Genomic DNA, 115343 nt, shown 5'->3' with positions numbered 1-115343 from the left:
TCTGGTTGAGCTAACCAAGTTTTCATCATCTCCATGAAATCATACCAATAAGTTTTAAGACTCGGCACATCATAGAGTTCTTTATGTCCGTCAACAGCGAGATACAATCGTTCGATACCATCAACAAACTTATTGGTAATCGCTGTATCAAAGTCTTCAATTGGGCCAGCGGATATGGTTGTTTTTGTTAACTTACACCCTTCGAAATGTTCAGGTAAAGGATAAGGAATCCAATTCACAATAGGTCCAAATAAGATATTTTCATAGGGATCAAAATCTTCTAATACAAATCGCATTTGCTCAAAATAGCTTTGCTGATGCGGTCGAATTTCGGCAAACCTTTTCGTTAATAATAAAATGATTTCTTTTAAGTTTTCCTGTCCCATAATGCCCAACCTTAATGGCAGGATATTCATGACTAAGCACGGTATACGCATAGATGAAGTACCCAACCGAGACATAAAAGGTACCCCAAAGCATTGTTGAGGATCTTTAGACTGTTTTATTAAATAACTCATCATCACTGCCATGACGATAAGAGCACTGGGCAATTTTAATTCAGTTGCTAATGCATTTAATTGTAGCTGTGTAGGCCAATCAATTACCTCTTCATAACGTGGCCCTTGTGAAAATGGTTCTTTTAATTTTCGTTTAAGTCGTTTCTTAGGAGCTTTCTCATACGAAAAATTAGCCTTCCAAAAGTCTAAATCTTTTTCAGCTTTTTCAGAGTGAAGGTAGCGCTGTTCTTCTGCAATAAACTTTTCATAATGATCGAACCCTTTAATTTTTAATTCAGTACCATTTTTGAGAGATTGATAATAATCAATAAATCGGCTAATCATCAGTCCGTAAGCGTAGCCATCTAATGCAACGTGATGCGCTTTAAAAAATAATCCATACTTTTGCTCACCTAAGTGTGCAAACACATAGTCATATAAATGACCCGATTCTAAATTAAATGCTGGTTCTACTTCTTTTTCAGCCCACGCTAAAATTTCCTCCTCATCAAGCTGAGATAAATCAACGAAGCTAGGTTTCCGTATCGTCACATCATCTACTCGATAGACGTGTTCGCCCTGAACTAAAGCTCGCCAATGAAGCGATTTAGCTTCCTTTAATGTGAGATAAACTGCTTTTTGAAAAAGCTCTCGATCTAATGGTCCCTCAATAACCAACCACTCCGCCGTATGAAAAGGATAACTGCCATGATAATGATGGCCTTTCCACATACTGTGTTGTGCACGAGTTAATAGATCATGGGATTCATTGATTTGCATAAGACAACCGCATATATTTAATTTTCATTATAAAATCAAAGCTTTACAAAATATTTTAACCTACATATTTTGTGATTACACTTTGGCACAAAAAGATTATTAAATATAATGATTATCATTTGCAAATTTAATTTGTTTGATTTAGATTAATAACCATTCAAATCTGTCGACTGACGCACGTATTACTGTATCGACGATCTTCACTCCATTGATAAGTACAGAAGATTAAATAATGACGACACAATCTCCTCCTCTAGCTCGACATATTTCTGTCCATTCAACAGAACAAATTTCCACTCATTTACAGCGTATTAAGTTTAAAAGTGAAGATTTCACAGGTTATGCAAAATGTGATAGTGGTGCGCACATCAAATTGTTTTTTCCGAACCCTGATCAACAAGCCCCTGACCTCCCGTTTCGAAATTCTTTAGGCAAAATTACGTGGCCAAATGGAAAGAAACCAATTACACGGACATATACTGTTCGAGATTTCGATGAAGAACAGCAACTTTTAGTCATCGATTTTGTAAGACATGAAGATTTTGGTATAGCGGCTGATTGGGCAAAGCATGCGAGTCCAGGTGATCTGTTAGGTCTAGCCGGTCCAGGAGGACCAGCACGTTTTAAAATCGATGCAGAATATTGGATTTTTGTTGGAGATCTTTCAGCAATTCCGATGATCGCTGCCTCTCTTGAACAATTACCAAAAGACGCTCATGGTGAAGTTTGGATCGAGATCGAAGATGATTCAGACCAAATACATCTGAATAAGCCTGAACACATTAAGGTTCATTGGTGCAAAGGCCCTCATGAATTGAATAATAACATCCGTGATTCTTTGCAAAACTTAGACTGGAAAAATAAAGATATTTCAGTATCACTGGCGGGTGAAAATTCAACGGTGGTTGAACTTCGTAAAATACTAAGACAAAACTTCCAGCTACCCAAAAGTAATTTATATGCTGTGCCTTATTGGAAGCAAGGTCACAACGAAGAGGCTTATCATGAGGAACGCCATCAAGTAATGGATGCCATTGAATAAGTGAATAGAATTATTTTAATGAAATATGTAGAAAGATATGAAATATAAAATTGCAATTATGTTGAGTGCTATCACTCTCTTTACAGCATGCTCTCAGTCGAATGAACCTTCTTCACGAGACAGTAAAGCAACGGCTGAATCTCAAATAAATACGACACGACAAATTGAAGATGCTTTAGGTCGTCAAGTTACGATTCCTGTTCAGCCACAACGTGTTGTGGTTTTAAGTGAACTTGATTTGGATAGTGCTATTGCGCTTGGAATAAAACCTATAGGCAGTAGTTATGTTCGAGGTCAAAGTAATTTTCCAGATTACCTCAAAAATGAAACACAACAGATCGCCTCCGTCGGTAACTTTGGACAACCGAGCATGGAACAAATTCTTACGTTACAACCTGACTTAATTATTGCTGGAAGCATGATTGATACACAAATGATTAATCAATTGCAGCAAATTGCACCCACTGCAGTCAGTTTTGCACGCGGCGAGCCATGGAAAGACAGTTTCAAAAAGGTAGCTCATTTATTAAATAAAGAACAACAAGCCCAAAAAGCTCTAGAAGCGTACGATCAATATGCGCAAGAAGCTCAACAGAAATTACATGCTCAACAAGGTCAATCAGTCAGTGTCATTCGTTGGACAGCCAATGGACCTGTGTATATGTTAAATGATTCATTTGCGAGCCAAGTTTTAAAAGATATTGGCTTAACACGACCTCAACATCAGCAACAACCAGGTGCAAGCCATACCCCTCCAATCAGTCGAGAACGTTTTGATCAAATTGATGCAGACTGGCTCATCATTGGCAGTCATCTAAACGCGGAAAAGCAACTGGCAGAACTAGAAAAATTACCAGAATTCCAACGTCTTAATGCTGCAAAAAACAAGCATTATTTCGTGGTTGATGCATCTATGTGGACTGGCATAGGTGGACCACATGCTGCTCGACATGCCATTGATGATGTATTGAAGCATCTCCATAATTAACATGCTGACGAATGCTACAACTGTACTTGACCGATTCCCGCTGATGGGAATCGTGCTTAGCTTGATTATTTTATGTTGCACTGTTTTATCGATCGCTTACGGCGCTGGTCAGCCCTACTTTACAGACAGTTTGCAACTTATTCTTCAGGCACTCAGTCAATGGTCCTTAGAACCAATTACTCCCCTATTGGAAATTAGAATACCACGCACTATTGCGGCGGTGAGTGTCGGATTAGCTTTAGCGATCTCAGGCGTCATCCTTCAGAACTTGCTTAAAAACCCTTTGGCTGATAGTGGATTAATCGGAATTAATAGTGGTGCATCTCTTGCCATTGTTTTGGCCATTGTTCTTCAAATGGATACCTTCGGACTATTTTTTTGGGCGGTGATTGGGGCTTTAGTGAGTGCATTATTGGTCTTTGCCATCAGCCCTCGTCAAATGACAGATCAAAGCTCACTTACACGTTTAGTCTTAGCTGGACTGGCAATCACCAGTACATTCCAAGGTTTTATGGCTGCCATTCTTCTGAGTTTCCAAAATGGCTTAGACGACTATCGTTTTTGGGTTTTAGGTTCGCTCAATCGCGTTGATATTCAATATCTCAGTCTTGCACTGATTTTAATGGCGATCGGACTCATCATCGCTATATTGGTGATACGCCCTCTAGGTCTTAGCTTAGTTGGTGATCAACTGGCGAATAGCTTAGGCTTAAATACGAAACTACTTGATGCATTCTGCATTTTAGCTGTGGTTTTATTAACTGGAAGTGCCGTTGCATTAACAGGACCAATTGCCTTTTTAGGCTTGATTGCACCTTACTTTGCACGAGCTATTGGTGCTCAGAGTATTCAGAAACAGCTCATCTATAGTGGACTATTTGGCATGTTGTTGTTGCTGATGGCGGATATCATTGCACGTGCAGTCGTGCAACCTTTCGAAGCCCCTGTCAGTATTCTTTTAGCCTTATTAGGTGCACCTATTTTGATATGGATGGTGCGTCAAAATAACTTACAAAATATCATTCAGGCGGAGAAATAATATGTCTTCTCTGTTGAGTCGTTTAAAACAAAAATCAATGATAAAGGCTTGGATAATCATTGCGATTCTACTGATATCACTTAGTTTATTTAGCCTGATGTACGGTGAAATCACATTAAATTTGAATACGCTATGGAATGTATTTACAGGCAATGCGTCAGCTGCACATCAACTTCTCGTTGAAAAGATTAGATTACCACGACTTTTGGCAGCCTTATTGATTGGCGCTGCACTCGCCTTATCTGGTCTCATTCTTCAAATTATCACCAAAAATCCTCTTGCGAGCCCAGATGTTTTTGGTATCAGTGACAGTGCAGTGCTTGCTTTGGCATTCACCATTCTCCTCTCAAGTTCTAGTATGTTAGGTCAATGGTGGCAAGCATTAATGGGTGCGATCTTCTGTGTTTTTTTTATTTTAATTGCTTCAGGCGGCGTAGGAACACAGGGGTATCGTATTTTGGTCATCGGGGTCGGAATTGCAACACTCATGAAAGCCAGTTTTGACCTTATCCTTGCGACACTGCCAGTAATGCACACCAGTAATATTTTAATTTTTAGTAGTGGTAGTTTGATTGGTCGAAGCTACAGCATCTTGCTACCAACTTCGATTTTTATCATGCTGCTTGTCAGTATTATTGTGCTGTGGCGGCGACTATTTAGTGCAATGGTTCTCCCTGATTCTGTCATTGATAGTCTAGGAGAACCCTTATCTAAAATTAGACTGATGCTCATTATTATTGCTGCGTTTCTCGCTGGGACCGCTGTCAGTATTGCGGGCCCCATTGGATTCGTGGCTATTGCTGCACCAATCATCGCATTTAAATCATTTCCTCATCATTTATTTCCGATTTTCCCAACCATGTGTATTGGTGCATTAATGGTTTTATGTGCCGATTTACTTGGAAAAAATTTGCTTGCCCCTGTCGAAATTCCCGCAGGCATTATTAGCGGCATGGTTGGTGGTCCACTGTTGTTGTGGTTGTTATATCGTCATTCTAGAAGTATGAGTCGTACATGAGTTTAATCATCAATCAATTAAGTGCTGGATATAATCATCATCAAGTTTTGAAGGGTATCAATGCTGAATTTCAGCAGGGTCAAGTCATCGTCCTCATTGGTCCAAATGGCTGTGGAAAATCGACCTTGTTAAAATGTATTGCTCAAATTCATCCATATGATCAAGGCCAAGTCATTTGGGAAAAAAATCAACTGAATTTACTCAGTAAAAAGTTGCTCGCTAAGCAACTTGCATTACTTCCACAGCATGTAACTGCACCCAACGGCATGACAGTTGAGCAGTTAGTACGCTTCGGTCGTTTTCCACATCAAGGTTGGTTTAAACGACTGAACATCGAAGACCAAAAAGCGATTGATGATGCCTTGTCTGCGACCCATTTAAGCGAATTAAAAAATCAAAATTTAAGCAATCTATCAGGAGGTCAACGTCAACGTGCATGGATCGCAATGGTCCTCGCACAACAGACCCCTTTAATTCTTTTAGATGAACCAATTAGTATGCTCGATATCGGTCATCAAGCCGATATTTTAAATTTAGTCCGCTCTCTAGCTTCACAAGGTAAAACCATAGTGATGGTTCTACATGAATTAGCCACTGCTGCACGCTGTGCCGATTTTCTAGTTGCCATGAAAGATGGTCAAATCATTGCACAAGGTAAATCAGAAGATGTTTTAACAAAGCAATTAGTTCATCAACTTTATAACTTAGATGCCGAAGTCAGAATAGTTGAAGATGATCAATCCAAGAAAAGGTTACTGGTCATCCCAAATAAGTTTGGTGATTAATCCTCAATACCAACTTAATCCATCTTCATTGATGACAACGTAGATTTCTTATGGAAGAGCATTATTCCATTGCAAGCTTTTGAGTTTAATTAGTGGTAATAAACTGAAATCATTTTCTTATCTTGCCCATTTACATTGCTTACTTGAACCACATAATGATCTAAACTTAAACGATCCTCTTGAGTCACTTGATGATCTTTTAACTGCTGAGTGATTTCATGTAATTCAATACAATATTTTTCTAAAGAACTTTCAGAACAGCTATAGTTTTCAATGACTGAACCTTGAAATTCAATATTTTGAGCATGCACGACATGCACCGAAATGACCATATTTAGAATAAGTATAAATAATGATCGCATTGCCTTTCCCCAATAAAGCATACGATCTTTAAATTTACATAAAAATATAGTTAAAACAATATTATAAATTAAATATTTTTTATTAATGTGAACTACATATCATTATTGGTATTGGATTGTGACCGTTGCCTGACCTCTCACACGACCAGGTTCTACTTGGTTTTCAACTTGGATATAGCGTGCTTTCAATGGCAAGTTATATTGAACCGTTTGATTCGAGCTCACGGTGCCAAGTTGTATTTGCTCACCTTGAGTAATAACTTTATTTTGATTTTGATAATTGGAAATTAATTGTGTATTTACACCTTTGGCTCTGACATTTGACGCTGCATCATTTACGATTGAATTATTTCCATTTGAAGTGTAATCAAAGCTTAGGCTAATTCGGTTTGTTTCTGTCACACTCGTCGGATTATCTCCACCATTACATAATATATTCATATCAAATGCCTGCTCACCCGCTGTAGATCCTATACCTTTAAAATCGGATTTATTTACTGTAGGTAAATTCACCGTTTTATTGATATTTCCTTGGATCTCACATGAACTTGAAGCAATCGTAATCGCATTACCATATACTGTGCTGGTTAAAAAAGCTTGCTGAGGATAGCCCTCTACATAATAAGTACTATAACGTCCCGGTGCTATTACACCTGAACCCGAATTTACTGCAGTTTTGATAATTTCGACAACAAAAAAACCATTATCTAAGTTATAAGTTGTATTAGCCGTTAACCTACGAGAGTATGGATAATAACCTGAAAAATTTTGATTATTTGCGGCTTCACGATAAAGCCTAATCCCAATACCTGGAATATTGGTTTCATAAACTGAATCCCCAGCGGGACTCAACTGACCATTTTGAATCAGTCTTGCATTAATATTTACAGGATTTCGATCACACCGAATACTTGAACCATTCGGTGAAATTGGAAACGTTTTTTTGGTTAAAACTCGGCCTACTGGATCAGATGGTCTGACTACGACTCTGCCAACAGCCATGCTAATATCAACTGTTCTAAAGTTAGCTTGAGGTGTACAAGCTGCTTGAACAGAAGTTATGGCAAAACCTGAGAGTACAACAGCACCTATTAAAATCTTAGTTTTCATTGACATAGTGCCTCTGTCGTAATCATATTTTCAGACTGATGCGCAGTGACATCATATTGGATTTGGCAACGATCATCTGGCTCATCACCCCAAACGATGTTTAAAGTATCTTTGAGTGCTGCGGTTCTGACATAAACCAAACCACCTTGAGCAACTAAACCAATGCTTTCTTGATTAGAATTGAATACTTCTGCTGCAAATGGTAAAGATTGTCCATCTTTTAGCGCACTTTTGATATAAATTGCCTTCCCTGATTTAGTCGCAAAATTCACTTTCGTTATCGCGCCTGAATAAGGTGCAATTCTTTGACTTGTTTCCATTAATTCTACATCTGTCGACATCTCTTCAGGGTTCAAGCTAATGTCATTCAGACGATATGGTGTGACATAAGGAATAATCGCATAACCAGATTTATTAATTTCTAAACCTGTCGAATTATTTACTTTTGCACCTGAGGCTTCAGGGGCATAGACTAAGACCATCGTTTGCCCCTGATCTGGTCCAAAATGTACGCCATCACGGTGTACAACCACATTGCCTCGGGCTGTGACTAACATTTGTTGATATTGATCCGCCAAACTATAAGACGCACCAAGAGTTGAATAATTTGTTCGATATTGTACGTTAGTGTTAAAACTTGGATTATTGCCATAATCCGCGGAAGTCGAAAATCCGTAATTGAATTTTTCGCCCACTGTACCACTCGCACCTACATTAATACGATCTTGCGTGGTAATTGAACTTAGATTTAAAGCACTCTTTTTAAATGTGAGCGGCAAAGAAAGCGTCAGCATATACTCCGTATCGCTGCTACGCATATTCGTATTATTATTTTCTAATTCTCGTTTAATGGCAGATAAACCATACGTCAGCAAATTATAAGTATTACTGTAGCCAACTTGATATTGTTTAGACTTTTGGTTGGTGTTCCAATAATCACTCCAAGAACCTGTAGCATAGAAATTGCCTAGATTATTTGGTAATCCTTGGTTTAACGTGATGGTAAACTCACTTCTCTGCTTACCAACATGACCTGAGCTTACCCCCTTTTCATCCAGATCTTGGATTAAAAAGGCATCTCGTAGTTTCAAAAAGTTTTCAGTTGAATAACGATAAGCAGCCAAAGTTAAATTCGTATTCGTCGGGCTAATTAACTTGCTGTAACTCAAACGATAACTTTGTCCAGTTTGATCTTTTCTTCGATCAAACTTAGCTTCAGATTGCGTGATATCAATTGCAATCGCACCAATTGGTGTCGCAAAAGCTGTACCGACTAAATATGCCTGATAATTTTCAGAAAATTGTAGCCCTGTATAGGCTGTAATATAGTTATTGATCCCATGTTGATATTTTGCCTGACCAACCCATGGATCTAAATCAATATCCTTATCTCTAAACTCACCTATCGTAAATGAATAACGATTCATACCAGGTCTTAGCATTTGTACAACTGATGCATAAGGTACAGAAAAGCGCTGAATTTGACCGTCAGATTCAATGACTGAAACTTCTAATTCACCACCAAAGCCAGTGGGATAAAGATCTTTAATTTCAAAACTACCCGGTGCAACTGTAGTTTGATAAATAATTTGACCTTGTTGTTTAATTTCGATTTTAGCATTCGTACGAGCATTACCACGAATTCGGGGCGCATAACCCGTCATGCTATTGGGTAACATCCGTTCATCACTTGTGAAATCTAGACCGCGATAACCTACAGAATCTAATAATTCACCATTGGTAAAATAATCACCGAGTGTCAACATACCTCGATATTGGGGAAATGCACGTTGTACATAAGTCGTGACTGCATCGTAACTACTTTTATTACGCCCCTGATCTTCGTGATCAGACCATTTCCATTGACCATTATGACGGAGTTGCCACCCACCTAAATTTGCACCAGTTGCCAAAGACATGAAGGCATTGTTAATTTCAGGATTGGTTTCAGAGTAATTTTTTGTTTTATAACCTGAGGCACTGTATGAAATAAATCCAGCATTAATCCCTCGATCCCAAGCACTTGGGTCGATGTAGCCCTGAGCATTTTGTTGCATCGCAATTTGAGGGATAGAAATATCTAGTCTTAAACGAGCAGAATCAAACTCATAAAATGCATTTTCCACCCAATTTTCAATACGCTGACAAGATGTCGAAGTAGAATTAGATGGCTCAAATTTTAAAATCTCTTTTTTGACACCAAACTGCATTAATGTTTTTGCATCAAAACACGTATAAGCATTTGCTGATTTATTATTTAATTCATTCTTGAATACAACTCGATGCTTACGATACCAGTTACCATTTACGTAAACATCAACATTATATTCACCTGGCAAAATAGGATTTCCAAATTTAAACCTATCTGTATTAATTGATTGTGCGTTTTCACCAATCAAAAAAGATGAGTCAAATTCCACACCATCCGCTGATGATTCGTTTGAAATCTCTTCACCATGTGCTGGCGTTAAATAAGTAAATCCGAACGTAATAGCCCCCAAAACAATCATAATTGTAGGAAGTTTTTTTTCATCATCTTGTTTTTGGTTACGGATCAGCATATTTTTGCCTACCTATTAATATTTAATAGGAATATTGATTCATTAATTTAGGGATTTAATTTCAAATCTGTCTGAATACGCCCACCAAAATCATTAATCGTTGTAAAACTCAACTTACTATGAGTGATAGCTGACTTTAGATTTATATTTTCACTTGATTTGGGGCTCACCATGATCCCTTCTTTCATCAAATCCACCAATTTCCCATTAGTTTGTTGACTTAATATCGATGTGATTGTGACGTGATAAGCCGTTGGATTAATCACTTGGAGTTGATTACCTACTTGCTTCCATTGTAATTTTGCTGGAGCTTCTGCAACCTTATCTTTCAAATTTGTTGGTCGATAAAATAATTTAATTCTTGAGCGTATTGCCAGTTGTAAAAAGTTATCTGGTTCCGTGCTTTGAGCATTGGCTTTAGGTTTAGGCGGAATATCTAAAACATTCAACCAAAACACAGTTTCTTGTTCACCACTTAATGATTTTGCATTTGGCAAAGCCGTGATTCGAAGCGATTGACTCTTGGTGGGATCAACACGCGAGATTGGCGGTGTAATAATGAATGGAGCTTTAGATTGTTCAGGCTTACTCTTTGGATCACCCTCATCAATCCATGCTTGTACCAATGATGGTTTATCACCATTGTTACTGACCTGTAGTGTGATTTCTCTTGCATCTGCTGGGTATATTGCTCTTGTTCCATGAATAATGATTTCAGCATGAGCAAAACTTGTCGAAGCCAATAGTCCCAACATCATTGTTATATTTTTAAATGAACCTAGCATGCAATTGATCTCTACTTAATACATTTGATTAGAGCCAAGTTAATCAATAACTTAACTCTATTTTCAAAACAAATTATTGATAAATAATCGTGTATTGAACTGAAGTAGTTACAGGACCTGCTGTAGAAGCACCAGTCGCATAGTATTCTGCATAGTAGTCAAGTGCAGCAGTTCCACCATCGACAACATCAACCCACTGAGAGTTAGTTTGCGCACCATTCGCACCAGCCTGCTGAACTAAAATAGGTTGGTTGTTGCTTCCTAACAATTGAACTTGTACGTTTTTAGCACCATTAGCATCTTGGTTATTTAAACGACCAGTGTTGAAATCGACCGTTGCACCAGGTTCGAAATAAGTTGCGACTTTACCTTCTGAACAATCACTTAGATTGATCGTGAACGGTGTACGACCAGCGACTTCACCAGCTGTAGCGAGCGTTTGTTTTGAAACTGTAGGTAGAGTCACAGTAAAGTTTTTGCCTTGTGGCGTTACAATGTCACAAGTCTTATCTGTAACTAAACCGTTGATTGTAATTGTTCCATCAGCTGCATTTGCTTGTGCAATCGTAGCTAATAAAACTGCTGAAAATAATGCGATTTTTTTCATTAGTCTTACTCTAATTCGGGGAATGGTGGGATGTTTAAAAAATGTCGATTGATATGCAAAAAATTGCAAAAGCATGGTATTACATTACAAAATAAGTGTAAATAAAGTCACATTTTGCCATTTTCATTAAAACCATTTCACATTTGTAAATTTATCTTTAACTCTTTATTTATTATTAATTAATTATTCATGTATTTTTTTGTAACTATGAATTTTGAAAAATTTAGCTAAATTACTCTATAAAATTAATAATTTTTAAAATATTTATATATATTAAAGCGATATTATGAAATTTTTGATTTAGACAAATTCTGTCATGATCCCGTCATAATTCTAAATATTCAATATGAGGCAATGAGGCAATATTATTTCGCTCATAAAAAAAGCCCTGACATCTGTCAGGGCTTTTGAATTTGGCGGAAGCGGTGAGATTCGAACTCACGGAGGACTCACACCCTCGTCGGTTTTCAAGACCGGTGCATTAAACCGCTCTGCCACGCTTCCATGTGCGCCATAATACGAAGCTTTTCATATCATGACAAGTAAAAATTACAATCAAACCATTCAAGTGAATATAGTTTCACCAAATGATTCAAATTTATTAAATTTTGGCTGCAATTTCAGCACCTTCACGAATCGCACGCTTAGCGTCAAGCTCAGCAGCAAGCTTTGCACCACCAATAATGTGATATTTCGCTAAAGTTGTTTCAGTCTCTGATGGCATAATCTCTTTAACAGATTCCTGCCCTGCACAAACAACGATAGTATCGACTCGTAATAATTGATCATGCCCACCAACTTCGATCCACAGACCTTCATCACTCACTGATTTATATTGAACGCCACGCAACATTTTCACATGATGTTTTTTTAATTGGGCGCGATGAACCCAACCAGAGGTTTTACCTAATCCTATACCCAAAGGCGTTGTCTTACGTTGCAATAAATATATTTCGCGAACTGGATGATCCACTTCAGCAGGTTGTAAACCACCTTCAGAAACATACTGAACATCAGGATCAACTCCCCACTCACGTTTCCATTCTGCCAAAGGTTGTGGCTGTGGCTGATGTTCAGGTTTTAATAAAAACTCTGACACATCAAATCCAATACCACCAGCACCAATTACTGCTACCTTTTGACCCACAGGCGCACCTCTTAATACTTCTGCATAAGATAAAACTTGTGGTGCATCACTTCCTTCGATCTTCAATGCACGTGGTACAACGCCTGTCGCAACAATCACCTCATCAAAGCCTTCACGCTCAAGCTGTTCACGATTAACTTTAGTATTTAAACGAAGTTCAACCCCAGTGCGCTCAATTTGGACTTTAAAATAGCGAATGGTTTCATGAAACTCTTCTTTCCCAGGAACAACTTTCGCTAAGTTGAATTGTCCCCCTACATCATTAGTGGCTTCAAATAAAGTAACCTGATGACCACGACTGGCAGCAACGGTCGCTGCCGACATTCCAGCTACACCACCACCCACAACAGCTACTTTTTTTGGCTTCTTGGTTTTTAAATAAACCAGTTCAGTTTCATAGGCTGCACGTGGATTCACTAAACATGTTGCACGTTTATTTTTGAAAGTATGATCCAAACAAGCCTGATTACACGCAATACACGTATTGATTTCATCAACACGATTAGTCGCAGTTTTATTCACCCAGAAAGCATCTGCCAATAATGGTCGAGCCATTTGAATCATGTCGGCTTTACCTTCAGCCAAAATAACTTCGGCAGTTTCAGGCATATTGATTCGGTTGGATGCAATCACAGGCACAGACACATGTTTTTTCACCTCTGCGGTATAATCTACAAATGCCGCACGAGGAACAGAGGTTACAATTGTTGGCACACGAGCTTCATGCCAACCAATACCTGTATTCAATAATGTGATACCTGCTTCTTCTAGCGCTTTAGCCACCGTGATCACTTCATTCATTGTATTACCGTCATGAACTAAATCAAGCATAGATAAACGGAAACAAATGATAAATTTTTCGCCAACTTTCGCGCGAATTGCCTTAACAATTTCAACTGCAAAGCGCATACGGTTTTCTATTTCCCCGCCCCATTGGTCTGTACGCTGATTGACATGACGACTCATAAATTGGTTCAGCAAATAGCCTTCTGATCCCATGATTTCAACACCATCATAGCCAGCTTTTTTCGCGATACTTGCTGTAGCCGCATAATCTTGAATCGTATCCAAAATTTGTTTTTCTGACATTTGGCGTGGTTTGAATGGTGAGATCGGCGATTTTATTGGGCTTGCAGAAACCACAAAAGGTTGATAACCATAACGCCCTGAATGCAAAATTTGCATTAAAATTTTTGCACCATGTTTATGAACTGCATGTGTCACTAATCGGTGTGGGGCAACATCACCTAAGGTATTCATTGTGCCACCAGCTGGAAGCAGCCAGCCCTGACGGTTAGGGGAAATACCACCTGTAATGATGAGACCTACGCCCCCTTTAGCACGCTCACCAAAATATGCTGCTAATTTAGGATAGTTATAAAAACGATCTTCTAGACCGGTATGCATCGATCCCATCACGACACGATTTTTGAGGGTAGTGAAACCAAGATCAAGAGGTTTTAATATATTTGCATAGCGAGTTGTCATGGCAATTCCTTATTTTATGGGCTTTGCAACTTGTTGCATAAAACTATACTTCTTTTTTCATAACTGTTTATGGCAATTTTTTGTCTTTTTCTATAATAAATTACCAACCATGAAATTAGATATTAATATTCAATCACTTATAAAAAATATTTTTCACTAAGTTCTCTTTGAAAAATTGCAATAAAATAAATTGATGCATAAAAATCTTCATAAATGCACTGTATTATTTTCAAGAAGAAATCATGAATTAGATTAAGCACTACCTATTACTTCTGAGTTTCGACGAAATATTGCTACTTATTCTAATATTTTTGCACCACGTATCTTTTTTTAAAAAAAATTACCAATGAAAAGTGCTACAATTGAAGAAATATATTTTTCAGGTTACCAATTTTCTAGGTGCCTATATTCTATCGTTAGGATGAACAATGTCTGATAATGCAACTATCTTACAGAATGTACCTGTAGGCAAAAAAGTTGGTATTGCCTTCTCTGGTGGTCTTGATACTTCTGCAGCTCTATTGTGGATGAAACAAAAAGGTGCTGAACCTTATGCGTATACAGCAAACTTAGGTCAGCCAGATGAAGATGATTACGATGCTATTCCAAAGAAAGCTGAAGCTTATGGCGCTGTTAAAGCACGCTTAGTGGATTGCCGTTTACAACTTGCATTAGAAGGTATTGCAGCAATTCAATGTGGCGCATTCCATATCTCTACAGGTGGTGTACCTTACTTCAATACAACACCACTTGGTCGTGCAGTCACAGGTACAATGCTTGTTACCGCGATGAAAGAAGATGACGTCAACATTTGGGGTGACGGATCTACTTATAAAGGTAACGACATTGAGCGTTTCTACCGTTATGGTCTATTAACGAACCCAGCACTTAAAATTTACAAACCTTGGTTAGACCAAACATTTATCGATGAACTTGGTGGCCGTGCAGAAATGTCACAGTTCCTCATCGATAACGGTTTTGACTATAAAATGTCAAAAGAAAAAGCATACTCAACAGACTCAAACATGCTTGGTGCAACTCACGAAGCGAAAGATCTTGAGTATCTTGATGCTGGTATCAAAATCGTTGAACCAATTATGGGTGTTGCTTTCTGGAAAGAAGACGTTGAAATCGCACCTGAAGAAGTTTCAATCACATTTGAAGAAGGCTTCCCTGTTGCACTTAACGGTCAACGTATTGAAGATCCAGTTGAGTTAATTCTTGAAGCGAACCGTATCGGTGGTCGTCATGGTCTAGGTATGTCTGACCAAATCGAAAACCGTATCATCGAAGCGAAATCTCGTGGTATTTATGAAGCTCCAGGTATGGCACTTCTACACATTGCTTACGAACGTCTTGTAACTGGTATTCATAACGAAGATACCATTGAACAGTACCGCATCAACGGTTTACGTTTAGGTCGTTTACTTTACCAAGGTCGTTGGTTCGACTCTCAAGCGCTTATGCTTCGTGAAACTGCTCAACGTTGGGTTGCTAAAGCAATCACAGGTACTGTGACTTTAGAACTTCGTCGTGGTAACGATTACACTATTATGAACACTGAATCTGAGAACCTTACATACGAAGCTGAACGCTTAACCATGGAAAAAGGTGATTCTGTATTCACTCCAATGGATCGTATTGGTCAATTAACCATGCGTAACCTAGACATTACAGATACTCGCGCTAAGTTAGGAATCTATACTGGTGCAGGTTTACTTGCTGTCGGTACAGGTTCTGCTGTTCCACAACTTAAAGACAAAAACTAAGATTTAGTTTAGTCCTAAAAAAAACCGCGCTTTGAGCGCGGTTTTTTATTTGGTCGTTAAAATCTATCATTGTTCCCTAGATGGATAATGACTCATTCATCTAACGTATGCCTCATTTCCATATTAATCAGCACAAATAGATGTAAAACCCCTTTTTTCGGCTTTTGTCGTTATCAATTTCAAGCAATATCGATTATCATCTATGTTATTTTTTCAGTAAGACTTGCCTTGAATACGATCACTTTAATCCAGCCAGATGATTGGCACGCTCATTTAAGAGATGGTTTAGCACTTCAACGTACTGTTCCTGATTTGGCGAAGCAATTTCATCGCGCAATCTGTATGCCGAATACAGTTCCACCTGTAAAAACTGTGGAAGAAGCACATGCTTATCGTGAAAGAATCATGGCGCATGTTCCTGAAAATGTAAAATTCGATCCTCGTATGGTGCTCTACTTTACGGATCATACTTCTCCTGAAGAAGTACAAAAAATTAAAAACTCTCCATATGTAAATGCAATTAAGCTTTACCCTGCTGGAGCAACCACAAATTCTGATAATGGCGTTAGTGATATACGTAAAGTGTATAGCGTCATTGAACAACTTGAAGAACATCAGGTTCCTCTCTTACTCCACGGCGAAGTAACACATCATCATGTTGATATTTTCGATCGTGAAAAACGTTTCTTAGATGAAGTTTTAGCACCGCTGCTTAAACAATTTCCAAAATTGAAATTAGTTTTAGAACATATCACCACAAGCGAAGCTGCACATTTTGTACTTGAGCAAGATCGCAATGTGGCAGCGACGATTACACCACAACATTTGTTATTCAATCGCAATGACATGTTGGTTGGTGGTGTTAAACCGCATTTCTATTGTTTGCCAATTTTAAAACGCCAGACACATCAGCAAACTTTGTTAGAAGTCGCAACAAGTGGCAACCCTAAATTTTTCTTAGGTACTGACAGCGCTCCGCATTCTAAAAATGCGAAAGAAAATGCCTGTGGATGTGCGGGATGCTATAGCGCTCCAACTGCAATTGAATTGTATGCTCAAGCATTCGATCAGGTCGGTAAAATTGAACGTCTTGAAGGTTTCGCTTCATTCTTTGGTGCGGATTTCTATGGTTTACCTCGTAATACTGAAACCATTACATTGATCAAAGAAGATCAAGTGATTCCTGAAAGCCTTGAATATTTAGATGGCGAACAGATCATTCCTCTTTATGCAGGTAAAACAATTCAATGGAGAAAAGTGTGACCACTGAAACATTACCTGTCATCGGTCAACGCTTCCGCGGGTTCCTACCCGTGGTTGTTGACGTGGAAACAGCTGGTTTTAATGCGGATACCGATGCATTGCTTGAAATAGCATGTATTCCAATCATTTACGACGAATCTGGAAAGTTTGTACCTGGTCAAGCGCATCATGCACACATCAATCCATTTGAAGGTGCAAATTTAGATCGTCGCTCACTCGACTTCATTGGCATTGATCCTTTTAATCCAATGCGTGTAGCGATGGCAGAAGATGAAAAGTCTGCACTTAAACGTATGTTCAAAGCAATTAATGAGGTACGCAAACAACAACAATGCACACATGCTGTGCTAGTTGGACACAATGCTCATTTTGATCTTGGTTTTTTAAAAGCGGCAATTGCACGTACTGGAACTAAGAATCAAAATCCATTTCATAGTTTCTCGGTTTTTGATACGGTGACTTTGAGTGCTGTGATGTTCGGACAAACTGTTTTGGCTAAATCATGTATTCAAGCTGGCATCGAGTTTGATGGTAAAGAAGCCCACTCTGCTTTGTATGACACACAGAAAACAGCTGAATTATTCTGCTATATTTTAAATAAATTAGCGCCCCATTTACTTGAAACACTCGTTTCAGAGTAAAAATCTTTAAATACCCCAATATTTTAGAAATCTTGATCATCCTGTGGATTGATCTTAATTGAAAAGTATTGGGGCTTTTTGTTCCAATTTTTAACTATCGCTTTTTTATATTATGTTAATCGGAATATAGTATTGATAATTATTCTCATTAATATTGTGAAATAAGTATTATTAAATGATAATCGCTATCGTTTTTATTCTCTCAATGTTAAATCATGTCATTTGTACGCTCAAAATTAAATTTAGCCATTCTTACGATTCTCTCAACTACAGTTTGTGCAAATGAAACAGAAATAAATTCAACAGCTAATGATGATTCAATCAAACTCAATACAATTGTAACGAATGCAACTGAGCAACAAGAAGTTGGGAAAACCCTTTATACGAAGGATGACTTAGACAAGACACCCAATAGTTCTAAGAACATTACTGATTTTTTAAGAGTAAATCCTAATGTGCAATTTAGTAATGACTATCGTGCTGCAGGATCACAAGCTGAATTAAAACCATCCGAAATCTCTATCAATGGCGCACAAACTTACCGTAATAAATTTATGATTAATGGTGTAAATTCTACAAATAACGTTGATCCAATGGGAAGTGGGGACTCGTATGATGGAAAACTATCAGACAGTTCTCAAGGCATTGCAATTAATACGGATTTAATCTGTAGTCTTGAGGTATTAGATAGCAATATTTCTGCAGAATATGGTGAATTTACAGGGGGAGTTATTCGTGCCGAAACCTGTGCCCCTAATACAGAGATTGGTAAAATTCATGGTTCTTTAACATATGATTATACTAGCAGTAATTGGACGAAATATCATTATGCGAATGAAGAAGAACAAGATGAGTTCCAAGAACCAACCTTAACCAATCAAAAAGACTTCAATAAACAAGGTATCAGCGCAAATATTTACAGTAAACTATCGGAAAATTTGGGGGTCAATCTATATGGTTCTACGCGTCATTCATTAATACCAGTATTGAGCGGCCTAGCAATTGATACAAAACAGGAAAATAAAAGACATAACATTAACACTGGTGCAACCGTGTTCTATACACCTTCGCCTCAAAATAAATTTAAGTTTGGCTTTGATTATGGCAATTTAGACAGTACGAACTATGTTGCAAAGCGCTTAGATTCAGGCAGTGTTACCCATACTGAAACGGTTACCCTATTTGGTGAACTCACCTCTAAATTTGATAATTCGTCACTGACTCAAAATCTAAGCTACCAAACCATGAGCAATGCTCGCAAAAATGACAGTAATTTAGGTATTATTTGGAAAGAAACACCGACCAAAAACTGGAGTAACAATCCCGGACAAGGTGCAACCAGCAGTGATATTGAACTATCACAAAATGTGTTTTCATATAGCGCTAAAAATGTCTTTGACCCTAAAAATTGGGCAAAAGCCATACATAATATTAGTTTTGGCTTAGGTTACTCACATACAAGCGCAGCCTGGGAACGTCTTAATGACTCTTACATGTACAATCAACCAAAAGTTTTTTCTAAATCAGCTCAATACACTTGTTTAGCTGAAGATATTCTATGCGACTTACCATCTGCCGAAAATAATGATCAAGGTCAGTTCTTAAGTAATGGTAAATATTATAAAAAAGGGTCAACTCATATTGATCAAAATAGTGTGTATTTATTTGCTGAAAATCAAATGTTATGGGATAAATTTTCTGCTCGTTTAGGTTTACGTGCTGACTATGAAACCCTATCAAAAAATTTCAATCTCGCTCCTCGTACTTCATTCAAATACAGCCCATTCCAATCAGAACTATTGAGCTTCACAACTGGTTGGAATCGCTACTATTCGAACTATACATTGAATACTGAATTGCGAGATGAGGTTGCACACCTCGAATACAATTTAAAACGTACAAATAGCCCACAAGAAGATTGGGTTCAAATTGGGTTATCAGATATTCTAATTTCGAATCTCAACATTCGTCGCTCTGAACTCGACACACCATATAGTGACGAAATTGTTTTTGGTATGAATGGTCAAATAAAAAACTGGAATATTGGACTCAAGTGGATCAATCGCGATACTAAAGATGAAATTACCAAAAGCCGTTACGTCGTTGAAGGAACTAAAAACACGATTGATTATTTTAGCTATAGTAATATAGGGAAGTCTACCGCTGACATCTACACCCTAGCAATCAATAACATTCACCCACTGAAGTTGAAAAATAGTGAGCACAACTTTGGATTAGCTTTTGACTATAATGAAATAAAAAAGAACTACAATACCTATGTCGATGCATTCAATATAAATAGTCAAACTACAGCAGAAGATCGTGAAGTAATCTATAATGGTAAACTCATTAAATTTAATGAACGACCTGTTGAGAACTATGCACAACCTTGGACGACTCGAGTAAGCTGGGATATTAATTTCTTAAATACACCGATTAAAATTAGCAACTTTTTAAGTTATAAATCATCTTACAAAGACACTTATAAGTTTAAAGAACCCAACAAAGATGGTTTAGAAGTTTACGGTACTGAACGTATCGACCCTCGCTTCACATGGGATCTCCGAGGCACATATGACATGCAAATCAACAAAGATTTAAAAGCAATATTTGGTTTAACGATCAATAATTTGACGAACCATCACAATATTTACACCAGTCAAAACATTTCTGATAACAGCAATACATTGAAGTCTGAAATTGGACGTCAGTTTATTGCCGATGTTACATTCAAGTTCTAACTCATGATTCCCATAGAGCACTTAGGTGCTCTTTTTTTCATTTATACCGCGTTAAACTTTTGGATTGCATAAAGAAAAAACAATTCAAGACTTGAAAAATATCAATTATCCTCGATATTACATAAAGTAATTCACTCAATCTTAGAATGAGCATATGAACAATCAAAACAAACCTGAAATTATTACGATAGAAGATCAAAGCTTTGGTAGCCATGTAGAACATTGGGCGCTGTTAACTGATGATCCGACTGTTCAGGTTCCAAAATGGTTGAGTGAAGCACTAAATGCACCTGTCATGCCGATGGGGATTTGTACTGAAGAACAAGATATGGATCCGAATGTTTGGTTAATTCAAGGACCTAAACAACAACCTATCCAATTGGTGCAAGTTATTGCTGTAGAAGACAATAAACCTAAAGCAGTCAAAACAGCCTTCCCAACTTTTGATAGTCCTTATACGTTAAACGCAACGATTGAACGTATCATTACTTGTAAGTCCAACACGCAAGCAGTGTTACAATTAAAAGTCAGTGATAATAGTGTGGTTTATGCTTTTGATAGCTTATACAGCGTGAACCAAATTCAATACCAAAAAAATCAATCTTATAAAGTCCAATTAAATGCGTGGGCTTATGAGCTAGAAAAGGTTGCTGATCAAGAACAAATTGTTGTGGATGATCCAGCTTCAATTAAACACCATCGTGCTTTAAATGAAATTTTGAGTGAACACAATGGTGTAGCGCCAGATAATTTACAGCAGCTGATCGATGCTTGGGAACCTAAATCAGATGCCGATAAAGAACCTGTAACGGTCGATTTTTCGAAAATGGTAGCTTACTTATACGGTGAAACCATGGGTCAGGAAGATGAGGCCTGGTTCCAAGGAAAAGTTGTTGGCAAGACCCAAATGCAGTTCAACAATCAATTTTATCAACTTTATGATGTAACACTTATTTTGGAAGAAAACCAACCTGCTACACTTATTCGTATCGCGACTAAGGATGAGAATTATAAAAATTTCGAAATTGGTCAATATATTCGTGGAAATATATGGATTCAGGCGAATATTTATGCTAAAAATACATCAAATAAATAGGATTTAACTATAAAGTAATATTTAGGCTCCTAGATGAAAATTATACCGGAACAATCAACAGGCTTAATGGAACAAGCACGCCCTCGTATTCGAGTAGACAAGGGTGCTTACTGTTTCTTTTTCTTAGGTGTTTTCCTCGCTGCTTTTATTTTCCACTTTACCAATCTTATTCCAGCTTTTTAAGAAAATTAGCGTTGATCACTTTCATCTTCGTTTTAGTGCATGAAAAAAGCCTGTCATATGACAGGCTTTTTTACAAACTGATTTTTAAGCATTACGCTTCGCAAAATCATCCATAAATTTCACAAGAGCTTGTACACCCTCCAGTGGCACTGCATTATAAATACTCGCACGCATACCACCTACTGAACGATGTCCTGCAAGATTTAATAAATTATTTTCCTCTGCTTCTTTCAGGAATTGCTTTTCAAGTTCAGGCTTCGCCAATGTAAATGGTACATTCATGATTGAACGATATTCTTTTGCAATTGGATTTGCATAGAAGTCACTTGAATCAATATAACCATACAACAATTCAGCTTTTTGTTGGTTCACTTGATGAATTGCTTCTACACCACCCTGTTCAAGCAACCATTCAAATACTAAGCCTGATAAATACCAAGCATAAGTAGACGGTGTATTCACCATAGAATCGTTCTTCGCTTGCGCTGAATACTTCATAATGCTCGGAATTTCTTCTTTTGCTTGGTCTAATAAATCATCACGAATGATTACCAACGTTAAACCAGCAGGACCGATATTTTTTTGCGCACCCGCGTAAATAAGACCAAATTTTGAAACATCAATTGGTGCCGACAAAATACTAGAAGATAAATCTGCAACCAGTGGTTTATCCGTAGTTGGGATATTTTTAAATTGAATACCACCAATTGTTTCATTATCTGCATAATGAACATAGGCAGCATCAGCAGATAAATTCCATGTACTTTCTTCAGAAATTGCAAGATTACCATCTGCATCTTTAATGCCAGCTTCGATCACGTTAATTTCGCCATAACGTTTTGCTTCTTTTAAAGCTTTTTCAGACCAAATGCCAGTATGGATATAATCTGCTTTGTTATTTTTCCCTAATAGATTCAATGGAATCGCAGAAAATTGTAGAGAAGCCCCACCCTGTAAAAAAAGCACTTTGTAGTTGTTAGGAATATTCATTAACTTGCGTAAGTCTGCTTCTGCTTTTTCAGCAACAGCGACGTAGTCTGAACTACGGTGACTCATTTCCATGATTGATAGGCCCTTACCCTGCCAATCAAGCATCTCAGCTTGAGCTTTTTCTAATACAGCAGTAGGTAATGCAGCAGGACCAGCACAGAAGTTGTACGCGCGCATGATTTTTCCTTTCAGAGTGAAACACAATAAAATGATGGCATTTAACCACAGATGGCATTATGTTGCAGTAGTTTAAGTTGAAATTATTTCAATCTATTATCCTTAGCAGAATCAAAAAAACGATGTATATTTATAGGATAGTTTTAATAAAACGAGAAACACTCCATATTTAAAGATATAAGAATCTTTCTAATTGGTTAATTTTTTTGTTAAATCATTGATAACAGCTTGCACCACTAACCAAGAAATATTTGTAGAGTCTTCATCAGGATCAAATCCCTGAATCATATGCTCATAAGGATGAATTAAGTTTCTAAATTCTCTTAAAGAGTGTGAATACTTTTTCACATCTACACCAATCCAACCTAACTGATGAGCTACATCAATCATTTCACCTAATTTCCAATCAGCAAAATTTTTTGTTTTTTGATTTTTATCCCTAGGTGCACTTGGAGCCTGATTCGCCTCTCTCATATTTTGTTGAAAAACACCCAATAACAACCCCTCTAAGACACTACCCATTAATATCATTGAAGCTAAATATGCTTTCGAATCTAGACACTTTTGTATTTCCACCCACCTATTCTGTAAAATTTCACCCACCCTCATCTCTAGACCTAGAATTAAGAAATTAGGTGGTGGATAAGACTTAAGTTCTGATTCTAATTCGCAAATATTTGAATAATCTATTTCAATTTTTCTAAATTTTGGATCTATACGATCCAAGTACATTTCAAAACCCTCTATATAGAGAATCTTATTCAAAATTTTTAAAGCTTTATTTATTTTCTCTTTATCACCTGCATATTCTTTCGGTGACACTAATCTTTTAAGAATATTCGCTAGTTGTTCTTTATTAGCTTCATTTAATTTTTCTAAAACCCACTTTGATCTTGTTGAACCATCATGAGTAAACGGTAGTCCTGCATTTCTAAAAAATTGTGTTAATTGTGAACCGCTTCTATACTCAGGATGATTTTCAGGATCATTCCCACAAATAAATTCTGATATTTGTTCTAAAGTTTTTTGATCCATATTCGATACTTTCCTTTATTTATAATTCTTACTTTTATAAAAAAGGACGCCTCAGCGTCCTTTTTTTGAATGTATTATTATTCTTCTGATGGCTGATCAAGCTCAGAAGTTTCAGCTGGTTCAGTATTCAAAATTTCTGAATCATCTAAAATTTCTAATTCTTCATCTTCAACAGCTTCAATCGCTTCAACACCAACCAATGTCTCGTTTTCACCTAAGCGGATTAAACGTACACCTTGTGCATTACGACCTGTCTGAGCAATTTCAGATGCACGAGTACGTACTAGCGTACCACCATCAGAAATCAGCATGACTTCTTTGCTGACATCGATCGCTACAGCACCAACCAGCTCACCATTACGATCAGATGTCTTGATCGCAATGACGCCTTTACCACCACGTTTCTTCGTCGGGAAGTCATCCACTGGCGTACGCTTACCGTAACCATTTGCTGAAGCACATAGCACTTCACCTGTTGCCGGGACAACGACTAATGAAACAATACGGCTTAAGAAATTAGAATCCGTATCTTCATCTTCTGAATCTACATCATTGTCTTCAATTTCTTCCGCTTGAGCCAATCCAATGGTGACACGCATACCACGTACACCTTTCGCAGATCGACCCATTGCACGCACATCAGTTTCTGCAAATCGAATCGCTTTACCTTCATTCGAGAACAACATAATTTGTTGTTCACCGTCCGTAATCGCAACACCAATTAAACGGTCATCTCCAGCTAACTCGATTGCACGTAAACCATTTGAACGTACATTAGAGAACTGCTCAAGTTCAACTCGCTTGATCGTACCGTATTCCGTTGCCATAAAGACATAGAAGTTTTTACGTAAGTTTTCTGCAAGCTCAGCAAATTCAGCAACTACTTCATCATCAAGATCTGTAGTTGATAATTCAATACCTAGCTCTTTCAGATGCGTACGCAATTCGTCTGATAGATCGTCACCATCTGCTAGATCAGCAAATGATTTTTCTAATGCATCATAGTGTGCAGCAATGATTTCGTTTTGCTGTAATTGAACTTGATGAGATTTAACAAACTGACGGAAATCCGCTAGACGTTCTTTAAATTTCTTCGGTGCATCAATCACTGGCAGAATAGCAGTAATTGTCTCATTTTCATCTAATGGCAATAAGTTCACCATAGGACGACCTTTTGCACCACGAGAAGCTTGAGGCACTTCAAAAACTTTTAAGCGATAGACTTTGCCGACATTGGTAAAGCATAAAACTGTTGCATGGTTAGATGTAACAATCAGATGTTGAATGTAATCATCTTCTTTCATAGACGTTGCTGATTTACCACGCCCACCACGACGTTGCGCAGCATAATCAGAAAGTGGCTGTGTTTTCGCATAGCCTGATTGAGAAACCGTTAGAACAACTTGCTCTTCTGGAATTAAATCTTCACGAGAGAAATCTACACGAGATTCTACAATCGCAGTACGACGCTCATCACCATATTGCTGAAGAATAAGTGCTAGCTCTTCACGAATCACGTTCATCAACAATTCAAAATCATTAAGAATTGCTGTCAACTCTGCAATTTGTGCCAATATTTCAGAATATTCTGCATGCAGCTTATCTTGTTCTAAACCAGTTAAACGATGCAAACGTAATTCTAAAATTGCACCCACTTGAGTTGGTGAGAGACGATAAATATTGCCAGATAATCCAAACGGTTTATTAGGATCTTCGCCTTCAATTTCATCTGGGCGAACAGATACTGAACCTGCTTTTTCTAATAAAGCAACTACGCCACCTGCAGACCATTCCCCTGCTTGCAAACGTTCACGTGCTTCTTGCGGATTCGCAGAGGTTTTAATGGTTTCGATGATGGCATCAATATTTGCTAAAGCAACCGTTAAACCTTCCAAGATATGACCACGTTCACGCGCTTTACGTAATTCGAACATCGTACGACGTGTTACAACTTCTTGACGATGGCGAATGAAAGCAGCAATGATGTCTTTTAAATTCATCAGCTTTGGCTGGCCATTATCCAAGCAAACCATATTAATACTGAATGAATTTTGAAGCTGAGTATTTTGGAATAAATTATTAACAATTACTTCAGCGTTTTCGCCACGCTTTAAGTCAATTGCAATACGCATCCCTTCTTTATCAGATTCGTCGCGTAACTCTGAAATACCTTCGAGCTTCTTCTCTTTCACAAGTTCAGCAATACGTTCAATCGTTTTTGCTTTGTTCACTTGATATGGAATTTCAGTGAATACAATCGTCGTACGACCTGTTTTTTGGTCTTCTTCTAAATGGTACTTACCACGAATAAATAAACGACCTTTACCAGTACGGTAAGCATCAACAATACCCGATTTACCGTAAATGATACCGCCTGTAGGAAAGTCTGGACCCGAAATATGTTCCATCAATCCTTCAATACTGATATTCGGATTATTGGCATAGGCTAAGCACGCATTGACCACTTCAGTCATATTATGCGGCGCCATATTGGTTGCCATACCTACAGCAATACCCGTGACACCATTAATGAGTAAATTTGGCACACGAGTTGGCATAACTTGTGGGATACGCTCTGAACCGTCGTAGTTATCTTCCCACTCTACTGTATCTTTTTCTAAATCAGCTAACAGTTCATGCGTTAATTTACGCATACGCACTTCGGTATAACGCATCGCTGCTGCACTGTCACCATCAACAGAGCCGAAGTTACCCTGACCATCAACCAACTGATAACGTAAACTGAAATCTTGTGCCATACGAACGATTGTTTCGTATACAGCAGAGTCACCATGAGGGTGGTATTTACCGATTACATCACCAACGACACGCGCTGATTTTTTGTAAGCTTTGTTATAATCATTTCCAAGCTCATGCATCGCATAAAGAACACGGCGATGAACTGGCTTTAAACCATCTCTAACGTCTGGTAGTGCACGAGAGACAATGACACTCATAGCATAGTCGAGATATGAGCTCTTCAGTTCATCCTCAATGGCAATCGGTCGAATTTCCGATACGCTCATGCATACTCCTTATTACAAACAGCTTGAAGAAACTGCTCGATTTATATAATCAATCTTGCAAAAAATTAGCCCAAAATCTATGGAGCTAAATTCTAAAACTCAGCCGAAAATTATAGCACAAATCCGTATTTTTGTCCCTAAATTTTATGGATGATCTGTTTAATTTTATTCATAAAAATGACTAAATTTTCAACACAAAATTCTTAAACAGTATTGCCCTAAAATGAATGATAAAAATCACTTTTTTGCTACTTATACATAAAAAAGATCCTCGTAAGGATCCTTATAAATACATGAATATTCTTCAATGATGAAGTTCGCGCTTGTCCGCTTTCATTAAACTAAAAGAAATTGCAAATAAGCTTAAAATTAACGGAAACTCATACAGCTCTTCGAGTAAGCTTTCATTACTATTTTCTGTGAGCAGGAGCATCCCTATAAAGCGATGATGCTCTATCGCATCAGAAACAACGAGCCCAATCACAGCCAAAACCAAGGCCCAAACTGGGATAATAGCTGTCTTAAACTTGTTCACAATCTCTGTGCGTAATTTTTGGTTCAATAGTGGAAAAACCACAGACCCAATCAATACAATTGAGATACCTCGAAAATAGATTTTGGGGACATCAGGGAAATAATCTCGCCCCCAACTGGTACTACGACCAAACAATAAAACCCACCAGCAAACAGCCCAAAGCCAAAACTCTTTCTTACCTTCTCTAAGCTGTAAAGGCTTTATGTAAAAATAGCTAATAACTGCAAAGGACAACAATAAAAGAGCCTGTAAATTTTCAATCAGACGCACGTCTTCCATACCAAACACATTGAAATGGACTTGATTAAATAATGGAAAAATTAAACATGAGACCGCGATTAGAACAAGCGGTAATGTTATTCGGGTGTCGACCAGCAAAACACAAACTCCCTCATTAATACATTGAAAGTATGAATGAGCTTAAAAAATGATGGCGAATCATATCACAATTACAAAAAACATATAAAACGGTAAATTCTGATCCCTTGATGAGAATAATCTATAATTTTGTTTTATGAGATTTTTTTGATGATTAAATATAAAAATGCCCTGACCAAGTAAAATGAAATGAATCATTACTCGATCAGAGCATTAGTACAGCAATGCTGAATTAGATTTTAGAAACTAATTCTGGAACCACTGTATTTAAGTCACCTACTAACCAGTAGTCAGCTACTGCATTAATTGGAGCTTCTTCATCTTTGTTGATCGCAACGATCACCTTAGAATCTTTCATACCTGCCAAGTGCTGAATCGCACCAGAGATACCTACAGCAATATAAAGGTCTGGCGCAACGATTTTACCCGTTTGACCAACTTGCATATCGTTTGGAACGAAACCAGCATCTACTGCTGCACGAGATGCACCTTGAGCTGCACCAAGCTTATCAGCTAATGGATCAAGTACTTTATGGTAGTTCTCACCAGAACCTACACCACGTCCACCAGATACAACAATGCGAGCTGCTGTTAACTCTGGACGTTCTGATTTTACGATTTCTTCAGATATGAACTTAGAAATACCCGCATCACCAGTAGAAGTTGCAGCTTCAACCGCAGCAGATCCACCTTCAGCAGCAACTGCATCAAACGCTGTACCACGAACTGTACCAACAACAACTGATTCACCAGACTCTACAGTTGCAATCGCGTTACCAGCATAGATTGGACGCTTGAAAGTTTTAGGACCATCAACTGCAATAATGTCAGTAATCATACTAACATCAAGAAGTGCTGCAGCACGTGGAAGTACGTTTTTGCCCGTCGTTGTAGACGCCGCAAGAATGTGTGAATAACCTGCACCAATTGAAGCAACAAGCTTCGCTACATTTTCAGCCAATTGGTTTGCATATGCAGCATCGTCAGCTAAAAGAACTTTGCTTACACCAGCAACTTTAGCAGCTTCATCAGCAACTGCTTGAGCGCCTGAACCAGCAACTAATACAGTGATATCACCACCGATTTTTTGAGCCGCAGCTACAACGTTTAAAGTTGCACCGTTAAGTGCTTTGTTGTCGTGCTCAGCGATTACTAAAATACTCATGATTTTTATCCTTCTGTATTAGATCACTTTCGCTTCATTTTTTAGTTTTTCAACAAGCTCATCAACAGACTTCACTTGAACACCAGCTTTACGTTCAGCAGGCGCTTCAACTTTAACAGTCTTAAGCTTAGTTGCAGGATTAACACCAAAATCTGCAGGAGATTTAGTATCAAGCGGTTTCTTACGTGCTTTCATGATATTTGGTAGAGCAGCATAACGTGGCTCATTCAAACGTAAGTCAGTCGTAATAATCGCTGGAAGTGCTAGTTCAACAGTTTGTAAACCACCGTCGATTTCACGAGTCACTTGTACTTTATCGCCTTCAACTTTAACTTCTGAAGCAAATGTACCTTGACCAGCACCAAGTAATGCACCAAGCATCTGACCAACTTGGTTAGAGTCGTCATCAATTGCTTGTTTACCAAGAAGGATAAGTTGTGGCTGTTCAGCGTCTACAACGCCTTTAAGAATCTTCGCAACTTCTAAAGCACCAAGTTGGCTATCATCAGCTTCAACTAGGATACCGCGGTCTGCACCAAGCGCCATTGCAGAACGGATTTGTTCTTGCGCTTCTTTAGGACCAATAGAAACAACAACGATTTCTGAAACAGTTCCTTTTTCTTTTAAGCGAACCGCTTCTTCCACTGCGATTTCACAGAATGGGTTAATTGACATTTTAACGTTAGTAAGGTCAACCCCACTATTGTCCGGCTTTACGCGAACTTTAACGTTGGCATCAACCACACGTTTTACAGCAACAAGAGCCTTCATGTAATCCTCGGCTGTTTTAACAGAAGTAAATATTCAGAAAAGTTATAATAACTCTTCATTTAAAATTTTTAGGTGTCCTATCTTGCAATGTGTTTGGCATTTCGGTCAAGTCACAATTCACAAAACTGCTGTAAAAAAGCGTAATTTTCGTTGAACGGAGCGTTCACGAAATTATTTTGTTAATAAATTTGTCAGCTTTTCAATATTTTTTGTAAAAAATTAAACTTTGATTTTTAATATTTTTTTAATTTATTAACTACATCAGTTGAATTGATGCTGTAGACTCTTATTTTACGTTGAAAAGCGTTGGCGTGAGTCACCAAATTTGAGGTAAAAAATGTCATAACAGACAGCAAAAATTACAATAACAGCTATCCTTTTTGAGTATAATTTAACCAAAGTTAATTCTATTTGAATAGAAAGCGCAAACATTAGTTTGCGCTTTTTTAATGTTAATTCACAATGAGCCATGTTGCTGCCAATGAAAGCATCACTCCCGAACCACCATCAATCCATTTTTGACGTTTTTCATTTATCCCTGTTTTCTGTGTCAAAAATGCAAATACAAAACTCAATGATGAATAAATAATTAAGCATAATCCAATGAAGATTAGGGATAAGACAATCCCCTGTCCCATAATCGAAGAGGTATGCTGGTTAATAAATTGAGGCAAAATCGCAAAATAAATGAGCATAGCTTTAGGATTAAGTAAGGATGTTATAAAACCGCGTCTAATCGGACTATTGACCTGACTTTGTTTAATTTCAATATTTTTGTGATTAAGCGCAGATCGAATTAAATTAAATGCCAAATAAAGCAAATAACAGATTCCTAACCATTTGATCGTTTCAAAAATAATAGGGAAAGAAATAATGATAGCCGCAATACCTACAACGACTAAAAAAGAATGGACGAAATAACCCAAACACACCCCTAAAGTCGCCATAACGCCTGCTTTCGCATTTTTACCCATTACCTGTGACAGAATAAATAACATATCCGGACCAGGCGTAAAAATAAGAGGGATAACGGTCAAAGCAAATAACCAATAGGTAGACATTTTCTTTCTTCCATCATTAATGAAAATGAAAAAAAAGTATCTTCGAATTTACATAAAATAGGATTTCAAATATTCTATTTATTCTTTAATTTTTAGAATCTAATTCTAATATATGAAAATAATATCTAAATCAATTTCAGTTAAATTAGATCGTATCGATAAAAGTATCATTCATGAACTTCAAACCAACGGTCGAATTCAAAATAATGATTTAGCCAAAGAGATTGGCTTATCACCATCCTCTTGTTTAAGACGCGTAAAAATTCTCGAAGATGCTGGAGTCATCCAGCAATACACAACCATTGTTGATCCTCAAAAAATCGGATTACAACTTATTCTATTTTCGCGTATTTGGTTGGTGGGACAAGACGCTGAAACCATCGATACTTTTATTGAGGCGATGAAAGAACTCCCTCAAGTCATGGAGTGCTATATTATTTTGGGCGAATGTGATGCGATGTTAAAAGTTGTCGTACCTGATTTGGAGAACTATCGTAAATTTCAGTCAGAACACTTAACCAAAAAAAATGGGATTACCAGTGTGAAAACGGATTTACCCAGTCAAATCATTAAACAAAGCTATCAACTGCCCCTGCAATCAATTTGACACCACAAAGCAATCGATCCGACTGACTTTTTAGATCGGACCGATTATCCATTTTGATCAAGTTAAAAAGTTAAATGTTCAATGCTTTAAGTTTTTTCAACCTCGATTTTTTCATTCAAAATTTTTTCTAAAAGTACATGCTGATCCACTGATTCACTCAATTTAGGATCACAAATTTTGAGTCTTCGTTTCAGCTCTTCCTGTAAATACAATTGATCCTCAAGTTCCAATTCAGTTTGACTAAGTTGCTGAGCAAAATGCCGAATCACACCTTCAAGTCGTTGATTTTCCTTCAATATAACGTATGCATAACCCAATACAAGCCCTTTGAAAATTTCCTGATAAGGCTTACCACGTTGAAAATTGTATGCCAATGAAGATAGTACCCGCTCACCAAAACCTAACTTACGATATGGGTCTCGTGCCACTCGATCACATGGGTCTTTATAAGCCGTCTCACAAGAGTCGATAAAACTCTTCGCCAACAATTCTAAATTTTCTTTTCGATGTGGTAGTAGATCCTTTAATCCAACTTTAACCTCATGGAGTACTGCCAACATAAATTTAGAAATTTGCTCATCAGACAGTGCAATCCCGATCGTTTCATATTGTCGAAAACTTGCAGCCCATGCTGTCATTGCATGCACACCATTCCACATGCGATTTTTGATTAACTGTATCTCTTCAATCTCTTCAACCAGAATCATTTGGCGCATTTTTTCCAATAAAGGACTATTATTTTCCACATAAAGCGGCATATCTGTTTCGGCATGAAATAAGATTAATTCTAGATTCTGTAGAATATGCGCCGATTTGAATTTTTCGTATAGATCGTCAATATACTGAGTAGCCAATTGTTCTTGTTCAGCATTTAAACGCGTCCCTTCATCCACATCCGTCACGTCTAAATCATGCTCATCCTGCACATGTCTAAAAATGTTGTATTTGATTTTTAACTGTCTAAATAATTTTTGATCTGTAATTTTCGCTACCATTCGATTGACTACTGTATCGCAAAAATAGTGCTGCGACATGATGATATTGACCGTCTTCGCATCCGTAATTTCATGCAAAGCACTACAAATCTGTTGTTCAATTAACGATTTTGCACCTACTTTGTTCAAAATAATTAAAACTGTTAGAGGATTCAACTGTTCTTCAAAATGGATATAACGCGCATACAACCCTTGAGCAATGGTTTTAGCCTCTTGCTCGATTGCCTTTTCAGGTAAACACAGTGCAATTAAACTTGATTCAATATACATGTGCTGCATCATTTCAATATTTGATGCATCTATGACGGTTATATTGTCTATTCGCTCGTCATGAGAGTGTTGCCCATAACGAATACTGTAACCACCAAAAGTATTCACACTATTTCTATAGAGTGAATTCCGCGTTGAAGCATAGATTTGTTTTGGTCGAGTATATCCATCCCAATGAGACAATACTTGGGCAATATAGCCACCACCTATTGCCCCAAAACCATGTATCCCCACGACATGCTGATTTAAAGTCTGAGGAAAAGGGTCAAATAGAGCAGGCATTTTTAATTTTGGTGTAAATTGATTCAAATCTTCCAGAAAATCATGCATGCTTTCGTAAAAGAAATTCGCTTTTTCGAGCATGGTTGAATTAGGTTCTTTGATATCTTGAAGTAATACTGTTAATCCACCCGCTTCAAACGCCGACATCACTCCATTTTCTGAGTCTTCAAACATTAAACATAAAGTTGGATCAATGTTCAGTTGCTCAGCAGCTTTTAAGAAAATTTCTGGGTGTGGTTTTCCATTATCAACCTCATCGCCGCATACGATAATGTCGAAAAACTTATATACATTGGCATTGATTAAATACTCTTCAGCTATTTCACGTCGACTCGAAGTTGCTACTGCCATTTTCAGATTGGACTTTCTTAAACGTTCAAGAACTTGCATGAGTCCAAATTTAATCGGCACTCCGTATTTTCTTACATGCTCAAGTTCTAGCTGATCTGCTCGCTTTCTAATTTCCGCATACGGCACTTCTTGACCATATTGCTGATTTACTAGTTTTTCGGCACTACGAGCACTCAGACCCAAACAAGATAATAAATAAGCGTCTGTAAATTCGACTCCAATGAGCTCTAATGATGCTTGCTTCAACGTTTGAAAACGAAGTCGCTCCGTATCAAACATTGTGCCATCCATATCAAAAATGGCGGCATGGATATTATTTTCATGAAATTTAATCATTTACCCCTCTCCAAAAAAATTCAAAATTACTAGACAAGTGTAAAGAATTTGACTGAATCGAATAGGCAGAATAAATATATGAAACAAAATTGATTGTTATTTAATCAATATTTTTATCTTTATGTATTGAGTTGTTGGAAACAGGTAAATTTAATTTTCTACAAAGTAAAAGAACTAAAATTATTAGCCCTGTTTTTTAAATGTTTTTTTTCAAACTTGATTGAGCGCTGCCAAGTAATCACGATGGACGTGACTCAATTCAATAATAGGATATTGTTCTAGTTCAAAAATTTTCCAAACTTCAATAAAGTCTTCTTTCAAATCAACTCCTTGATCTGCAATAGGTCTTTCTTGCCATTGCTGATCAGAAATCCACAGATAAGTCTTAGATGCTACTGGATCAATCGCTTGGATTTTTCCTTCAGTATTAATACCCTGCACATAGGCATTGTTGGGTAGAGCAGCTTCTATCGTCGGGAGATTGATTTCCACAAAATGTTTCACCTGACGTAAACCATAGCCTGCAAAAATGTCTTTTTGTGCTGAAGAGAGTTGCTGATACTTTTGATCAATATTGTCAATCATGGCTTGACCTAATCATTCCTGCAAAATATTTTTTAATTTATATACAACTTAAATCCATCTATTAAAGTTATACCTTAAAAATAGTATTAAAAAAAATCAATTCTAAAAATTTAAGCTAAAGTTTAAGGGAAAATTATTTTTAAACGCGCAGCTTTCAAAAGCTCCATCCCAACAATACATTATTTTTCAAATAATTTTATTCGCATTAAATTAACGCATTTTATTTATATCAATGGTTATTAGCTATTTTCTGGAGCATAAAACTGTAAATTTCATTCATTTTTAGAGTGGCACATTCATTGCTTAACCAGTTTGAACTTAATCTGGGGAATGCACATGATCACATTTAAAAAAACTCTGCTTGTTGTGACGATAGCAACTTTCTTAACAGCCTGTGGTGACAATGAAAGTAGCACAAATAATTCTAACACGCCGCCTCCTGTCCCATTTAATCCTGTAGAAGCAACCATTACTGATTTGCATAACTCGATTTTAAGCAAAGGTTCATCTTGTGTTAATGTTGTGCAAGGTTATTTAAATCGTATATCAGCTTACGATCGACAAGGTCCAGAGCTCAATAGCATTATTTCTTTAAATCCAAATGCACTTAAAGAAGCAGAAATGCTCGACCAACAATTTGCAAAGAATTCAAAACTTTCAGGACCTCTTCACTGTGTCACTGTACTCGCTAAAGACAATATTGATGCTGTAGATATGGCGAACACAGCAGGTTCTGTAGCATTAAAAGATAATTTTCCAAATGATGATGCCTATATCATAAAAAATATTAAAGAAAATGGCGGAATCATTTTAGGAAAAGCCAATCTTGATGAGTTCGCTTTCGGCTTTGGTGGAAAATCAACTCTAGGTGATCAAACTAAAAATGTGTATGACTTAAGTAAAGGCCCAGGTGGTTCATCATCAGGAACTGGCGCTGCTATATCTGCAAGTTTTGCAATGGTGGGAATAGGAACTGATACGGGAGGATCAATTCGTGTGCCTTCATCAGTACAGGGTCTTGTCGGTTTACGACCATCTTTACGTCTTTTGAGTCAAGATGGAATTATTCCACTGGCACCAACTCAAGATACTGCTGGACCAATGTGTAGACAAGCTATTGACTGTGCAAAATTAATGGATGCAATGATCGGATTCGATAGCTCATTAAGTTCAAATCAACGTAGTGAATTTTCACGTACTTCTCCTCTTCTAAAATCAGAGTCTGCTTACCGCGAATTGATTAATCAACCGAATAGCTACGTTCCTCATGACACTGTAAGTCTTGTAGGAAAGCGTATTGGTATAGTACAAGCACTTTACCCTTCCGAAGGTTCAACCACTCAACAGAAAGAAGACTACAATCTCGTTAAAGAAGCAATGGATAACGCAATTACTAAACTTGAAGAGGCAGGAGCGACTGTAGAAATAGTTACAATAAGCGATCTAAATACAATTTTGACACGTTATTCGAGTCTTTCAAGTGCTGAATTTAAAATATCACTTACAGAGTATTTAAAGACCACAAGAAGTATTTACCAATCGTATGAAGATTTACTCGCTAGTGGACTAATGATCCGTAACTTCAGCGGCTATAATTCTGATCCAACAAGTGCATCATATATTGAGAATTATGAGCGCAACACCACTGAAAGAAGTCCTTTCGTGCGCTTACGCATGAATAGCGCTTTAAATAATGTTGAACTAGATGGTACTCGTAAAGGCGTACAATACGACGCTTTAGCCTACCCTTCTATTACTGGGTTTGCTGGCAATTTAGGAAGTAGCCCGACCACAGGTACCAATAATCGCCTAAGTCCGTTTAGTGGTTTTCCTGCATTATCTATGCCTGCTAAATCAGTGAACTCAAGTCGCAGTAGTTATCCTATGAATGTTAACATCGAGTTTATTGCTCGTGAATTTGATGAGCCGACTTTATTTGAAATCGCAGTCGCATTCCAAAAAGTGAATCCCGCACGTATGATACCTATACACACACCAGCACTTTAAACAGATAACTTTATCATTCAGTACAGTATTAAGTATATTCAATATACTTAATACTGAGGATTAAGATTTTTGGGCTCTAGGGTGAGCTTTATCATAGACTTGAGCCAAACGATCAAAATCTAACTGAGTATAAATTTGTGTCGTAGATAGATTACTATGACCTAGCATTTCTTGAACTGCTCGTAAATCACCACTGTTTGAGAGCAGATGACTAGCAAAACAGTGTCGCAGTAAGTGAGGATGTAAATCCACATTAACACCCGCTCTTTGTGCTTGCAATTTGACTCGATTTTCAATCTGTCGATTCGTCAATCGACTCCCTTTTTTGGTCATAAAAACTGGGGAATCCAATTCAATGTCTCCACACCAGATACGATGGACTTTGAGCCATTCAATTAAACTTGTTTTCGCTTTTAAACCAAAAGGAACAACCCGAGTTTTATTTCCCTTACCTGTAATTCGAAGTAATTGTCGTGTAAAATCGATATCTCGAATATTCAATCCTTGAACTTCAGCTAATCGTAAACCACTTGAATAAAGCAACTCTAAAATAGCTTTATCTCTTAACCACAAGAGATGATCTTGAGAGGATTCAGGTGCAGGTTGATCCAAAATTTGCTGAATCGTTTCGACATCAACCATACCCGGCAAAGGCCTTGGCTGTCTTTTTAACTTAAAATCATGAATGGGATTATTCGATAGATATTTCCCTTCCACAGCCCATTTCATGAATTGACGAATGGCTGTTAAATGACGTTGTAAGCTTGCACTATTGAGTTGATGTTGTTCAACCTTATAAGCCATATATTCTCGTAAATCAGATGCTTCAACCTGATTTAATTCAATTTTCTTTTCATAACAAAAGTCAATAAAACCAGACACATCACGGAAATACGCCTCAAGCGTATGCTCAGATTGATTTTGAATCTTTCTCTCTTTCAACCACATTGACAGCAATTGCATTGCGCCATATTGCATTTGGCTTTCTCTCTATTGAATCGATGTCTAATCATCAATACTCGTGGGCATTCCAACAAATCATAAAGTAAAAAGCCCTGAATTTCAGGGCTTTTTAGTCAGGAAATAAGTTTTATTGAAAATAACGTAGATCCAAACGACCTTCATAAACCGTTGCAGTTGGACCAGTCATCCACACCACATCTCCCTCTTTCCATTCAATCAGCAATTTACCGCCGGCAAGTTCGATTTCCACATTGCTAGACAATAAACCACGGCGCATACCTGAGACAGCAGCAGCACATGCACCTGTACCACAAGCTAATGTTTCTCCCACACCACGTTCAAAAACTCGTAATCGAGCATGTTTTTCATCAACGATCTGCATAAATCCAGCATTTACACGCTCAGGAAAACGTTCGTGAGATTCCACTTGAGGGCCTATTTTAGCAACATCAGCAGTTAACACGTCTGGCACAATGGTCACTGCATGCGGATTTCCCATATTAACCACATCAATGCTGATCGTCTCATTGTCCGCTAAAGCTAAATCATATAAAGCAGCAGGCGCTTCTGCTAGAAATGGGATTTGGTTCGGTAAGAACTTCGGATACCCCATGTTCACACGCACCCATCCATTCGCACCCAACTCAGGCTCGACGATCCCCGCCTTTGTTTGCACTTTGAATTTAGTTTTATTGGTTAAATGACGATCATGAACAAATTTGGCAAAACAACGAACGCCATTGCCGCATTGCTCAACCTCAGAACCATCCGCATTAAAAATGCGATATTTGAAATCAACGTTCGGATGATCTGGTGTTTCAACAATTAATAACTGATCAAAACCGATGCCAAAATTACGGTCAGCCAAACGGCGAATCATGACAGGATCTAAATAAGCACGTTGACTGATTAAATCAACCACCATGAAGTCATTACCCAGACCATGCATTTTAGTAAATTCTAGCAACATCTATTGTCTCCTTAAGGCAATAAGGACTCACGTTCCCACAGAGACTCAATCGTTTCACGTTGACGAATTAAGTGTGCTTGATCACCGTCAACCATCACCTCTGCTGCACGACCTCGGCTGTTGTAATTTGAACTCATCACAAAACCATAAGCACCTGCACCTAAAACGGCCAAATGATCGTTCGCTTGAATCGCAAGTTCACGCTCTTTACCAAGGAAGTCACCTGTTTCACAGATCGCACCAACCACATCCCAAACTTTTTTCTCAGTTTTCGAATTTTGATTAACCTCTTGGATATCCATCCAAGCTTCGTACAAAGAAGGACGAATCAAGTCATTCATTGCTGCATCAACAATTGCAAAATTGCGATGATTGGTAGGTTTTAAAAGATCAACTTTCGTCAGCAATACGCCAGCATTCGCCGAAATACTACGACCTGGCTCCATATACACTTTAAGACCAAGTTTTTCTAATGCAGGACGTAAAGCATTTGCATATTCTTCAACTGTCGGTGGAACTTCATCTTTATAAGTCACACCAAGACCACCACCAATATCAATATGTTTGAGGTTGATCCCTAATTTTTTCAATGCTTCAATCATGTTCATGACACGATCAAGTGCATCAACAAAAGGTTGAGTTTCAGTCAATTGTGAACCAATGTGACAATCAATTCCTACGATATCTAAGTGACTTAAACTTGCTGCATACTGATAAGTTTCATATACCGAATCAGAAGGAATACCAAATTTATTTTCTTTAAGACCAGTCGAGATATATGGATGTGTTTTGGCATCAACATCTGGATTTACCCGAAGTGAAATTGGAGCTTTTACGTTAAGTTCTGCTGCAACTTTTTGAATACGGTCAAGCTCTGCATATGATTCCACATTAAAACAAGCAATACCCACTTCTAATGCTTGACGAATGTCAGCTTCAGACTTGCCCAAACCAGAGAAGACAATTTTAGAAGCGTCACCACCTGCGCGTAAAACACGTGCTAATTCACCACCAGTCACGATATCAAAACCGCAACCAAGTTTCGCCAACACATTTAGAACAGCGATATTTGAGTTTGACTTCACTGCAAAACAAATTTGGTGATCGATAAAGTTAAAAGCACGATCCATATCCAAATAATGTTTTTCAAAAGTTGCTTTTGAATAAACATAAAGTGGTGTACCAAATTGCTGAGCAAGTTGATCCAATGAACATTGTTCTGCGTGCAAAACCCCTTGAATGCGAGGGAAACTCATGGATGTATCCTTTCTAAATTGCGCTGGAGAAAAAAATAAATGAATATTAATCTTGAGTAGGTACAGCATCTGCTTTAGGTTCAGCTTGATCCTGACTTGGGCGATCACTGTTTTTATAAATTAAATATTGTGCTCGCTTGTCATAGTTTGGATCACTGGGTAGTTGTAATGCACCAGTCTGACCACATCCAGCCAAGATTGAAACAACGGCTGCACTGATAACTCCGATCAAAATACGCATACCCACACCTATCAGTAAAATTTATAGAAGTATACCTTGATCATCTAATTCACCAAAGTATTTAACGCAACAGATTAATAACAGAAATAAAAAAACGCCAGTAATTACTGACGTTTCTTTTGACCTAAATTGCAAATCATTTATAAGTTTTTATTTTTTCTTATAAAAACCAAAATAACCAATGATCAGAATAACAAACCAAATCGGGCTCACCATCAATGCACGGCGAGTATCATCTTCTAAAGCCAATACTCCAATCATGCCAATAAAGAATATAGCAACAATCGCACATGTCACCAATCCACCTGGTAGTTTAAATGTCGATTTGGCATGAAGTTCTGGGCGTGTTTTGTAATACACCACATAACTCCAAATAATCATTAACCACACACAAATAAATAAAATGGTGGAAAGTGTTGTCGCTAAAGTAAATGCTTCCACCGTATTCGGTACGAAGTATTGCAGTGCTGCCCCTAGTAACAAACATACTGCTGAGAAATACAAGGCATTCGCTGGTACAGCTCGCTTATTTAGTGTTCCAAAAGCTTCAGGAGCTTGAGTCTCGCGCGACAAGCCAAACAGCATGCGGCTGGTTGAGAATACGCCACTGTTCATCGATGACATCACTGAAGACAATACAACCAAATTCATAATAATAGCAGCGGCTGCAATACCTGCTTGACTAAACAAGTTTACAAATGGGGAAATATTCGGATCAATCTTATTCCATGGTGTAACCGACATCACCACCAGCAACGACAAAACATAGAAAATAATGATTCGAATAGGAATCGAGTTGACAGCTTTCGGCAAGTTTGTTTCAGGATCTTTAGTTTCAGCTGCGGTTGTACCCACCAGTTCTACACCCACAAAAGCAAAAATTGCGATTTGGAAACCTGCCAAGAAACCGATTGCACCAGTTGGGAAAATCCCACCGTGTGACCAAATATTGCTGAATGCTGCGATTTCACCTGAAGTAGAAGTGAAACCTGTAAATATCATCCAAAAACCAACGCCAATTAGAACTACAATTGCGATAATCTTGATTAAAGCAAACCAGAATTCTAATTCGCCAAACAGTTTCACCGTAACAAGATTCAATCCCATGATAAATACGATTGCAGCGATGCTAATCATTACCCCTTCTTCAGGGCTAAAAGGCATCCCATTATTGAAGAACTGAAGGTAATAAATGATCGCCGATAAATCTGCAATACCGATGGTGATCCAACACAGCCAGTAGGTCCAGCCCACAAAGTAACCTGCCCATGGGCCAATTAAATCCGTGGCGAAATCAATAAACGACTTATATTGCAAATTTGAAAGCAACAATTCGCCTAGTGCTCGCATCACTAAAAAAACCATGAAACCGATGATCATGTAAATTACAAGAATTGAAGGACCAGCTAGGCTAATTGTTTTCCCAGAGCCCATGAACAAACCTGTTCCAATTGCGCCTCCAATTGCAATTAACTGCAAATGTCGATTGGATAGACTTCGTTGTAATTCACCATTTTGCTGAGGCGAATTTATATTTTGATCTGACATTTTCAAATTCACCAAATATATTAATCGGCACAACTTAACTGAAAAAAATCATATTTCAATAAGAAAATTAGCACGATCAATATTTTCTAATTAGTTTAAAGTATTAATTCATTTTTCTTATATATCACTAGAGTGATCAATTATTCATCATATTTATTTATCTTATTTTGAGTAAAATATTGAAAATCTTGTTGTTATATGTAAAAAATATAAGTGCAAAAAATAATCAAAAGGAATGATGTGTTTGATCGCGCAAAAGTATGGCATATCCCTTGCTTGATCATGCATGTAAAAAACAATCAGGAAAATAAGAAGGTAATTTATGCAAGAAATACAATCAATCATGGAAACACTCAGCGGCTTAGTCTGGGGACCTTATATGCTGGTGCTGATTGTTGGGACAGGTGTTTTCTTAACATTCCGTCTACTTTTTTGGCAATTCAGGATGCTTCCATTGGCATTTAAACAAGTGTTCGGGAAACACCCAGATAAAAAAGACTCGGGAGATATCTCACAATTTGCCTCACTCATGACTGCACTTTCAGCCACGATTGGTACAGGTAACATCGCAGGGGTAGCGACAGCTTGTGTGCTGGGTGGTCCAGGTGCTGTCTTCTGGATGTGGATGACTGCATTTTTTGGCATGGCAACCAAATATGGTGAAGGTGTTTTGGCGGTCAAATACCGTGTAAAAAATGAAAAAGGAGAAATGTCTGGTGGTCCAATGTACTACATTGAACGAGGACTTGGCGCGAAATGGAAGTGGCTCGCAGTCCTCTTCGCATTATTTGGTACATTAGCATCCTTTGGTATTGGTAGCTCAGTTCAATCAAACACAGTGGCACTAGCAGTAGAAAATAGTTTGGGTATAAGCACGCTCACCACTGCCATCATTATTACAATTTTCTCTGCATTGGTGATTTTAGGCGGCATTAAGTCTATTTCCAAAGCATCCTCAATTATTGTTCCAGTCATGGCCCTAGGCTATGTCATTGGCGGGCTAATTATTATTTTCAATAACCTTGAATTAGTTGTTCCTGCTTTAAAAATGATTTTTACCTATGCATTCACAGGTGAAGCGGCAGCAGGTGGTGCGATTGGTGCGGCGATTCGTTACGGTGTTGCCCGTGGTGTATTCTCAAACGAAGCAGGTATGGGTTCAGCGCCCATTGCAGCGGCAGCAGCAAAAACTGATCACCCTGCCCGTCAAGGCCTAGTTTCAATGACAGGTACATTCATTGATACGATTATTGTGTGCTCAATTACGGGTATTGTTCTTGTTATGGGTTTCATCATGGCAGGACAAACATTTGGTGATCAAACTGGGGCTGTTTTGACCATTAGTGTTTTTGACAAATTACTACCAGGATTTGGGGGCTGGGTTGTTACGTTCGGAATCATCTTTTTTGCTTATTCAACTATTTTAGGTTGGAGTTATTACGGTGAAAAATGTTGCACCTATTTACTGGGTGAAAAGTCAGTATTTATTTATCGTCTCATTTATATTGCTTCGGTATTTGTAGGCTGTGTCGTCACACTTGATTTAGTTTGGCTTTTCGCAGACACCTTCAATGGTTTAATGGCAGCACCAAACTTAATTGCCTTATTGTTACTTTCTGGAGTTATTGCAAAAGAATCTAAAGATTTTATTGAACGACGAAAATCTGGTGAGCTTTATTAAACAAATTAATAGAATCAAACCAATATAAAAGCCTCATTGATGAGGCTTTTTTATCTTTTCACGAAAATTTCTGATCGTTCAAATTTTGTTTTTCCTCTTGATCCTTTGCAATTTCTTCTGCTACCTCCAAGCTCAATACAAAAAATAGAACATGTTCAATTTTCATATTGCCTTGTTCATCTTCAAGATAATTTTTAACCAGCTGATACTGCTTATTTTGCTCATCAAAAGGAATATCTAGATATAGGTCACCCAGATAGCTGTCAATTTCATCCTCACCAGACAAACCTAGACATGGCTTAAATTCAATTTCATGTTGTTCAAGCCATGTAATCACATGATCTCGAATACTTTCTTCCTCATTCTGATCATCCGTGTAATTCTCAAAATGAATAAACAGCACATCACGCTGTATTTCGCGTGCGATGGCATCAATATGTTGGGCGTACAAACGCATATCAAATAACTCAGTCGATTCTTGATATGAGTATAAATCAATTCATGATTGCTTTAATTTAATATCTCGTTAAAGCACACGTCATGACTTGTCTTATTGTTTTAAAATTTGATCAATATTTTTTTGTTTTCGTGACCTTTACTCAGTATGCTCAGCATATAGAAATTCAAAAAACCTATATTAAGTTATGGCTAAAGCAAAAAGTGTATATCGCTGTGAACAATGTGGCGCAGATCATCCTAAATGGGCAGGTCAATGCTCAGAATGCGGAGAATGGAACAGTTTAGTTGAAGTCACCATTGCCCCTGCGATTACGCATCGTGCAAATCCAAAAATTGCAGGTGGTTATGCTGGTCAAGCAGCATCAATCACTACATTGAATCAAGTTTCAGTTTCTCACGAAACACGTTTAGCAACAGGGATTGGAGAATTTGATCGCGTTTTAGGCGGAGGGCTTGTTACTGGTTCAGTTGTACTGATCGGTGGTGACCCTGGTATTGGTAAATCAACAATTCTTTTGCAGACGGCAACCCATATGGCTGCCGCGAAAAGTTCCGCCCTATATGTCACTGGTGAGGAATCTTTATCTCAAGTTGCATTACGTGCCAATCGTTTGGACCTCCCAACTGATCAATTAAAAGTGATGGCTGAGACGTGCGTAGAGCGTATTTGCGAAGTATTAGCGCATGAACGACCTGCTGTCGCGATCTTAGACTCGATTCAAACTTTATACACTGAAACTTTACAGTCTGCGCCAGGCGGCGTTTCTCAAATTCGAGAATCTGCAGCCCTTCTAACACGTTTTGCGAAAAACAGCGGAACAGCATTATTTATTGTGGGTCATGTGACCAAAGAAGGTGCTTTAGCTGGCCCTCGTGTTTTAGAACACATGGTCGATTGCGTACTTTATTTTGAAGGTCAATCTGATTCACGTTATCGAATGATTCGAGCTGTTAAAAATCGTTTTGGTGCAGTCAATGAACTCGGTGTTTTTGGGATGACCGATAAAGGGCTTAGAGAGGTTGCCAATCCCTCAGCCATCTTTCTTAGCCGATATGATGAAGCGATTCCTGGTTCTATCGTCATGATTAGTCGAGAAGGCACACGTCCACTCTTAGTTGAAGTGCAAGCCCTAGTAGATGACGCGCATGGTCAACCTCGCCGTGTTGCATTGGGTCTTGAGCAAAACCGTTTGAATATGCTACTCGCCGTCATGCACCGACATGGTGGTGTTCAAACTTCTGGTCAAGACGTATATGTGAATGTTGTTGGTGGCTTAAAAATTACTGAAACAGGTTCAGATCTCGCCGTCTTATTGGCTTGTGCTTCAAGTTTGAGAGCAAAAGCGCTCCCTCAGCAATTGGCTGTATTTGGCGAAGTGGGTTTATCGGGAGAGATTCGTCCCGTACCTAACGGGCAGGAACGTTTAAAGGAAGCGATTAAGCACGGGTTTAAATATATTATAGTCCCTAGAGCGAATGCACCACAAAAGGATATTCCTGGTGTTCGCATTATCGCCGTTGCCCGTCTACATGAAGCTTTAACTGAAGCGATGAGCTTAGCGGATGAACATTAATTCAGCTGATCAATTTATTTAACTAAACACTGTGTATGAATACTGAAAAAAATTGAGGTTTAAGTTGAAATTTAAGCTAAAAGACTGCATAAATACAGTGTGAAATTAACTTTTTAAAATAGGAATTTTAGATGGAAGTTCGACAGCGTAGTTTAGTTGCGGGTATTTTAATGGCGACACTCATGGTAGCGCCTTTTGCAGAAGCAAAACGTGCTGGTGGTGGTAAAAGCCATGGTATGAGCCGTTCTGCTGCTCCAACCCAATCATATCAGCAACCACGTCAAGCTACTCCTGCCCAACAACCTGCTGCTCCAGCGACTGCACCTCAAAAGTCTGGTCCTGGTGTTGGTGGTATGGTCGCTGCTGGTGTTGCTGGTGCTGCAATTGGTGCAGTCGCAGCAAATGCTTTAGCAGATGATGATACTGTTCCAGCGAGTCAAGCAGAAGTTGCTGCACAACCTGAGGAAGAAGGTGGTATCCCAAGTTGGGTTTGGTTGTTGATTATTGCTGCTGCTGCGTTCTTCATCTTCCGTAAATTCGGAGCAAAAAAAAAATTAGCGGCTAACAACCCATATGCACCAAACAGTTCAGGTCCTCAATCTGCACCGTTTGGTCAAACTGCTGCACCTCGCCCTTCAGTGTCTAATGACAATACCAATATTTTTGGTCAATCTGTGGGCGGTGGTACAGCTGCATCTCAAGCGCCATTTGGTCAAGCACCACAAGCTCCTTTTGGTGCAGCAACAATGTCTAGTGGAAGTCAGCTACCTGACGGAACTGAACCAGCTGCTTTCTTACGCATTGCACGCCAACGCTTCAACCATATTCAATCGATGAATACGGCAAGTAATATTGCTGAGATTCAACGTTATTTGACGCCTGATCTTTATCAATCGATGTATAACGATATCATGGCTAACCAAGATCAAGACGTAGCTGAGTTTTCAAATCTGAATGCTATGGTTGTTGATTCTGCGACTGAAAATGGTCAATACGTTGTTAGCGTTCGTTTCACGGGTACGGTAAGTGAAGACTTAAACAGCCTTCCACAACCGTTTGCTGAAGTCTGGCATTTCGTTAAACCAGCGGGTTCTAGTCAAGATTGGTTGGTTGCGGGCATTCAACAGGAAAGCTAATTTTATTCTCTTAAAAAGCCAGTGAACCACTGGCTTTTTTTTTGTTTCGTATACTGTTTAATCACTGTTGAGTGAATTCAATTCTGCATGTATTAAAACCCTATCTCACCGTCACTTAGGAATGCATGACCGCATTTAAATCACTAACTAAGTAGCAGATTTATTCAGATCCATTCAAAGGTTTGAAACAATATAGAATCTAAGAATTATAAAAAAGCCCCATTACTGGGGCTTGTTAATTTAACGACGAGGTAATGGAATATACTGGCTATTACGATCGCTGGTTTCAGCTGGTCGTTCACCAATAACCACTTCCGTATTGATACTCTTACCTTCACGTAAAATCTCAATTTTTGCAGAGGTATTCGGTGATTGCATTGCAACATAATTAATCAATTGTGATGGATTATTGATCTCCTGATCATTTACTTTCATGATCCGATCACCGACTTTAATCTTAGCTTTATCTGCAGGACCAGACTCATAGACGCTGCTCACAATTACCCCCTTCTCACGAGGTTGTAATACATCGAGTTGCGTTGGATTCGCCAGACCAATACCTAGCCACCCACGAATCACTCTGCCTTCTTTTAATATTGAATTCAGAACTTGCTGACAGACTTTAGCAGGAATAGCAAAACCAATTCCTAAAGACCCACCCGATTGCGAGAATATTGCGGTATTAATCCCAATCAAATTACCCGCAACATCAATGAGTGCTCCTCCAGAATTTCCTGGATTAATAGCAGCATCGGTTTGAATAAAATCTTCATAGAAATTTATACCCAATCCCGAACGTTCTGTCGCAGATATGATCCCTTGCGTGACTGTTTGCCCCACGCCAAATGGATTACCAATTGCGAGTACAACATCTCCAACCTCGTTTCCACTCAGTTTGAAAGGAAGCACTGGTAGTTTGTCCATTTCGATTTTAATGACTGCTAAATCCGTATCAGGATCTGTTCCAATCACTTTGGCTTCTGCTCGACGACCATCATACAACGCCACAATAATCTGATCAGCCTGTGCAATCACATGATTATTAGTCAGAATATAACCATCAGGTCGAACAATCACCCCTGAACCCAAACTATTTTCATTTGGTCCTTGTCCAAAACGTTCTGGTAATTGACCACCAAAAAATTCTCTAAAAACAGGATCATTTAGAATCGGATGATCAATTTTTTTAACAGTTTGTGTTGTAAAAATATTGACGACTGCAGGTGCTGCAACCTTTACCGCAGCATTGTATGAAACCACTCCCCCAGAACGTGTCGTATCCACTAAAGGTTCTACTTTTTCAGCCGGCATTTTATAACCATCAGCTGCTATTTGAGGCTTTGGTTGATTTAGCTTTTGCCACGTGACAAAACTAATAATTACAATGATGAGTAACACCCATGGTAACCATGTAAAGGACCGGCGCACTTTAATATCCTCTGAGAATTTTAATTTATTGATGAGAAAAGTATTTATGACAGCATATTGTAATCAAAAAAAATTTATATACCTAAAATTGTGAAAATAGTTTTGTTCGGCTTTAGTTAATATTAAAAATATGCTTTGATCTTTATATTTTCACAGACTTAAGAACATTATGGTAAAGCTAAACGACATTATCCAATGGTGTGATCAGACCCTAAAAGCCAATGAATTTAAAGATTACGCTCCTAATGGTCTGCAAATCGAAGGCAAAACAGAAGTAAAGCGAATTGTTTGTGCTGTATCGGCTTCTCAATCAGCCATTGATGCTGCAATCGAGCTGCAAGCTGATGTTTTATTGGTTCACCATGGCTATTTTTGGAAAGGTGAGCCATCTCCGATTACAGGAATGCGTGGCAAACGAATTAAATCACTCATTCAACATGATATTTCATTATTAGCTTATCATTTACCTCTAGATAGCCACCCTAGCTTGGGAAATAATGCAGCGATAGCAGATTTACTTCATCTTGATCAACTTGAAGCACTTGATCCGAATGAACGTCATCCCATTGGAAATATCGGCTATTTAAAAAATGCAATGACACCAGATGAGTTCAAAGCTTTTGTGTCACAACAACTTAATTATGATCCGATACATTTGATGGCTGATAAACCACGTATTCAAAAAGTTGGATTTTGTACTGGCGGTGCTCAAGACTTTATCACTAAAGCTGCCGAACAAAATTGCGATGCTTATATTTCAGGTGAAGTCAGTGAGCGTACCTTTTATCAAGCTGTAGAATTAGATGTGCATTATTACGCATGTGGACATCATGCGACTGAACGTTATGGTGTTCAACGACTAGGTCAAGCAATTTGTGAACAATTTGGTCTTGAATATCATTACGTTGAACTCAATAATCCTATTTAAATTGATTTAACCACGCGTTTTAAATTGGAGTGAGCTTATACGTATTAATTCACGCTTTATTCTGTATTCTTATTTATAAGTAATGCGCAAAATATGGTGAGAATCTATTACAATAAGTGCACTTCGATGTAAAACCCAGCACAATGCAAGGAACTTAAAACATGACAACGATTACTTTACCAGCTCTTCCGTACGGTTACGAAGATCTTGCTCCACACATCAGCAAAGAAACTTTAGAATACCACCACGACAAACACCACAATACTTACGTTGTTAATCTAAACAACCTTATTGCAGGTACTGATCTTGAAGGTAAAACGCTTGAAGAAATCATCAAAGCTTCTGTTGGTGATGCTTCTAAAGCAGGTATCTTCAACAACGCAGCACAAGTTTGGAACCACACATTCTACTGGAATTGTATGGCTAAAAACGGTGGTGGTAAAGCGACTGGTGCTTTAGCTGCTAAAATTGACGAAGCTTTCGGTTCTTACGAAAAATTTGCTGAAGAATTTGCTGCTGCTGCTACAACTCAATTCGGTTCAGGTTGGGCTTGGTTAGTTGCTGATGAAGTAAATGGTAAACTTTCTATCATGAAAACTTCAAATGCTGATACTCCACTTGCTCATGGTAAAGTAGCTGTATTAACGATCGATGTTTGGGAACATGCTTACTACATCGACTTCCGCAACGCTCGTCCTAAGTATATTTCTACTTTCTTAGAAAGCTTAGTGAACTGGGATTACGCTAATGCGAAATATGCTGGTCAAGAAGCTGGCGTAGAAAAATAAGATTTAACCGTCTTATTAGGTTTAAAAAACCATCCTTTTAGGATGGTTTTTTTATTATTTACATCAATTTGAGTATTAATAAATCAAACTATTCATTTCTTTACAATAATTGGTTGACGACTAGTAATTTCAACCCTAAAATGCGCATCAGATTCTCCAATAGCTCAGTCGGTAGAGCGACGGACTGTTAATCCGCAGGTCCCTGGTTCGAGCCCAGGTTGGAGAGCCAATCTAATCTCCCATAGCTCAGTCGGTAGAGCGACGGACTGTTAATCCGCAGGTCCCTGGTTCGAGCCCAGGTGGGAGAGCCAAGATTCTAAAAACCCAAGCATAATGACTTGGGTTTTTTTATGCCTAAATTTTTGATTTGCTATAGAATTATTCTAATTTTATAAAAAAGTCTAAAAATGAATACACCTTGGCTTAAATCACTGATTTTCTGGTCTCTACTTGTTGGCAGTCTCATTTTTATATTTCAATGCACTCAGAAATCTGAACATAATAAAGTAGCCCCTACACTTATGTATGAACGTTTGTATCACTGTACTTCGGAATTATCCTCTGAGCACGCACTCCTAATCAAAAAAATTCAAAATGAGTTAAATGTGGAATCATCACAACAGACCATGATGGAACTCATGAGTTTATGTCGTAAAGCGAACCCACTGAAAAGCAAAGCAGAGTATGTCCATTTATTAAAAAAGCTATAGATCGTTTCACTTAGATTAAATTTAAATCAGTTGATTCATATTTCTAATATTTTTCAATGTTAAGGCTTGACCTCTCTTCATTTGACTCATAGAATGCGTACCAGATTCTCCAATAGCTCAGTCGGTAGAGCGACGGACTGTTAATCCGCAGGTCCCTGGTTCGAGCCCAGGTTGGAGAGCCAAGATTCTAAAAACCCACTCAATCGAGTGGGTTTTTTCTTATATGTGCTTTTATTTACGAATTCCTGTGTTTCAATCCAGTCAAATTACTTTCTTAATTATTGGTGTTATTGCAACCCTTGCCCTGCTCACCATTATCTTTCAACAATTATTTAAAAAGCCACAACGCTTTTACCCCAAACGCATTATTACCGCATTTGAAAGTAAAATGTTTTTTAGATTAAAAGAGAGTTTTCCGCAATACCATGTGCTTGCTCAAGTCGCTTTTAGTGCTTTAATCACAAACCCTAGTCTAAAGATTCGAGCTAAATTCAATCGAAAAGTGACTGATTTTGTCTTACTGGATGATCAGCTTAAAGTTGTCGCCATTATCGAACTCGATGATCCAAGTCATCTTGGTAAGGAACAAGAAGATGCTGAACGCGATCAAATGTTTTATGAAGCAGGATATCGAGTATTTCGCTATAACGATATCCCAAGTGTTCAAAGTCTCAAAAAAGACATTCTTGCTAAAAAATAATTAGTTCAAAGGCTCTGCTACAGACGAAGCATTCTGCTCAAGTTGCTCTTGTTTTTCTCTAGCTTCAATTCGCGCGGCTTGTTCTGCACGTAAACGATCGTACTCTGCTTTGTTCTTTGCATCACTCTTTACTGCAAAAAAAGCAATCGCAATGATAAGCAACGGGATAAGGGGGCCTAGACTTGCCAATAAAATAAATTTAGTGGTGAATTTCTTTTTTGATGAAGTCATCGACAAAACCTGAGTCATTGAGTCCGAGGCAATATAACAGAATAAAGTCATAGAAAAAACTTTAGCTTTAAGGGTCAACTAGGATGCAACACCCTAGCTGACATAGTCACGTTTAGCGCACCGATAAATACGATTTAATAAAATCAACAACCTCATCATTTTTCTCAACAATCGCTTGTGTATGCGATGCTCCTGCCACAATATCTAATACAACTGGAGGTTGAGTCCCCAATCCATTTAACTGATTTACTAATTGTTGTGTTACTTGATATGGGACAGCGGTGTCATTTTCACCTTGAACCACATAAACCGGTTTCATGAGTTTTTGAGTTCCAGGCTGATTATTACTTAAAAAACTACTCACCACTGGATCATTTTCAAAGCCAACCTTTAACCCAGGATAGTCCATTACTTTTTGTGTTGAATTTGATTCCAAATAAGTCTTAATATCTTTACTAAACTCATCAATTAATGGCATCAAGCATAGGCCATTTTCACCAGTCGACCCCTCAGCTTTCTCTGCCACAGCTTGAGACCTAGATTGGAATATCGTTGCTAATGAAAATCTAGGTTCATATGCTTTAATCCCGACACCTGTATAAGCAGCATAAGCTAATAGCTCTGAATAAATAGCGATTGCCAAATCTCTATTTTGACTTTCTATCGCTGAAATGGCATTTGGTGCGACTTGGGTAATAATGTAACCCAAACTTGATGCTGGAGCAGTCGCTACAGCCCCTTTGTAATACGGATCATTATTGGCATATTGTGCAATTCCTAATGATGCATGACCACCTTGGGATTGGCCGACAGACATCCAAGATTTATTTAATTGTGATGGATATGCTTGGTGAACTGACTTTATTGCATGAATCGCAGATTGTGCAGCACTAGATAGATGAAGATAAGGATGAATCCCTTTAACTCCCAAACCTTCATAATCAGGTGCTACAATGACATAACCTTCTTTAAGAAGACTGTTCGCTAAAATTTCAAAATTTGAATTAAGTACATTATTGCTTGGTGCACATTCGTCTCCAACACCAGTTGTTCCATGTGCCCATACCACCACTGGCCATCCTGCTGCTGGCTGAGCAGTTTTAGGAAACATGACCATTGCTGTAGCCTCAGTTTTCTGACCCAGAACATTCGGCATTAAATAAGTCATAATCTGGATTTTGGAAGCTTGCTCTAGACTATCTTTTTGATAAGCTTTCTCAGCAATAAACACTTTTTCTTGAAAAATATTTTTATCATCATCACTATTACAAGCCGTTAAGAGTAATGCTGCCGTACAGCACATTGCGATAACCGTTTTTTTAATCACATACTTCATCATTCTTTCCCTTCATTATTATCACTCTCCATGAGTACTTTTAATTAAACATAAAAAAAAAGCATCCGACTAGGATGCTTAATAACTTTATTTGTACTTAATATTCAGTTTATATGAACGCAATAAAAATACCCATAAAGATCATCACCCCTACCCATCGGTTATGTCTAAATGCCCAGAAGCACCATTGCGGATCTTTATCACGTGTTTTGGTCCATTGATAGATGAAATCACCTACCACGAGCACTAATGCGATTAATCCATAAGGGACAAGTATGTGTTCAAGCCATAGTGCAGTACCAATTAAAATAACACTCATCGCCTGCAATAAACTGATAATTTTAATATCATTTTTTCCAAACAAAATGGCCGTCGACTTAACCCCAATCTTTAAATCATATTCGCGATCCGTAATTGCATATTGAGTATCATAAGCTACAGTCCAAGCCAAATTACCGAAATAAAGTAGCCAACACGTCCAATCCAAAGGCTTCCCCATTGCAGTAAATGACATCGGTATACCCCATGAGAATGCCATCCCCAGTACCACTTGAGGTAAATGCGTATAGCGCTTCATAAATGGATAGATGAAAGCAAGTACCAGCCCAATTAAGGCACAATAAAAAGTTTCAATAGGCAGGAAAAACAATGTACAAGCACTTGCAGCAACCAGTGCGATAAACACCCAAACTGCTTCTTTTGCCGAAATCACACCTGTGGCTAATGGACGATTTTTGGTTCTTTCTACGTGTGCATCCACTTTACGATCAGCAAAATCATTAATGGCACATCCCGCTGCACGCATAAAAATAGTGCCACATACAATGGCAAGCAGTGTCACTAAATCAGGTATTCCACCAGCTGCAATCCACAGCGCCCATAAGGTGGGCCACAGGACTAACTCAGTACCAATTGGCTTATCGAAACGACATAAATAGTAATAAGCGCTTAAACGCTCGCGCCAGGTGATTGCTTGTGCGGTTGCCATAAAGTCTAGCTCAATGAGTTTTTATAAAACGTTCAAATGCTGGTAAAAATGTTTCTTGGACAATAAATTTACAGCCATGCCAAGTATAACAGCTCTGTCTAGTCCATCCATCCTCAAGTAATATCACGCGACGTTGGCATTGCGGTTCTGTGCGTTGGAATAGGAATCGACCTATGGGCTGATTTCCAATATGTTGAAAGAGACGTGCTTTTTTTTGAAGGCTGGTAATTGGAAAAATAGATTTCGCTTTTACCCAAGGTTCGCAATCAGAACCAAATAAATGAGTCTCTCTAACCCAAGAAGTATGCTGATGTGATACACCCATCCAGCTAGCATCATTAAAGTTTAAACGTTGAAATCGCTCTTGGATTCGTTGGACTTTAAATATTCCATCAGCTAAATCTGTCAGTTGTTGGGTAAGTGAGCCTGAGGCGTACAACCATTTTTTTAACTCAGGACACATTAATTTTTCCTGATGATTAAATTGACGGCTTTCAAGCATATTTCAGACTACCATTATTTTATACTCTCAAGTGTACCCAAGCTTTAGAACTAATGCACCAAACCTATGGTTTAGTTTAAGACATCACACTCACACATTTCATACTGCACTCCCCCAAAAAATGCTATAAACATTCATTCGTAAACAACTTCATTAAACATGCTTAAATTTAGCTTGTACTTATTTATATCACTGTTATTTCTTTCCCAAGCTCATGCTCGTCAATTAGCACTGAGTTTTGATGATGGATTAAATCCAACTATCGATCCTACTGCTCCACTCATTAATCAACAAATACTAGCGCATTTAAAAAACAAAAATATTCAATCTATCATTTTCCCAAGTTACATCAAAATCGGTGACAATGCGGGTAAAGACTTAATACGTCAATGGGATAAACACGGACACATTGTTGGCAATCACAGTGCTTTTCACGAAAATTTAAATAAACCTGAAGTTTTGGCGAAAGACTACATCAAGAGCATTAAAATTAATGAATTGGTTTTTCATGATTTAAAAAACTATAGGAAAATTTTTAGATATCCCTATCTTAAAGAAGGCAATAATATTGCGAAAAGAGATCAAGTCCAAAACTGGTTAAAACAAAATCATTACCAGCATGGTGGTGTCAGTATTGATGCAAGTGACTGGTTTTATAATCAAAAATATCTAGCGTATCTAAAAGCAGGAAAAACGTCACACATTAAAAGATTGAAGCGTGCTTATATTGATCATCTTCTTGATCGAGCTGAATATTATGACTCACTCGCATTGCAAACCCTTCAACACTCTCCTCAACATGTATTGTTACTCCATACGAATGCGATTAATGGACAGTTTCTAGGCGAGATCATTCTAGCCTTAGAAAGCAAAGGTTGGAAAATAATCAATGCAACAGATGCTTATACTAATCCACTATATAAGAATTTCAGCTCTAATATCCCCGCTGGAGAGAGTATTATATGGTCTATCGCCAAAAGCCAAAATATTGAAAATTTAAGATATCCTGCTGAGGATGCACCTTATGAGCGTGAAAACTTACTCAAATATGACTTGGATGATCACAAGGAATAAATCTTATTTTTTAGGCGCAGACTCACACATTCAAGCATTGTCTGATTTTGCAATCACTTCAAATTTATTTTGTGCTGTTTTTACTAAAATAAAACCTTCGGCACTGATATAAAATTCATTTGGATAATCAAATTGTAAAGCCAAATCAGGATTTCTCAGTTCAAGAAATTGTGCCTGTTTATAGCCTTCCATGGTTCTGCCAACTTCCAAATAGGTCACTTCAGAAAAATTGAGCTTAAATCCTTTTTCGTGGTCACTTGGATCATTCCAAGGAAAAAATCCCGTGTGCTTTTTACGTGGCTTTGCCATGAAATATTTCTCATATTTGACTACATTTATTTTAACTCAAAACAAAAAAAAACCCGCGCATTGCGCGGGTTTTTTACAGCGAAATTCGTGAACGAATTACAGGCTGTAGTACATATCAAATTCAACTGGGTGAGTTGTCGTATTAAGACGACGAACTTCTTCAGTTTTAAGCTCAATGTAAGCATCAAGCATTTCTTTAGTGAATACGCCACCTTTAAGTAGGTAATCGTGATCCGCTTGAAGAGCTTCTAAAGCCATATCCAAGCTGTGTGCAACTGTAGGAATTTTTGCTTCTTCTTCAGGAGGTAGATCATACAAATTCTTGTCTGAAGCTTCACCTGGATGAATCTTGTTTTGAATACCGTCGATACCCGCCATTAACAATGCAGCAAAACCTAAGTACGGGTTCATCATTGGATCTGGGAAACGTGCTTCAATACGTTTACCTTTCGGGCTAGAAACGTATGGAATACGGATAGAAGCTGAACGGTTACGCGCTGAGTAAGCAAGCATAATTGGCGCTTCATAATGTGGCACTAAACGCTTATACGAGTTTGTAGAAGGGTTAGTAATCGCATTTAATGAGCGTGCGTGCTTGATGATACCGCCAATGAAATACAATGCCATTTCTGAAAGGCCTGCATATTCATCACCAGCAAACAAGTTCTTGCCGTCTTTAGAAATTGACATATGAACGTGCATACCAGAACCGTTATCACCAACCATTGGTTTAGGCATAAACGTTGCAGTTTTAGCATATTGATGAGCAACGTTCCAAACAGCATATTTAAACTGTTGTACTTCATCAGCTTTACGAACCATTGTGTTGAAGCTCACACCAATTTCTAATTGGCAAGATGCAACTTCATGGTGATGTACTTCTACACGACCTGGCCCCATGATGTCTTCAATTTTCGCACACATTTCTGCACGCATATCGTGGTGAGAATCAACTGGAGGCACTGGGAAGTAACCACCTTTAACGCGTGGACGGTGGCCTGAGTTACCTGATTCGTAAGAATTACCTGTAGACCAAGCAGCTTCTTCAGCGATTAATGTATGGCGAGCACCAGACATATCGATGTCCCATTTAACTTCGTCAAATACGAAGAATTCTGGTTCTGGACCAAAGAAAGCAGTATCACCAATACCAGTAGATTTTAAATATTCTTCTGCACGGCGAGCAATTGAACGTGGGTCACGGTCATAACCTTGACCAGTAGATGGCTCAATAACATCACAAGTCACCACTACAGTTGGCTCTGCAAAAAACGGGTCGATAAAACCTGTTTCAGCATCTGGACGTAAGATCATGTCAGACGCTTCGATACCTTTCCAACCAGCAATTGAAGAACCGTCGAACATTTTACCATCTTCAAAAGTATCTTCATCGATAGTATCTGCTGGGTAAGTAACATGTTGTTCTTTACCCTTAGTGTCCGTAAAACGGAAGTCTACCCATTTTGCGCCACTTTCTTGGATGAGTTGTAGGACCTTGTTCGCCATGCTCATTTTGCTCCGATGATTTTTTGTTGCACATTTAGTGCGTGTTAGTAGTTGGTAGTTTTAAAGCAATTACCGTACCAACTTTTAAAAGCAAAGCTAAAATCTTGAAATCCTTATCAGATTAACAGCTTTATTCACTTTGCTTTGTGACTATTATACTGTGCTTAAAACTAAATGCACCATATTCAGGCACAGTTCATCGTAATAAAAAATATTTATTTACAACCTGTATCAAAATGGTGCATCCCAGAGCATGATCGTTTAATTATTAAACTTAAAGTCAAGTTTATTTAGGGATTTAATTGCTTAATTTACCAAACGATATATTTTATAAATTTTTATAAATTAGAAAAATGGATCAAATTTTCAGACACATGCATTTAATGCCTTGTTTTATATATCAATAATTAAAAAGCTTTAATAATTATTTTTTACTTGAAAGACTAAAATTCCAACTCAATCATGACTTTATTAATACACATCGAGCCATGATGAATCTAAATTTTGTGCATCATATTAGTTCAGTAAAATTAAATATCTTAGATAAATGATGTAAAAGTGAACGACCGCGAGACTAAATCTTATAAATTATAAATTTACTGAGTGCATTTTGTTTGTTTGTTTTTAAAACAAATCTTACTCATCAAACAGAATGATTAAAAAAACTTATGAACAACACGTATGAGCTTTTAGATTCAGATCAATATTTCATTTATTAGCGCTCTTCACATAGAACCATTCATTCACACATTAATTTGATTTAAGTGATCAATATTGCTGATGTTTTGAACCCCAAAATTTAACCTGCGCTGATAAAAGAATCTGCTATGATAACTGCCACTTAATCGCTTTGGGTTACTAGACAAGGATGCAGTCAACACTCTGTGATGCATCTTATCAACGTGAATAAAAAAGCTAAATTAAGTTAAATTATAAATTTCAAGAGGTTAAGCTTAAAATGCTTCTGATGATCGACAACTATGACTCTTTTACCTACAACATCGTCCAATATTTTGGCGAGTTAAATCAGGAAGTAAAAGTGGTCCGTAATGATGCCGTGACTTTGGAGGATATTGAGCGATGGCAACCAAAATATCTCGTCATTGGACCTGGTCCCTGCTCTCCCTCTGAGGCAGGTATTTCAATCCCAGCGATTCAACACTTTTCAGGCAAGATACCACTGCTTGGTGTGTGCTTAGGTCACCAAAGTATCGGGCAAGCATTTGGTGGAGATATTGTTCGTGCAAAAAAAGTAATGCACGGGCGCTTATCTGACATGTACCACTCTGATCAAGGGATCTTTAGCAATCTACCCTCTCCATTCTCAGCGACTCGCTATCATTCTTTAGTCATTGATCAAGCGACTTTGCCTGAATGTTTAGAGGTGACGTGTTGGACCAATGAAGAAGATGGTTCTATGGAAGAAATTATGGGTGTGAAACATAAAACCCTTCCCGTTGAAGGTGTTCAGTTCCATCCAGAATCGATACTCAGCCAACATGGCCACAAAATTTTCCAAAACTTCTTAGAAATTTATGCGTAAGAGCAAGACATGAATATTCAACAAGCATTGAACAACATTACGAAAAATATTGAATTAACGCAGCCTCAAATGGAAGCTGTTATGCGCACCATTATGGATGGTGAAGCGACTGATGCACAAATCGGTGCATTGATGATGGGTTTGCGTTTAAAAGGCGAAAGTATTGACGAAATTACTGCTGCTGCACGTGTGATGCGTGAATATGCGATCAAGATTGATGTCAGTGATCTTCCATACTTAGTCGATATCGTTGGCACGGGTGGTGATGGACAAAACCTGTTTAATGTATCAACTGCATCAAGTTTTGTAATTGCAGCGGCAGGTGCAACGATTGCCAAACACGGTGGCCGAGGTGTGTCATCAAAATCAGGCTCGTCAGATCTATTAGAACAAGCTGGTATTAATCTCGACCTAAATATGGCACAGACTGAACGCTGCATCCGCGATTTGGGTGTGGGTTTTCTCTTTGCTCCAAACCATCATAAAGCAATGAAGTATGCAGCAGGTCCTCGTAAAGAATTGGGCTTCAGAAGCATTTTCAACTTACTTGGCCCGCTTACGAATCCGGCTGGTGTAAAGCGCTTTGTGATTGGCGTGTTCTCAACAGAATTATGTCGACCTATTGCTGAAGTTCTTAAGCAACTTGGTGCTGAGCACGTCATGGTTGTTCACTCTAAAGATGGGCTAGATGAAATCAGTCTTGCTTCATCCACCTATGTTGCTGAGTTAAAAAATGGTGAAATTACTGAATGGGAAATCCTCCCTGAGGATGTAGAGATTGAGTCTCAAACATTGACGCATTTATCTGTTGATAGCTCTGCTGAAAGTTTGGCACTGATCAAAGATGCACTAGGTAAGAAAAAGTCACCGAAAGGTGAAAAAGCGGCCAGTATGATTGCATTAAATGCTGGTGCTGGTATTTATGTCTCAGGTTTAACTTCGAGCTATAAACAAGGTGTGGCATTAGCACATGACATCATTTATGGTGGTCAGGCACTTGAAAAGATGGATGTGCTTTCTGAATTCACAAAAACAATAAAACATTATGAAGCTTAATTAAGTCAGGACATTCTTATGTTAGATATCGCGAATACTATTCTTGGCAAAATTGTTGACCGTAAACAAGAAGAATTTGCTGCACGATTAAAACAACGTAGCTATAAGGACGTCGAAGAACTCGCTCAAGCCGCTAGCCCTGTTCGCGGTTTTGCTCAAGCGCTACAACACAAACGTCCTGCTGTCATTGCTGAAATCAAAAAAGCATCTCCATCTAAAGGCATTATTCGAGAAAACTTCAATCCTGCTGAAATAGCTGAACAGTATCAATCAGCGGGTGCGGCATGTTTATCAGTACTTACAGATATTGATTTCTTCCAAGGTGCCGATGAAAACATTCATATTGCTCGCTCTCACTGTGATTTGCCTGCACTAAGAAAAGATTTCTTAATCGATCCTTATGGTGTGATTGAAGCTCGTGCATTGCATGCAGACTGTATCCTTCTCATTGTTGCATGTCTTTCAGATCAACAACTTGAGGAAATGTCGAAAACTGCATTTGAACATCATTTAGATGTACTGGTTGAAGTGCATGATGAATATGAACTAGAACGTGCTCTCAAATTGTCAGATCATTGTTTATTAGGCGTTAATAATCGTAATTTAAAAACTTTCGATGTTGATTTAAATACATCTTTACGTTTGAAAAAATTACTTGATCCTTCGCGTTTACTGGTGACTGAAAGTGGCATTGCTACGCCTGCCGATGTTGCCATGATGCAGGAAAATGACATTCACACTTTCCTTGTGGGTGAAAGTTTTATGAAACAGCCTCGTCCTGATCATGCCTTTACAGCATTATTTGGCGAACCTCAGAATATTTAACTCTAATATTCTGCGGTAAGGTTTTCAAATTCTAAGCTTTAGACCTGATAAGAATGGATTCCCGAATCCATTCTTGCCTCCATTAATTCCAACAACAATAGCTAGAACAAATTCAAAATAAATTTGATTAATAAACCATCAAACACTTATCATTATTTTCAACAATAAATAGAACATAATCTTATGAAAACGAATCGCTTTAATCCCACATGGACCATTGCTATACCTATAGTTTCACTGGTTATTCTGGGTGTATATCATCTTGTTCCAAGCTTTCCATTTATTGTCACATTACTTTGTGTTGGTCTGATTGGCAGTGTAGTGACTGCTGTGCATCATGCAGAAGTTATTGCTCATAAAGTAGGAGAACCGTTTGGTACGTTAGTGTTGGCATTATCCGTCACGATTATCGAAGTTGCACTGATTGTTTCAATGATGATGTCAGGTGGTCCTGAAGCCATGGGGCTTGCACGTGATACGATTTTTGCAGCGGTGATGATCATCTTAAATGCAATCATTGGTCTAAGCTTATTATTAGGTGCCACTAAACATCAAGTTCAAGGCTTTAATTTAGAAGGTGTCACTGCTGCTTTAGGCACCATGACCGTCATTATTGTTATTGCCATGGTATTGCCAAATTATGTGACTAACTCACCAGCTATTGGCAGCTACAACAATTCACAATTATTTTTTATCGCCATCATTACTTTGATATTATTTTCAGCGTTTACTTTTTTCCAAACTGTACGTCATCGTGACTACTTCCTACCAGTAGAAGTCGATCAGAATGCTGTAGAAGAAGATGTCTTCATTCCTAGTATTCATACTGTCATGATCAGCTTAATAATGCTGATCGTCTCTTTGATTGCTGTGGTATTGTCAGCAAAAGGAATTTCTCCAACACTTGAAAGCCTACTGACTCAGTTTGGCGCACCGTTAGCGACCCTTGGGATCATAATTGCAGCAATTGTATTACTGCCAGAGTTTGGAGCTTCTATTCGTGCAGCAAAAGCAAATCGGCTTCAATCAAGTTTAAATTTAGCCATAGGTTCTGCAATTGCAAGTATCGGACTTACGATTCCTGTGGTGGCTTTTTTTGCGATCGGCATGGGCTGGACACTCGAGTTAGGTTTAGATGCAAAATCATTAGCATTACTCGTACTATCACTTTTTGTTGTTTCAAATTCTCTGCGTACTGGATACACCACCATTTTGCCAGGCATTGTACATCTGTGTATTTTTGCCACATACCTATTTTTTAGCTTTGTCCCTTAAGTTATCTCCACTTAATTTAACCTGTTAAAATCAACTTAAATACTCCTCACTACAAAGTTGAGGGGTTTTCGGATTATAATCACATTCATTCATCTTCCACTTTAAAGTTACAAACACGTTATGAGTAAACATGATTCTTCTTTATCAAAAGATCAATTTAATTTACTGAAACAGTTTAAGAAACAAATCAGTAATCCTGCTCCTCGTGTTGAAGCTCCTAAACCTATTGAAAAGACGGTTGAACAAGAGCATGAGGAAGATTTAGAACTCTTTCGTCAGCAGATGCAAGGTGTTCAAAAAATTGATCATGGCAATATTGCAAAAATTGAGAAACCAGTAAAAAAGAAATTGGATGCTCAAACCTTAGCAAAACGTGCTGCTGCTGAAGGTCCAATGCATACTGATGAAACTGTGATGTCTGATACTCAAGCCATGCTCAATCCAGTTGGCAGTCAGGCCAGTCTGAGTTATCGAATTGCGACCTTACAACATAAAGTATTTGAAGATCTGAAAGCTGGAAATTTACGTTGGTTTGAAGCAGTTGATTTGCATGGCTGTACCGTAGAAGAAGCACGTTCAGCTGTATTGCAAATTATTCAGATGGCGAAAGAGCAAAATCAAAACGTCATTAAAATCGTTCATGGTAAAGGCCCTGAAGCTGTTTTAAAAACCTATGTTAATAGTTGGCTCAGACAACATCGTGATGTTTTGGCTTTTGTCAGTGCGCCTGAAAAACAAGGTGGCACTGGCGCGGTCTTAGTTCTGCTTAAACGTGCAGAAAAGAATCCAAAATTTACTCAATAATCGGAATTTTTTCTGAATATACGGCATTGTAATCGTTTTCTGATACAATGCCGTCCTTGTTCAACATCTGTGTAAGTGAACACGTCTTATGTCTATGCAGCAATCCTACGCCAACATTTTAACTGCCGTTGGCGAAGATCTTACTCGTCCTGGTCTTAAAGATACACCAATGCGTGCTGCTAAAGCTTTTTCGTATTTGACGTCAGGTTATAGCCAAACGCTTGAAGAAGTGACCAACAATGCGGTCTTCCCTTCAGACAACCGTGAAATGGTTTTGGTCAAGAACATCGAATTCTATTCGCTTTGTGAACATCATTTACTGCCATTCTATGGACGTGTGCATATTGCCTACTTACCAGAAGGTCAAGTTTTAGGTTTATCTAAATTTGCACGTATTACTGAAATGTTTGCCCGTCGTCTACAGATTCAAGAAAATCTAACTCAACAGATTGCTGAAGCTGTGGCTCAAGTGACTGGTGCTAGAGGCGTAGCTGTTGTCATTGATTCAGCACATATGTGTATGATGATGCGTGGTGTAGGCAAACAAGAGTCAACCACTCGTACAGTATCATTTGTTGGGGACTTTAAAACTAACAAAGATGAACGTCGCGAGTTTCTGAGCGCTGTTCCAGAAAGTTATTAATTCATAAAACCTCAACCTTGTTGAGGTTTTTTTTAGACCGTATTCCAAGGCTCAATTTCTTAAGGTGAATATATGACATCTCTTCATGTTGCAGGTCAAGGTCAACAACACGCAGAAAAGTCAGTCGACTTCCCGCGTCCTGATCGTCTCGTCCAAGGCAATCCCGAACGTCACACCTACAGTCTTTATGAACACGAGCATATGGACTGTGGGATTTGGGAATGTGAAGTTGGTGCTTGGAATATTCAATTTGCCGACAATAAACAAGAATTCTTTCAAATTATAGAAGGAAAAGTTCGCATCCACACTCAAAGTAAAAATCACTTTATCGAAGTTTCGGCAGGTCAAGCAGGTGTAATACCACCAGGATTCATTGGAACATTCGAAGTCGTTGAGAAAGTGAAAAAGTACTATGTGAATGTAATCGTTTAAAAACAAGCTTCACCTTTCAACACAGTACTTCCTAGTACTGTGTATTTACCAATAGCGTGTAAATCCTAAACTGGTTTGATGCCAATCATGCTGTTCTTGTAATTGATAATTCCAGTGAATAGAGATAGCACTTTGCGAGTTAAGTGCATACTGAACTGAGGATCGTAGTCCGAGCTGCCAATCCTGCTGATCTTCCCAAAAAGGGATTTCAATTTGCACTAAGCTATTCACTCGATCTGACCATAAACTTTGGCAACCTACAGTTGGCCCTAGCCCCAATCTCCAACCCTTTTCTAAAATTTTTCCAGCTTGAATATGATTCTGCATCTGCGCATAACACAGGTGTTCACGATCTGCATCTGCCCAACTATATCCAAACTGTGTTGATAGATTCAAAACACCATGTTGCTCGGTATCACTGAAATTTCCAGAATCATCAATTGAGATTTGCTTCCAACCGAATCCAAATCCCCAGCTCAACGGCGTCTTAAAAGGCGTAATTGGATTATAAGAATTCAATTCTAAAAGATCCAAATCAGCCAACTTGAGTTGATCATTCCGAAGCTCAAGACTTCCCTCAAGAAATTTCAACTGTGTTCCAAGTCGGTATCCCCCCTGAGGATCAGATAAATCATGATACGCTAGTCGATGATTGATCTGCACAAACGTATCGTCCTGCACTCGTCCAAACTCAATCGATGTTTTTCGAGCATGATGCCCATCCACAGGGTCAATTCGTGGTCTTGCCACTTCAGTACGTTGTTTTTCAACAGGGAGTTGACTTCTTAAACTCAAAATTTGTCGTATTTTAGGTTGCGCAATACTCGCTTCGATTTTTTGAGAAATAAGCTGTAGATACAAATGATCATATGCCATCTCAAGAATACGCGCCTGATCCTTGGCCGTAAATTGAGCTAAAAATTCACGCATTTGTGCTGGTTGCACCAGCGTTAATTGATGTGCCGAATGTGCTAAGTCATTACCATGTTGTTTGGCTTGATGAAGTAACTGCGTTTCAAGTGCTGGGCGATAAACAGTATCTTTAATGAGGCCTTGCTGCTGCACCGCTTTGATGGTTTCGACTGGAATTGCAGTATGACTAAACTGTACTTGTAGATTGGCATCGGGTTTTACCAAATCAATGAGTCCCAATAAGCGGTAGGCACAATTATCACTTATAAAATAATAGGGAAATTGGACATGCTTTAACTCCCAGATATGTTGTACTAAACGTGTTGTTTCTTCTGGGTTTAATGCTAATTCGTATTCCCACAAATCACGGCTTTCGAAATCACCATACTCTTTTACTTTTCGATAGTAGGGCATTAACGAGTATTCACCTGGATATTGACCCGTTAAACCTTTCCAAGCAAAAGAAAAACTATCACTATTTTCGACCGTCGCGGCGTAGTTGACTGCATAAGAAATAAGATTAAGCTCTTTTTGATCTTTAGGATCAAGACGCAGCAAGGTATGACCAAACATCGAACTTGGATTTCCCATGAAATCTGTCGCATAAATCAATGTTGCTTGATACGGTTTAATCTGTCCAATCCATTTCTCTAGAGCAGGACAATCTGCTTTAGGAAGCTCCTCTTGTTTTATTTTCAGTTGTTCTATTAACCATGCAGAGCGAGCTGGGAAACGACATAAAATGGATTGATCTTGTCCTCGATCTATAAATAATTCACGAATATTTGCATTCAGCTCCTCTTCTAAATTATCTGCACCATTTGCACTAAAAAAAAATCCTGAATAGCTGACTTCACTCTTCTCTTGATGTGCATACATTAATCTTTGCCAAGTTTTATTTTTATCAAGCTGATGGTGTTGTGCTTGTGCAATATATTGTTCAACTGGAGAAGTATATGCATGTGTCAGAAAGCTACTGACAATCAAGGCAGAAAAAAAAGCAAATTTCATAAAATGAACTTAATAATGATGAAACAAAAAAACCCTGCCATAAGACAGGGTTTTCGCAATTAAACGTAAGCTTTTAATACTTCGTCTTGAGACATAACAGTTTGAAGAGATGCAAGGACTTGGAATGCATCTTGATTGTCCGCTGAATAAATTTCAGAGAAATTTTCTTTTGATACTGCAAAGAAGCGTGCTTTATCTTCAGATTTAATATTCAGAAGCTCTGCAAGGACGTTAAGACTTTCCCCCTCACCTACCGCCATATCACGTGCAAGAGCTTCGGCATTTTCATTTGTAAATGTTACTGCTTGTGCTGTTACTGTACCTGTACCACTACAGCCTAACGTCCCGAAAGTAATACCGAATAATTGGTTAGCAAATAAACCGTTGGTCGTACCTGCTAAGATTTTTGCAACTTTACCAGACTGACCTGCCCAAACTTGTGAACCGATACCACAACCCACATCACGGTCAGCAAATGCAGCTGTTGATCCTACTGCCAATACCGCAGCTAAAGCTAATTTTTTATACATAACATCACTCCAAACTTGATGTGCTCAAGTGTTCTCTATTGTTCCAATTTTGTTCTTTTACGAACTTCTTTAACATAGCGATATCGAGCCAAGAACGCAAAACAAATCTTACCAATGCCATCAAGTATCGAGTTTTTTTGATGAATTAACTTATTCGCCCTTCAATCGCCACAAACCCTGTGAATTCCGTTCACCTAAGATTTTTAACACCAATACTAAACTCAGCATTAATAGGAGATACCAAGAACCAAGTTTCCCCCATCCCACCATATGCCACTGTTCCACTTGCGTTGGATACAACCAAATTTGATAAAAAGTACTAATATTTTCAGCAATCCAAATAATAAATGCCAACAACAAAAGCACAGGAAGCATTGGCAAGGTCATCTCATGATATTTAAGCTTGAACGTTATTTTAGTTTTCCAAAATATCAACACGCTCCATGCAAACAGTAAATATCGTATATCTGGGATAAAGAACTTCGTCATAAAGTTTAAATAGGACAAAATCGCTAAACTCAGCATATTAAAAAAACTAGGTAAGTTCTCAATTTCTACACGATAGAGCCTGAGTGAACGAGCAAAAAAACTGCCCACTGCAGAATACATAAATCCCGCAAAAAGTGGTACGGTCATAATCTTAAATACCGCAGGTTGCGGATATTGCCATGATGCAATCTGTGGATGTGTCAGGAAAATCTCCATGACCATGGCCACCATATGAAAAATTGCAATAACTTTGGCTTCAGCCCAAGACTCTAACTTTAAAAGCAGTAAACAGACCTGAATAACCACTGCATAAATCAAGAGGTAGTCGTATCGGTACAATCCATAATATTCTTGATGCCCCATCGAAGCCGTCAAAGCAAAGGCAAGCAGTAATAAAATACCAAATAAGGCAGCGGATGCTGCCTTATAATGAAACTCAAATAATGATTTTAAAAAGCTCACACATTCATCCTAAATGTTTAGCCTAAATATTTTGCGCTGTACTCATGTACCGTATCAATGAAAACTTTAGGATTCGAAGGATCTACCCATTGGGTGATACCGTGTCCAAGGTTTGCAACATAACCCGTTTTTTCACCAGCAGCATAGGCATCATCGAGCATTAATTTTACTGACTTTTCGATACTCGCAGGAGAGCCATATAATGTTGCAGGGTCTAAATTACCTTGTAGGGCAGCGCGACCAGCAACAGTTTGACGTGCAACATTTAAAGGGGTTGTCCAATCTAGTCCAAACGCATCTGCGCCAGTTGCGATCATAGGTTTTAACCATTGACCACCACCTTTGGTAAATAAAATTACTGGTACTTTGCGGCCTTCATTTTCACGCTTTAAACCCTTCACGATTTTGTGCATATAATTGAGTGAAAATTCTTGATATTCTCGATGTGCAAGTGCACCACCCCAACTGTCAAAAATTTGAATCGCCTGCGCACCTGCCTCAATCTGTGCGTTCAAATAATCTATGACTGAATCAGCCAAATGATCTAACAAGGCATGTAAAACTTCAGGTTGTGCATACATCATTTGCTTGGTGTAACGGAAATCTTTACTCGACCCACCCTCGATCATATAAGTCGCGAGTGTCCATGGACTCCCAGAAAACCCGATTAGCGGTACCTGGCCACCTAATGCTGATCGGATTGTCGACACTGCATTCATGACATAGTCTAAGTCCGATTTAGCATCAATTTTTGGTAATTGGGCTACATCCTGCTCAGTACGGACTGTTTTCTTAAATTTTGGTCCTTCCCCAGCTTCAAAATAAAGTCCTAAGCCCAAAGCATCAGGAACAGTCAAAATATCTGAAAATAAAATGGCTGCATCTAAGTCATAGCGACGAAGCGGCTGTAAAGTCACTTCACAAGCAAAGTCATTATTTTTGCATAAAGAAAGAAAATCACCCGCAGTTGCGCGTGTCGCACGATATTCAGGTAAATATCGACCAGCCTGACGCATCATCCAAACTGGCGTGCAGTCCACAGGTTCACGTAATAAGGCACGCAGAAAACGATCATTTTTTAAGGCCGTCATTTACTTTCTCGATGCAAAATTGAAATTCCATTCATCATACCAAAAAGCTGCACTTTAAAGTATTTAGTTAGAATGAAAATAAAGATTGAGACTATCGGAATTTATTTGATTTAAACAAAACAAATACTGCATATCCGTGTTTTTTCTGCAATACTTTATCCGTGTTTTTATAAATCAATATGAATAATTCTTAAGGTTGAATTACATGTTCGTTCGCTCAATTCTTGCTTTGAGTTTAAGTTGTATTATGTCTGGAACTGCTTTGGCTGCTTCTGGTACTGCTGAACAACCGCTTTCTCCAATTACAAAAACGAGTTTAGATACTATTCAAGATCCAATTGATCCTCTCGCGGTAGAATCTAGCTCTGAAGCCCAAATTAGCCAGCAAGAGCAAAATGATCTAAATCAAGCTGCAGATACGCTTCAAAACCTAGAAAGAACTGAGGATAGCACTGCGGACATTGGCAGTGCACCTGCATCTTCAGCAGTGACAAATCCAGCTTCATCTACATCAGCACCTGCTACAGCAAATTCATGGACGCTAGAAAGTCTGAATAATGCTGAATGGTATGAAAATATTGGCAAAGGTCAATTCCCTGTATATGCCCGTGCACATGTAATGTTAAATAATTCACATGCTTCACCAGGTGCTATTGACGGTACAAGTGGAAAAAATACACTTAAAGCAATTGCTTCATTCCAGCAAATGAATGGTTTAAAGGCTACAGGTGTTTTGACGAAAGAAACTTGGGATGCTCTAGTTGCACGCCAAGCTGGTAAACCTGCTTATGTTGAATATACGATTACCGAAGCAGACCTAAAAGGTCCTTATGCAGCCTCAATTCCTCATGACTATGCTTTACAAGCGAAAATGAAAGGTCTTTATTACACTCGTGTAAGTGAAATGCTGGCTGAAAAATTCCATATGGATGAAGAGTTTCTCAAGAAACTAAATCCTAAAGCGACATTTAAGAAAGCGGGTGAAAAGCTTATTGTGACCAACATTCGCAATGAACTTCCAGAAAATATTCATTTAATCGTGGCTCATAAAGGCGCTAAACAACTTTATTTGTTTAACCAACAAAACCAAATGGTTGGCTCATTCCCAGCAACCATCGGTAGTGCTGACACTCCATCGCCGACAGGAACATACAAAATTACTGGTGTAGCGAAAAACCCTTGGTATAGCTATTCACCAAGTAACTTTGTACAAGGTAAAAATTTGAAGCCACTTTCATTACCACCTGGTCCTAATGGCCCTGTAGGTAATATCTGGATCGGTTTAAGCAAAAAATCGTTCGGTATTCACGGCACACCTAACCCATCAAGTATTTCAAAGACAGCTTCACACGGTTGTATCCGCTTAACCAACTGGGATGCGAATGATTTGGGTAATAAAGTTCGTTCTGGCGTTACAGTAAAATTCTTAGAATAATCCAATTTATAAAAAGCCTGCTTCAAGCAGGCTTTTTTATCCTTTTTATGTTTCAAAATTAGAACGATACGTTATCCTAATCCACTATCTTATTCATTTTAAACTATTAAAATAACATCATCTTTAAGAATAATGAAAGGAGCATCATCATGAATGCTTATTTACATCGCAGTGAATCACGTGGTCATGTAAAAATGGGTTGGTTAGAATCCAAACACAGCTTCTCATTTGGGAGCTGGTATGACCCTAACCACATGGGCATCAGTGCTCTCCGTGTCATTAATGATGACTTCATAGCTGGTCATCAAGGCTTCGGTACACATCCACACGACAATATGGAAATTCTCACCTGTGTATTGCAGGGAGCGATTACACATAAAGATAGTATGGGTAACCACGGTGATATCAAAGCTGGTGAATGGCAACTGATGAGTGCAGGTACAGGCATTCAACACAGTGAAATCAACCAGGGTGATGAAACAGTTCACTTACTGCAAATCTGGATTATTCCAAATCAGCGCGATGCAGAGCCGAATTACCAACAAATTCAACTCGATCCTGCTGAACAACCGAACCAATGGCATCTGATTTGTGGACCGACAGAACATGCACCCATGCATATTCGCCAAAATGCGGAGGTTAAATCAGCTGTTTTGGAGAAAGGTCATTCACTTGAAGTTGTTGCAACACAACATGTCAGCTATCTACATGTGATTAGCGGTTCAATTCAAGTCGCTGAACACACTGTGAATGCAGGAGATGCTATTGCATTTATTGATCCAGCGCAGATTGAAGCATCAGAAGATGCTCGTGTGATTTGGTTCGATCTTCCAGAAAAAGTGGCTTAAACGCTGTAGAGAAACCACCTTAGGGTGGTTTTTTATGACTTGCTCAAAAAATTAAATCAAACAGTAAATATCAGTTTTAATATCGCAGGAATATGAAGAAAATAAAAAAAGCCACTAATGATTAGTGGCTTTTTAAAAATTTGGCGGAAGCGGTGAGATTCGAACTCACGGAGGACTCACACCCTCGTCGGTTTTCAAGACCGGTGCATTAAACCGCTCTGCCACGCTTCCAATGGCGGCTATCATATAAATATTTTTTAAAATTGGCAAACACTTTTCTAAGAAATTTTGCTCACCTGCCTATTTTTAAATCAAAAAGCACTATTTTGCTGAATTTTCGAGCTTTTCATAGCGAATTGAATTAATAAACCATGTTTTTTTCCCCAAGGGTGTATGTACCTCAAATTCATCATCTACTTGCTTACCTAACATTGCACGTGCCATAGGTGAATCTATTGAAATATGTTGAGGATGATGATCATAAATTTCATCTACACCGACAATCCGAATCGTCTTTAGTTGTCCTTCCTCGTTCTCGATGTCTACCCAAGCGCCAAAATATACTTTGCCCTCTTGTTCAGGAGAAAAATCGATAATCCGCAACTCTTCAAGTCGTTTACCGAGGTAACGAACACGACGGTCTATTTTTCGTAAAATTTGTTTATTGTATTGATAATCTGCGTTTTCAGAACGATCACCTAAACTGGCAGCCCAATTCACTTTTTTGGTGATTTCAGGTCGTTCCTCATGCCATAAATACTGTAGTTCTGCGACCAATTTGTCATGCCCACTTCGGGTAATTAAATTCGATTTCATAGGCGATAAAATGAGTATTTTGCTTACGTTATAGCGACACATTGCAACATTTTATACCGCATTTCTACATGGAAAAATTTTATAAAGTTTTTTCTTTTTATTTATCAATACCTTAAAACCATGTTTTTTATTTTTTTTTGTACAAAATTTGACATGAGTAAAATTGACCATTAATATGCGCCCATGTTTTATCTTGATTACTTTTTGTACGAAGATCTTTTCTTCAATATTTTATCCACCCACACATGTCATTTTGAATGACGTTCATGACGCCCACCCTAATTGAATTTATCAACTTTAAATAAAAGTTTAAGGCGGTACTGCTTTTGCTTTTTTTGGGCATAAATTACTTGTAGCGGAGACAACATGCGCAGTAGTTCAAACACTGGATCGAGGCTTTGCCTTAATTCACTAACTTCTTCTCTCTCGTTTAAAGCGATGGTCCTCGCTACAGCATTTATCCCATTTCATGCATTAAATGCAACAAAGACCGACAACCAATACAACTCCATTGTAAATTCGAACAAACTTACAGTGGTGGCCGTGTCAAATCCCACCGTGGTTTTTAAAGACGGTAACTTCAAACATGGCTTTGGCTATGACTTGGTGAGCAGTTACGCTCAAAACTTAAATGTAAAACTCGATTTTAAAACGGTTCAAAGTAATGAAGCCGCTTTGAAAATGGTGCAGCAAGGTAAAGCTCATTTCGCGGTGACCACAGCATCGATCATGACCATTGAGCAAAAGAATCTTTCAGGTTTTTCCGCATCATGTGGTGACCTTGAAAGCTTACGCAAAAATGGGCTTAATCCAGAAATCAATTGGGTTTTTAAGAATGCTGCTGATCCTTTAACAGATACTGCCAGCGGTTTTGTTTGTCAAAGCAAGCAAAATGGTGCTATCCGTCAAATGGCATCTTTCTACAACCGCAACGTGGTTAAACAAGATGATTGGGATACTATTCAGCGCAATCTGAAAACACGTATGCCAATTTATAAAGCTAGCTTTAAAAAGTCAGCCCAAACATACGACTTAGATTGGCACTTCCTTGCTGCGATAGGCTATCAAGAGTCGTTCTTAAAACCGAATTCTGTGTCTCCTACAGGTGTGCGTGGCATCATGATGCTCACCAACAACACAGCAAAAGCAATGGGTGTGTCGAATCGTGTTGATCCTGCTCAAAGTATTGCAGGTGGTGCGAAGTATTTTGATCTGATGATGTCGAAATATGATTATATTCCTAAACATGATCGTTATTGGTATGCCCTCGTGGCTTACAATATGGGGCCAGGTGCCACAGATGCGATTATGAAGCGCCTAAAAGCCCAAGGAAAAAATCCGAATGATTGGATACAGGTATATGATTTTCTTTACCGTAATCAATCGCACAATACGCGTTATAAGCAAGCGATCCAATACGTCACTCGTATTCGTGCTTATTTAGAACATATTAAAACGACACCAAGTTTGGTGAGTATTTAACAAAAAAAAGCTTACCTAAAGGTAAGCTTTTTTTGTTTAAAAAGTCTTAAGTAGTTTGCTCTAAAACTTTTTTGAACAAATCTTTTTGTTCTTGGCTTGGCTTCGCTGTTTGTAAAGCCATCAATTGAGACATATCGCCTTGAACTTTGATTTTACCAGTCATAAATGCTTGCATAGCAGCAGCCATGTCAAACTCTAAGAATACTTTGCGTAAAGTATCCGCATCTAAGTTTAAAGTTGTTTTAGCATTCGCAGAAGCGCCTTTTTGGATCTTACCGCTATCAAGCGCTAATTCAGTCGTTCCTTCGCTACCTGTTACTACAAGATTCAATGCTAGATTTGCTAATGATGGTGGTAAGTTCAAATCACCAGCTTCAGCTGTAAGTTTCTCAACGTTTGCAAACCAATCATCAGTTAAAAATGCAGGCATGTTCTTTCCTCGATGTATTTATTCAATTTATTGCGTTACCTATCCAAGATAACAACATGTAGAAGCTTTACGCTTGAGAGAGTTATAGCATGATATTTTCCAAATGCGATACGTTTTTTTGTACTCTGCGTTCGATTTTTTTTGTAAATAAAACTAATCGCCTAAATATCATCAAATCTTTATTTTTTCACAAGTTTGTCAATGATTTTTTGTATCGGTACTACGACCTAAAGTGACAAAAAACATCATTTTGTAAATCGACTCAACACCTTCATTAAAATGTAAAAATCTAAGAAATAAAAAAAAGCACTTCGAAAAGTGCTTCTTTTATTAAGACGAATTACTCAGCAGCAAAACCGAGATTGACCATGCTAATACGCTTATTTGGTGTGTCCCCTTCGGCTGTTGAACAAGTTACATCAAAATCAACTTCACGTTGTCCATCTAAGGCTTCAAAATCGAAAAGATCTCGGTCGGCCAATTGCGATGGCGAGACATTCTGTAACGCGCCAAAAATGCTGTGTAAACGTTTTGGATGAGCTTTATCCCATTCACGCAACATATCATTGATGATTGCACGCTGTAAGTTTTCCTGCGAACCGCACAAGTTACATGGAATAATTGGGAATTTGCGCATTTCAGCGTATTTGATGATGTCTTTCTCTTCAACATACGCCAAAGGACGAATCAAAATATTCTTTTTATCCGATGAAAGTAGTTTTGGTGGCATCGCCTTTAAACTACCACCATGGAATAGGTTCAAGAAGAACGTTGCCATAATATCATCACGATGATGACCTAAAGCAACTTTGGTCGCGCCAATTTCTTGAGCAAAACCATATAAAGAACCACGGCGCAAGCGTGAGCACACTGCACAATAGGTTTTACCTTCAGGTGTAAGCTTTTTGGTAATGCTATATGTATCTTTTTCTAAGATGTAGTACGGAATGTTATTTTCTTCTAAATAACGGGGTAATACATCCTCAGGGAACCCGGGTTGTTTCTGATCAAGATTCACAGCCACAACATCAAAATTGATTGGTGCTATGCGTTTAAACTGCAGGAGAATGTCCAGCATGGTATAGCTATCTTTACCACCTGAAATACATACCATGACCTTATCGCCATCCTCAATCATTTTGTAGTCACGGATTGCATGACCTACTTGACGACGAAGTTTTTTCAATAAACGATAATATGCAGAACTCGTAGGTGGCTCTGGCTTAAAATTAAATCCTTGGTTGGATTCAACTGGCGAGTACATAGACGACATTAACCATAAAAAAAATACTGCGCAATTTTAGCCGATTCAGTGCTTAATCGCATCTAAAGAATCTGTTTTTTACATCTAATTTTTATTTTTTCATAACACTGTCTTATTCACGCATCTAAAATGGACGCTTGGGTTCATTTTTTAGTCGAATTGCTTATCTTTTGGACTTTTCCACAGTTTTCCACAAAACCTGTGGATAAAATTGTGGACTTTTTAGGGGTTGACAAAGTTTTGGCAAGATAAGATGGTGCTTTCCCTTAGATTGATCATTTTTTAACCACTATTCTATATCCTTAAAATTCAATAACTTATATGTGTCAAGCAGTTGTTTATAAATAAAAATAAATAATTTTTTTGGATATTAAGCCAACAATTAAGACTTGATTTTTTCACAACGAATTGTTAAAAAACATTACATAGTCGAGAGACATCTCCATTGCAGAAAATCACCCACATATCATTTAGGGACAAAAATAGTGTTCGAATGATGAAAACTACAAATAAAATAAAAGTCATAGCGTTATTTGGGTGTGTGAATTTTCTAATATTCTCGCCACAGGCTTCTGCAGGTCAAACAATCTATCAGCTGAAAGATTCAAACGGTACTACTGTTCTGACCAACCGCAAAAACAAATACAACCATCTTAAAGTTGAAAAGAAAACCTACTATCCAGACAGCAATATTCATAGTTACAGCAATTGGGGAAGCAACGAAGCATCAGTTCTCCCAAGCCATAGTAAAAATCGAAATGCCTTTGATGGCTATATTCGCCAAGCAGCTCAACGACACGGCATTTCTGAGGGACTCATTAAAGCGGTGATGCACACCGAGTCTGGTTTTAATATACATGCACGCTCCCCTGTTGGTGCTCAGGGTCTTATGCAATTGATGCCTGCGACTGCACAACGATTTAATGTCAATAATGCATATGATCCTGAACAAAATATTTTCGCTGGTGCAAAATATTTGGCTTGGCTATTGAAACGCTTTAATGGCAATACGCAATTGGCATTAGCGGGTTATAATGCTGGCGAGGGAAATGTTGCTAAATATGGTGGAATACCGCCCTTTCGTGAAACTCAAGACTATGTCAGACGTGTACTCAGTCGTTACAATAATTTATACGCCAATGGTGTAGGCTCAAATCCAACCAATAGTTATTCAGCTTCAGCATCTTCTAAGTCAAGTACACCGAGCTATAACAATCAGAATTTATCAGCTCAAGTGACTGCACCAGCTAAGCCAAAGTCACCTCCTCGCCAAATTATTGTGGCCGCTGATGGCAGTTTTACTGACGCACCAGCTGGTTCATATTCTACAAATAATGCCACAGCATCAGCGAAGATCTATATTTCGAATTAATCTCAATTTTTTTTCGTTATATTTTTTATTTTTATCTTGAAATTTTCCCTATTCGAAAGCATATTTGAGTTAGGTTTTTTAATTCAAAAAGCTTATTAAATTTTATTTATAAGAGGATTTTCTCGATGATGCGGATTGGTTTGTTTTTGCTGACCAACCTCGCGGTACTGGTGGTAGCTGGCATAATCTTGTCACTCTTCGGTGTCGGTAGTTACCATGGCGCGGGTGGCTTGAATCTTGGCAATTTACTTGTGATCTGTTTTGTCTTTGGTATGGTGGGTTCTTTAATCTCCCTATTCATGTCAAAGTGGATTGCAAAGAAAACCACAGGTACAGAGTTAATTGATCCCAATGCTCCACGCAACCAAGCGGAAGCATGGTTACTCAATGAAGTGGCTCAACTTTCTCAACGTGCTGGTATTAAAATGCCAGAAGTTGGTATTTTCCCATCTTATCAATCAAATGCCTTCGCAACCGGTTGGAACAAAAACGATGCTTTAGTCGCTGTTTCAACAGGCTTATTGGAACGCATGAATAAAGATGAATTACGTGCAGTGTTGGCGCATGAAATTGGTCACGTTGCAAATGGTGACATGGTCACCCTTGCTTTAGTCCAAGGTGTAGTCAACGCGTTTGTGATGTTCTTCGCACGTATAGTCGGCGACTTTGTAGATCGCAACGTATTTGGTCGTGAAGAAGGTGAAGCACCGGGCTGGAGCTATTTCCTCATTACAATCGTGTTAGATATCGTATTCGGTATTCTTGCTTCGGCAATTGTGATGTGGTTCTCTCGCTATCGTGAATATCGTGCTGATGAGGCTGGCGCGCGTTTAGCAGGTAAACAAGCGATGATCAGTGCATTACTTCGCTTACAAGCAGAAACTGAAATGCCAGATCAAATGCCTAAAGAAATGAAAGCTTTCTCAATTTCATCAGGTCGTGAAGAAGGATTCAGCCTTGCTGCACTCTTCCAAACACACCCAACAATTGAGCAACGTGTAGCAGCATTACAACAACTTGATTGTCCTTAATCTGCTTCTAAAAAAAGCCTCCATAGGGAGGCTTTTTTAATGGACTCAATCTATAAGACTTTAAATAGATTGAAACCATTGCCATAAGAACGTGACACCAAACCATAAGGCAACACCAAAAATAATTAAAAACAGAAGACCCAGTAAATCAGGAATATGAATCCAAATCCATGCCACGACAGGATTTCGCCAGAAGGCAGAGTTCTGCTGTTTACGCTCTAAGTTTTCATGTAAAAATGGGTGTACCACATGATGGTCTGAATGAATCTGATACTCTTCACGAATATGATCATGAACCACATCTAAAGCCTTGCGACTCGGTCGAATAAACACATCAAAGAGTGTACCTGCAACAGGGATTAAACCTACTACACCATCCATCACAGCAAGTTTAAGCACGCCATTCAATTTAGATTGGGGCACACCGATTTTTCGAGCTTGTAATACTGCATAACACGTAAGTACAAATCCAGCTACGTCACCCGCCACAGGAATCGTACTCAATGCTGCATCAGCCCCTACCCCTTGTTTAGTGAATGGAATTCTTACGACGGAATCCATCATGTTTGCGAACTTGGCAAGATCGCGTTCCATTTTGATGACTTCAGCTTGGGTTAATTTATTTTTATTTGTCATTTAAGCAACATCCTGCAAAGATTCTCCATCAGTCATAGCCTTAGAATAAGAGTTGTGAAGCAATAAATAAATAGACCAATACACCAGTTGCATCACATATTGAAGTGACCAAGGGCGCAGATGCGCTTGCAGGATCGAGTCCTAGTTTATTGAGTACAAATGGTAAACTCATCCCGATCAGACAGCCCATCATGACAATACCCATCATACTGATCGCAAGCACTAAAGCGACCATCATATCTCCACGGATATAGCCAAGAATAGAAACAGCTGCAGCCATCGTTGCACCCAAACATAGAGCAACCATCGCTTCACGACCAAGCAACACAAACCAATCTTTGGCTTTTACATCGCCAGTTGCGATTGCTCGAACCATCAAGGTTGCAGATTGGGAGCCTGCGTTACCACCACTCCCAACCAATAGCGGTAAAAAGAAAACCAAAACAATATGCGCAGCAATGATGTCTTCATAATGGGCGATCCCAATACTCGAAAGTAGGCTGCCAAAGACCAGAAACACTAGCCAAAAAACACGTTGTCTAAATAACAATAATATTGGTGCTGTACGAATACTGATATTTTCTTTAAGCTCTACCGCCCCACTTTTCAAAAAGTCTTCGGTAAATTCTTCTTGGAATACATCCATAGCATCATCATAAGTGACGATACCGAGTAGATGATCATCATGATCTAAAATGGGTAAGGCGATAAAATCATAGTGGCTTAATTTTTTTGCCACTGATTCCTGATCCTCATCTACCCGTCCGTAAATGACGTCAGTGGTCATGACTTCTTGGACTGTTTTATCCAAAGGTGCTTGCACAATTTCTCGAAGAGAAATTACACCCTCAAGTTTCTGAAACTGATTGGTAATATAGATCAGATATAAGGTTTCAGTATCTTTGGCGGAGTGGCGCAAAATCTCTAAAGCTTGTTGCATTGAGATGTCTGATGGCAAAGTGACATAATCAGATGTCATGATCGCCCCAGCCGTTTCCTCAGCATACAGTGCCAAAGCTTGAACTTGCTGCTTTGTTTCTCGATCTAAATTCGCAAAAATAAATGTTTTGATTTGATCTGGTAAAGCTTTGTACAAATCAGTTCGAGCATCTGAATGCATTGAACGAATTAACTGGACTGTACTTATGCCGTCCATTTTTTTAACCAACTGTACTTGATGATTGAGTGGCAAAAACTCAAATACATATGCTGCGTTTTCTAAATGGTGGATAAGTTGTATTTGTTGATCAATTTCTAATTGCTGTAAAAACAAAGCCAAATCTGCAGGATTAATCGTATCCGCAATATGATCAATCTGAGCGACATCAGAATTGATCAATGCTTGTTGTAATGCTTCAATTTTATGATCTTGTTTAATTTGATCCATAATCGCTTCATTTATTATCGTTTAGAATTACGCAAGGCATGCTAACACTAATTGAAAATGTTAGTGCGTATTGATCTTGTCAAAAACTGATATTTAAAAATGGATTAAATCAACCGCAGTACCATACTCGCTGTACTGCGGATACCATATTAAGTTTCAGATGCTGATTTTGATTTATATTTGAAAATATTCCGAACGATAACAAACATAAAGGGAATAAAGACTAGAACTAAAATTGTGCCGAAAATTACCCCACCAAGGACACTTACACCAATTTCTTGACGACTGGCAGCACCAGCACCTGAAGCAAATACCAAAGGTATAACCCCTGCACCAAAAGCAAGCGAGGTCATTATAATTGGACGTAAGCGCAAACTTGCACCTTGTAAAGCAGCAGCAATCGCGTTAGCTCCACGCTCCTGAGCGATTGCCGCAAATTCAACAATTAAGATGGCATTTTTACATGACAACCCAATCGTCGTAAGTAACGCAATTTGGAAGTAGATATCGTTTGGAAATCCGACCAACCAACTAAAAATAATATTACCGCCAATACCCAATGGAATAGCAGCAATCACAACAGAAGGTATCGACCAACTTTCATATAAGGCAGCTAAACATAGAAAGATAAAGCCAACAGAGATGAGATAAAGCCAAATGGCTTGTGTACTCGATTGTTGCTCTTGAAACGATAATCCACTCCACGCTAGCCCAACCCCGTCCAATTGATCAACCATAGACTTGATATCACGCATTGCAGCACCACTGCTCACATTTTTTGCAGTGTCAGCTTCCATTTGTAGCGCGGAATAACCTTGGAAACGAGTCACCACATCAGGGCCTCCATCCCAATCCACAGTGGCAAAATTACCAAATGAAATCATTTGATTTTGATTGTTTCGTACAGACCATAAATTGAGATCTTCAGGCTTTGAACGATACTCGGCATCACCCTGCATCATGACGCGTTTAATACGTCCGCGATCAATAAAGTCGTTCACATAGGAACCACCCCAAGCTGCAGCCAAAGTGCTATTAATCGCAGATTGTGAAAGACCATTCGCCATCACTAATTTTTGATTGATATTCACTTTCAATTTGGCTTTATCTGGATTAGAGCGTTTGCCCAAATTTTCAAAAGTTGTGAAGTTGATTGCCTGTCGCTCTAGCGCTTGAAATTGATCTTCTAAATACTGTCGTCCTTGTCCATTTAAATCTTGCAGCCAAAACTCGATACCGTTGGTATCGCCAAGACCACTTACAGAACCTGGTAAGCTCACCATAATCCGAGCGCGACTGTCTTTTCTAAAGAACTCCATCGCTCGTTCACGAATGGCTTGTGCAGAGTTTGCCTCGCCCGGACGATCATCCCAATGATGTAATGCTACAAATCCTGTTCCTAAATTTTGACCCGTTCCTGAAAAATTTCGTCCATAACGAATTTGAACCAACCTAACATTCTGTTTTTCTTGTTCAAGAAAATACTCTCGAATACTTTCACCAACAAGCTGACTTTCTGTCATAGGTGCGCCTTCAGGTAAACTGAATTGGACACTGATAAAACCTTGATCTTCACTTGGAATAAAGCTGGTTGGAAGCGACTTATAAAACAAAGCAAAAATCACAATTAACCCAGCAAAACTGGTTAAAACGATCCATTTTAGTGACAGGCTTTTTTCAACCCACTTTAGATAATGCAATCGTAATGATTCCATTTTTGCGTTAAACCATTTCGCCCATTTTGCTTCTTTTTGTTTGGGTTTAAGAATAATCGCACACAATGCAGGTGTGAGAATTAACGCGACCAACAATGACAGTGACATGGCTGCGATCAAGGTAATTGAAAACTGACGGTATATAACCCCTGTCGATCCTGTAAAAAAAGCCATCGGAATAAATACTGCTGTTAGCACCACTGTAATTCCAATTAAAGCCCCCGTCATCTCTTGCATAGATAAGATGGACGCTTGCTTTGCAGATAGCCCCTTTTCATGCATCAAACGTTCGACATTTTCGACCACCACAATTGCATCATCTACAAGTAATCCAATCGCAAGAACTAATGCAAAAAGTGTCAACGTATTGATGGTCATTCCAAGTGCAAATAAGACGGCGAAAGTGCCCAAAATAACAATTGGAACCGTGACCGTTGGAATAAGTGTTGCGCGCCAGCTTTGTAAAAAGATAAACATGACCAACACAACCAAGATAATGGCTTCAACTAAGGTCTTTACAACTTCTTTAATGGACTCTTGAACAAACGGCGTGTTATCTCGTGGGTATACGATTTGGTAGCCTTCAGGAAGTTTTTTCTTAATGTCCTCAAGCACTTCTTTAATTTTAGCTGAGGTTGCCAAAGCATTTGCACCAGATGACATTGAAACAGCCAAGCCTGCTGAAGGTGATCCATTAATGGTATTAAAAGCTTGATAATTTTCAGCACCTAACTCAACGCGCGCCACATCTTTTAAATAAATAAAACTTCCATCAGGGGTCGCTTTGACAATGATATTTTTAAATTCATCGACTGTTCTTAGTCGTGATCCAGCGGTAACTTTTGCATTAAGATACTGGTCTGCTACTGTTGGTAAATCTCCAATTCCACCCGCAGCAACTTGTGTATTTTGTGCTTCAATTGCAGCACGAATATCACTAGGCATCAACTGATATTGTTTTAGTAAATTCGGATCTAACCAAATACGCATGGCATATTGAGAGCCAAAAACATCAACCTCACCAACACCTTCTACACGCGCAATTTCTGGCTCAATGTGATCAGCCAAATAATCTGACAACGCAATATTGTTACTTTGGTTCGTTGTGTCATATAACCCCACCACCATAAAGGTGTCACCTAAGGATTTATAGACATTGACCCCTTGACGTTGCACATCTTCAGGCAAACGATTGATCACGCCATTAATGCTATTTTGAACTTGGACTTGTGCTGTGTCTGGATCAGTTCCATTTTCAAAACTTAAACTAATTCGACTATTTCCAGATGCATTACTGGTAGAGCTAAAATAAAGTAAGTTATCAATTCCTTTAATTTGTTGTTCTATGACCTGTGTGACACTTTCCTCAACTGTTTCGGCATCAGCTCCTGTGTAAGTTGCTGATACAGTAATTCTTGGCGGAGCAATATCTGGATAGCGTTCTACCGGTAAGCTCATCACCGCAAATATACCAATTGCCATGACAATAATCGCAAGTACGCCAGCAAAAATAGGTCGTTCAATAAAGAACTTAGATAACATAGTCGTTAAGCCGTCAAAAGAATTCTAGAAAGTGTTTTCATTAAAATATATAAAAATTTAATTGATATTCAGTGACTATGAATAAAAAAACAAGAACTAATAACAGAAACGATCAACATTGATTGAATTAAGAAGAAAATATGAAGCCTCCATCATGAACCGCTTATCTGATCCTTCAAATAAAATATGCGCAATTTCTCAAAAGTAAAAAACTTCTAAAATTACGCAGCATTAATGCCATCACCCCCTCCCAATTTGAGGATAGTCATATTCAATTTTTTAAAACTATATTCGAGGTACAAAAATACGAATGATTTGGGGGAAATGATGAAAAAAGCTCTTCTAACACTAGCGCTCAGTACCTGTTTAGCAGCTTGTGGTGGTTCGGATAAATCCGCAAAAAATGATGATCAGATTAAAATAGGAATACTGACTGACAGCCCAGTAGCAGGTGCGACGTATATCGTGAATGGCAATAATGACAATGCGAAGAAAACCAATGCAAATGGGGAATTTGAATATCGAGATGGAGATGTCATTACATTTAAAATTGGTGATATCGAAATTGGTACTGTACAAGGCTTAGCTCGTGTGACACCGAATGATCTCGTGAATGAAGATTTAAATGCAGATGAACGTAACAAGAGAATTATCAATCTGCTGATTTTTTTACAATCATTGGATATCGATGAGGATAAAGAGACCATACAAATCCCAGATGATGTTTCAAATCTCTCGCCAACATCGATTGATTTCAGTAATGCGACAAGTGATTTTAGAGAGCGACTTCAAGGTCAAATTATCAATATTCCTGAAATTGCCTCCAATATAGTAGTCAGTGAAGAGCAAGCTAAAGAACATTTTAGCGGCTCAATGCTCAAAGACATTCAAGGCGTATGGTATGCAAAAAATGATGAGTCTGAAATTGTGTTATTTATTGGAGAGAATGGCGAATATATGCTGGGTGAACCAATCCCGAACGAGCCTAATAGTTCTTCAAATGGCATGGAATACGCCAAGATTAATCTAGATGCCTTGAGTGGTAGCTTTTATACTTCTTCCATAAATAGTACTACGCCTGCGATTGATACCAATGAAGATTGGGGACTTCTCGATGATGGGGAATCACGTTCATTAAGGCTATCTTTTAATGGTTCTAAACTCAAAATTTTTGATGATGATAATCTTGATGAAAGTGCAGAGTTTACGCGAGTTCCTCGAAATAATAGTGGAATTGTAGGCGCATGGCAGTCCTCAAGTGGTAAACAAATTTTCGTATTTAATTCTAATAACACTTTCATTATGGTAGATGCTATTGGCGATGATCAACCAGATCCATATGACGGACCTTGTGGTGGCCCTGGTATTGAGTATGGTCGTTATCAATTACGCGACAACAAGCTCTTTGTTACCACGCCCCTCAGCATTGATACAAATGGTTGTGCTGGATTATCCGATACAGACGCGCATTTAGGCTTACCATTACAAATTTCTACTCAAAGTTTAAGCTTTACCGTAGCAGATGAAGGCACATTTACACTGACCAGAATGAATTAATTTTATCCCCCTTCAACATCTTCGTTAAAGGGGGATTATTCAATGTGCTGAAAAGCATCAATAAATTCGATCAAAATCCGCATCATTTCAGCTTGTGAGGAGCATCCTAACTTCTGATAAATCGTTTTCAGATATGTCCGCAGCGAACTCAGCGTAATCCCACATTTCAAAGCAATATTTTCAAGATGCTGATCGTCCATAAAATGCTGACAAATTTCAATTTCTCGAGCTGTCAGTTGAAATGTTGACTTCAGTAATGTTTTAGACAAGCGTTTTTGATCCTGCATTTTTGATAAGAATAATGCAATTTGATTATTGTCTAAGATCATTGAATCTGACAGCACCTTAAGTGGTGAGACTGTGATTAAGTACGATGATTGATGTCCATCACTGTATAATTGCATTGCACCCCCAACTTGATCTTGATCAAGCCTCTCTAATGAATGACACTCATTCTTTTTGAATGTGCTCTGCACCAATTTCTTTAATTGAGTATTATAAGGTTCGATGATTTTTAATCTATTATGCAAATCTATTTCAATCATACTCGTATCATTCAAACAATCCTTCGCATACTGATTCACAAATCTAACTTCTAAATCAGATTGAATGATGAGTACACCCACATTCAACTTATCTAAAATTTCGGTGTAATTACTTCTATCATGTTGAAGATGCTTAATTTGTCGATGAATTTGAATTGCTCTTCTAAAGTGTTTTGCGAGTCTTTCTAAACTTTGTAATTCAGCAGCATCATAAGCAACTGCATCTGATGGTCGATGTACCGCAAGTACGCCCCATTTATATTTTCCATACTCTAGCAATACCCCACTGAGATAACAGATGTTTGAAGGAACTAAACAATATTCATAAAAGCTTTTCAAATCCCCATTATCTGTTTCAGCATATGATCGACAATCAATTTGATAGGCATGCTCTAATCCATAGATATTCATTAACTCACCATGAATACGCATGTCTACGACATCTAAGTTATACGTTTGATAATTTTGAATTCCATCAATCGGGATATTAATGGTGTAAATAAAATTTTGTTCGGGCCGAAGCTGATCAAAGTAAGTAAAGATCGCCGTTGAACTCTGTGTAAATTCCACGACCTGTTTTAAAACATTTTCCCAGTGATGTGGCTTTAAGGCAGCCTCATAAATTTCTTCTATGATTTGATTTTCTTGAACAGTTAACATCATCACCCCCAATCATGGTGTTAATGTTCCTTTAGATTAGCGCTCTACTAGGCTTTTATTCAATATTTACAATAGTATTCAAATATTTATCAGACAGATGACAAAAAAATCCCCGCTTAATGCGGGGATTTTTTAGGCTGTGGGATGAATTACATCATACCGCCCATACCACCCATACCGCCCATGTCAGGCATAGCTGGTTTATCTTCTGGGATCTCTGTAATCATGCACTCAGTTGTTAACATTAAGCCCGCAACAGATGCAGCATGTTCAAGAGCAGAACGAGTTACTTTCGCTGGATCAAGGATACCCATCTCTAGCATATCGCCATATTCACCAGTCGCAGCGTTATAACCAAAGTTGCCTTCGCCATTTTTAACTGCATTGATCACTACAGATGGTTCGTCACCTGCATTAGATACGATTTGACGAAGTGGCGCTTCAATCGCACGACGAAGGATGTTGATACCTACGTTTTGATCATCGTTAATACCCGTTACACCATCCAGTGCTTTAGCTGCACGTACTAATGCAACACCACCACCCGCAACAACACCTTCTTCAACAGCAGCACGAGTTGCATGAAGAGCATCGTCTACACGATCTTTCTTCTCTTTCATTTCAACTTCAGTTGCAGCACCGATTTTAATCACTGCTACACCGCCAGCTAATTTAGCAACACGCTCTTGAAGTTTTTCTTTGTCGTATTCTGAAGTTGATTCTTCGATTTGCGCACGAATTTGTTGAACACGCTCAGCAATTTGATTCGCATCGCCTGCACCATCAACAATCACTGTGTTTTCTTTAGATACAGTCACTTTGTGTGCAGTACCTAAATGTTCAAGTGTTGTTTGATCTAACTGCATACCGATTTCTTCAGAAATCACAGTACCACCAGTTAAGATCGCGATATCTTGAAGCATTGCTTTACGACGATCACCGAAGCCTGGTGCTTTAACAGCACATACTTTGATGATGCCACGCATGTTGTTTACAACAAGCGTTGCAAGTGCCTCACCTTCGACATCTTCAGCGATGATAAGAAGTGGTTTACCTGTTTTCGCAACTGCCTCAAGAACAGTAATCAACTCACGAATGTTGCTTACTTTCTTATCAACAAGAAGGATAAATGGGTTTTCCAATTCAGCAGTCAATGTATCTTGTTTGTTTGCGAAGTATGGAGAGATATAACCACGGTCAAACTGCATACCCTCTACAACATCTAGAGAATCTTCAAAGCCTGAACCTTCTTCAACAGTGATTACACCTTCTTTACCCACTTTTTCCATCGCTTGAGCGATCAGTGAACCAACAGTCGTATCAGAGTTCGCAGAAATCGAACCAACTTGTTCAATCGCTTTAGAATCAGATGCTGGTTTAGCCGTTGCTTTAATATCTGCAACAACAGCTTTAACTGCAATATCAATACCGCGTTTCAAGTCCATTGGGTTCATACCCGCAGTTACTGACTTGATCCCTTCGTTCAAAATTGCTTGAGCTAAAACAGTTGCCGTTGTAGTACCGTCACCTGCGATGTCATTTGTTTTAGAAGAAACTTCACGAACAAGTTGAGCACCCATGTTTTCAAACTTGTCTTTTAATGTTATTTCTTTCGCTACAGAAACACCATCTTTAGTGATGTGTGGCGCACCGAATGAACGATCGATAACAACGTTACGGCCTTTAGGACCAAGTGTAACTTTAACCGCATCTGCAAGGATATTCACACCTGCGATCATTTTTGTGCGAGCTGAATCACCAAACTTAACGTCTTTAGCTGACATATTTGACTCCGAATATTATTAAAATTACTAAATCTGATTGATTAAATGAGTAGTATTAAAAAGAATCAATTAGCCTTCTAAAACAGCTAAAATATCTGACTCTTTCATGATTAATAGTTCTTCGCCATCTACTTTCACAGTTGTTCCTGCATAAGTACCAAACAATACCTTGTCACCTACTTTTACATCTAAAGCGCGAACGCCATTGTCAGTGATCTGACCATTACCAACTGCAATAATTTCACCTTGAGCAGGTTTTTCTGCAGCAGAACCTGGCAATAAAATGCCGCCAGCTGTTTTTGTTTCTTCTTCAACACGACGAATTACTACACGGTCATGTAATGGACGAATGTTGCTCATAAAAATACTCCATCAGACTAAGTCTTTTGATTAATAGTCGTGATCTTAATTTCCTTAGATCACCACCAAAATTATTTGATGTCACTTTTGTGGGGATGGAAAAAATTGCTTCAAGGGGAAAATGAAAAAAAATTTAATTTTTTGTATTTTTTTTAGGCATTTCGATAGTTTAGCCTTCATTCCGATTTGCAACTAAATAAAATTTCTTGAATCTCGAATCAAAGCGATATTCACGCACCTTCAGTTTTTCATCAATTAGATTAAAACTATTAGAAAAGTCATGATGTAAACGATGTGACGTAGCGGTACCTGCATGAATATCCAATATTGGATGTTGAGCATTAAGTTGGAAAATCTTATTCAGATCATAAACAGCAGATACATGTAAATGACCATGTAGAATTGCATTCAACCCTGAGCTTGCCCATGTCTTTAGGGCTTTTTCAGTATTTTTAGGACGATCTTTAGACATATTTATACCATGATCACCACTATAGAAAGGTTGATGCGTAAGCAGAATTTTTAATTTATCTTGAGGAGCCAATTTCATTTTTTGATTAATTTCCTGAATTTGAAACTCAGTAATACGACCTTTCGTATGATACTTAGGATGAATTGTATTGATTCCTATAATATAAAAATGCTCAGTCTCTAAGGTCTGTTCCATTTCACCAAAAAACAACTTATACCGATGAAACGGACTTAAAAATCTGCGCCATAAATGAAACAAAGGAATATCGTGATTACCCGGAATCACAATATAAGGAACATTAAGTTCTTCTAGAAATTTTTTGCAGTGATAAAACTGTGAAAATCTTGCCCTTTGAGTGAGATCACCACTGACCACAATAGCTTCGATCAAATGTTCTGCAACAAAGTGAGCAATTGCATCTAAACAGTCTTGTTGCTCAGTTCCAAAATGCAAATCAGACAAATGTAAAATCATTGTGGCACCATCAAGGTCAGTGCATTTCTTTCAACATGAATATCTAATGGTGAATCCAGTTGAATAATTTCTCCATCGATTGCTACTGTCATTTTTTTTTGATGAGAACGTATACGCACATGATCCGCACTGAAACTATATACGTCTGCTGCCTGATCTAATTTTCCACGAACGAGTTGGATGAGTGTTTTAAAAATACTCAGCTTATCCGTGCGAGCAAGTACAACTCCCGCAACCCGACCCTCTTCTGCCGTTTTAGCGATATTGAGGTTCATTTCTTTTAATTGAAGTTGGTTATTGCCTAAAAATAATAAAGGGGTTTTAACTGCATAATTTACACCATCCACCTCAATTTCTAACTTTAATTCTTTACGATCACGAATCAACACATCTAAGCCAGAAGTATAGGCATGTAATGGCAGACGCCCTAGTTTTTGGTTATATAACTCTCTTTTTTTAATAAACAATGGATAAAGACCCAAACTCGCATTATTTAGATAAATAGCATCATTAATTTTTGCCACATGCACTGCTTTAGGCTTACCTTCAACCACCAGTTTTGCAGCTTCGAGAATATCTAAAGGAATATTTAAAACCCGTGCAACATAATTGAATGTGCCTAAAGGTAAAATTGCCAAAGGGATGGTTTGATGTAATAAATAATTAGCCACAGAATTTAACGTTCCATCTCCCCCGGCAACCACAATTACCCCCTGATTATCATGATTTAAATGTCGAAGATGAACTTTTTCGATGAGTGCTTGAATACTCATTTCTGATGCAATATCAAAAACTTGTATTTCAAAACCTAGATCTGTCCAATAACGCATGAGTTGCTCATAAATTTGATCATTATTGGTGGCATGAAATCCAGATTTTTCATTAAAAATCATAGACAAAGGCTTAAGCATTGAATTCATTTTATGGCTTTAAAAATTGAATTACTTTAAAATTTCGTCTATTTACTACTCAATTAAAAGCCAATTTATGTAATTTTTAAATGACGTTCATTTGATTTTTCGATGATGAGAATTGATCTCAAAATTCAACCAAACTATTGTTTAATATAAATATTTTAACTAAAAATACTAAACATAAAAATTAAACATGAAAAAGAAATCATTCATTTTTAAAAAAAATATATAATGATTACATGCACTTAATACCATCAAAGTCTTAAGCGGTATTTCAGCCTTTGGTCTTATTTTTTTTATGAAAATATGCTTTAATACAGCCACTTTTTTTTCATACTGAATCTAGAGTCTGCAAACCAGCATCTAGATATTATTTGTACACCACATTGTACACTTTTGATATAGGCCTCACCATGACCCAAGTGAACGCACCAGAATTCGTTCGTCACCCTAAGCTTATTGCTTGGGTGGAAGAGATTGCTAAACTAACAAAACCAGCAAAAATTGAATGGTGTGACGGTAGCGCAGAAGAATATCAACGTTATATCGACTTGATGATCGCTAACGGCACAATGCAAGCGCTTAACCAAGAAAAGCACCCTGGTTCATATCTTGCAAACTCTGATCCTTCTGACGTTGCTCGAGTTGAAGACCGTACTTTTATCTGCTCTGAAAACAAAGAAGATGCTGGCGCAACTAACAACTGGGAAGCTCCAGCTGTTATGCGTGAAAAATTAAACGGTTTATTTGACGGTTCTATGAAAGGTCGTACTTTGTACGTTGTACCTTTCTCTATGGGTCCTTTAGGTTCTCATATTGCTCACATTGGTATCGAACTTACTGACTCTCCTTATGTTGCAGTCAGCATGTCTAAAATGGCTCGCATGGGTAAAGCTGTTTATGACGTTCTAGGTACTGATGGCGAATTTGTTCCATGTGTACACACTGTAGGTGCACCATTGGAAGAAGGTCAAAAAGACGTTGCTTGGCCTTGCAACAAAGAAAAATACATCGTGCATTACCCAGAAACTCGTGAAATTTGGTCATTCGGTTCTGGTTACGGCGGTAACGCATTGCTTGGTAAAAAATGCTTAGCATTACGTATCGCATCATTCATGGGTCGTCAACAAGGCTGGTTAGCTGAACACATGCTCATCCTTGGTGTGACAAATCCACAAGGTGAAAAACACTACATCGCAGCTGCATTCCCATCTGCTTGTGGTAAAACAAACTTTGCAATGTTAATTCCACCAGCAGGTTATGAAGGTTGGAAAATTGAAACTGTAGGTGACGATATTGCTTGGATCAAACCAGGTGAAGATGGTCGCTTATATGCAATCAACCCTGAAGCAGGTTTCTTCGGTGTAGCGCCTGGTACTAACACGAAGACGAACCCGAACTGTATGGCTACGCTTCATAAAGACGTGATCTATACAAACGTTGCTGTGACTGACAACGGTGAAGTATGGTGGGAAGGTCTTTCTAAAGAAGCGCCTGCTAACCTAACTAACTGGAAAGGTCAACCACACACTGGTGAAGAAAAAGCGGCTCATCCAAATGCGCGTTTCACAGTTTCAGCTGGTCAATGCCCTTCTATTGATGCTGACTGGGAAAATCCAGCAGGTGTTCCAATCTCTGCGTTCATCTTTGGTGGTCGCCGTGCGGACACAGTGCCTCTAATTTCAGAAGCATTTGACTGGGTTGACGGTGTTTATAAAGCTGCAACGATGGGCTCTGAAACAACTGCTGCTGCTGTTGGTCAACAAGGTATTGTTCGTCGCGATCCATTTGCGATGCTTCCATTTGCTGGCTACAACATGGCTGACTACTTCACGCATTGGTTAGAAATGGGTGAGAAAGTTGGCGAGAAAGCTGCAGCTGCTGGTAACAAGCTTCCTGGTATTTACAATGTGAACTGGTTCCGTCGTGATGCTGAAGGCAACTTTGTATGGCCTGGTTTCGGTCAAAACATGCGTGTTCTTGAGTGGATTATCGATCGCTGTGAAGGTCGTGCTGACGCTGTTGAAACTCCAATTGGTCGTGTTCCAACATACGAACAGTTGAACTGGACTGGTTCTGACTTTACGAAAGAACAATTTGACCTTGTGACTTCTCAAGACAAAGATCAATGGATCAAAGAACTTGAAAGCCACACTGAATTATTCAACAAACTTGGTGATCATTTACCAGAAGCGTTGAAAAAACGTCAAGCTGAGCTTTTAGAAGCGGTTAAATCTGCTTAAGCATGATGAGAAAAAAGGTCACTTCGGTGACCTTTTTTTTACTTCAAACAAACTGAATAAAGTGTATTTAGTAACGTTTATTAGTACTAATAAGTTGTCACACTTATGGCATACTGATTTAAACAGCTTATTAGGATCGAATAATGAAAAAAATAGAAATGATTGGCTCTTGTTTAATCGCCCTTATGCTTACAGCCTGTCAATCTGTTCCGCGACAGCACAATGGAGCTACAGGATATCAAATTGAAAATAAATCAGAGAATTCTGCCACTATTTCGTATACCCTCTCTGCACGTGCCAACCAAAATATTGATGAACACAAATTGCAACGCACTTGCCAACAAGTTTTAGGACATACTCAACAATACAAAACCACTATTTTGAGTGTAAATGAAATTGCTAATCCCAATTATAAAACTCAAGAAACTCAACAAGTTCAAATTGGTCAATCACAAACATCATTCGGACTCTCAAACACTCAAAGCCTATACAGCAATGAAGACTACAATACACGTCTTTCTTTAGAAACTAAGCCTAGTCTCTTACAAGTCGTTCGCTTTAACTGCACACTCTAAACTTAGGACACTCAATGTACTTCATTGAGTGTCTTATAAAAACTGACATTTCTAAATTCAGGTGATTCATCTAAGTCTGGCCATGTAGTTGCACTGCGCTCATCAAGCTTTTCATATTTCGGATGACTAAAGTTTTTCACACGACTATCCGCCACCCATACCTCGGGTGCAAATTTTAAAAACTCATCTAAGAAGAAACGGTTGCACTGATCATATAACACATCAGCCGCCAACAAGATATCAACTTGCTCAGCTTTATATAAGTCATCCAAATATTCAAGCTCAACATCATTCAATTCAGCATTGGCACGACACGCATCCAAACTAACTTGATCAATGTCACAACAAATGACACGTTTTGCCCCAGCCATTTTCGCCGCAATCGCAACTACGCCTGAACCTGCGCCAAAGTCTAAAACCACTTTGTCTTTCACATGATGCGGTTCAGCCAATAACCATTGTGACATTGCTAAACCTGATGCCCAACAGAAAATCCAATATGGAGTATCATTCCAAATTCGACGAATAACTTCATCATCTAGCTTATCGGTTGGAAAAACGGGTGGAATGAGCCAAAGTGAAATTGGTGTATCAGGCAATTGCTGTGCATGAAGTTCACAATGTGGAATCACATCATGTAAGGCTTTTAGTAAATGTTCAGGCGCTTTAGGAAATTGGAAAGTACAGCTCATTTAGATTCTTTTAATTGGTATTTATATCTTTCAGGAATCTTCCCTAACCCTCTTTAGAAAAAAAAGGCACTTCAATTTTAGATTTGAAGTTTATCCCCTACTGTGAAAAAGGAGGGTTAGGGAGGATTAAATTAACCTAGTGCTTTCTCAGCCGCTTCTACAGTTTGACGAATCAACGTTGTGATTGTCATTGGACCTACACCACCCGGTACTGGTGTGTAAGCTGAAGCAATATCTTCAATACCAACAAGTTGAATATCGCCCACACCACCGCCATCACGTGGATGGAAACCAGCATCAACAACTACTGCACCAGGTTTAATCCAATCTTTTTGAATCAATTCAGCTTTACCCACTGCACCCACAATGATATCCGCTTGCTTCACAAAGCTAGCAAGGTCTTGTGTTCGAGAGTGACAAATCGTTACAGTAGCATTCGCCTCGAGAAGCATAGCTGCCATTGGTTTACCCAAAATTGCAGAACGACCTACAACAACCGCATGCTTACCTGCGATTTCGACGTTGTTTTCTTTCAGAATCGTCATAATACCTGCAGGTGTCGCAGAACCGTAAGCCGCTTCACCCATTGCCATACGACCATAACCAAGGCAAGTAACACCATCCACATCTTTTTCAAGTGAGATCGCATCAAAACACGCTCGCTCATCAATTTGCGCAGGTACTGGATGTTGTAAAAGAATACCGTGAACATCAGGATTTGCATTGAGTTTTTCAATTTCAGCAAGCAATTGTTCTGTCGTAGTTTCTTTTGGTAGTTCAACTTTAAGTGAATCCATACCAACACGGCGGCATGCATTACCCTTCATACGCACATAAGTTGCAGATGCACCATCGTCACCTACTAAAATCGTCGCAAGAATTGGAGTACGTCCTGATTTTGCTTTTAACGCTTCTACGCGAGTTAACAAATCAGCCTCAATTTGTTTTGCCAATGCACGACCATCTAAAACTAATGCCACGGCACATCTCCCAAGTGTTGATATGAATCAATTTCGCACATTCTACATGAATATTTTAAATAATTTCCGTTATATGCTGTTTTTCTGCACATACGAATAAAAGCACTATTGTTTTTTTTTCAGAGCTTGTTAATATACGCATCAACAAGACATGGCGGGGTGGCAGAGTGGTCATGCAGCGGACTGCAACTCCGTGTACGCCGGTTCGATTCCGACCTCCGCCTCCATCTTGTTAAGCCCGAGTGGTGAAATCGGTAGACACAGGGGATTTAAAATCCCCCGCCCACAAAGCGTGCCAGTTCGAGTCTGGCCTCGGGCACCATTCTTCCAATACAGAATAATGGTGTAAATAAAGAACCCAGCGTAAGCTGGTTTTTTTATGTCTGCATTTTCTTTAAACTCATCTGCTATAATCACTCATCTTCAGAATTTCATATTCAAATGAATCAAAATCAGCAAGTTGCTCAATATCTTCAAGAACTAAAACAACAATATCCTCAAGCGTTTAAAAAAAACTTCTTGCTCTATAGTCAGTTAAAGACCAAAGGGATTCTAGATGAGCGTAAAGAACTGATCCCGCTTGCACTTGCATTAATGATTTTCCTTCCTTGCTCATATTTGTTAACCCTTTTGCTTAAACAACACATTATTTTTTTAGAAGGCTTTCAATCTGGTGGGAGTGCTGTTTTGTGTATCATGTTATTTTTTATGCTGATTACGCCAATCATCCTCAAACAGATCAAGCACAGTAGTATCTCAACTTACCAGCAACTTAAAAATACCCCATTCAAACTGACCATCCTCATTCTTTTACAAAGTTTAAATATCGCTTTTATGGAAAGTTGGTTCTTACAGGGAATTTTGTTTTATTTCGCTATGAATTTTGGTTTCGTTAAATTTTATAAAGAGAATTTATTCCGAGAAAATACTTCGAAAGAAAACTATTACTACATTCAAGAAATTCGTAGAGCGGCTTTCTGGAGTTATAAACAAAATTTTAAGCTTTACTTAAAACTAATCTTTTCATCGAAAAACTCAAAGCAGCATCAATTACTGATTGAACAAAAACAAAAAAATGCGCAACTTTATGTTCATTTGATGAACTATGAAAACAAATTGTGTATGCGCTACAAGCATACCGATATTGAAAAATATATCGATAGCATTATGTAGCGCTACGATCAACTTGCTTGCTGCATTACTTTAATTATATTCAAATTGGTATCATATGTGGTCGAGTGCAATCTCAGTTGATCAACTTGATACTCCTGTGAATGAATATCTGTTAAAAACAACCAATCTGCACTCAATTGCGTAGAATCAAAGCTCAATTTTAAATAGCCTCGTTGATTCAAATTACAAAAGCTTAATTCATCAATCAATTGGATAAACACTTGTTCAAATTGTTGCATTAAGTTCTCAGGTAAATTGAGATATTTCTCCATACCTGGTGAAGAAACTGAACTTGTTGCTAATTCAATCCCCACCTTCTCACCATTTTGTTGATGTAATGCAGACTCCCACGCATTATGGGTATCTCCAGCCAACACAACAACTTTCTTCTGATACTGCTCATACAAAGCATAAACACGCTCACGCTCAGCATAATAACCATCCCAAGCGTCTAAATTATAAGGAATCACGGTTAGGATTCTTAATAATTCAGCGTCAGTTAAGCTCGGGTCACTATTTTTATAACGCAATTTAATCGCGACCAACTCCATCAGACGTTTTTGAGCTTCTATTAAAAAGTTGTCATCTACCATTCCACTTTTGGCGACATTTAATATTTGTAATACCTCAGCAGGTACCAACATTTTCGCCATCAATACTTGCTGACCCAGTACATTCCATATTGCACGAGAGCTCTGCAGACTATTCGCCAACCAGTTTAACTGATCTATCCCTATTAGCTGTCGCTGCTCATTCAATAACGCCGCTCTAAATTGCTCAACATTTAGATTTTCACCATCCATAAATGAAGCAAAAGCCAGTTGCTCATCACGTGCCAACATACGTGTATCTAGCATATTAAGTTGAACTAAATCACCAAAATTAAACTGACGATAAATATGAAGAATATCATTTTTGCTTTTTTCGCGAATTGGCATCCATTCAAAATAAGCGGTTAGGGCTGCTGTTCTTCGTACTACGAAATCCCCCTCTAGATCAGGTTGATGATTCTGCGCACCAGCTCGCCATGCATCATTTGTCAGCTCATGATCATCCCAAATCAGAATAAATGGATGACGTTGATGAACCGCTTGTAAATCAGGATCTGTTCGATATTTTGCATAACGTTTTCGATAATCTTCTAGACGGTAAATCTCGTTTTGATTATCCACATCGAGTGTTCTACCAAGCTTTTCAGCTTGTTCAGTTGCATACCCATCTTTGCCATATTCGTAAATATAGTCGCCCAGATGCAGCACAGCATCCACGTCCTGCTTCGTAATTTCACGGTACACATAAAAATAACCAGCTGGATAATTTGAGCATGAGCATACGGCAAAGTTAACCGCATTGGTCTTGGTTGCTAAGGTCTTCGTACGACCAATTGGAGAATGTATCTGCCCATATTTAAATCGGTAATAATAGCGAGTATCGGCACTCAAATTAAGCACATCGACTTTCAAGCAAAAGTCTTTTGCACCAGAGGTCTTAATTCTCCCCATCTGCACGATATTCGAAAAATTCTCATCAATTGCAATTTCCCAATCTAACTCATATGTTGCCGTCACATCTGTAGGTGTTATTCGCGACCAAAGAATTATTCGATCCTGTAATGGATCTCCACTCGCCACTCCATGCAAAAATTCAACTTTATGCTCATTGCTGGTTTGACCATCGCCATTACATGCTGTAATCGAAACAGGCAGTGAAATCGCACCAAATCCAGCCAATGAGTTTTTAATTAATGCGCGTCTTGAGATTTTATTTTTCATTTTATTTATGAATTGGCGAGTTATTTTAACTTCGAACTTAAACCGTATTTATGAAGTTAAAATTGCAATCAGATGACAATTTAATGTCCAAATATCATAAACCATTACCCCCAAAGTTATAATTTTTAATCTAATCAATGCAAGTTGATTGAAAAGAAAGCAATTAATGTGATTTTCTCTTGCCAAGCTTAAAAGTGTCCTCTATTATTGCGCACATGCCCGAGTGGTGAAATCGGTAGACACAGGGGATTTAAAATCCCCCGCCCTCAAAGCGTGCCAGTTCGAGTCTGGCCTCGGGCACCATTCTTCTAATAGAGAATAATGGTGTAAATAAAGAACCCAGCGCAAGCTGGTTTTTTTATGCCTAGCGTTTAGTCACAACAATAACAACACAAAAAAATAGAGAGCGATTTACCACTCTCTATTTGAAACAAGTTCTTCCATTTCGATATCTAAGAATCCCTCTTCCTGAACGACCATCATCATTGCCTCAGCAATATAGTCTGCTGCTGCATCATCAAGAGAAGAGTCAAGATCTTCGAACTGAGGTTTCATCTCATTAATTTCCGCCACAATATCATTGGCGATTTGATAAATCTCAGCATCGGAATTCACCTTAGATACCTTCTTTGAGAATTTTTCAATGAGTTGCTGAATTTCAGCCACGAGAATATCAGGATAATATTCATCGTCGAACATCGGGAGAAGTACATCATTCAACATATTAAAGCTCAAGTAATAGCATTAACAAAAACCGAGCTTATATAACACAAGCTAGACATTAAACCAACAATAAAAACGAGGAGTAATTCTCACTTTGAGTCAAAGTATAATTAAGCCAATATTTTCATTGATGATTTTAACTGCCCTAAATCACCCTTTAATTTAACTGACACTATTCATTGCTGTCCAAATTTGTATAGCTTGCACCATTTCTTTTACATCATGTGCTCTGACCATACATGCTCCTTGCTGTATGCTTAACAGATGCCCCGTCACCGAACCCACTGCACGTTCATGGGCAGGTACACCACCTAAAGCTTCACCAATAAATCGCTTACGAGATAATGCGGAAAGTATTGGATATCCCAACTCATTTAATTTATACAACTCTTTTAATAATTTCAGGTTTTGATGTGCATTTTTTGCAAATCCAAAACCCGGATCAATCATGATATTTTCAGGTTTAATTCCCGCATTTAATGCTGCATCTAATCGAGTTTGCAATTCTAAAATCACATCTAAAGTAATATCATCATATTGATCCAACTGGTTCATTGTGGTTGGCTCACCACGCATATGCATGATAATGACTGGAATATCTAATTCCGCAGCTGTTTCTAAAGCATGTGGCTTTGTTAATGCTCTGACATCATTCCAAATATGCGCTCCAGCTTTAACCGCCTTTTTAATCACTTCTGGTTGAGAAGTGTCGATTGAGATCACTACATTCAATTTTGACAACGCTTCAACGACCGGAACTACACGATCTACTTCATCCTGAACATCAACAGCAGATGCGCCAGGGCGAGTTGACTCACCACCTACATCAATAACACTCGCCCCTTCAGTAATCATTTGCTTTGCTCTCTCTAGTGCCGCCTCTACACTATTGTGTTTACCACCATCACTAAACGAATCTGGCGTTACATTTAACACACCCATTACATGAGGCTTTGACAAATCAAGTTCCAATGCACCACATTTAAGAATCTGATTAGGTAAAGAGATAAGTTTCATACTGATGTCCCTAGAAAATCCATTTACATGATATCAAGTAAAATTTAAACATGAGGGATAATTTCAACACAAAAAAAAGAGCCTCATAAGAGGCTCCTTCATTTTAGCTTGCTGGTAAAGGTGGAGGCGTTGAAGGACCATCTGTAGGGGTTACATCTACAATTGGATTCTCAGCCACATACACCTTAGGTGGTTGAGGTTCACGACCTTCAATAATGTCACGGATTTGATCACGATCAATCGTTTCCCACTCAAGCAAAGCTTTTACCATCGCATGGGCAATATCTTTATTATTTTCTAAGATATCACGTGCAACTTTATACTGCTCATCTAGAATACGGCGAATTTCGCGATCAACTTCAAGCTGAGTCGTTTCAGAAATAGTACGACCACCTAGATTACCCATGAATGACTGTTGGGCATCTTCTTCATAAACCATGACACCCATCTTGTCAGACATACCGTACTTAGTCACCATTGCACGCGCCATTTTTGTTGCACGCTCAAAGTCGTTAGAAGCCCCAGTCGACATCTGATTAATGAAAATTTCTTCTGCAATACGACCACCAAACAGAATAGAAAGCTCATTCAACATTTTGTCTTTGTAATGACTGGTTTGATCAAACTCTGGAAGCTGCCAAGTTACACCTAATGCCCAACCACGTGGCATGATCGTGACTTTATGTACTGGGTCTGTGCCTGGAAGCATTTCAGCTACAATCGCATGACCTGCTTCATGATAAGCCGTTGCGCGACGCTCTTCTTCACGAAGAACCATTGATTTACGCTCTGGCCCCATATAAAGCTTATCTTTTGCATCTTCAAAGTCATGCATATCGACCGTATTTTTATTACGACGTGCAGCAAATAACGCAGCTTCATTGACTAAGTTTGCCAATTGCGCACCAGAGAACCCTGGAGTACCACGTGCCAATACTTTGACATCCACACCAGTCACTGAAGGTAATTTTTTCAAATGCACATTCAGGATTTGCTCACGACCTTTAATATCTGGAAGTCCAACCATCACTTGACGGTCGAAACGTCCCGGACGAAGTAAAGCTTTATCTAGAACGTCAGCACGGTTAGTCGCAGCAATAACGATGATACCTTCATTACCTTCGAAACCATCCATTTCTACCAACATCTGGTTCAAGGTTTGTTCGCGCTCATCGTGACCACCACCAGTACCTGAACCACGATGACGACCCACCGCATCAATCTCATCAATGAAAATGATACACGGCGCATGGCGTTTCGCTTGCTCAAACATATCACGTACACGTGATGCACCAACACCAACGAACATTTCAACAAAGTCCGAACCTGAGATACTAAAGAATGGAACCTTAGCCTCTCCAGCAATCGCTTTCGCAAGTAAAGTTTTACCTGTGCCCGGTGGACCTACCATCAGGACACCACGAGGAATGCTCGCACCAAGACGCTTAAACTTTGTTGGATCTTTCAAGAAATCCACAATTTCGACGACTTCTTGTTTCGCTTCGTCACAACCCGCAACATCTGTGAAAGTGACTTTGATTTGGTCTTCTGAAAGCATTTTTGCTTTTGACTTACCAAAACTCATCGGGCCGTTTTTACCACCAGCACCGCCACCCATGTTGCGCATAAAGAACATGAATAACAAAATGATTAAAAGTACTGGAAAGCTTGCGATCAAAAGCTGCATCAATAAACCTTGACGTTGCGGAGCAGTGCCCTCAACAACGACATTATTTTTGATGAGATTCGGCATTAACTCAGGATCTTGAACCGCAGGACGAATACTCTCAAATGGAGAACCATTTACTTTTTCGCCACTAATTCGTTCACCGTCAATGGTAACTTGTTTAATTTGACCAGCATTAACCGCTGCAACAAATTCTGAATAGTTCAATGCAGCAGGCTTATCACGGTCACTAATGTTGCTGAAAATTAATATCAGCACACCAAGTATAACAAGCCATAAAACGGCATTCTTAAAGAGATCGCTCAAAGCTTTATTCCCATATCAATCTAATTTGATCATGCCCAAAATTGGGTGACCTTTAACAAAAAGCGAGTAAATCAATTTCGCAATAAAATATTCAAAAGGTACAAAATGCACATTTTTTAGCGACTTGGCAAGTCACTTTATTGCGAATTCTTTTTACGGCCCTGTCCAATTAAAAAAACTTCCTTCGAACGAGCACGCGAGGCAGCAGGCTTTGCAGTTTTTAATACTTCAAAACTGTCTACAACTTCCTTACGGAATTCGTCAAAACCAGTTCCTTGGAAAACTTTGACAACAAACTGTCCTTTCGGACCTAAAACTTTATTGGCAAAGTCTAATGCAAGTTCACACAAATAAATTTGTCGAGGTTGATCAACGGCCTTATTACCTGATGTATTGGGGGCCATATCTGAAATTACAACGTCTACAGTTCGTCCATTTAAAATATTTAACAATTTTTCGAAAACTTCCTCTTCTCGAAAGTCTCCTTGCAGGAACGTCACATCTGGAAGTGCATCCATTTCCAAAATATCTGATGCAATCACTAAACCTTTATCACCCACTAATTTTCCAGCGATTTGGGACCAACTACCAGGTGCAGCACCAAGGTCTACAACAGTCATACCAGGTTTAATGATTTTGTATTTCTCTTGGATTTCAAGCAATTTATATGCAGCACGCGCACGATAACCTTCCTTTTGTGCTTTTTTCACAAACGGGTCATCTAAATGCTCTCTCATCCACGCACGACTACTTTTGGATAACTTCTGATTGGTAATGCGTGTTGCCATAACTCTTTAAATACACGTAATCTTCTAACTTTTTATTGTACGTGAATTTTATCCCCCTTGCAGTATTCATCTGTATCTAATTCAAGATTATCGTTTATGTTTTTTTGATTTAAGTTGATCGATTATTTCTGAGAAACATAAGCGTTTGATCTCTTGATTTGCTATACTAAGTCGTTTTTAAAATTAGGTTATCTTTATGGCGGCTTTATCAATTCAGGAACGCAAACGTTTGCGTCAAATCGGACATGCACTTAACCCAGTGGTAATGTTAGGTGGTCAAGGTTTAACTGAAAATGTCATTGAAGAAACTCAACGTGCTTTAAATGATCATGAGTTAATTAAAGTAAAAATTGGCGGTGAAGATCGTGATGCTCGTGCAGCAGTCATTACTGAAATCGCCGAAGTTACTGGTGCAGAAGTTGTTCAAACCATTGGAAAAATTGCACTTTTATACAAGAAAGCGGCAAAACAAAATCCTAAACTTTCGAATCTTGTTCGCCACGCACATCTTTCTAATTAATTTGAGTTGCATTGAATGGCAAGTTACGAACTAAATTCTTTTGACCGTTACTTTGATATCTCCCTGGTTGGTGCAATTGAACAAGTGAGTCCATATACACTAAATGTGGGCTATTGGTTACGTGACCCAAATCAATACTTAGTCTATCCGGAAATTGTAGCTGGACATCCACGACGAGATTTTCTTTGGGAAGAAACCTGCTTTGAAATTTTCATTGGGGTGAAAGATCAGGACTTTTATCGTGAAGTCAATCTCTCCCCTTCTCAAGCTTGGCAAGCGTATCAATTTGAAGAGTATCGTTACCCTGAGGATATGCCACCGCAAGCAGCTTATGACATAGAACTGAATTCACTCAAAAAGACGCACTATGGTTTAAATGTGAGCCTTGATCTAACGGAGTTTATGTTAAAACATAAATTGAAATGGCAAGATATTTTTGTTGGCTTATCCGCTGTATTAAACACATCGCAAGCTAAACATTATTATGCGATGCAGCATAGTAGTCCTGAGGCTGACTTCCATAACAAGCGCGATTGGTTGCATCAGTTTTAAAAAAAATAGTGAGATTTAATCTCACTATTTTTTTTACCCCAATATTTCAGTTCTATAGTTGTAGACTCTTCCCACCTCTTTTAGAGTTAAGTTTTATACAGCTGATCTCAACGTGTTATATCTAGTTATATTTGTAATTCGTGTTATTCATTTCTAATTCAAAATTGTCCTTAATCACTTGAACAGCCAAATCTGCTCTTAAATATTTCTTCACAAACACCGAAGTGGCGTCAAATCTCTTTAAATTCGATCTCGGTTTAATTTTTAAAACCCAGCATGCTAACTACCAATTTCATCTTTAAATAATTGAACCTACGCTTTTAACAAGCAATTCAATATTTACCTCTATTTTCCATATTTAATCAGTCCTTTCTAAAATACTTGTAAATTGACCTAATTAGTACTTTTTTCGAACTTTTAGGAAGCATTTGGAGCAACTTCAACATTTGTTCTATTTAACAAATCAGCTTTTCAGAAGCTTTGTTATTCTGTTTCAGAAACTTAGCTTATTAATTGTAAGTCTACATAAATTTTGATAAATCGTGATAAAACTTAACTTTTGAATTATTAAACAATTCTTACATTCTTAGACTTTTGTCCAAAGTTTAAAAAGCAGACTTTTAAACAAATTACAAGGTATATATCTGACGAATTCAGGTTTATTTACGTGGACTTTATCAAGGTGTTTGCGTATAATGCCGTGTTAAGTTCAAGCGAGCAGATGTAAGGAGGGTGGGTTTTAAAGTAGCCTTCCTTTTTTTTCGTCTACTCGCTTTTTTACAGCCTAAATTTCAGGAGCTTTGGTTTGAGCACCCCAGCAATTTTAGCCCTTGCCGATGGTACGATCTTTAAAGGAACGTCAATCGGTGCATCGGGTAGTACGACTGGTGAAGTCGTTTTCAACACTGCCATGACTGGCTATCAAGAAATTTTGACTGACCCAAGTTATGCACAACAGCTTGTTACGCTTACCTATCCACACATTGGTAACACAGGTTGTAATGATGAAGACGCTGAGTCAGGTCGAATTCATAAAGTATGGGCAAACGGATTGATCATTCGTGACCTACCTTTATTGCACAGCAACTTCCGATCTACGCAATCTTTAGGCGAATACTTAAAATCTCACAATGTTGTCGCTATCGCTGACATTGATACACGTAAACTGACACGTATTTTACGTGCTAAAGGTGCACAAAACGGTTGTATCTTAGCTGGTGAAAATATTACAGAAGAAGAAGCTTTAGAAAAAGCTCGTGCATTCGGCGGTCTGAATGGTTTAGACCTTGCGAAAGAATGCTGTGATCCAAACGGTTTCGAATGGACTGAAGGTTCTTGGAAATTAGGTCAAGGTTTCTCCCAACCAGAAGCTAAATTTCATGTTGTCGCATATGATTACGGTGTCAAAACCAACATCTTACGTATGCTCGCAGACCGCGGTTGTAAATTAACTGTTGTACCTGCACAAACTCCTGCTGAAAAAGTTCTTGCTCTAAATCCAGATGGCGTATTCTTATCGAATGGTCCTGGCGATCCTGCAGCATGTGACTATGCAATTGAAGCTGTAAAAACAATTGTTGAAGATACTCGTAACGTACCTGTATTTGGTATTTGCTTGGGTCACCAAATTCTTGCTCTCGCTTCTGGCGCTAAAACGGTGAAAATGCCTCATGGTCACCATGGTGCGAACCATCCTGTACAAAACATCGAAGATGGTACAGTGATGATTACTTCTCAAAACCATGGCTTCGCAGTGGATGCAGAAACATTACCTGCAAACCTTAAAGCGACGCACAAATCATTGTTCGATCAAACTCTTCAAGGGATTCATCGTACAGATAAGCCTGCGTTTAGTTTCCAAGGTCACCCAGAAGCAAGCCCAGGTCCACATGACTGCGCACCATTGTTCGATCATTTCATCGAACTTATTGAAGCATCTAAGAAGTAATTGAGGAGCAAATAATGCCAAAGCGTACGGATATTAAAAGCATCTTAATTATTGGTGCTGGTCCAATTGTTATCGGTCAGGCGTGTGAGTTTGACTACTCAGGCGCACAAGCATGTAAAGCATTACGTGAAGAAGGTTACCGTGTAATTCTGGTAAACTCTAACCCTGCAACGATCATGACTGACCCTGCAATGGCAGATGCAACGTATATCGAGCCAATCACTTGGCAAACAGTTGCAGCGATCATTGAGAAAGAACGCCCAGACGCAGTTCTTCCAACAATGGGTGGTCAGACTGCATTGAACTGTGCCCTTGCCCTTGATGAGCATGGCATTTTAGAAAAATTCAATGTTGAATTGATTGGTGCAACGAAAGAAGCGATCGAAAAAGCGGAAGACCGTAAACTTTTCGACCAAGCAATGCGTAAAATTGGTCTTGAATGTCCAAAAGCAGCAATCGCTGAATCAATGGAAGAAGCTTTAGAAATTCAAGCACGTTTCGGCTTCCCAGTGATTATCCGTCCATCATTTACCATGGGTGGTTCAGGCGGTGGTATCGCATACAACAAAGAAGAATTCCTTGAAATCTGTGAACGTGGTTTCGACCTTTCTCCAACAAAACAATTATTGATCGATGAGTCTTTAATTGGTTGGAAAGAATACGAAATGGAAGTTGTTCGTGACAAAAACGACAACTGTATCATCGTCTGTTCGATTGAAAACTTTGACCCAATGGGCGTACACACAGGTGACTCAATCACTGTTGCACCTGCGCAAACATTAACAGATAAAGAATATCAGTTAATGCGTAATGCATCTTTAGCAGTGTTACGTGAGATTGGTGTAGAAACTGGTGGTTCTAACGTACAGTTCGGTATTTGTCCAAATACTGGCCGTATGGTTGTGATCGAGATGAACCCACGTGTATCTCGTTCTTCTGCATTGGCTTCAAAAGCAACTGGTTTCCCTATTGCGAAAATCGCTGCGAAATTAGCGGTTGGTTATACCCTTGATGAGCTTAAAAATGACATCACTGGTGGTACCACTCCAGCTTCCTTCGAACCTGCGATTGACTACGTTGTAACTAAAGTTCCACGTTTCAACTTTGAGAAATTCCCACAAGCTGACGCAACTTTAACCACACAGATGAAATCTGTTGGTGAAGTGATGGCGATTGGTCGTAACTTCCAAGAGTCTGTAAACAAAGCACTTCGTGGTCTTGAAGTAGGTGCAACTGGCTTTGATGAAAAAATCGAAGTGGGTGCTGAAGGCGCGCGTGAGAAAATCCTACAAGAACTACGTGTTCCAGGTCCTGAGCGTATTTGGTACGTGGCTGACGCATTCCGTCACGGTTTTACATTAGAAGATGTATTCCAAGCGACTAAGATCGACAAATGGTTCTTGATCCAAATCGAAGACATCATCAAAACAGAAAACCAAATCAAAACTTTAGGTTTTGGCGATCTAAATGCGGACAGCATCCGTTCATTTAAACGTAAAGGTTTATCTGACCTTCGCATTGCGAACTTGATGGGTATTTCACAAAAACAATTCCGTAAACATCGTTGGAACTTGGGCGTAACCCCAGTTTACAAACGTGTAGATACTTGTGCTGCTGAGTTTGAATCAGACACAGCGTATATGTATTCAACTTACGATGACGAATGTGAATCAAACCCGTCTAGCAAAGACAAGATCATGGTGATCGGTGGTGGTCCTAACCGTATTGGTCAAGGTATCGAATTCGATTACTGCTGTGTACACGCGGCGCTTGCGATGCGTGAAGACGGTTATGAAACAATCATGGTGAACTGTAACCCTGAAACGGTTTCTACTGACTATGACACATCTGATCGCCTGTACTTCGAACCAATTACACTCGAAGATGTGTTAGAAATCGTACGTATTGAGAAGCCAAAAGGCATCATCGTACAGTACGGTGGTCAAACACCACTTAAATTGGCTCGTGCTTTAGAAGAAGCTGGTGCACCAATTATTGGTACATCTCCTGATGCGATTGACCGTGCAGAAGACCGTGAACGTTTCCAACAAATGATTCAACGTCTGCAACTTCGTCAACCAAACAACAGCATTGTAAAATCTGCTGAAGAAGGTATGGCTGAAGCAGCGAAAGTTGGCTATCCACTTGTAGTACGTCCATCTTATGTACTTGGTGGTCGTGCAATGGAAATCGTATATAACGACGAAGAATTACGTCGCTATTTACGTGATGCTGTTCAAGCTTCTAACGATGCCCCTGTTCTTCTTGACCGCTTCCTAGACGACGCGATCGAAGTTGACGTAGACTGCGTATCTGACGGTAAAGACGTGGTGATTGGCGGTATCATGCAGCATATCGAACAAGCAGGTATCCACTCAGGTGACTCTGCATGTTCGATCCCTCCTTACTCTCTTTCTAAAGAGATTCAGGACGAAATGCGCCGTCAAACTATCGCGATGGCTAAAGAGCTTGGTGTTGTTGGTTTAATGAACGTACAGTTTGCTGTTAAAGGCGAAGACGTTTACATTTTAGAAGTGAACCCACGTGCATCACGTACAGTTCCGTTTGTATCTAAGTGTATCGGTGAGTCTTTAGCGAAAGTCGCTGCACGTTGTATGGCGGGTCAATCTTTAGAATCTCAAGGATTCACTACAGAGATTATCCCTGAGCACTTCTCTGTTAAAGAAGCAGTGTTCCCATTCAACAAGTTCCCTGGTGTTGATCCAATCCTTGGGCCTGAGATGAAATCTACAGGTGAAGTGATGGGCGTTGGTAAAACATTTGGTGAAGCGTTCTATAAAGCTGTATTAGGTGCAAATGAGCGTTTACCAGGTCTTCCAACGGAAGGTGAAGTTAAACATGCGTTCATCTCTGTACGTGATTCTGATAAACCACGTGCAGCAGGTATTGCAAAACAACTTGCTGGCTTTGGCTTCAAAATTCTTGCTACTGGTGGCACATACGATGTCATCAAAGCGGCTGGTATTGAATGTGAACGTGTAAATAAAGTGACTGAAGGTCGTCCAAATATTGTGGACCGCTTGAAAAATGGCGAAATACACCTCATTATCAATACAACAGAAGGTAAACAAGCTCAGCAGGATTCGTTCTCAATCCGCCGTTCTGCACTTCAAGGTAAGGTCTATCATACGACTACCCTTAATGGTGCAGATGCAGTTTGCCAAGCTTTAGCAATCAAATTGCCAATGGATGTATATCGTTTGCAAGACTTACAAACAGTAGGTTAATACCACTACCAAGAAGTCCCGTCACCTCTTGGTGGCGGGCTTTTTTTCATTTATAGACTTAGTATTTTTTCATACTTACTTTTTTGAGGGACAACTATGCAACGTTATCCTATGACACCTCAAGGCAAAGAAGCGCTTGAGAAAGAATTACATCAACTTAAAACTGTAGATCGTCCTCGTATTACAGCAGCGATTGCTGAAGCGCGTGAACACGGAGATCTTAAAGAAAACGCGGAATACCACGCTGCACGTGAGCAACAAGGTTTCTGTGAAGGCCGTATCCAAGATATCGAAGGAAAATTGGGTGCTGCACAAGTGATTGACGTTAAAGAACTTGAGCAAAATGGACGCGTTGTTTTTGGCGTGACGGTCACAATTGAAAATTTGGATACTGAAGAACGTAAAACGTATCAAATTGTTGGTGACGACGAAGCAGATTTTAAAATTAACAAAATATCTGTGAATTCCCCTATCGCTCGTGGTCTTTTAGGAAAAAATGAAGGCGATGAAGTTAAGATTACGACACCTCAAGGTGAAGTTGAATACGAAATTGTGAGCGTAGAATATCTTTAATTCTTGATATTTTAAGCTATAACCCCCCTCTGATGAGGGGTTTTTTTATTGGATTAAAAATTTACATTAATTTATTTTCAAGAAGCCCGAAGCAAATATTTCGAAGGCTTGTAAAGCCTGTGGTAATAGCTTTTTAGGATGTTCACTAGACGCCACCCACAATGCTGCATTCATGGCTGCCCCATTAAGCAAGACTGCAGCAGCAAGTGCATCGATTTGTTTTAATCTATTTTCAGCTAACAATTGCTCTACGCATTCACGTGTCTTCTGCAAGCATCTATTTTGACTTGGCCAATGTGCTGGATCTCCCAATACTGCTGGCCCATCACGCAGTACAATACGCTGAAATTCTGCGTTTAATGCATGTTCGATATACGTACGCCCTTCCAGCATCAACCCTTCCCATAGGTCATCAGGCTGTTTCAAATGTTGTTGGGCAGATGCAGCCATCTCTGAATCAATTTGATCAACCACCGCAGCAAATAAGCCTTTCTTATCACCGAAATGATGATAGAGCGCCCCACGCGTCAACCCCACCTCTGCTGTGAGTTTATCCATGGATGTATCAGCATATCCATACATCGCAAAGGCACGACGTGCAACTTCAATCAATTTTTTGCGGGTTTCCACCATTTTTTGTTCACGTACAGACATAACTTGCATCCCTTCCATGACAAAAATTCTAATTGACATACACTACGTATGTCAATTAAGTTATTCACATACGATTCGTATGTTAAATTTTTAATTCACATCTCAATGGAGATAATTTCATGACAAGAACAGCTATTTTTCCGAAAAAACGCCATGCATTGTATGAACAACATGGTTATTCTGCCGCCATTCGATCGCAAGATTTACTCTTTGTTTCAGGACAAGTTGGTAGTCGTGAAGATGGTTCGCCTGAACCAGATTTTGAAAAACAAGTTGCGCAGGCTTTTCAAAACTTAGCTGACACTTTGGCTGGGGCTGGTTGTAATTTTGATGATATTGTCGATGTCACGACTTTTCATACCGATCCAGAACATCAATTTGAAACCATTATGAAAGTCAAAAATCAGGTTTTCACGCAAAAACCTTATCCCAACTGGACAGCTTTAGGTGTGAATTGGTTAGCAGGATTTGATTTTGAAATTAAAGTGATTGCACGTATTCCTAATAACGCTAAACTTACTGAGTTTACATAAGGGTTTTGAAAATTAATATGCCAGTCCAATAGCCTATTCGCTATAATACACTCTCCGTGTGTGTCATCTAATTGATATGTCTGAAAAGCTGATCAACTCCCCTGTTAAGCATTGGTGCGAATTCGAATTTATTTCGAAAACAGTCAAAAATCCGAATATTCATATCAAAGGCAATTACAGCTATTACTCAGCATATTGGGATCAAGGTTTTGAGCGTTGTGTGGTGCGTTATCTACATGACAAAGCTTCGACACCTGAAAAACCCATCGATCAGCTTTATATCGGCAATTTTGTATGTTTTGGCGCTGAGTGTGTCATCATGATGGGTGGAAATCAGTTACACCGTACCGACTGGATTTCTGCATTTCCTTTTGATACGCGTAGTTTTGTGCCTGCCGGCGATACTATCATTGGTGATGGGTGTTGGATTGGTTCCCGTGCCATGATTATGCAAGGGGTAAAACTTGGTGAAGGCGCAGTGGTGGCAACTGGTGCTGTCGTCACCAAAGACGTGCCACCTTATGCTGTCGTCGGTGGTGTACCTGCCAAAATTATTAAATACCGTTTCCCTAAGGAAGATGTTAAAAAACTGCTTTCTCTTAAGCTCTATGATTTAGATGAAAAGCAGTTTTTAAAAATGCGTGAACAGTTGCAGGCAGGTGATGTTAATTCAATTTCAGATTATGTTTTTAATTTAGATCATTAAATGGCAATATTTTTTTTGAATATTTCACTACTTTTCGATTTTTTTCAGATTCGTGAGCAGGCCAAATATAATCTGTGTAATTAAGAGTCCAATGATAATATTGCTGATCACCCCGTTTAAAATGAATATTTAGAACAGTTCCAGACTCATCGTAACAATGTGCTGAAGTCTGATAATCATGTTCTGAAAAACATGCACGAATCCTTTCAGAAGCATAAAAAAGTTGATCTGCTACTGCTAATCTATATTTTCCTTTACGATTCAATTGAACAAAGTCCGCATACTGCTCTGTTCTCCCTCCCCCTGAGTAGCTTACAAACCTATCATCAATGATAGCAATTGCCAGATCATTTTGACTTAATGGATAAAGTGCTGGATAAATTTTGATTCCTGAGCTTTGAAACTCATCGTCTATGCTAGAACTTTGATGTGAGTGTCTATAATCCTCAAAATCCCAACGATTAAGTTCAATATAGTGTTCACCCTTTTTTTTAAATTTGACTAATTTAGGAGAAGAATCAATTAGATAGTAATATGAATCCTTAATATTCTTCACACGATATAATTTTGTGTCTTGTGCTCGACATTTCAATTCGTTTTTTTGACAAATTGAGTTGACCAAACTCTTAGAACTTGGAATTTCCGCAAATGATTGTGCAAAGATTATATAATTTGCATAGAGATGAGATGTTAATAATGCACCAAAAATCGAGATGCAAACAACTTTACAAAAATTTATCATTTAATTTAATTAATATTTGTTCTGAGGAACTTATACCAGAATATAGAATTGATGAAATAGTTTATATAAAAATAAATAAAGATATAGTTATCAAATAATTTAACCAATCTTAAATACATGTTTAAAAAAATTCCAACAAATTCACTTGGTTTTATTAATAAAAAAATCAGTATATGATCAATACGAAAGCATAATTTTTCAACTTTATTTTGAACTATTTTAATAACGGTTAAAAAAGGAGAACAATATGAGTTATCAAAATATCCTCGTTCCAGTGGATGGTTCAGAAGTAGCACTCAACGTCGTTCAGCATGCTGTTGAATTGGCTAAAGCATTTAATAGCAAAATCACTGTTGTTCAAGTGATGACACTCGATCCCTATATCGCAGCCGAATATCTCTCAGATGGGCAGTCAAATCTTTTAATTGAACGAGCACGAAAATTTATTGAAGATAACCTAGCTCAAGCTAAAGCAAAGTTTAATGAATATGGAGTAGACGTAGAGACTAAAATACTCGAAGGAGAAAGTATTCACCGCACCATAATGAAAGCGATTGATGAGCTTAATATTGATTTGATTGTTATCAGCTCGCACGGTCGCACAGGATTCAAGAAATTAATTATGGGCAGTGTCGCACAAAGCCTCATCACCGAAGTCAATGTACCTGTTTTTGTCGTAAAGCAATAATAACTGATAGCTCCGTATACCGACATACGGAGCTACTCGAACCATCCAAAAACCTTAAAATCTATTTTGCCATTGTTAAACACGATCCCCTCTTCAAGTAATCTAGCTTGCTGGCAATTAAAACCTTGATCATCCAAACGCTGATGACTAATTTTACCTTGCGCATTAATGACACGATGCCAAGGCAAGTCGCTACTCACATCTAATTGATTCAAAACACGACCAACCAACCGGGCATGTTTAGGCAGTCCTGACATCGCAGCAATTTGACCATAACTGGCTACTTTCCCATAAGGAATTTGTGATACTGTGGCCAAGATCAACTGTGCCATTTCCGCTGATACTGATCGATTCATCAATAATTGACCTATAGTTTATCGGATGATTGATTTGAGCAAATGCATTTCATAACAGACTCACTTACTCTAAATTTGCACAATAACAATACACAGAGAAATACAATGAAAAGGATATTTTCACACTTACTTGCTGCTTCTATTGCAGTCGGTACAATCTCAATTACATCGACAACTCAAGCCGTGCCAAGCAGTATAAATATACAAAATATTTTACAACAAGAACGTGCTTGGGCTGGACTGAATACCAAGCGTATTAAAGTTTCCGACATCGATTGGGCTTACAGTGAAGGTGGAACCAAAGGCAAACCCGTACTTATGCTTGTGCATGGTCTTGCAGGCAGTCGCGATAATTGGAACCGAGTCGCTCGTTATCTGACACCACATTATCACATCATTATCCCTGATTTACCTGGTCAAGGTGATAGTAAAGTAGCAGCAGATTTTGATTATTCAATTCCTAATCTGACAGAAAAATTACGTCGCTTTGCAGAAGCCATTCATGTTGATCAAAATCTAAATGTTGCCGGTCACTCCATGGGCGGAGCTGTAGCATTACTTTATGCGGCGCAGTATCCAATCGATACTAAATCATTACTACTCATTAATAGTGCAGGTGTATTTAAATCTGCCAATACCCCTTACTTAAAAGACCCAAATTTACTCAAAAATTTTATCGTTTCTAAACCTGGAGATTTTGATCGGTTATTTAAAATTGCTACGCAGCAACCTCCATTTATACCGAACGAGCTGAAAGTCGAACAAGAAAAGCTCATGATATCCAATGTTACGAATAACACGAAACTCGTTGAGCAACTTATTCTCATGTCCAAATCATTTACACCTGAAACATTTGCGCTAGCGGCTCGTTCAATCGATCAACCAACACTCATCATTTGGGGAGATCGTGATCAAATTATTAATGTAGAAGCTGCAGCTGAACTGAAAGAATTACTGAAAAATGCTCAAGAGCCTATCATCTTAAAAGGTGTAGGTCATACACCAATATTGGAACAAGAACAAATCCTCGTACAACATTATTTAAATTTTCTTAATCTACTCAAATAAGTTATAGACAATGAATGGGACATTTTAAATGTCCCATTTTTTTATTCAAGAATAAAAAAGAGGAACCGAAGTTCCTCTTTTTCACATTAGTCTATTAGAACAACAAGTGGTTTTTGTTCAACAAGTCTTGAAGTGAAACATCAGTATTGTTGAAAGTAATTAGGTCAACCTTGTTATAAGTTGTACCTGCGCCATCACGATCAATACTTAACTTCGTATTGTTTCCGTCTTTCTCGACAAAGATGAATTTATCAATGTTTTGAGCAGTTGCACTATCAGATAACAACTCAGAAACATCAATCTTCACATTGCTGCCTAATTGGAAGTCATTGATTGTGTCAACACCGTTACCACCGTTATGGCTGTTGTCATTTAACACATTGAAGATCAACTTATCCAAACCTTTAGCAGAAACTGTTTCATTCAAGTAAGTAGAATTAAACTTACCTGCTGTTTCATTCGCCAATGCATCAGCATCATTCGCGTTTGCTTCTGGTGTGAATTTGCTCCAAGCCAATGGTGAACCTGATTTAGAATCAATTTGAAGTACTAATTGAGCTGTATCAGACTTACCAGTTACAGGATCAGTAATCGTGTATTTAAATACATCCGTTTTACCAATCGCGTTAAGGTTTGCATTTGGCTTATAAGCGTATGTACCGTTTGCATCAATAGTTAATGTACCAAACTCGCCTTTAATTGTTGTTGCACCATTAATCGCAACACCATTTACAGCTTTCACAACAGCACCGGCAACTACAAGATCTTTACCATGTACAGCATCAAGATCAGTAATGACATTACCCTTCGCTTCAGTGATTGACTTCACAACAGGCGTTGTACTTGTATTAGTTTCTTTAATTACTAAATTAGTCTGTACATAACCTGGTAAAGAAGCAAGGTTACCATTACTCATTTCTATGCAATATTTACCTGCAGGTAAATCTTCTAAATTGATATGAGCAACTTCTCCAAATAAGCCGATGAAATCAAATAATCCTGCAGATTTATTATTGGCAATTGGTACCCACTTACCAGAACTATTTTGCTGGTAAAGAACAATTGATACTGAGTCTAATAATGTTCCCCATGATGCTGATTTTACTTGAAGCTGCACATCTGCAGTTTTGTTTGCACCAATTGTAAACTCTGTAGCACCACTTGTTTTACCAATCGCAAAACCGGCGAAGCCAATCAACCAATTATAAGAAATTGCATCTTTAATGAATTTCTGTGTAACTGGATACTCATACTCGATACCTGCTTTCGCAACGTTATCAATTGCATCCAACGGAATGTTCGGTGCAGTCACGTTACGTGGTGCAGATTCACCCGCTACGTCAGAAGCTGTCACAGATACGTTTTGTCCGTCATTTAAACTTGGTGTCAACTTAATTGAGTAGTTTCCATTGCTATCCGCAGTAGTTGTACCAATCACGTTGTTGTTTGCATCTTTTACTTTAACTGTTGATAAAGCTTGTGCAGTACCAGTTACTAATGAACCATCAGCATTAAATGTAGCAGTTGGAGCATCTGGCGGAGTTACATCTAAATCAAAGCCAATGCTTGATGAAGGACCGACATTTCCAGCTTCATCAATCGCTTTAGCTTCAACGATAATTGTACCTTCTGGTAAATTATTGTTGATTGGATATGTCCAATTACCATTTTGATCAGCAGGAACAAGTGCAGAATCAATAATTCGACCTGTAGAGTCCTTAATCACTAATTCGACAGTAGTATTCGCTTCAGCTTTACCTGTTAATACTGGTTTCAAGTCACTTGGATCTGTAATTGGATTAATAATCACAGCATCAGGAGCTTGAGTATCAACTGTTAATTGATGTGTTTCAGTTGTTTTGTTTTTTGCTAAATCGGTAGATGTTACTTCAACTGTATAATTACCATCCGCCAAATCTCTTGGCGGTGTAAATGTCCAATTGCCTGAGCTATCTACAGAAGCTGGTGCATCTACAACAGTATTTCCATTCTTATCTTTGATCACGACTTGAACTTTAGAATATTGTTCAGTTGAACCAGAAATTGCTGGGGTAGTGTCATTTGTAGGATATAACTCTTCAACTGACAAGTCAGGTGAAAGTGTATCTACACCAAATTTTAAAGAAACTGTACGGCTAGTATTACCTGCTGCATCACGTGCAGTAGCTACAAGTGTATATGTACCATCTGCTAAAGGTTCTGCTGGTTTATAACTCCAACGACCTGCTGACAACACTGCTAAACCACTAGATACAACACTACCATTAGCATCTTTAATCTCTACAGCAACCTCTTTAGGATTGTTTTCTGTATTACCACTAATTGTACGTTGTGGATCATTAGTATAATTAATACTTGGATCAACCGCCGTTACTTGAGCTGCTTTTACTACTGGTTCAGCTACAAATAATGAGCGTGCAGCGAAAGCAGAGAATGCAGCAATTTGAGGCTCAGCAGCTAATGATACTGCCTGTACAGATGCAGCTTCACTCACATCCCATGCAGCTTCTTCATCATCCCAAGGATCGATATCTAACCAAGGATCATTATCATCTTCCCACGGATCAATATCGATATCTGGTGGTGTCAAGTCGATTACAAAATCTTGTTCAGTTGGATTACCTACGTTTCCAGCTTCATCTTTAGGAGTAGCTTCGATTTTGTAGTCACCTTCTTCCAACTCAGCTTCTGGTTTATACGACCATTTACCATCTTCTCCTACTTCAACAGTGGCCTTCTCTTCGAAGCCATCTGGACCGGTGATCACGATATCCACTAGCGAACCTTTCTCACCTGTTCCTGTAATTTCAGGTTGAGGATCATTCGATTCGAAATCATCACCACCAATTGGATCAATAGTAATGTCAGAAGGAGGTGTTGTATCAACTTCTAACTGTTCTTTAGAAGTATCACCTTTGTTACCCGCTTTATCAGTCGGAGTTACTTCTATATCGTAATGACCTTCTGGTAATTCTTCAGTCGGTGTATACGTCCAGTTACCTTCTGGATCAACTTCTGCTTTACCTTCAGAGACAATTTCACCGTCTTTGTCTTTGATCACAACATCAACTATCGCTCCCGGTTCTGTTTTACCAGTAATTTCAGGAGTGGTATCGTTTGTCGGCTTAAGCTCATCGATGGTTAATTCAGGCGCTACTGTGTCAACCTCGAAGCTCTCTGGCTGAGATTCACCTGTGTTAC

At 38.6% G+C, this 115343-nt stretch carries 100 protein-coding genes and 8 tRNA genes (1 of these 108 running past the window's edge); 51 read left to right on the top strand and 57 right to left on the bottom strand.

What is annotated here, in order from left to right:
- Positions 1–1277, bottom strand: partial view of a condensation domain-containing protein gene (locus AC1M9C_RS04510; protein ID WP_481953273.1) — the 5' portion only. 46 nt of this gene lie to the left of the window's left edge; only the first 1277 of its 1323 coding nucleotides appear in the window; its start codon is at positions 1275–1277; its stop codon lies off the left edge, out of view.
- A gap of 232 nt (positions 1278–1509) precedes the next feature.
- On the opposite strand from AC1M9C_RS04510, the gene AC1M9C_RS04505 reads away from it, so the two are divergent.
- Genes AC1M9C_RS04505 through AC1M9C_RS04485 form a run of 5 tightly spaced genes read left to right on the top strand, consistent with a single transcriptional unit; the run spans position 1510 to position 6149 of the window.
- Positions 1510–2319 carry a siderophore-interacting protein gene (locus AC1M9C_RS04505; protein WP_481953272.1) on the top strand — a complete coding sequence of 270 codons (810 nt, stop codon included), beginning with the start codon at positions 1510–1512 and terminating at the stop codon, positions 2317–2319.
- Between the two features lie 37 nt (positions 2320–2356).
- Positions 2357–3307, top strand: a complete 951-nt coding sequence (locus AC1M9C_RS04500) for an ABC transporter substrate-binding protein (RefSeq protein ID WP_051586552.1) — start codon at positions 2357–2359, stop codon at positions 3305–3307.
- 1 nt (position 3308) lies between these two features.
- Entirely contained in the window at positions 3309–4346 is a 1038-nt protein-coding gene (locus AC1M9C_RS04495) for a FecCD family ABC transporter permease (RefSeq protein WP_051586551.1), read from the top strand.
- A 1-nt stretch (position 4347) separates the two neighbouring features.
- A complete protein-coding gene (locus tag AC1M9C_RS04490; protein WP_481586597.1) occupies positions 4348–5364 on the top strand; it encodes a FecCD family ABC transporter permease in 1017 nt (338 codons plus the stop codon).
- Positions 5361–6149 (top strand): ABC transporter ATP-binding protein, encoded by a 789-nt coding sequence (locus AC1M9C_RS04485; protein WP_051586550.1) that lies wholly within the window; start codon positions 5361–5363, stop codon positions 6147–6149. Before AC1M9C_RS04490 ends, AC1M9C_RS04485 begins: the two co-directional genes overlap by 4 nt.
- Positions 6150–6238: 89 nt before the next feature.
- Here AC1M9C_RS04485 and AC1M9C_RS04480 read toward each other — a convergent pair whose 3' ends face one another.
- From AC1M9C_RS04480 to AC1M9C_RS04450, 7 genes are all read right to left on the bottom strand, one after another.
- Positions 6239–6511 (bottom strand): hypothetical protein, encoded by a 273-nt coding sequence (locus tag AC1M9C_RS04480; protein WP_155756966.1) that lies wholly within the window; start codon positions 6509–6511, stop codon positions 6239–6241.
- A 102-nt stretch (positions 6512–6613) separates the two neighbouring features.
- A complete protein-coding gene (locus AC1M9C_RS04475; protein ID WP_035266523.1) occupies positions 6614–7621 on the bottom strand; it encodes a fimbrial protein in 1008 nt (335 codons plus the stop codon).
- Complete coding sequence (locus AC1M9C_RS04470) at positions 7618–10131, bottom strand: fimbria/pilus outer membrane usher protein (protein WP_481953322.1); 2514 nt, start codon at positions 10129–10131, stop codon at positions 7618–7620. The genes AC1M9C_RS04475 and AC1M9C_RS04470 overlap by 4 nt, the downstream gene beginning before the upstream one ends.
- 98 nt (positions 10132–10229) lie before the next feature.
- Positions 10230–10967 carry a fimbrial biogenesis chaperone gene (locus AC1M9C_RS04465; protein ID WP_051586549.1) on the bottom strand — a complete coding sequence of 246 codons (738 nt, stop codon included), beginning with the start codon at positions 10965–10967 and terminating at the stop codon, positions 10230–10232.
- 73 nt (positions 10968–11040) lie between these two features.
- The gene (locus AC1M9C_RS04460; RefSeq protein WP_035266450.1) at positions 11041–11574 is read right to left on the bottom strand and encodes a fimbrial protein; all 534 of its coding nucleotides are present in this window, start codon (positions 11572–11574) and stop codon (positions 11041–11043) included.
- A gap of 414 nt (positions 11575–11988) precedes the next feature.
- A tRNA-Ser gene (locus AC1M9C_RS04455) sits at positions 11989–12078 on the bottom strand.
- Between the two features lie 97 nt (positions 12079–12175).
- Positions 12176–14209, bottom strand: coding sequence for an NADPH-dependent 2,4-dienoyl-CoA reductase (locus tag AC1M9C_RS04450; RefSeq protein ID WP_035266448.1), 2034 nt, complete (start codon positions 14207–14209; stop codon positions 12176–12178).
- Positions 14210–14637: 428 nt separating this feature from the next.
- Here AC1M9C_RS04450 and argG point away from each other — a divergent pair, with 428 nt between their 5' ends.
- From argG to AC1M9C_RS04420, 6 genes are all read left to right on the top strand, one after another.
- On the top strand, positions 14638–15978 hold the full coding sequence (argG, locus tag AC1M9C_RS04445) for an argininosuccinate synthase (RefSeq protein ID WP_092765981.1): 1341 nt from the start codon (positions 14638–14640) through the stop codon (positions 15976–15978).
- 228 nt (positions 15979–16206) lie between these two features.
- Positions 16207–17241, top strand: coding sequence for a dihydroorotase (pyrC, locus tag AC1M9C_RS04440; protein WP_035266516.1), 1035 nt, complete (start codon positions 16207–16209; stop codon positions 17239–17241).
- On the top strand, positions 17226–17882 hold the full coding sequence (gene rnt / locus AC1M9C_RS04435) for a ribonuclease T (RefSeq protein ID WP_035266446.1): 657 nt from the start codon (positions 17226–17228) through the stop codon (positions 17880–17882). The genes pyrC and rnt overlap by 16 nt, the downstream gene beginning before the upstream one ends.
- A 215-nt stretch (positions 17883–18097) precedes the next feature.
- Positions 18098–20623: a TonB-dependent receptor plug domain-containing protein gene (locus AC1M9C_RS04430; RefSeq protein WP_481953271.1), complete on the top strand. Its 2526-nt coding sequence runs from the start codon at positions 18098–18100 to the stop codon at positions 20621–20623.
- Between the two features lie 154 nt (positions 20624–20777).
- The gene (locus AC1M9C_RS04425) at positions 20778–21719 is read left to right on the top strand and encodes a hypothetical protein (RefSeq protein ID WP_481586594.1); all 942 of its coding nucleotides are present in this window, start codon (positions 20778–20780) and stop codon (positions 21717–21719) included.
- Between the two features lie 33 nt (positions 21720–21752).
- The gene (locus AC1M9C_RS04420; RefSeq protein WP_171076764.1) at positions 21753–21902 is read left to right on the top strand and encodes a hypothetical protein; all 150 of its coding nucleotides are present in this window, start codon (positions 21753–21755) and stop codon (positions 21900–21902) included.
- Positions 21903–21986: 84 nt separating this feature from the next.
- Here the strand turns inward: AC1M9C_RS04420 and serC are convergent, their stop codons facing one another.
- The 7 genes from serC to AC1M9C_RS04385 all read right to left on the bottom strand — a co-directional run bounded on the left by serC (position 21987) and on the right by AC1M9C_RS04385 (position 31040).
- Positions 21987–23069, bottom strand: coding sequence for a 3-phosphoserine/phosphohydroxythreonine transaminase (gene serC / locus AC1M9C_RS04415; protein ID WP_481586593.1), 1083 nt, complete (start codon positions 23067–23069; stop codon positions 21987–21989).
- Positions 23070–23258: 189 nt separating this feature from the next.
- Positions 23259–24104 (bottom strand): hypothetical protein, encoded by an 846-nt coding sequence (locus tag AC1M9C_RS04410; RefSeq protein ID WP_481586592.1) that lies wholly within the window; start codon positions 24102–24104, stop codon positions 23259–23261.
- Positions 24105–24181: 77 nt separating this feature from the next.
- Positions 24182–27130, bottom strand: coding sequence for a DNA gyrase subunit A (gene gyrA, locus AC1M9C_RS04405; protein ID WP_481586591.1), 2949 nt, complete (start codon positions 27128–27130; stop codon positions 24182–24184).
- A 304-nt stretch (positions 27131–27434) separates the two neighbouring features.
- Positions 27435–27944 (bottom strand): hypothetical protein, encoded by a 510-nt coding sequence (locus AC1M9C_RS04400; protein WP_481586590.1) that lies wholly within the window; start codon positions 27942–27944, stop codon positions 27435–27437.
- Between the two features lie 331 nt (positions 27945–28275).
- Positions 28276–29208 (bottom strand): FAD-binding protein, encoded by a 933-nt coding sequence (locus tag AC1M9C_RS04395; protein ID WP_035266428.1) that lies wholly within the window; start codon positions 29206–29208, stop codon positions 28276–28278.
- An 18-nt stretch (positions 29209–29226) separates the two neighbouring features.
- The gene (locus AC1M9C_RS04390; RefSeq protein WP_035266425.1) at positions 29227–29979 is read right to left on the bottom strand and encodes an electron transfer flavoprotein subunit beta/FixA family protein; all 753 of its coding nucleotides are present in this window, start codon (positions 29977–29979) and stop codon (positions 29227–29229) included.
- A gap of 452 nt (positions 29980–30431) precedes the next feature.
- Positions 30432–31040 carry a LysE family translocator gene (locus tag AC1M9C_RS04385; protein ID WP_481586589.1) on the bottom strand — a complete coding sequence of 203 codons (609 nt, stop codon included), beginning with the start codon at positions 31038–31040 and terminating at the stop codon, positions 30432–30434.
- A gap of 112 nt (positions 31041–31152) precedes the next feature.
- Here AC1M9C_RS04385 and AC1M9C_RS04380 point away from each other — a divergent pair, with 112 nt between their 5' ends.
- Positions 31153–31647, top strand: a complete 495-nt coding sequence (locus AC1M9C_RS04380) for an Lrp/AsnC family transcriptional regulator (RefSeq protein WP_092765973.1) — start codon at positions 31153–31155, stop codon at positions 31645–31647.
- Positions 31648–31733: 86 nt separating this feature from the next.
- Here the strand turns inward: AC1M9C_RS04380 and mtlD are convergent, their stop codons facing one another.
- Complete coding sequence (gene mtlD / locus AC1M9C_RS04375; RefSeq protein ID WP_481586588.1) at positions 31734–33881, bottom strand: bifunctional mannitol-1-phosphate dehydrogenase/phosphatase; 2148 nt, start codon at positions 33879–33881, stop codon at positions 31734–31736.
- Positions 33882–34091: 210 nt separating this feature from the next.
- A complete protein-coding gene (locus tag AC1M9C_RS04370; RefSeq protein WP_035267044.1) occupies positions 34092–34466 on the bottom strand; it encodes a hypothetical protein in 375 nt (124 codons plus the stop codon).
- A gap of 336 nt (positions 34467–34802) precedes the next feature.
- Here AC1M9C_RS04370 and AC1M9C_RS04365 point away from each other — a divergent pair, with 336 nt between their 5' ends.
- Positions 34803–36473, top strand: coding sequence for an amidase (locus AC1M9C_RS04365; protein WP_481953270.1), 1671 nt, complete (start codon positions 34803–34805; stop codon positions 36471–36473).
- 60 nt (positions 36474–36533) lie between these two features.
- Here AC1M9C_RS04365 and AC1M9C_RS04360 read toward each other — a convergent pair whose 3' ends face one another.
- The 5 genes from AC1M9C_RS04360 to AC1M9C_RS04340 all read right to left on the bottom strand — a co-directional run bounded on the left by AC1M9C_RS04360 (position 36534) and on the right by AC1M9C_RS04340 (position 41451).
- The gene (locus AC1M9C_RS04360) at positions 36534–37451 is read right to left on the bottom strand and encodes a tyrosine recombinase XerC (RefSeq protein ID WP_035267040.1); all 918 of its coding nucleotides are present in this window, start codon (positions 37449–37451) and stop codon (positions 36534–36536) included.
- A gap of 112 nt (positions 37452–37563) precedes the next feature.
- Positions 37564–38406, bottom strand: a complete 843-nt coding sequence (gene dapF / locus AC1M9C_RS04355) for a diaminopimelate epimerase (RefSeq protein WP_035267038.1) — start codon at positions 38404–38406, stop codon at positions 37564–37566.
- 11 nt (positions 38407–38417) lie between these two features.
- Positions 38418–39662, bottom strand: a complete 1245-nt coding sequence (gene lysA / locus AC1M9C_RS04350) for a diaminopimelate decarboxylase (RefSeq protein WP_481586586.1) — start codon at positions 39660–39662, stop codon at positions 38418–38420.
- A gap of 46 nt (positions 39663–39708) precedes the next feature.
- A complete protein-coding gene (lptM, locus tag AC1M9C_RS04345; protein ID WP_035267033.1) occupies positions 39709–39903 on the bottom strand; it encodes an LPS translocon maturation chaperone LptM in 195 nt (64 codons plus the stop codon).
- Positions 39904–40053: 150 nt separating this feature from the next.
- Entirely contained in the window at positions 40054–41451 is a 1398-nt protein-coding gene (locus AC1M9C_RS04340) for an amino acid permease (protein ID WP_035267030.1), read from the bottom strand.
- Positions 41452–41773: 322 nt separating this feature from the next.
- Here AC1M9C_RS04340 and AC1M9C_RS04335 point away from each other — a divergent pair, with 322 nt between their 5' ends.
- Entirely contained in the window at positions 41774–43132 is a 1359-nt protein-coding gene (locus AC1M9C_RS04335) for an alanine/glycine:cation symporter family protein (RefSeq protein ID WP_035267028.1), read from the top strand.
- A gap of 58 nt (positions 43133–43190) precedes the next feature.
- Here AC1M9C_RS04335 and AC1M9C_RS04330 read toward each other — a convergent pair whose 3' ends face one another.
- Complete coding sequence (locus AC1M9C_RS04330; RefSeq protein ID WP_035267025.1) at positions 43191–43589, bottom strand: hypothetical protein; 399 nt, start codon at positions 43587–43589, stop codon at positions 43191–43193.
- Between the two features lie 187 nt (positions 43590–43776).
- Between AC1M9C_RS04330 and radA the strand changes: the two genes are divergently transcribed.
- Positions 43777–45165, top strand: a complete 1389-nt coding sequence (gene radA / locus AC1M9C_RS04325; RefSeq protein WP_035267023.1) for a DNA repair protein RadA — start codon at positions 43777–43779, stop codon at positions 45163–45165.
- A 131-nt stretch (positions 45166–45296) separates the two neighbouring features.
- Positions 45297–46301 (top strand): Tim44 domain-containing protein, encoded by a 1005-nt coding sequence (locus AC1M9C_RS04320; protein WP_481611465.1) that lies wholly within the window; start codon positions 45297–45299, stop codon positions 46299–46301.
- A gap of 240 nt (positions 46302–46541) precedes the next feature.
- On the opposite strand, the gene AC1M9C_RS04315 is transcribed toward AC1M9C_RS04320, so the two are convergent.
- Positions 46542–47729 carry a trypsin-like peptidase domain-containing protein gene (locus AC1M9C_RS04315; RefSeq protein ID WP_035267020.1) on the bottom strand — a complete coding sequence of 396 codons (1188 nt, stop codon included), beginning with the start codon at positions 47727–47729 and terminating at the stop codon, positions 46542–46544.
- 169 nt (positions 47730–47898) lie between these two features.
- Between AC1M9C_RS04315 and AC1M9C_RS04310 the strand changes: the two genes are divergently transcribed.
- The 6 genes from AC1M9C_RS04310 (at position 47899) to AC1M9C_RS04285 (ending at position 50855) form a co-directional block, all read left to right on the top strand.
- On the top strand, positions 47899–48657 hold the full coding sequence (locus AC1M9C_RS04310; RefSeq protein ID WP_481586581.1) for a Nif3-like dinuclear metal center hexameric protein: 759 nt from the start codon (positions 47899–47901) through the stop codon (positions 48655–48657).
- A 161-nt stretch (positions 48658–48818) separates the two neighbouring features.
- The gene (locus AC1M9C_RS04305; protein WP_035267016.1) at positions 48819–49445 is read left to right on the top strand and encodes a superoxide dismutase; all 627 of its coding nucleotides are present in this window, start codon (positions 48819–48821) and stop codon (positions 49443–49445) included.
- A gap of 153 nt (positions 49446–49598) precedes the next feature.
- Positions 49599–49674, top strand: a tRNA-Asn gene (locus AC1M9C_RS04300).
- Positions 49675–49680: 6 nt separating this feature from the next.
- Positions 49681–49756 (top strand) — tRNA-Asn (locus AC1M9C_RS04295).
- 505 nt (positions 49757–50261) lie between these two features.
- A tRNA-Asn gene (locus tag AC1M9C_RS04290) sits at positions 50262–50337 on the top strand.
- 65 nt (positions 50338–50402) lie between these two features.
- Positions 50403–50855, top strand: a complete 453-nt coding sequence (locus AC1M9C_RS04285; RefSeq protein ID WP_035267051.1) for a DUF2726 domain-containing protein — start codon at positions 50403–50405, stop codon at positions 50853–50855.
- On the opposite strand, the gene AC1M9C_RS04280 is transcribed toward AC1M9C_RS04285, so the two are convergent.
- From AC1M9C_RS04280 to AC1M9C_RS04265, 4 genes are all read right to left on the bottom strand, one after another.
- Positions 50856–51086 carry a hypothetical protein gene (locus AC1M9C_RS04280; protein ID WP_051586562.1) on the bottom strand — a complete coding sequence of 77 codons (231 nt, stop codon included), beginning with the start codon at positions 51084–51086 and terminating at the stop codon, positions 50856–50858.
- 112 nt (positions 51087–51198) lie between these two features.
- Complete coding sequence (locus AC1M9C_RS04275) at positions 51199–52422, bottom strand: alpha/beta hydrolase family protein (protein ID WP_035267011.1); 1224 nt, start codon at positions 52420–52422, stop codon at positions 51199–51201.
- Positions 52423–52531: 109 nt separating this feature from the next.
- Complete coding sequence (gene ubiA / locus AC1M9C_RS04270; protein WP_035267008.1) at positions 52532–53410, bottom strand: 4-hydroxybenzoate octaprenyltransferase; 879 nt, start codon at positions 53408–53410, stop codon at positions 52532–52534.
- 10 nt (positions 53411–53420) lie between these two features.
- Complete coding sequence (locus tag AC1M9C_RS04265; protein ID WP_180028690.1) at positions 53421–53912, bottom strand: chorismate--pyruvate lyase family protein; 492 nt, start codon at positions 53910–53912, stop codon at positions 53421–53423.
- 159 nt (positions 53913–54071) lie between these two features.
- On the opposite strand from AC1M9C_RS04265, the gene AC1M9C_RS04260 reads away from it, so the two are divergent.
- On the top strand, positions 54072–54986 hold the full coding sequence (locus AC1M9C_RS04260; RefSeq protein WP_481953269.1) for a polysaccharide deacetylase family protein: 915 nt from the start codon (positions 54072–54074) through the stop codon (positions 54984–54986).
- Positions 54987–55016: 30 nt separating this feature from the next.
- On the opposite strand, the gene AC1M9C_RS04255 is transcribed toward AC1M9C_RS04260, so the two are convergent.
- A complete protein-coding gene (locus AC1M9C_RS04255; RefSeq protein WP_481953268.1) occupies positions 55017–55295 on the bottom strand; it encodes a hypothetical protein in 279 nt (92 codons plus the stop codon).
- Positions 55296–55391: 96 nt separating this feature from the next.
- The gene (gene glnA / locus AC1M9C_RS04250) at positions 55392–56807 is read right to left on the bottom strand and encodes a type I glutamate--ammonia ligase (protein ID WP_171076768.1); all 1416 of its coding nucleotides are present in this window, start codon (positions 56805–56807) and stop codon (positions 55392–55394) included.
- Between the two features lie 952 nt (positions 56808–57759).
- Between glnA and AC1M9C_RS04245 the strand changes: the two genes are divergently transcribed.
- From AC1M9C_RS04245 to AC1M9C_RS04215, 7 genes are all read left to right on the top strand, one after another.
- Complete coding sequence (locus AC1M9C_RS04245; RefSeq protein WP_092765952.1) at positions 57760–58344, top strand: anthranilate synthase component II; 585 nt, start codon at positions 57760–57762, stop codon at positions 58342–58344.
- Positions 58345–58353: 9 nt separating this feature from the next.
- On the top strand, positions 58354–59400 hold the full coding sequence (trpD, locus tag AC1M9C_RS04240; RefSeq protein WP_035266991.1) for an anthranilate phosphoribosyltransferase: 1047 nt from the start codon (positions 58354–58356) through the stop codon (positions 59398–59400).
- A gap of 18 nt (positions 59401–59418) precedes the next feature.
- Positions 59419–60225 (top strand): indole-3-glycerol phosphate synthase TrpC, encoded by an 807-nt coding sequence (trpC, locus tag AC1M9C_RS04235; protein WP_481953267.1) that lies wholly within the window; start codon positions 59419–59421, stop codon positions 60223–60225.
- A gap of 183 nt (positions 60226–60408) precedes the next feature.
- Entirely contained in the window at positions 60409–61500 is a 1092-nt protein-coding gene (locus AC1M9C_RS04230; RefSeq protein ID WP_035266988.1) for a calcium:cation antiporter, read from the top strand.
- 120 nt (positions 61501–61620) lie between these two features.
- A complete protein-coding gene (locus AC1M9C_RS04225; protein ID WP_092765950.1) occupies positions 61621–62304 on the top strand; it encodes a Smr/MutS family protein in 684 nt (227 codons plus the stop codon).
- Positions 62305–62398: 94 nt separating this feature from the next.
- Positions 62399–62947, top strand: coding sequence for a GTP cyclohydrolase I FolE (gene folE / locus AC1M9C_RS04220; protein ID WP_171076769.1), 549 nt, complete (start codon positions 62399–62401; stop codon positions 62945–62947).
- A 72-nt stretch (positions 62948–63019) separates the two neighbouring features.
- On the top strand, positions 63020–63379 hold the full coding sequence (locus AC1M9C_RS04215; RefSeq protein WP_035266981.1) for a cupin domain-containing protein: 360 nt from the start codon (positions 63020–63022) through the stop codon (positions 63377–63379).
- Positions 63380–63424: 45 nt separating this feature from the next.
- Here AC1M9C_RS04215 and AC1M9C_RS04210 read toward each other — a convergent pair whose 3' ends face one another.
- From AC1M9C_RS04210 to hemE, 4 genes are all read right to left on the bottom strand, one after another.
- Positions 63425–65302 (bottom strand): Lnb N-terminal periplasmic domain-containing protein, encoded by a 1878-nt coding sequence (locus AC1M9C_RS04210; protein WP_035266979.1) that lies wholly within the window; start codon positions 65300–65302, stop codon positions 63425–63427.
- A gap of 59 nt (positions 65303–65361) precedes the next feature.
- Entirely contained in the window at positions 65362–65832 is a 471-nt protein-coding gene (locus AC1M9C_RS04205) for a DUF3015 family protein (protein WP_035266978.1), read from the bottom strand.
- A 150-nt stretch (positions 65833–65982) separates the two neighbouring features.
- Positions 65983–66783, bottom strand: coding sequence for a DUF817 family protein (locus AC1M9C_RS04200; protein ID WP_035266975.1), 801 nt, complete (start codon positions 66781–66783; stop codon positions 65983–65985).
- Positions 66784–66800: 17 nt separating this feature from the next.
- Positions 66801–67874 carry a uroporphyrinogen decarboxylase gene (hemE, locus tag AC1M9C_RS04195; RefSeq protein WP_481953266.1) on the bottom strand — a complete coding sequence of 358 codons (1074 nt, stop codon included), beginning with the start codon at positions 67872–67874 and terminating at the stop codon, positions 66801–66803.
- 205 nt (positions 67875–68079) lie between these two features.
- Here hemE and AC1M9C_RS04190 point away from each other — a divergent pair, with 205 nt between their 5' ends.
- Positions 68080–69309, top strand: coding sequence for a L,D-transpeptidase family protein (locus AC1M9C_RS04190; protein ID WP_481953265.1), 1230 nt, complete (start codon positions 68080–68082; stop codon positions 69307–69309).
- A 149-nt stretch (positions 69310–69458) separates the two neighbouring features.
- Positions 69459–70157: a pirin family protein gene (locus AC1M9C_RS04185; RefSeq protein WP_481953264.1), complete on the top strand. Its 699-nt coding sequence runs from the start codon at positions 69459–69461 to the stop codon at positions 70155–70157.
- 141 nt (positions 70158–70298) lie between these two features.
- Here the strand turns inward: AC1M9C_RS04185 and AC1M9C_RS04180 are convergent.
- Both AC1M9C_RS04180 and greB read right to left on the bottom strand, forming a co-directional pair.
- A tRNA-Ser gene (locus AC1M9C_RS04180) sits at positions 70299–70388 on the bottom strand.
- A gap of 90 nt (positions 70389–70478) precedes the next feature.
- Entirely contained in the window at positions 70479–70973 is a 495-nt protein-coding gene (gene greB / locus AC1M9C_RS04175; RefSeq protein WP_092765943.1) for a transcription elongation factor GreB, read from the bottom strand.
- 366 nt (positions 70974–71339) lie between these two features.
- On the opposite strand from greB, the gene AC1M9C_RS04170 reads away from it, so the two are divergent.
- Positions 71340–72455 carry a transglycosylase SLT domain-containing protein gene (locus tag AC1M9C_RS04170; protein ID WP_035266964.1) on the top strand — a complete coding sequence of 372 codons (1116 nt, stop codon included), beginning with the start codon at positions 71340–71342 and terminating at the stop codon, positions 72453–72455.
- Between the two features lie 46 nt (positions 72456–72501).
- Here the strand turns inward: AC1M9C_RS04170 and AC1M9C_RS04165 are convergent, their stop codons facing one another.
- A complete protein-coding gene (locus AC1M9C_RS04165) occupies positions 72502–72885 on the bottom strand; it encodes an SCP2 sterol-binding domain-containing protein (protein WP_092765941.1) in 384 nt (127 codons plus the stop codon).
- 340 nt (positions 72886–73225) lie between these two features.
- Complete coding sequence (ttcA, locus tag AC1M9C_RS04160) at positions 73226–74149, bottom strand: tRNA 2-thiocytidine(32) synthetase TtcA (protein WP_035266955.1); 924 nt, start codon at positions 74147–74149, stop codon at positions 73226–73228.
- Positions 74150–74663: 514 nt separating this feature from the next.
- Here ttcA and AC1M9C_RS04155 point away from each other — a divergent pair.
- Complete coding sequence (locus tag AC1M9C_RS04155; RefSeq protein ID WP_416202016.1) at positions 74664–75521, top strand: lytic transglycosylase domain-containing protein; 858 nt, start codon at positions 74664–74666, stop codon at positions 75519–75521.
- Between the two features lie 125 nt (positions 75522–75646).
- Entirely contained in the window at positions 75647–76552 is a 906-nt protein-coding gene (gene htpX, locus AC1M9C_RS04150; RefSeq protein WP_035266954.1) for a protease HtpX, read from the top strand.
- A gap of 60 nt (positions 76553–76612) precedes the next feature.
- Here htpX and AC1M9C_RS04145 read toward each other — a convergent pair whose 3' ends face one another.
- The 3 genes from AC1M9C_RS04145 to AC1M9C_RS04135 all read right to left on the bottom strand — a co-directional run bounded on the left by AC1M9C_RS04145 (position 76613) and on the right by AC1M9C_RS04135 (position 81832).
- Positions 76613–77188: a DUF4112 domain-containing protein gene (locus AC1M9C_RS04145; protein WP_035266953.1), complete on the bottom strand. Its 576-nt coding sequence runs from the start codon at positions 77186–77188 to the stop codon at positions 76613–76615.
- A 40-nt stretch (positions 77189–77228) separates the two neighbouring features.
- The gene (gene mgtE / locus AC1M9C_RS04140; protein ID WP_481953321.1) at positions 77229–78566 is read right to left on the bottom strand and encodes a magnesium transporter; all 1338 of its coding nucleotides are present in this window, start codon (positions 78564–78566) and stop codon (positions 77229–77231) included.
- A gap of 158 nt (positions 78567–78724) precedes the next feature.
- A complete protein-coding gene (locus AC1M9C_RS04135; RefSeq protein WP_035266948.1) occupies positions 78725–81832 on the bottom strand; it encodes a multidrug efflux RND transporter permease subunit in 3108 nt (1035 codons plus the stop codon).
- Positions 81833–82159: 327 nt separating this feature from the next.
- On the opposite strand from AC1M9C_RS04135, the gene AC1M9C_RS04130 reads away from it, so the two are divergent.
- Positions 82160–83389, top strand: a complete 1230-nt coding sequence (locus tag AC1M9C_RS04130; protein ID WP_481953263.1) for a hypothetical protein — start codon at positions 82160–82162, stop codon at positions 83387–83389.
- 35 nt (positions 83390–83424) lie between these two features.
- Here the strand turns inward: AC1M9C_RS04130 and AC1M9C_RS04125 are convergent, their stop codons facing one another.
- The 5 genes from AC1M9C_RS04125 to AC1M9C_RS04105 all read right to left on the bottom strand — a co-directional run bounded on the left by AC1M9C_RS04125 (position 83425) and on the right by AC1M9C_RS04105 (position 88604).
- Positions 83425–84594: a LuxR C-terminal-related transcriptional regulator gene (locus AC1M9C_RS04125; RefSeq protein ID WP_481953262.1), complete on the bottom strand. Its 1170-nt coding sequence runs from the start codon at positions 84592–84594 to the stop codon at positions 83425–83427.
- Positions 84595–84743: 149 nt separating this feature from the next.
- Positions 84744–86378 carry a chaperonin GroEL gene (gene groL, locus AC1M9C_RS04120; protein ID WP_035266940.1) on the bottom strand — a complete coding sequence of 545 codons (1635 nt, stop codon included), beginning with the start codon at positions 86376–86378 and terminating at the stop codon, positions 84744–84746.
- A 69-nt stretch (positions 86379–86447) separates the two neighbouring features.
- The gene (locus AC1M9C_RS04115; protein ID WP_004810787.1) at positions 86448–86738 is read right to left on the bottom strand and encodes a co-chaperone GroES; all 291 of its coding nucleotides are present in this window, start codon (positions 86736–86738) and stop codon (positions 86448–86450) included.
- Positions 86739–86907: 169 nt separating this feature from the next.
- Positions 86908–87684 (bottom strand): metallophosphoesterase family protein, encoded by a 777-nt coding sequence (locus tag AC1M9C_RS04110; protein ID WP_035266935.1) that lies wholly within the window; start codon positions 87682–87684, stop codon positions 86908–86910.
- On the bottom strand, positions 87681–88604 hold the full coding sequence (locus AC1M9C_RS04105; protein ID WP_035266932.1) for a diacylglycerol/lipid kinase family protein: 924 nt from the start codon (positions 88602–88604) through the stop codon (positions 87681–87683). Before AC1M9C_RS04105 ends, AC1M9C_RS04110 begins: the two co-directional genes overlap by 4 nt.
- 407 nt (positions 88605–89011) lie before the next feature.
- Between AC1M9C_RS04105 and AC1M9C_RS04100 the strand changes: the two genes are divergently transcribed.
- Together AC1M9C_RS04100 and AC1M9C_RS04095 are read left to right on the top strand one after the other, a co-directional pair.
- On the top strand, positions 89012–90841 hold the full coding sequence (locus tag AC1M9C_RS04100; protein WP_481953261.1) for a phosphoenolpyruvate carboxykinase (GTP): 1830 nt from the start codon (positions 89012–89014) through the stop codon (positions 90839–90841).
- Positions 90842–90984: 143 nt separating this feature from the next.
- Positions 90985–91416, top strand: a complete 432-nt coding sequence (locus AC1M9C_RS04095; protein WP_481607128.1) for a hypothetical protein — start codon at positions 90985–90987, stop codon at positions 91414–91416.
- An 11-nt stretch (positions 91417–91427) separates the two neighbouring features.
- On the opposite strand, the gene AC1M9C_RS04090 is transcribed toward AC1M9C_RS04095, so the two are convergent.
- Together AC1M9C_RS04090 and folD are read right to left on the bottom strand one after the other, a co-directional pair.
- The gene (locus tag AC1M9C_RS04090) at positions 91428–92108 is read right to left on the bottom strand and encodes a class I SAM-dependent methyltransferase (RefSeq protein ID WP_179998521.1); all 681 of its coding nucleotides are present in this window, start codon (positions 92106–92108) and stop codon (positions 91428–91430) included.
- A 131-nt stretch (positions 92109–92239) separates the two neighbouring features.
- On the bottom strand, positions 92240–93088 hold the full coding sequence (folD, locus tag AC1M9C_RS04085; RefSeq protein WP_481953260.1) for a bifunctional methylenetetrahydrofolate dehydrogenase/methenyltetrahydrofolate cyclohydrolase FolD: 849 nt from the start codon (positions 93086–93088) through the stop codon (positions 92240–92242).
- Positions 93089–93241: 153 nt separating this feature from the next.
- Here folD and AC1M9C_RS04080 point away from each other — a divergent pair.
- The 3 genes from AC1M9C_RS04080 to AC1M9C_RS04070 all read left to right on the top strand — a co-directional run bounded on the left by AC1M9C_RS04080 (position 93242) and on the right by AC1M9C_RS04070 (position 94261).
- Positions 93242–93315 (top strand) — tRNA-Cys (locus AC1M9C_RS04080).
- A 9-nt stretch (positions 93316–93324) separates the two neighbouring features.
- Positions 93325–93410, top strand: a tRNA-Leu gene (locus AC1M9C_RS04075).
- A 119-nt stretch (positions 93411–93529) separates the two neighbouring features.
- Positions 93530–94261 (top strand): hypothetical protein, encoded by a 732-nt coding sequence (locus AC1M9C_RS04070; protein ID WP_035266957.1) that lies wholly within the window; start codon positions 93530–93532, stop codon positions 94259–94261.
- A gap of 8 nt (positions 94262–94269) precedes the next feature.
- Here AC1M9C_RS04070 and AC1M9C_RS04065 read toward each other — a convergent pair whose 3' ends face one another.
- Positions 94270–96033, bottom strand: coding sequence for an alkaline phosphatase D family protein (locus AC1M9C_RS04065; protein ID WP_481953259.1), 1764 nt, complete (start codon positions 96031–96033; stop codon positions 94270–94272).
- A 217-nt stretch (positions 96034–96250) separates the two neighbouring features.
- On the opposite strand from AC1M9C_RS04065, the gene AC1M9C_RS04060 reads away from it, so the two are divergent.
- Positions 96251–96336, top strand: a tRNA-Leu gene (locus AC1M9C_RS04060).
- A gap of 108 nt (positions 96337–96444) precedes the next feature.
- Here the strand turns inward: AC1M9C_RS04060 and AC1M9C_RS04055 are convergent.
- The 4 genes from AC1M9C_RS04055 to rlmE all read right to left on the bottom strand — a co-directional run bounded on the left by AC1M9C_RS04055 (position 96445) and on the right by rlmE (position 100554).
- The gene (locus AC1M9C_RS04055; RefSeq protein ID WP_035266912.1) at positions 96445–96756 is read right to left on the bottom strand and encodes a DUF5713 family protein; all 312 of its coding nucleotides are present in this window, start codon (positions 96754–96756) and stop codon (positions 96445–96447) included.
- A 162-nt stretch (positions 96757–96918) separates the two neighbouring features.
- On the bottom strand, positions 96919–97773 hold the full coding sequence (gene folP, locus AC1M9C_RS04050) for a dihydropteroate synthase (RefSeq protein ID WP_481953258.1): 855 nt from the start codon (positions 97771–97773) through the stop codon (positions 96919–96921).
- Positions 97774–97876: 103 nt separating this feature from the next.
- Positions 97877–99766 (bottom strand): ATP-dependent zinc metalloprotease FtsH, encoded by a 1890-nt coding sequence (gene ftsH, locus AC1M9C_RS04045; protein WP_481953257.1) that lies wholly within the window; start codon positions 99764–99766, stop codon positions 97877–97879.
- Between the two features lie 137 nt (positions 99767–99903).
- The gene (gene rlmE, locus AC1M9C_RS04040) at positions 99904–100554 is read right to left on the bottom strand and encodes a 23S rRNA (uridine(2552)-2'-O)-methyltransferase RlmE (RefSeq protein ID WP_179998526.1); all 651 of its coding nucleotides are present in this window, start codon (positions 100552–100554) and stop codon (positions 99904–99906) included.
- 196 nt (positions 100555–100750) lie between these two features.
- Between rlmE and yhbY the strand changes: the two genes are divergently transcribed.
- The 5 genes from yhbY to greA all read left to right on the top strand — a co-directional run bounded on the left by yhbY (position 100751) and on the right by greA (position 107395).
- On the top strand, positions 100751–101074 hold the full coding sequence (gene yhbY / locus AC1M9C_RS04035) for a ribosome assembly RNA-binding protein YhbY (RefSeq protein ID WP_035266903.1): 324 nt from the start codon (positions 100751–100753) through the stop codon (positions 101072–101074).
- A 15-nt stretch (positions 101075–101089) separates the two neighbouring features.
- Positions 101090–101626, top strand: a complete 537-nt coding sequence (locus AC1M9C_RS04030) for a DOMON-like domain-containing protein (RefSeq protein ID WP_481953256.1) — start codon at positions 101090–101092, stop codon at positions 101624–101626.
- A gap of 805 nt (positions 101627–102431) precedes the next feature.
- On the top strand, positions 102432–103574 hold the full coding sequence (gene carA, locus AC1M9C_RS04025) for a glutamine-hydrolyzing carbamoyl-phosphate synthase small subunit (protein WP_481613674.1): 1143 nt from the start codon (positions 102432–102434) through the stop codon (positions 103572–103574).
- Positions 103575–103588: 14 nt separating this feature from the next.
- A complete protein-coding gene (carB, locus tag AC1M9C_RS04020) occupies positions 103589–106822 on the top strand; it encodes a carbamoyl-phosphate synthase large subunit (protein ID WP_035266898.1) in 3234 nt (1077 codons plus the stop codon).
- A 96-nt stretch (positions 106823–106918) separates the two neighbouring features.
- A complete protein-coding gene (gene greA, locus AC1M9C_RS04015) occupies positions 106919–107395 on the top strand; it encodes a transcription elongation factor GreA (RefSeq protein WP_035266896.1) in 477 nt (158 codons plus the stop codon).
- A gap of 66 nt (positions 107396–107461) precedes the next feature.
- On the opposite strand, the gene AC1M9C_RS04010 is transcribed toward greA, so the two are convergent.
- On the bottom strand, positions 107462–108049 hold the full coding sequence (locus AC1M9C_RS04010; protein ID WP_035266956.1) for a TetR/AcrR family transcriptional regulator: 588 nt from the start codon (positions 108047–108049) through the stop codon (positions 107462–107464).
- A 119-nt stretch (positions 108050–108168) separates the two neighbouring features.
- Here AC1M9C_RS04010 and AC1M9C_RS04005 point away from each other — a divergent pair, with 119 nt between their 5' ends.
- Both AC1M9C_RS04005 and AC1M9C_RS04000 read left to right on the top strand, forming a co-directional pair.
- Entirely contained in the window at positions 108169–108582 is a 414-nt protein-coding gene (locus tag AC1M9C_RS04005; RefSeq protein WP_035266893.1) for a RidA family protein, read from the top strand.
- Positions 108583–108658: 76 nt separating this feature from the next.
- Entirely contained in the window at positions 108659–109288 is a 630-nt protein-coding gene (locus AC1M9C_RS04000) for a CatB-related O-acetyltransferase (RefSeq protein ID WP_035266891.1), read from the top strand.
- On the opposite strand, the gene AC1M9C_RS03995 is transcribed toward AC1M9C_RS04000, so the two are convergent.
- Positions 109272–110030, bottom strand: a complete 759-nt coding sequence (locus tag AC1M9C_RS03995; protein ID WP_035266889.1) for a hypothetical protein — start codon at positions 110028–110030, stop codon at positions 109272–109274. The two genes, AC1M9C_RS04000 and AC1M9C_RS03995, sit on opposite strands and share 17 nt — an antisense overlap.
- Positions 110031–110277: 247 nt before the next feature.
- On the opposite strand from AC1M9C_RS03995, the gene AC1M9C_RS03990 reads away from it, so the two are divergent.
- A complete protein-coding gene (locus tag AC1M9C_RS03990; RefSeq protein WP_035266887.1) occupies positions 110278–110718 on the top strand; it encodes a universal stress protein in 441 nt (146 codons plus the stop codon).
- A 32-nt stretch (positions 110719–110750) separates the two neighbouring features.
- Here AC1M9C_RS03990 and AC1M9C_RS03985 read toward each other — a convergent pair whose 3' ends face one another.
- Positions 110751–111074 (bottom strand): MGMT family protein, encoded by a 324-nt coding sequence (locus AC1M9C_RS03985; RefSeq protein ID WP_035266885.1) that lies wholly within the window; start codon positions 111072–111074, stop codon positions 110751–110753.
- 105 nt (positions 111075–111179) lie between these two features.
- Here AC1M9C_RS03985 and AC1M9C_RS03980 point away from each other — a divergent pair, with 105 nt between their 5' ends.
- Positions 111180–112142: an alpha/beta fold hydrolase gene (locus AC1M9C_RS03980; RefSeq protein ID WP_035266882.1), complete on the top strand. Its 963-nt coding sequence runs from the start codon at positions 111180–111182 to the stop codon at positions 112140–112142.
- Between the two features lie 94 nt (positions 112143–112236).
- Here the strand turns inward: AC1M9C_RS03980 and AC1M9C_RS03975 are convergent.
- A partial coding sequence (locus AC1M9C_RS03975) for a BapA/Bap/LapF family large adhesin (RefSeq protein ID WP_481953255.1) occupies positions 112237–115343 on the bottom strand: 3107 nt, incomplete at its 5' end.

Source organism: Acinetobacter sp. 24-47-39 (genome assembly GCF_056783825.1).
The sequence above is the reverse complement of the archived record's forward strand: the minus strand, read 5'-3'. Positions and strand labels throughout refer to the sequence as shown.

What these genes read in the sequence shown, in the direction of transcription:
- AC1M9C_RS04130 (WP_481953263.1), top strand. Translation starts at nt 82,160, where the DNA reads ATGAAAAAAGCTCTTCTAACACTAGCGCTCAGTACCTGTTTAGCAGCT.
- AC1M9C_RS04500 (WP_051586552.1), top strand. Translation starts at nt 2,357, where the DNA reads ATGAAATATAAAATTGCAATTATGTTGAGTGCTATCACTCTCTTTACA.
- AC1M9C_RS04340 (WP_035267030.1), bottom strand. Translation starts at nt 41,451, where the DNA reads ATGTCAGATCAAAATATAAATTCGCCTCAGCAAAATGGTGAATTACAA.
- AC1M9C_RS04310 (WP_481586581.1), top strand. Translation starts at nt 47,899, where the DNA reads ATGGTAAAGCTAAACGACATTATCCAATGGTGTGATCAGACCCTAAAA.
- AC1M9C_RS04185 (WP_481953264.1), top strand. Translation starts at nt 69,459, where the DNA reads ATGAATGCTTATTTACATCGCAGTGAATCACGTGGTCATGTAAAAATG.
- ttcA (WP_035266955.1), bottom strand. Translation starts at nt 74,149, where the DNA reads ATGTACTCGCCAGTTGAATCCAACCAAGGATTTAATTTTAAGCCAGAG.
- AC1M9C_RS04070 (WP_035266957.1), top strand. Translation starts at nt 93,530, where the DNA reads ATGAATCAAAATCAGCAAGTTGCTCAATATCTTCAAGAACTAAAACAA.
- AC1M9C_RS04495 (WP_051586551.1), top strand. Translation starts at nt 3,309, where the DNA reads ATGCTGACGAATGCTACAACTGTACTTGACCGATTCCCGCTGATGGGA.
- greB (WP_092765943.1), bottom strand. Translation starts at nt 70,973, where the DNA reads ATGAAATCGAATTTAATTACCCGAAGTGGGCATGACAAATTGGTCGCA.
- AC1M9C_RS03980 (WP_035266882.1), top strand. Translation starts at nt 111,180, where the DNA reads ATGAAAAGGATATTTTCACACTTACTTGCTGCTTCTATTGCAGTCGGT.
- rlmE (WP_179998526.1), bottom strand. Translation starts at nt 100,554, where the DNA reads ATGGCAACACGCATTACCAATCAGAAGTTATCCAAAAGTAGTCGTGCG.
- AC1M9C_RS04065 (WP_481953259.1), bottom strand. Translation starts at nt 96,033, where the DNA reads ATGAAAAATAAAATCTCAAGACGCGCATTAATTAAAAACTCATTGGCT.
- groL (WP_035266940.1), bottom strand. Translation starts at nt 86,378, where the DNA reads ATGTCAGCTAAAGACGTTAAGTTTGGTGATTCAGCTCGCACAAAAATG.
- AC1M9C_RS04390 (WP_035266425.1), bottom strand. Translation starts at nt 29,979, where the DNA reads ATGAAGGCTCTTGTTGCTGTAAAACGTGTGGTTGATGCCAACGTTAAA.
- AC1M9C_RS04485 (WP_051586550.1), top strand. Translation starts at nt 5,361, where the DNA reads ATGAGTTTAATCATCAATCAATTAAGTGCTGGATATAATCATCATCAA.
- AC1M9C_RS04170 (WP_035266964.1), top strand. Translation starts at nt 71,340, where the DNA reads ATGCGCAGTAGTTCAAACACTGGATCGAGGCTTTGCCTTAATTCACTA.
- AC1M9C_RS04145 (WP_035266953.1), bottom strand. Translation starts at nt 77,188, where the DNA reads ATGACAAATAAAAATAAATTAACCCAAGCTGAAGTCATCAAAATGGAA.
- AC1M9C_RS04055 (WP_035266912.1), bottom strand. Translation starts at nt 96,756, where the DNA reads ATGTTGAATGATGTACTTCTCCCGATGTTCGACGATGAATATTATCCT.
- AC1M9C_RS04380 (WP_092765973.1), top strand. Translation starts at nt 31,153, where the DNA reads ATGAAAATAATATCTAAATCAATTTCAGTTAAATTAGATCGTATCGAT.
- AC1M9C_RS04385 (WP_481586589.1), bottom strand. Translation starts at nt 31,040, where the DNA reads ATGTCTACCTATTGGTTATTTGCTTTGACCGTTATCCCTCTTATTTTT.
- AC1M9C_RS04205 (WP_035266978.1), bottom strand. Translation starts at nt 65,832, where the DNA reads ATGTATAAAAAATTAGCTTTAGCTGCGGTATTGGCAGTAGGATCAACA.
- AC1M9C_RS04480 (WP_155756966.1), bottom strand. Translation starts at nt 6,511, where the DNA reads ATGCGATCATTATTTATACTTATTCTAAATATGGTCATTTCGGTGCAT.
- trpD (WP_035266991.1), top strand. Translation starts at nt 58,354, where the DNA reads ATGAATATTCAACAAGCATTGAACAACATTACGAAAAATATTGAATTA.
- serC (WP_481586593.1), bottom strand. Translation starts at nt 23,069, where the DNA reads ATGCGCGCGTACAACTTCTGTGCTGGTCCTGCTGCATTACCTACTGCT.
- AC1M9C_RS04330 (WP_035267025.1), bottom strand. Translation starts at nt 43,589, where the DNA reads ATGCGTTTGTACGCCCAACATATTGATGCCATCGCACGCGAAATACAG.
- radA (WP_035267023.1), top strand. Translation starts at nt 43,777, where the DNA reads ATGGCTAAAGCAAAAAGTGTATATCGCTGTGAACAATGTGGCGCAGAT.
- AC1M9C_RS03990 (WP_035266887.1), top strand. Translation starts at nt 110,278, where the DNA reads ATGAGTTATCAAAATATCCTCGTTCCAGTGGATGGTTCAGAAGTAGCA.
- AC1M9C_RS04225 (WP_092765950.1), top strand. Translation starts at nt 61,621, where the DNA reads ATGAGTAAACATGATTCTTCTTTATCAAAAGATCAATTTAATTTACTG.
- AC1M9C_RS04320 (WP_481611465.1), top strand. Translation starts at nt 45,297, where the DNA reads ATGGAAGTTCGACAGCGTAGTTTAGTTGCGGGTATTTTAATGGCGACA.
- AC1M9C_RS04000 (WP_035266891.1), top strand. Translation starts at nt 108,659, where the DNA reads ATGTCTGAAAAGCTGATCAACTCCCCTGTTAAGCATTGGTGCGAATTC.
- AC1M9C_RS04475 (WP_035266523.1), bottom strand. Translation starts at nt 7,621, where the DNA reads ATGAAAACTAAGATTTTAATAGGTGCTGTTGTACTCTCAGGTTTTGCC.
- carB (WP_035266898.1), top strand. Translation starts at nt 103,589, where the DNA reads ATGCCAAAGCGTACGGATATTAAAAGCATCTTAATTATTGGTGCTGGT.
- AC1M9C_RS04245 (WP_092765952.1), top strand. Translation starts at nt 57,760, where the DNA reads ATGCTTCTGATGATCGACAACTATGACTCTTTTACCTACAACATCGTC.
- AC1M9C_RS04230 (WP_035266988.1), top strand. Translation starts at nt 60,409, where the DNA reads ATGAAAACGAATCGCTTTAATCCCACATGGACCATTGCTATACCTATA.
- AC1M9C_RS04125 (WP_481953262.1), bottom strand. Translation starts at nt 84,594, where the DNA reads ATGTTAACTGTTCAAGAAAATCAAATCATAGAAGAAATTTATGAGGCT.
- AC1M9C_RS03995 (WP_035266889.1), bottom strand. Translation starts at nt 110,030, where the DNA reads ATGATAAATTTTTGTAAAGTTGTTTGCATCTCGATTTTTGGTGCATTA.
- AC1M9C_RS04465 (WP_051586549.1), bottom strand. Translation starts at nt 10,967, where the DNA reads ATGCTAGGTTCATTTAAAAATATAACAATGATGTTGGGACTATTGGCT.
- AC1M9C_RS04410 (WP_481586592.1), bottom strand. Translation starts at nt 24,104, where the DNA reads ATGGATCAAAAAACTTTAGAACAAATATCAGAATTTATTTGTGGGAAT.
- folP (WP_481953258.1), bottom strand. Translation starts at nt 97,773, where the DNA reads ATGAAACTTATCTCTTTACCTAATCAGATTCTTAAATGTGGTGCATTG.
- AC1M9C_RS04005 (WP_035266893.1), top strand. Translation starts at nt 108,169, where the DNA reads ATGACAAGAACAGCTATTTTTCCGAAAAAACGCCATGCATTGTATGAA.
- AC1M9C_RS04450 (WP_035266448.1), bottom strand. Translation starts at nt 14,209, where the DNA reads ATGACAACTCGCTATGCAAATATATTAAAACCTCTTGATCTTGGTTTC.
- AC1M9C_RS04470 (WP_481953322.1), bottom strand. Translation starts at nt 10,131, where the DNA reads ATGATTGTTTTGGGGGCTATTACGTTCGGATTTACTTATTTAACGCCA.
- argG (WP_092765981.1), top strand. Translation starts at nt 14,638, where the DNA reads ATGTCTGATAATGCAACTATCTTACAGAATGTACCTGTAGGCAAAAAA.
- hemE (WP_481953266.1), bottom strand. Translation starts at nt 67,874, where the DNA reads ATGACGGCCTTAAAAAATGATCGTTTTCTGCGTGCCTTATTACGTGAA.
- AC1M9C_RS04430 (WP_481953271.1), top strand. Translation starts at nt 18,098, where the DNA reads ATGTCATTTGTACGCTCAAAATTAAATTTAGCCATTCTTACGATTCTC.
- AC1M9C_RS04135 (WP_035266948.1), bottom strand. Translation starts at nt 81,832, where the DNA reads ATGTTATCTAAGTTCTTTATTGAACGACCTATTTTTGCTGGCGTACTT.
- mtlD (WP_481586588.1), bottom strand. Translation starts at nt 33,881, where the DNA reads ATGATTAAATTTCATGAAAATAATATCCATGCCGCCATTTTTGATATG.
- AC1M9C_RS04210 (WP_035266979.1), bottom strand. Translation starts at nt 65,302, where the DNA reads ATGAAATTTGCTTTTTTTTCTGCCTTGATTGTCAGTAGCTTTCTGACA.
- AC1M9C_RS04010 (WP_035266956.1), bottom strand. Translation starts at nt 108,049, where the DNA reads ATGTCTGTACGTGAACAAAAAATGGTGGAAACCCGCAAAAAATTGATT.
- AC1M9C_RS04490 (WP_481586597.1), top strand. Translation starts at nt 4,348, where the DNA reads ATGTCTTCTCTGTTGAGTCGTTTAAAACAAAAATCAATGATAAAGGCT.
- htpX (WP_035266954.1), top strand. Translation starts at nt 75,647, where the DNA reads ATGATGCGGATTGGTTTGTTTTTGCTGACCAACCTCGCGGTACTGGTG.
- AC1M9C_RS04030 (WP_481953256.1), top strand. Translation starts at nt 101,090, where the DNA reads ATGGCAAGTTACGAACTAAATTCTTTTGACCGTTACTTTGATATCTCC.
- lptM (WP_035267033.1), bottom strand. Translation starts at nt 39,903, where the DNA reads ATGCGTATTTTGATCGGAGTTATCAGTGCAGCCGTTGTTTCAATCTTG.
- lysA (WP_481586586.1), bottom strand. Translation starts at nt 39,662, where the DNA reads ATGAGTTTCCCTCGCATTCAAGGGGTTTTGCACGCAGAACAATGTTCA.
- ubiA (WP_035267008.1), bottom strand. Translation starts at nt 53,410, where the DNA reads ATGGCAACCGCACAAGCAATCACCTGGCGCGAGCGTTTAAGCGCTTAT.
- AC1M9C_RS04165 (WP_092765941.1), bottom strand. Translation starts at nt 72,885, where the DNA reads ATGCCTGCATTTTTAACTGATGATTGGTTTGCAAACGTTGAGAAACTT.
- AC1M9C_RS04280 (WP_051586562.1), bottom strand. Translation starts at nt 51,086, where the DNA reads ATGACTTCATCAAAAAAGAAATTCACCACTAAATTTATTTTATTGGCA.
- glnA (WP_171076768.1), bottom strand. Translation starts at nt 56,807, where the DNA reads ATGAGCATGGCGAACAAGGTCCTACAACTCATCCAAGAAAGTGGCGCA.
- AC1M9C_RS04260 (WP_481953269.1), top strand. Translation starts at nt 54,072, where the DNA reads ATGCTTAAATTTAGCTTGTACTTATTTATATCACTGTTATTTCTTTCC.
- dapF (WP_035267038.1), bottom strand. Translation starts at nt 38,406, where the DNA reads ATGTTGCTAGAATTTACTAAAATGCATGGTCTGGGTAATGACTTCATG.
- rnt (WP_035266446.1), top strand. Translation starts at nt 17,226, where the DNA reads ATGGAGAAAAGTGTGACCACTGAAACATTACCTGTCATCGGTCAACGC.
- AC1M9C_RS04365 (WP_481953270.1), top strand. Translation starts at nt 34,803, where the DNA reads ATGATCACATTTAAAAAAACTCTGCTTGTTGTGACGATAGCAACTTTC.
- greA (WP_035266896.1), top strand. Translation starts at nt 106,919, where the DNA reads ATGCAACGTTATCCTATGACACCTCAAGGCAAAGAAGCGCTTGAGAAA.
- AC1M9C_RS04115 (WP_004810787.1), bottom strand. Translation starts at nt 86,738, where the DNA reads ATGAGCAACATTCGTCCATTACATGACCGTGTAGTAATTCGTCGTGTT.
- AC1M9C_RS04335 (WP_035267028.1), top strand. Translation starts at nt 41,774, where the DNA reads ATGCAAGAAATACAATCAATCATGGAAACACTCAGCGGCTTAGTCTGG.
- AC1M9C_RS04305 (WP_035267016.1), top strand. Translation starts at nt 48,819, where the DNA reads ATGACAACGATTACTTTACCAGCTCTTCCGTACGGTTACGAAGATCTT.
- AC1M9C_RS04100 (WP_481953261.1), top strand. Translation starts at nt 89,012, where the DNA reads ATGACCCAAGTGAACGCACCAGAATTCGTTCGTCACCCTAAGCTTATT.
- trpC (WP_481953267.1), top strand. Translation starts at nt 59,419, where the DNA reads ATGTTAGATATCGCGAATACTATTCTTGGCAAAATTGTTGACCGTAAA.
- AC1M9C_RS04090 (WP_179998521.1), bottom strand. Translation starts at nt 92,108, where the DNA reads ATGAGCTGTACTTTCCAATTTCCTAAAGCGCCTGAACATTTACTAAAA.
- AC1M9C_RS04190 (WP_481953265.1), top strand. Translation starts at nt 68,080, where the DNA reads ATGTTCGTTCGCTCAATTCTTGCTTTGAGTTTAAGTTGTATTATGTCT.
- AC1M9C_RS04505 (WP_481953272.1), top strand. Translation starts at nt 1,510, where the DNA reads ATGACGACACAATCTCCTCCTCTAGCTCGACATATTTCTGTCCATTCA.
- AC1M9C_RS04425 (WP_481586594.1), top strand. Translation starts at nt 20,778, where the DNA reads ATGAACAATCAAAACAAACCTGAAATTATTACGATAGAAGATCAAAGC.
- AC1M9C_RS03985 (WP_035266885.1), bottom strand. Translation starts at nt 111,074, where the DNA reads ATGAATCGATCAGTATCAGCGGAAATGGCACAGTTGATCTTGGCCACA.
- AC1M9C_RS04360 (WP_035267040.1), bottom strand. Translation starts at nt 37,451, where the DNA reads ATGCAATATGGCGCAATGCAATTGCTGTCAATGTGGTTGAAAGAGAGA.
- AC1M9C_RS04370 (WP_035267044.1), bottom strand. Translation starts at nt 34,466, where the DNA reads ATGATTGACAATATTGATCAAAAGTATCAGCAACTCTCTTCAGCACAA.
- AC1M9C_RS04105 (WP_035266932.1), bottom strand. Translation starts at nt 88,604, where the DNA reads ATGAATTCAATGCTTAAGCCTTTGTCTATGATTTTTAATGAAAAATCT.
- AC1M9C_RS04255 (WP_481953268.1), bottom strand. Translation starts at nt 55,295, where the DNA reads ATGGCAAAGCCACGTAAAAAGCACACGGGATTTTTTCCTTGGAATGAT.
- AC1M9C_RS04400 (WP_481586590.1), bottom strand. Translation starts at nt 27,944, where the DNA reads ATGGAAGACGTGCGTCTGATTGAAAATTTACAGGCTCTTTTATTGTTG.
- yhbY (WP_035266903.1), top strand. Translation starts at nt 100,751, where the DNA reads ATGGCGGCTTTATCAATTCAGGAACGCAAACGTTTGCGTCAAATCGGA.
- AC1M9C_RS04215 (WP_035266981.1), top strand. Translation starts at nt 63,020, where the DNA reads ATGACATCTCTTCATGTTGCAGGTCAAGGTCAACAACACGCAGAAAAG.
- folE (WP_171076769.1), top strand. Translation starts at nt 62,399, where the DNA reads ATGCAGCAATCCTACGCCAACATTTTAACTGCCGTTGGCGAAGATCTT.
- AC1M9C_RS04275 (WP_035267011.1), bottom strand. Translation starts at nt 52,422, where the DNA reads ATGAAGTATGTGATTAAAAAAACGGTTATCGCAATGTGCTGTACGGCA.
- AC1M9C_RS04460 (WP_035266450.1), bottom strand. Translation starts at nt 11,574, where the DNA reads ATGAAAAAAATCGCATTATTTTCAGCAGTTTTATTAGCTACGATTGCA.
- AC1M9C_RS04095 (WP_481607128.1), top strand. Translation starts at nt 90,985, where the DNA reads ATGAAAAAAATAGAAATGATTGGCTCTTGTTTAATCGCCCTTATGCTT.
- AC1M9C_RS04395 (WP_035266428.1), bottom strand. Translation starts at nt 29,208, where the DNA reads ATGAGTATTTTAGTAATCGCTGAGCACGACAACAAAGCACTTAACGGT.
- AC1M9C_RS04110 (WP_035266935.1), bottom strand. Translation starts at nt 87,684, where the DNA reads ATGATTTTACATTTGTCTGATTTGCATTTTGGAACTGAGCAACAAGAC.
- AC1M9C_RS04265 (WP_180028690.1), bottom strand. Translation starts at nt 53,912, where the DNA reads ATGCTTGAAAGCCGTCAATTTAATCATCAGGAAAAATTAATGTGTCCT.
- AC1M9C_RS04420 (WP_171076764.1), top strand. Translation starts at nt 21,753, where the DNA reads ATGAAAATTATACCGGAACAATCAACAGGCTTAATGGAACAAGCACGC.
- gyrA (WP_481586591.1), bottom strand. Translation starts at nt 27,130, where the DNA reads ATGAGCGTATCGGAAATTCGACCGATTGCCATTGAGGATGAACTGAAG.